Here is a 115,343-nt window from a genome sequence, read left to right on the forward strand (position 1 = left end):
ACGCCCACATGCAACGGTTGGGCGTGACCGTTTTCGAACCGTCCAGCGTCCCGGGAGCCGGTGGCGTTTACGATCCGTCGCAGTCGCACACGCTGCGAATGAACTTTGCGAATCGAAACATTGACTTTTGGAAGTCCTCGGCCAATCAGCAGACGGACCGCACTCATTCGCTAACCGGCTGGTTGTCGAGCCATTATCCGGAATCCGCAAGCACCGACGCATTTGTTCCGCGAGCCATTGTTGGAGAATACATACAGCAATGCTTTCAGGAGGTCACCAAGCGTTTCGACGCCTGCGACCATTTCGCGATTATCCCCTCGCACGTCAAACGGATTCGGCACGATGGTTCACAGTTTGTCGTCGAAACCGATGCTGACACTTTTTATTTTGACGAAGTCGCACTAACGACGGGGCATGAGGGGCTTCGCACCTCGCCATCCCTAAATGCGGGCGTTGCGGACATTCCCGCGTTACCCGCCAATCCAAACCTTTCCGTCACGCGGGTGCCAGCCGATAGCCGAGTCCTTGTCCGTGGGTTCGGACTGACCGCAATCGATGCCGTGCTGACTTTAACGGAAGCCCGTGGAGGCGTTTTTGTAGACGATGGGTTCTTACCACGATACATACGCTGCGACGAAGAACCCCGCACCATCGAATTGCGTTCACGTTCAGGACGCCCGATGCTGGCAAAACCCACGGCGAAAGTCGAGCCTATTTCCGACGCATTCTGGACGCCGTTTCGCGATCAACTAAACGCGTTACAACGCGACCATGGATCCCTAAATTTCCATCGTGATATCTGGCCGGTGCTCGCCGAAGCCGCGGCAGACTTGCTTGCTCAAAGTGGAACACCAGCAACGGCGAATGAGGTTTGCAATTGGTATCGCGGGTGGTCGCGCTACTCAATAGATGCGTCATCTGCACGCCGCGCGATGTTGCAGTCCTATGCAGTGGCAATTGGCAAACGGCCGATCGACATACCATTTGCCCTCGGAGACACCTGGAGAAGGCTCTATCCCGAACTTGTCCGATTGGTCGGCAGTGGCGGTCTGACACAAAAAAGCTGGCGATCCTTCGCCGACACCGCCCGGGAAATGGAACGAATCGCATTCGGTCCGCCGGCAGAAAGTGTTGGCCGTCTATTGACATTGATGCGAGAACGAATCGTCACGCTAGGAACCGACGCCGATCAAATCTCGGAGGTTGATGTGACAGTGAATGCCGTCATCGCCGGGCCCCACGAACTTGCAGAGAACGGCCCCCTCATGCAATTGATCGAAGCGGGTTTGGTAATAACCGATCCGACGTGCGGCGGTGTCATGGTGGATGCCAATGGGTATGCAACGGGATCCGTCGACGGGCTGGCGGTTTTCGGACGGGCGACCGAGGGATGGGTGATCGGCAATGACACCCTGACTCGAACCTTGCATGATCACATCGAAAACTGGGCGCGAACCGTGGCGACATCGCTTGCCATTAAAACATAAACCTAGCTGTCCTCCTTCTATCGAACAGAACAAAATTCCATGCTGGTTACCAAACAAGCTCAGACACGCTCCACGGACCTCGTTGCCTGGCGTCGTCACTGCAGAGGTACACTCCCGTTGGACGCGTCTGTCGAAGAATGGATGACAGATTTTTTTAGTGATGACAATCTGCCTGGATTGATCGAGGAACATGGATCACCACTCAACTTGATCTCAACAGCTCCAATGCGATCGAATTTGGATCAACTGAACCAAGTCGCTGCGGAGCGAAACCTTGACTTCAAGGTTTTCTTTGCCCGGAAATCGAACAAGTGTTTGGCATTCGTCGACCAAGCAAACCATTGCGGTGCCGGTATCGATACTGCAAGCGAAAACGAAATCCAACAGGCGATCGACCAAGGGGTTGAAGCCAGCCAGATTATTTGTACGGCCGCAGTTAAGAGCGACTCGCTCATTCAACGGTGCTTGAAAAACTCTATTTGTATCGCTGTCGACAATCGTGACGAATTACACGTTATCGTCGATCAAGCCAACAGGCTCGCGTGTCAAGCAATCGTCGCCCTGCGGCTTGGAGGATTTCGGCACGAAGGACAGAAACTTCCGACTCGGTTCGGGTTTGATGTCGATCGCGACAACACCCTACTTGCCGAATTATCCGATCTACCATTGAGCGTTCAGGGAATTCACTTCCATCTTGACGGCTACGACGCACGCCAACGTGTCAACGCCATCGCCCAATCGCTGGAGTGGATCCAGGCTTTGCGCGACCTGGGACATTCCCCTGCGTTTCTTGATATCGGAGGCGGCTTTCCGATCAGCTATTTGCGCTCGGCACAACAATGGGAAATGTTCTGGCAAGAACATGAAAAAGCCCTGCTAGGCCAACGCGAATCCATCACCTATCGCAACCACCACTTGGGACGCCAACAGACAGAAGGGAGGATCGTCGGAAAACCGAATAGCTATCCCTACTACCAAACCCCAGTGCGAGCTGACTGGCTGGCATCCATCCTGGACGCAGAAATCGGCGGGCAGACCGTTGCAACGAAATTGCGTAATTCGCGTATTCAGCTGCGTTGTGAACCGGGACGGAGCCTGATGGACGGATGCGGCATGACGGTAGCCAAAGTCGAATTTCGCAAACAGAACGCGGAAGGAGATTGGTTGATTGGTTTAGCGATGAACCGTACTCAATGCCGAACGTCCAGCGACGATTTCTTGGTCGATCCGATCCTGCTGCCAACGGGGGAGGGTACGAGCGACCCGATGACTGGTTTTTTGGTGGGAGCTTACTGCACCGAATCTGAGCTACTGTCATTGCGTCGTTTGAAATTCCCAACGGGAGTGCGTCGAGGCGATTTGGTCGTGTTCCCGAATACCGCCGGTTACTTAATGCACTTCTTAGAAAGTCGTTCCCATCAATTCCCTCTGGCAAAGAACATGGTGGTTTCCGATGCAGGGGAACCTATCGCTCTCGACTTAATCGACGTTTGATTCCGACGACAACAACTTGCTTCGCATTTTGTCATTCTTTCACGCAACCTTCTATTCGCGCAAGTGATCAAAAGGGCGACCTGTTGATGAACCATCGACGCTTCAATTTAAGGGCGTAAGCCGACACCGATAATTTCACAGCCTAGGGCTAAACATCAAAACCGATCACGTCGATCGTTTGCCTGCGATTCGCAACCTTAGTTGCCACGACAGAATCGCATAAAACAGAGGGTAGGCGAGCGACATAGCCAATAGCCAGACAAGCGGGTGTGGGTAATCCCACAAGATGGCCAGCATCGTGACCGCCCACAGAATCGCCCCGATCATGATCGATGGCTTCCACTTTCTTGGTGCGAGGTTCGGATAGATCATCCAGACGGGAGCCACTGTCAGCACGGTCAACCCCCACATCGCAATCGCGGTCAGCCATGGGGAAGCCATCGCGGTGAAGACACCTGCGTAGAGTGCAAATGCATTCCAGTACGATGGAAATCCACGAAAGAAGCCATTGGCTTCGTCTTTCGCTTCTTTGTGCGAGAAACCAAACAGGCTGGCTCCCATGGCGAACATTACCGTCCAACCGAACCCCGAAGGCAACCATTCCATCCGCCAGATCAGCAACAGGGGAATGAAAGCAAAGGTTAGATAGTCCAACAGGTCATCGATCGTTCTTCCATCGATATTTGGCGCGAAGTGCTTGACATGGAATCTTCGCGCTAACGGCCCGTCCACAGCATCGATCACCGTTGCCAACAACAACCAAAGGAACACCGTGCGGGGATCGCAGGTCGGGCTTGCGATTTCCATAACGGCCAACGCCGCCGGGACAATCCCCGAGACGGTCAAACAGTGGACAGCGTAGGCAGCGATGCGTTTATAAGTCATTTTCAGCGTTTTGAAGGATCGTCGAAGTGGCTCGGTACTTTCACCGTTGCCCATACGGTGCAGGAGAGGTTGCAAAGCCCATGCCGCCCTCGATTTGGCGTGAGCTTTGCTCTTAAGACGTTTTGTTCCTTCACGACGACATAGACGTTTTATCGAGTTCGATTGCCGACGCCGTAACTACCGCACGAAAACTCTCCCCCAAAAGGAAACCAATGTTTGAAAAATGGATTTCCATTTCGACCACTCAACTGGCAATGATTCTGCTCTCTTCAGTCATCGTCTACGCGGCGATCTTGATTTACACGCGAATTGCGGGGCTGCGAAGTTTTTCAAAGATGTCGGCGGCAGATTTTGCGATGACGATCGCGGTTGGTTCCTTGTTTGGTGCAACGGTATCGGCTCCCAACCCGACCCTTCTGGCCGGATTATTCGCCCTGTTATGTCTGTTCGCTGCCCAGTGGGCTTTGGCCAATGCTCGTCGCAAATCGAAACTCGTCAGCAAGCTGGTGGACAATGAACCACTGCTGTTGATGAACCACGGCGAAATCATCGAGAAAAACCTTGAACTGGCGAACATGACCGAGAGCGACCTGTTCGGGAAACTAAGAGAAGCCAACGCCCTGAATTTTACGCAAGTCAAAGCCGTTGTGTTTGAGACAACCGGTGACGTATCCGTTCTCCACAGCACCTCCGATGACGTTGCACTGGAAAAACGGATCTTTGAGGGTGTCGTCGGAGCCGAGCGATTGTTTACGGATCGTTAGCTCAATAGCGCGGAAGACCAGCTTCCAACGACAGTTGCAAACCTTGGTCCGACACGAAGCAATTCAGTAAACGGAACGGTTGTTGCTGCCATTACTTTATTCCGTAGCGACGCAGGCCTCCGACCAGTGAATTTCTGGCGGTTCCCACTACGCGAACCAAAGCTAATTTGAACACCATGCACACGATTTTCCTAGTTCTAATCGTCGCTCTTTTCGCAGGATCCCTGCTCAGTCTAAGCAGCAATCCGCATTGGTTGGTGAGAGGCTGGGACTTCCCTCGCGTCCAAATTGTGGCGATCGTTTTGGCGATCGTGATGATTCACTTCGCGGTCCATTCGTGGATTGCCCCCGCAACTCTCTTGATGCGTTGCCTGATTGTCGGTGTTGCGGCCACCTTGGTTGTCTGGCATGCATGTCGGATTTTTCCTTACACGCCGATCGCTGCGAATCAGGCCCAAAACGCCGCCGTAAAAGTACGGCATTCGGCTATCGTAAACGATCGTCACCTGCGGTTGATTGTCTCCAACGTTCAGATGGAGAATCGATCATACGATTGCTGGCGAGAGGTCATTTGTTCTGCAAATCCAGATGTGATCATCGCGGTAGAAACCGACCAACACTGGCTTAACGAGATGGAGGCACTGTCCGATCGGTTTCCGTACAAAATCGTTCAGGCGCAGGACAACTACTACGGCATGGTGCTGTTATCGCGACTTGCAATAGAGACTCACGAAATACGGTTCTTGGTGGAAAACGATGTTCCTTCGATTGACGCCATGGTGGAATTGGCAAGCGGCGGGAAGGTACGCGTGATCGGAGTCCATCCACGACCTCCGGAGCCGGTTCGGGACAACGATGCAACAGCTAGAGACGCAGAGCTGGTCCTGTGGGCGAAGGAACTAGAAAACTACCAAGGGCCCGTTGTCATTGGTGGCGATTTGAACGACGTCGCTTGGTCGCAGACAACACGATTGTTCCTACGAATAAGCGGTTTACTGGATCCAAGGCGCGGGCGGGGCCTGTTCAGTACCTTCCACGCTAATCACTGGTGGATGCGTTTTCCGCTAGACCACATCTTTCACTCGACTCATTTCCGGATCCGTGAAATCAAGCGTCTACCCAACGTAGGGTCCGATCACTTTCCCATGCTGATCGATCTGCAACAGGCCCCGCAGGACCCAAAAGAGAACAAGGTGCTGGCAGAGAAAGAGAATGACCAACAGGAAGCAAGCGAACGGATCGAACGTGCTTCGGCAAACAACGATTTAGCGGTTGTGCCCGCTAAATCGTAAGAGGGTTCTGATAACGTTCCACGGCGGATATGCCGGTGGAATTATCGGCTAGCGTTGGCGTTGGCAGCTTCATACGCATCATGTCCGGTCGACTTGCCCGGCAAGACGGGATGCTGTTGGGCTGGCAGGAACGCTGCATGCTGTGCAATGATTTCTTGGTACTTTGGCAACGAAGCCAAATTCGTCCACTCATTTGGATCTTCGTCCAAGTCATAAAGTTCCTGCGAGCCATCGTGGTACTGAATGAATCGATACCGTTCAGAGCGAATCGAAAAATTTCCTAAACCAAAACTGGTGATGGCCGGATGGTTCCAAGTTTGTTTCGGATTCTTCATTAACCCGGTAAGGCTCTGACCTTCCTGAGCATCATCCTTTGGCAGACCAGCCAAATCCAAAAGCGTTGGAAACACATCCAATAGTTCAGCAGGTTGACGGCAACGTTGATCGCTCTTGTATCCAGGGGCCGCGATCACCAAAGGCACCCGAGTCCCATCTTCCCACAACGAGCGTTTCGCCCAGCGTTGTTTCTCTCCCAAGTGAAATCCATGGTCCGAAAACAATACGATGATCGTGTTGTTCGAATACTCGCTTGATTCCAATTCGTCCAAAACCAATCCCAAGCAATAATCTGCAAACGTCACCGAGGCGAGATAAGCCTGGACGGCATGCTCCCACTGCCCAGCTTCCGTCATCCACTGATGGGTTGGTGAGACATGTTTAAGATTGGTCAGATCAATCGCGTACTGACTGAGGTCGTCACGGTCATCATCCCGTACGAGCGGCAATTGAATCTTATCTCGAGGGTGCAAATCAAACCATTTTTGCGGAGCGTACATCGGTACGTGCGGCCGATAAAAACCAACCCCCATAAAAAACGGTTTGTCATGTTTCTTCTTCAGTTGTTCCACAGCCCATTCCGCACCATTTAGGTCGGGCATCATCGAATCTTCTGCAGGGAAAGCGCCCCAATCCCAAAGTGGATGCCCGTGCGGCTGCGAGATTTTCTTTTCGGGACGTGGGCCGAATCCACCGGAAGGATGGTATTCCTGAAAGAACCGGCGGTCTCCGGTGTGAAAAATCTTTCCCGTTGCCATCGTTTTGTACCCGTTGTCGGCAAAAACTTCGGGCAACGTTTTGACGCCTTTAAGAACCGGTGCCTGTCTTAAATCAGGGGCAAGGAAATAGATTCCGGTTGTATGCGGATATCGTCCCGTCATCATGCTTGCCCGTGAAGGATTACAGACAGGCGACTGGCAATGGGCGTTCTCAAACAACGTTCCCATCGCAGCCAAGCGATCGATGTTGGGCGTTAAAGCCTGAGGGTGGCCGCCCAGGACACCGACCCAATCATTCAGGTCATCGATAGAAATCAGTAAGACGTTGGGCTTATCCGCAGAAAACGCGGGTACCCAAATCGTGCTTAGCACGAACAGTAACATCAATCGGGTCATGGCAGCCAAAGTGGTATGACGAGAGGCAGTTTGTAAGCTACCAGCCTACTTCAAACGAGCGTTCCTTTCACGAGGCGGGAAGAAAACGAATGCGACTTTCCACACCCCCGCTACCCGCACAAGGGGCTCTGGCCGCCCCCTCCATGCAATTAGGATGCCCCCCCAAGCGAACGACAAGGAGGTTTCCCCCCTCAGACTAGCCAATAGAATACGGCGGTAGACGGCTCGTCAAATTACTCAATTTTGATTGCAAAAAAACGAGTTCGTCAGCCTAAAATGAAACGGTCCAAGAACGTTTCCCTGGCCTCCCTTACGATCTACGGGGCCTGCCCGGCAAATCCTACCAACCTGCTACTCTGATCCGCCTCGTGACCAAAAACTGCCCCCCAAGCCTCTCCTTGCGTTCTCTTCTCCTGCCGGTTGTGCTGGCCGGGCTTTCAGCGGGCTTCACGGCCGAATCCGTGACGTGTGCAGAGCCGCGACCAAACGTCGTTTTCATTTTGGCGGACGATCTTGGGTGGAGTGATACAACGCTCTATGGCACTACCACTTTTTATAAGACCCCCAACATCGAGCGATTAGCGACTCGGGGGATGACATTTACTCATGCGTACGCTTCCAGCCCCCTCTGTTCGCCGACTCGCTCGGCGATCCTGACAGGGTTAAGCCCTGCAAGAACAGGGATCACCACCCCTAACTGCCATCTGCCTCAGGTCATCCTCAAGGCGACAGAGACTCAGACCGGGCCGCCCAATCAAAAAACGACTTCTCCTCGGTCAACGTCTCGACTGAATACCGACTACTACACGCTGGCTGAAATGTTCAAAGCGAATGGCTATGCCACGGGCCATTTCGGAAAGTGGCACCTGGGCGCAGCCCCTTATTCGCCTCTTGAACACGGCTTTGATGTCGACGTTCCTCACTGGCCAGGGCCCGGTCCGGCGGGCAGTTATGTCGCCCCATGGCGATTCCCTGATTTTGATCCCAACACGCCCTCGGAGCATATCGAAGATCGGATGGCGTCCGAGGCGGTAGCCTTCATGGAAACGCATCAGCGTGAACCTTTTTTCTTGAACTACTGGATGTTCAGTGTGCATGCCCCCTTCGACGCTAAACAAAACATCATCGATAAATATCGTCAGTCGGTCGATCCTAAAAACCCACAACGCTCGCCGACTTATGCGGCAATGATCGAAAGCATGGACGACGCGGTTGGAACGCTTCTGGATACTTTGGATCGCTTGAACATTGCGGACAACACCATCATCGTGTTTGCTTCGGACAATGGAGGGAACATGTATAACGAAGTCGATGGCACCAGCCCGACCAGCAATCATCCTCTGCTAGGCGGAAAAGCGACAATGTATGAAGGAGGCGTGCGTGGTCCCGCCATCGTTGTCGATCCCAAACGGGTTGCAGCCAACACACGAAGCGACGAAGTGATCCAGAGCAGCGACTTTTACCCCACATTTTTAGAACGACTGTCGATTGAACCTCAACCAAACCAAAAGTTTGATGGGATTAGCATCGTCCCCGCGTTGGAAGGCAAATCGCTCAATCGTGACGCCATCTTCACCTACTTTCCACACAACCCACCGGTTCCTGATTGGATGCCTCCGGCGGTCAGCGTTCACCAGGACGACTGGAAATTGATCCGTATTTTTCACGGCGGCGAAGCGGGGGCTCACCGATACAAACTGTTCAACCTTGCCGACGACATTGGCGAACAGAATGATCTATCTGCCAAACATCCCGAACGCGTGAAGGCAATGGATGCGTTGATCGAGAACTTCTTGGTCGATACGCAAGCCGCTCGGCCGCTTCGGAATCAAAAATTTGATCCGGCGAAGTACCGTCCCGAACAGGAAGGCATCGGCAGGATCCGCAACAATCCCAAGCCGAACCCAAATTCAAAACCTTCTCAAAAAGTCAAAAAACCGCTCGGCCCTCCGGTTGCTGGGTGGCAACCGGCAGGGACCAGCGAACTGACTTTGGCAGACAAAAAACTGATCGTAAAATCGACAGGCGGCGATCCCTATTTCAGCCAACGATTGCCAACCCCGGTCGCACCACAAAAGCTCACACTCCGGTTTTCGATGATCTCTAACGCAGCGGGGAAAGGGCAAGTCTTCTGGCAAGAAACCGGAATCGTCCCCGCATACTTCCGCGACCGCAGCACCCCGTTTACGGCACTGCATGACGGTGCGATTCATGAGTACGCGGTCGAACTAAATCCAAAAAAATCCGTGGAAGGCATTCGGATTGACCCGGCGACCGGAAAGGGCCCCATGACCATTTGGAACATTCGGTTGACCACTGCCACAGGCGAAGTGCTCCATCGTTTTGCTCCCTAACCCGCCATACTGCGGATTACCAGGAAACCATGGAATAAGATAATCCGTGGACCTGTCCGCTGTCGGACCGCCCCCACTAAAACGACATTCCCCAGCGTCCCACCGACCATCCCCATACAAACCACTCCAAAGAAACATACCCTCCCCCAAAACTTAAACCGACACAATTTACCAATGAAAAACAATACAACATTCGCCATTCTTACGGTGGTGGTTGCCTGCTTCCTACCCAGTGCGAGGGCAACCGACAGCCCTCCTAACATCGTTATGATTCTCTCGGACGACCAGTCTTGGACGGATTATGGATTCATGGGACACGAAGCAATACGCACTCCCAACCTTGATCAATTGGCAAAAGAAAGTGCGACGTTTGAACGTGGCTACGTCCCGACAGCACTGTGCCGACCTTCGTTGGCGACCCTAATCACAGGTCTCTATTCCCATCAAAACGGAATCACGGGAAATGATCCAGCAGCAACCGCAGCGAACCGGATGTATCAGCAGCAAACGGGGACGGATCCTCGCGAGCTACTGATTTCCAACATCGACCAACATCCAACGCTGCCGCAAATGCTAGGCGAACGGGGGTACCTTAGTTTTCAATCTGGCAAATGGTGGGAAGGGAATTATCAACGAGGCGGATTTACTGCTGGGATGACTCGAGGTTTTCCGAAACCCGGAGGCCGACATGGCGACGACGGGTTAGCAATTGGGCGTACTGGAATGGCCCCGGTTAACGCGTTTATTGATAGTGCGACCGAACAAGACAAACCGTTCCTGCTTTGGTACGCGCCATTCCTACCCCACACTCCACACAATCCTCCTCAACGCATTCTGAACAAATACGCACAACCTGGACGCTCTGAATCGGTCGCGAAGTACTACGCAATGTGCGACTGGTTTGACGAAACATGCGGGCAGTTACTAGACAAATTGGACGAAAAGGGCATTTCGGAAAACACGTTAGTGGTTTATGTCACCGACAATGGTTGGATCCAAGACCCCAACGGCAAGGGATACACAGAACGCTCCAAGCGCAGCCCCTATGAAGCCGGCACACGGACTCCGATCATGTTCCGCTGGCCCGGAAAAATCACGCCGACGATGCGTAATGAACTTTGCAGCAGCATCGATATTGTGCCGACTATCTTGGCTGCCGCAGGAGCGAAAATCCCCGCCAATCTTCCGGGGTTAAACCTCTTACCCAATCTTGAGCAGGACACTCCAATCGATCGCGACACCATCTATGGCGAATCTTTTGCACATGACATCGCGGACATCCAGAACCCACAGGCTTCGCTGCTGTACCGCTGGGTGATTCAAGGTAACGACAAGTTATTGCTTACGTACGACGGAGATACGGGAAAAATGAGATTCCCCCCAAAGGATGGCAAGCCTCAACTATTTGATCTAAAAAAGGACCCTCATGAAATGAAGAATCTGGCTTCCCAGCGGCCGCAACGGGTCGAAGAGTTAAACCAATTGATCGAAAATTGGTACCCTGTTACCGAACGAACTGCCGGAAGGATTGCAAGTCAGCCGGCCCCCAAACAAAGCAAATAAAAGATCGAACCGTTTGCTTTCCTGGTAAAGGATCCGCACAAAAGGGTCCTTTACCGTCGCACGGAAACTCTCCCCTCCAAGTCTCCCGCCCAATCTGTCGCCCTACCTCCAAACCCTCAAAAACCTCTAAAGCCTCCCATGCTTCGTCCGATAGCTTTCGTCCTTGGGCTCGCCTGCGCCTGCATTCTTTCCGCAAACGAAAAGGACTCCGCGAAACCGATCGCGTGCACGGTCACTGCATTTTCACCCGACTTCGCGAAAAGCGTTAAGAGTGAACACGGGACCATTGAAATTCATGATTCCACTTCGCTGTTAGTGACTCCCCAATCGCCGATCACGGCGGGAAGCTGGGTGTTGGAACTTGAATATTTCTGCGTGGGTGATGTGGAGGAGATGCGTTTGCTACCGGGTCCCCAGTTCGCCAAAGACCATTCCATTGCACTTGAGCCATTTGGGCATAGCGAAGTCTTTACGCTTTATCGAGCCGAATTGGTCGCATCAGAAACCTTTCCGATCGCGGAGGCCAAATCGTTGCGATGGGATTTACGCATGAAACCCGATACAAAACTGCAGATTCGCAACCTCCATTTGCGGCGAAAGCGAGCTGGGGAATTTTCATCGGATTCCAATCAATCAAAATTCGTCGCAACGGCGGAGGCTCTGGAAACGTACCTAGCGAAGTCGTTCGACAGTCGGATCCTTGATGTCCGTGTTGGCGAGCAGGACATTACGATCTCTGGCACCGTCAGCGGATCGCCGGACAATGTCTTCATTGGCGAAATCCCAATGGAAACCTTGGTCTCGGCGAGCTCACCTTACCGATCGACAACGGCGGTTTCTATCGACGAAAAAGGCAATTTCACCACACGTGTGCAACGATTGATCACCTTCGAAGACCGACAACTGGACCGGCTCACTTCTCGCTGGCAACTGCTCCGTCGTAATCCCAACGGCGACGAAGCGATTAGCCACGCGCGTTACGCTCAATCCGTCTACTGTGAATCGCCTGACCTAAGAGAAGTGCAACCGGCGTCGAAAAAAGGATTAGGCGGTTGGTCTGCCCGCCGCGCCCCCTCCCTCGAAAACGAAATTGCGGACCTCGGGATCACCGCACTAACCGTCAACTTGGCGGCGCTTCAGCAATACGTATCGACGAAGCCAACGGAGGGCTCGACTCCGATTCATTGGCAGGGACGAACGTACTACGCCAACGAAAAAAGGCTGCGGGGGCTGGATCAAACTTTTCTTGAAGCCGAAAAACATGGAGCACTCGTTTCTGCGATTCTGCTGATCACCAACCCAAAATCAAAAGGGGACAGCGACGCCCATTTGTTGGCTCATCCCGATGCCGACCCCAGTGGCACGTTCGCGATGCCAGCCGTTACGTCGCCCGATGGGATTGCCTACTACGGAGCCATTTTGAATTTCATGGCGAAACGCTGGTCGAAGGACAATGGCGAACACGGACGAGTCCATCACTGGATCGTGCACAACGAAGTTGACTTCGGATGGGTGTGGACCAATGCTGGCCGACAATCCGACATCACCTACATGGATCTCTACCAACGCTCGATGCGTCTGACCGACCTAATTGCTCGTCAATATGATCCCTATGCTCGGTCGTGGATCACGCTTACGCATCACTGGGCAGAACCGGGAACCAAAGATGGATACGGGTCCAAGCGAATGCTGGACCTGCTGGTTCGTTTTTGCCAAGCCGAAGGAGATTTCCCTTGGGGTTTGGCGCACCACCCCTATCCGCAAAACCTGTTCAACCCCAGAACCTGGGAGGATCACCAAGCAACATTCAGTTTTGAAACGCCCAAGATTACGCCTAAAAACTTAGAGGTATTAGATGCATACATGAAATTGCCCAAGATGCGTTATCAAGGCGAAGTGCGGCCCGTTCATCTTTCAGAAAACGGATTCAATTCGAAAGACTATTCGGAAAAATCACTGCAAGACCAAGCTGCGGGAATGGCGTTGGCCTGGAAGAAAATACAGAGCCTCTCCTCGATAAAATCGTGGCAATATCACAACTGGATCGACAATCGACATGAGGGTGGGTTAAGAATCGGGCTGCGGAAATTCCCGGATGACGAGAAGGAGCCGCTTGGCAAGAAACCGATTTGGTTTTTATACCAAGCACTCGGGACCCCTGAGGAAGATTTGCAGGCAGACAAGTACCTGAAGACGATCGGGATCGATTCGTGGGACCAGGTCTTACATAAAGAAGTAATCCGCTAGGCAATGTTGACCGGGATTGGATAGTGTCGCCATTCGCGCGGGATGTGAAATCGAATGGTGATTCATTAACGATCTCTAGAACGGTTCGCATTGGTTCTGCCCGGCATTTAACGAGGCCGACTCTTCGGGCACGCAGGCTGTCGCAATCCCAACCCGCTGCGCGAACGAGGGATTGCAGACCGTGGTCCTAGTTCCTCGGTTACGTTTTTTGAAGTTGCGTGTTTTGGAGTGGGCTACTTTGCTTCCGCCGGGCTTGTCCCGGTCCGGGGCAACAACTGGCAGCTACCCCCATGCCTCTTTGCTAATTCATCCTTCTCCGCCAGCCTTTTGATCGCCCAATAAGGTAGCTGCCAGTTGCGAGCCCGCCGGGGCAAGCCCGGAAACGGAACTCTGGATACTTGGAGCTAAAAAGGTGCTGGAAAAGCCGAATGATTTGAGGCATCCGCAAGAGTACGGAAATCAGGACGATTGACCACAGCAATCACCTTAAAAAGCGCAACATCAAAACTCACGCTGCGGGTTGGGATTTTCGGATGCATCGTCGATTAAACATTCTTCCCGGACGCAATCGATCGCCCGCGGCGTTGGCAGTTGCTCGGCGTCGTTTGGTTGATCGCGGAGTCTTGGGCTGTGTTGCCGGACGGCTCGCGCCGTTCCGCTAAGATTGCCGCGTGGCGTTGGCAGATGCTCGGCGGCGTTTGGTGGATCGCGGAGCCGTGGGCTGTGTTGCCGGACGGCTCGCGCCGTTCCGCTAAGATTGCCCGCGGCGTTGGCAGATGCTCGGCGTCGTTTGGTTGATCGCGGAGTCGTGGGTTGTGTTGCCGGACGGCTCGCGCCGTTCCGCTAAGATTGCCGCGCGGCGTTGGCAGTTGCTCGGCGGCGTTTGGTTGATCGCGGAGTCTTGGGTTGTATTGCCGGACGGCTCGCGCCGTTCCGCTAAGATTGCCGCGCGGCGTTGGCAGTTGCTCGGCGTCGTTTGGTTGATCGCGGAGCCTTGGGTTGTGTTGCCGGACGACTCGCGCCGTTCCGCTAAGATTGCCGCGCGGCGTTGGCAGATGCTCGGCGTCGTTTGGTTGATCGCGGAGCCTTGGGTTGTGTTGCCGGACGGCTCGCGTCGTTCCGCTAAGATTGCCCGCGGCGTTGGCAGTTGCTCGGCGGTGTTTGGTTGATCGCGGAGCCTTGGTGTGTGTTGCCGGACGACCCCTGTGCTTGCTTTGATTCTATTTACTGACAGCCGCCACCACAGCAGCGTGGGGCTGCGCAGCTCTCTGCGGCGACTGGCAGACTTCCACTACCGGAGCGGACGCTGGGGGTCGCGGGGACGCTTAGTAGCCGTGTTAGCTTTTCGCCTCCACAATCGGGGCACTCCGGGGTTTCATCGGCCCGATTTAGTAGCACTTCGACCGGGTGCTTGCAGGTCTGACAATCGTATTCATAAATGGGCACTGGTAAGTCTCCTGATGACCATGACGGATAAAGGGGGGGGGAATTCAAACGGCGGGATCTTTACTCGCGAATGCGAGCGGCCGGCATCACCTGCAGGATGACCCCTTCGTTCTCGCCGTCGCCCAGGGGATAGGTGGCAAGTTTTCGTAGGTCCAGTTGTTCCATCGCACCAAAATGCCTTGCTTCGCCTCGCTCTTCGACCCATTTCGGGCCTTTGATCATTAGTATGCGCCCAACCGACGGCCAGTGTGGGGCGATCCAGTTACAGATTTTCAGCATCGAACCAACCGCCCTGACGACAATGGTTTCAAACCGAAAATCTTCCAGAATGTCTTCGCCGCGGGCCGCATAGACGGGTACCGGCAGATCAAGCTCTTCGACAAAGGTGTTCAATACTGTTGCCCGTTTCCCAACCGATTCGGCTAGCGAAACCTGAATGTCGGGACGCAGGATCGCTAAAGGAATCCCCGGAACGCCTCCTCCTGACCCTAGATCCAAAACCTCTTCATTGGGTTCGATCAGGGGCACCAATTGCAGGACATCGCGCAGGTCTCGTTCGACAAAAGTCTGCCAGTCAGTATGCCTAGTCAAATTGAGACGTTCATTCCAATCCCATAGCACTCGAACGTACGCTTCAATCTTTTCAGCCATCGGTTCGGGCAATTCGTATCCGGCCCGCTCTAGTGCGGCTTGAAATTCGGCATCGATCGGCAAGTGAACTCTCCTGGAAGTGAAATCAATAATGGTGGGGGAAAGATGCAAGCAGGGAAGGCCGATGCATCGCTTTCATTCTATTTTAATATTTCGCCGTTTTGGCTTACCGGCACCCGGGGCACAATCACCATGGCCACAATCACCCTGGCGGGGCCCGGAGGACCAGTCCGTACGACTCTAATTTAAATTTTCGGGGAAGCCCTAGTTTACCACGCGGATGCCCCCTTGGTCGGCTTCCAAACATTTCGCAAACTACTCGAATGGCTATTCTGACAATTGAATCGACTTGCGACGAGACGGCTGCCGCTGTAATTGGTCTGGACGGATCGGTTTTAGGGGATGCTCTGGCAACTCAAACCGAACTCCACGAGCATTTTCGGGGGGTTGTGCCCGAGGTCGCTGCCCGGGCACACGTCGAACGAATCCTTCCGGTGATCGATACGGCGATCCGCAAATCAGGCCTCAAACCCGAGGATTTGACCGCGATCGCCGTCGCCCAAACCCCTGGTTTAGCGGGCTCATTGCTGGTTGGCCTGGTCGCCGCCAAGACGCTGGCGGTTGCTTGGGAAAAGCCGCTGATTGCGATCAATCACCTCTATGCCCATATCTACGCCTGCCAGCTTGCCTCCGAGCAGTCGATTTACCCTTGCATCGGATTGGTGGTCAGCGGAGGTCACACCAGCCTGTATGACTGCCAAGGTCCTCTCGACCTGACGTACCTAGGGGGAACGATTGACGATGCCGCTGGAGAAGCGTTTGATAAAGTCGCTGCGATGCTGGGGCTGGATTTCCCCGGTGGCCCAGCCGTTTCGCGAGCCGCTGCATCGGGTGATCCGAAAAAATTTCGATTTCCTCGCTCCATGCTGAACAAACCGGGGTTCGATTTCAGTTTCAGCGGCCTCAAAACGGCCGTTCGCTACGAACTGGTCGGCCCTGGTGAAAAAGACTTCTCCCAACTAAACCTCAGCGAACAAGAAATCGCCGACATCTGTGCCTCATTCCAGCAGGCCGTGATCGACGTTTTAGTCGCCAAAAGCCGCCGGGCGATCCGCGAATCTCAAGCGAAACGCCTATGCGTTGGCGGCGGCGTCGCAGCAAATCGAATCCTCCGCGCGGCGCTTCAACAAGCGGCCGACGAGGACGGGTTCGAACTGCAGATTGCCCCGCCAGAACTGTGCACCGACAATGCCGTTATGGGAGCGATCGCATTGGAGAAACTAGCTCGCAAAGAATTTGCTCCGCTGGATATCGACATCCAGCCGGGACTGCAACGAGGCCGCTAACAAGGTCACTGCCGGTTGGCCGGACGCTGAGTCTTGCGGTTGGGTTGCCGCCTGTTGATTTAGGCGAAAGCGGAGAAAGATTGTCGCCTTTCGCTCGGCGAAAGTAGCTTGAAGAGAGCGTTCTTTCGCCGAGCGAAAGGCGACAATCACTAAATCAACAAGCCGTTTGCGCCGCTCCGCTAGTATGCATGCGTCTCGCATGGCGGCCGGTTATTACCGGCCGCCCGCTTTTTTTGCAAGCCTTTGTTACGCCTTGATCAAATCAAAGCGGCCGGTGCTGTCGCCGATCGATTCGGCGGGCGTACCCATCGCATCCAACATCGACATGTAAAGATTGGCCATCGGAATTTCTTTGCCGGTCACCATGTGCTGACCGGTTTTGAATTGACCGTTTGCACTACCAGCCATCACGACGGGCAGCTGGTCATGCTGATGGCGATTACCATCGCTGATTCCACTTCCGTACATCACCATGCAGTGATCCAGCAGCGTTCCCTCGCCCTCAGGAATCGAATCCAGTTTCTCGAGGAAGTACGCAGCCTGTTCAGCCAGGTAGTGATCGATCGTTGAAAGGCTTTTGACCTTGTCCACGTCGTTGCGATGATGGCTTAGACCGTGATGCGAATCATTCACGCCAACTTCGCGATAGGCTCGACCGCCACCGGCGTTGTCCAACATCATCGTGGCAACCCGCGTCGAATTCGTCTGAAAGCCTAACGCCATGACATCAAACATCAGGCGTGCGTGCTCACGGAACGATTCGGGACGCCCTTCGGGGACATCCAGATCGGGCAGGGCGGCTCGATCTTCGGCTTCCGCTCGCACGATCCGTTGTTCCAGATCGCGGACCGATTCGAAGTACTCGCCCAGCTTCCGTTTGTCCGAACCGCTCGCGTGCTTCAGCAAGTGCTGAGCATCTTCGGCGACGACATCGAGAATACTGGTGCGGTAGAAATCACGTTCCCGCCGTCCCGCAACGTCTCCGTTGCCAAACAGACGCTCAAACGCCAGACGCGGCGTGACTTCTTTGGACGTCGCTTGGGTCGCACTGCGCCAAGAGATGTTTGAAGAGTACGCACAGCTATAACCTGAATCGCAACTCCCAGCGTTGCGACTGGACGTTAGCCCCAGCTCAATCGAGCTGAGTTTGTTTTGGCCATCCAACTGCTGAGCGGCCACTTGGTCAACCGAAATCCCAACGTGAATGTTACTTGCGGTTTTGACGGGCTGAGAAGCCGTCAAGAAACTGGCCGAGCAACGAGCGTGGTCTCCAGCACCATCTCCATTGGACCGTCCCTTATCAAGCGCCAATCCAGAGATGACGTTGATTTTGGATTTGAACGGTTCGAAAGGCTTTAGCGTTTTCGAAATTTCCCAATCGGCACCGGCCCCCTTAGGAGTCCAGTCAGGCATGATCGCCCCGTTAGGGAAAAAGATGCAGGCCATCCGCGTGTTGGCAGTAGGAGAGGCCGCGGCCGCCGCAGCTGCACTCTGGCGAGTGACCATAGCTTCCAGCATCGGCAACCCCATCAGGGCTCCGGTTCCTCGCAACAACGTTCGGCGGTTCAATCGTGGCGTAGTCATTCTAATTCTCTTCCAAAGTGTGAAAGCGAAATGGCTTACTCAGCACAACCGCGGTGGCAAGATCAACAAAGCGATGATCCTGTTTAGCGGATTGAGCAACAACATCAACTAAAAAACAAGTATCTGTAACGGTTAATTCGCGACCAATCGCATAGGTTAACAGACGGTTGGCGACGGTTTCAACAAAGCTTGCGGTTTCGGCATCGCGGATCTGCTGAATCAGAGGCAAAGCCCCATCAAAGGCTCGACCGCCAGGCAGCGTGCCTGTCGAATCGATCGGTTTGCCGTTGTCATCGTCACGGTAATTCCCGATCGGTCCAAAGTGATCCAATCCAAACCCGATGTCATCCATCACAACGTGACAGGATGCACATCCTGGGTCCGCGCGGTGCTGTTCAAGTTGTTTACGCAACGAGGCCGTCGGATTGGCTTCCGACGTCACGTCCAATTCAGGAACGCCTGGCGGAGGATCTGGAGGCCGCGTGCCAAGGATATTTTCGAGGACCCACTTGCCTCGCAACACCGGCGAGGTTCGTCCGGGATAACTGGTAAGGGTTAGAACACTTGCATGGGTGAGGATCCCAGCTCGTCCGTGCTCGGCAACCGAAACACGCCGGAAGTCATCACCTTTAACCCCATCGATTCCATAATGTTTCGCTAACCGCTCGTTCAGAAACGTCTCGGGCGAATCAAGCAGGGTCACAACGCTGCGGTTATTGTCAACAACATCTTGGAAAACCATCAACGTTTCGGTCCGCATGGCGTTCCTTAGTGAATCGTCAAACTGCGGAAACTGGTCCGTGTTCGGTTCGACAACATCCAGGTTTCGCAGCCCCAACCACTGGGCAGCAAAATTGTCTGCAAGGGCGACCGCTCGCTTATCCGCGATCATCCGTTTCACTTGATCACGCAACACCGCTTCATCGTTCAAACGGCCTTCGGCAGCCAGTTGCAACAGTTCCTCATCCGGCATGCTGCTCCAGAGGAAATAGGAGAGCCGACTGGCCAATTGAAAATCTTCAATCGGCTGAACATCCCCTGGTTTCCCCTTTGAATCGGGCCCTGGCAATTCCGAGCGAAACAGGAACCGCGGCGAGAGCAAAATCGCGCTGACAGCGACCTGCATCCCGCGTTCAAACGATTTTTCTCGCTTGGATGCCATCTCCGCCAAACGGGCATAACGGTCGACAGTGGCGTCGTCGACAGGCCCGCGAAACGCGCGACGCAAAAACGGTTTCAGACATTCCTTAGCAGCTTGCCGATTGGAAACTCCCTTCTTGGGGGTAACCGTGATCAGAACACGATGGGATGCGGGGTAAATTTCATCGGGCAGCTCACTCGGTCCACGGAAGCTCGCCTTGCGAATCATCATCACAACCGGCAGCTGCTCGATCTTCCGGCTGATTTTAAGAGTCTTACCGACGGCCGCTCGGCCTTCGGCGATCACTTGATCGGTCAACAACGCAAAGTCTGGCAACTTGATTTGAGCCGCTTCGTCCGCAGCTTCCTGTTCCTTCTTTTCCTTCTCTTTTGCTTTTGCAACTTCGGCGGCTTTGGCTTTATCGTCGCCAGCTTTGTCTTTGTCTTTGTCTTTGTCTTTGTCTTCGACGACTTTCTCTTCTGGGGGCAACAACGCAAAGAGGAAGCGGTTTAAACCTTTTTTCAGGTTGACGTCTAACGCTTCCCGATCGCTTGATCCACCGCCACCGAAGTAGTCAAATTCTTTCTCGCCCAACGGCTCACCGGCGGCATTGAAGACCCCGATGCGAACCTTTTCACCCTTCTTTGGCGCTCCGGCCGAAATTTCTAGTCGATACTTGCCAGCGTAGGGAACGGTCACTTCCGTCCAAGCGAAAGCGTCCTTCGCAAGGAAGTGGCCAAAGAAGCTCCCGACCCAAGATTCGCCAACCACATGAATTTGGTCGCCGGAGAGTTCGTGTGTTTTCTTTTCAATCGTGCTGGGATCAAAAACCACCTGTTTCGAAATTTGCTCGGCAGCTGCGATGTATTTTTCAAACAGCATTGGCGGGACCGATAGAACGTCGCCGTTATTGTCGAACCCGGCCCCAACTTCATCCTGCGGAAAATCAGCGGCAACCGAAATCCGAGTCTTAAATAGATCGCTTACGGTATTGTCGTATTCCGAACGGTTCAGGCGACGAACGGTCACCTTGCCCGGTTTAGGATCCAGGTCACAGGCCGCTTGGTTAAGCGCCGCGGTCAACGTATGAACAAAGGCTTCACGCTGCGTGTCGGTGAACGGTTCCGCGTCCGCTGGCGGCATCGCACCAAACTTAATCATCTGCAACGCACGACGCCAAAGCTCTTGATCGGCCGCCAGTTTTTCGGGGTCCGCGAAAGCCGACAAATCGACTTCGGCTTCCTGAAAATCTTCGTTGTGACAATCCAGGCAGTGCGAGCGAACTAAGTCAGCACCGGTAGCCAGATACGCTTCCATGGCGGAAGAGGATTGAGGAGTCGCTTTTTTAACCGGCTCATCGGTTCTTGCAGGACAAGCGATGAAAACCAGCAGCAAAAGCGACAGGCCGCTTGGGACTGCGTGTAGCCGCATGATGGATAGGCAGGTTGGCAGGAAGGTAAGGCAGGCGACTTGCTTCCGTTTTGAAACAGGCCGTGTAGTCCTTCATTATAACAACATCGGCACGTCATTGACAAGATCGTGACGAAAGTCCCGGCAAATCGTTAGATAAGCGTCGCACGAATCTGCAGAGGCCCCACCTCACCACCCAGTGGTTCAACATGCCAATTTTGGCCTTCAGGCACCCAATCAGCATTTAATGGCCAGGGCTGGAAAATTTCGCCCCCTAGCTCCGACAACAGCCGACTGGAATCCATCGTCACATCGCCCGCCCTGGGAGGCATTGGGCCAGCATCGACACGTGGGCAGCCCTTTAAAAGATCCGGGGAATAGCCACCGACTCGATTAATAACTTGCGCGATCTGATAAAGACTCAGCTGCCGAGGAGCGCCCGCATGGAACAATCCGGCCAAACGATTGCCAAGCAAACGCTCATACAGACGATTCATGCACCCCACATAAGTCGGCGTGCGGACCTCGTCGTAATAAAGCGTGGCAGGCAGGTTTCTGGCAAACCGCGATTCAATCCAGTCGATCGCGCCGGCATGCCCGTTGGCACTCAATCCCATCGGCAAGGAGATCCGCAGCACACAGCTGTCGGGATGCAGATCCTGAACAACCTGTTCACCGATCACCATCGTCTTTCCGTACACCGTGACCGGATCGGGAGTATCGTCTTCCAAGTACTGCCCGCCGTCGCGTCCCGCAAAAACCAAATCCGAGGAAAGATGAATCATGCGTGTTCCATGCGCCGCAGCAAGCATGGCAACGTTTCGAGTCCCCAAGACATTGACCCGGTCCGCCATTTCAGGGTCCAGCTCACAGGCCTTCAAATTGCAAGAACCGGCAAAACTTAGGACACTGCCAAAACGATGCTTGTCCCACAATTCGGCCAAAGCTTCCGCGTCAAACGTGTCGCAACTGACAACTCCTTCACCGGTCAATCGTCGATTGCGACTGGGGTGGATCGCGATCACTTGCCCTTCACCAGGAAAGCGTTTCCGAAAATGATGGTAGGCATTAAAACCGGGGACTCCCGGGACGCCACAAATCAAAATAGGTAATCGGATCGCTTCAGAAGGCATCAGAAAAAGGACATACGCAGAAGAGGACAGGAACACCTAAATCAAGCGCAAAGAAACGCTACTGCACGGCGTGCGGCCGTGACGCCTCATGGAGAGGCCGCCACAAATAAGCTACATCAAACCGCGTTCAGATCTTAGCAAATGAGGCGGGATTCAATCGTGTCGACGCGTTGCCAGAATGTAGACCACCGCCCGATGACGGCAGCTACATTCAAAACACAAAACGCGTTAGCGGACGCCAGCCATTCGGCGTCCACCACGTCGACGCTCGGATTCTTTCAACATGATTTTACGCAGGCGAATCTTGGTCGGCGTGACTTCCACAAGCTCATCGGCCTCGATGTACTCTAGAGCCGCTTCAAGGGATAGTTCGCGTGGTGGCTTCAGAATGACATTTTCGTCACTGCCACTTGCTCGCATGTTGGTCAGTTTCTTTTCGCGGCAAGGGTTCACCGTCATGTCACTTTCGCGAGCATTTTCGCCAACGATCATCCCTTCGTAGATCTCTGCACCTGGAGGGACAAACAGATCGCTTCGATCCTGCAGGGTGAACATCGCAAATGGCATCGCTTTGCCGGCGACCATTGAAATCAACACGCCGTTACTACGTGCGGGGACATCCCCTTCAACTGGTTGATAACCGTAAAAACGGTTGTGCATGATCGCGGTCCCGCGAGTCATGTTCAACAATCGAGTCCGCAATCCGATCAAGCCACGAGCGGGAATCAAGAATCGCAGGACGCTGTATTCATTGCGCTGCTGCATTTCTTCCAGCTGTCCGCGGCGCAAACCGACCAGTTCCATAACCGGTCCCATGTTTTCCGTGGGGACTTCGACGTTCAAAACTTCGAACGGTTCGTGCTGTTTGCCGTCGATGGTCTTGAAGACAACTCGTGGTTTCCCAACGCTCAATTCGAAACCTTCTCGACGCATGGTTTCAACAAGAATCGCCAAGTGCAACACACCACGTCCGCGAACCGCGTAGGCTTCGGTCCCCTCGACCATTTCAACACGCAGTGCCACGTTTCGCTCAAGCTCTTTCATCAAGCGAGCTTTAAGCTGACGGGTTGTGACGTACTTTCCTTCGCGGCCAACAAATGGCGAAGTGTTCACACTGAAAACCATCTCCAAAGTCGGCTCGTCAACCTTCAGACGGGGCAGGGCGTTATTCGCTCCAGCCACCGAAATCGTGTCTCCGATTTCAACGTCGGCTAAACCTTCAACGGCGACGATGTCACCGGCGGTTGCCAGCTCTGTCGAAGCGCGTCCCAGCATGTCAAAGGTATACAACCCGGCAATCTTCTGAGCCGTAGGACCTTTCTGCTGATGCAATTCGATTGTTTGATTCGGTGTCATATTCCCAGCACGAATTCGCCCCACGGCGATTCTGCCGACATACTCCGACCAGTCCAGCGTGGTGACCATCATCTGCAGCGGAGCATCAGGATCGACTTCAGGTCCGGGCAGCGAATCGACAACCAAGTCCAACAGCGGACGCATGTCTTCGCCACGCTGAGTGGGATCTAGAGTGGCAAAGCCCTCTTTTGCAGACGTGTAGACATAACGGACGTCATCCAACTGTTCTTCACCACCGAGGTCCGCCAGCAGTTCCAACGCCTCGTCGAGCGCTTCGGCCGGGCGACCATCCGGGCGATCGACCTTATTGACGACCACAATTGGCTTGACGCCAGCTTCCAGAGCCTTTTCAAGCACAAACCGGGTTTGCGGCATCGGGCCCTCTGCGGCGTCGACCAACACCAAGGCTCCATCGGCCATCTGAACCACGCGTTCGACTTCGCCGCCGAAATCCGCGTGACCCGGGGTGTCGATGATGTTGATCTTGACCCCTCGGTAGGGGATCGAGATGTTCTTGGAAAGAATGGTAATCCCACGTTCTTTTTCCAAATCATTGGAATCAAGAACACGTTCTCCTGAAAGCTGATTATCACGGAACTGACCGCTCTGACGCAGCAAACAGTCGACGAGGGTGGTTTTCCCATGGTCGACGTGGGCGATAATAACGATGTTTCGAATGTCTTCGCGACGCATGCCAAAGCTACTTGCAATAAAAGGGAACTCTCACAGAGCCTTGGTGACCCCAAGACGCCATGTCCGGACTCTCGCGAATCCGGGATGCCTTGCAGCAGCACGCTCGCTCCGGAATAAACGGTATCAGCTATTTCTAAATGGACCGCGTTTCCCCCCTCGCAGGGACATCCCTGCCGCAGGCTTTGCGCAAATCCGAAAATTAGTGTTGGTGGTGGGTGATAACGGCTTTCGATTCCTTATCACCAGTGGTCGCGACAAGGCTGACTTTCACCCCCGACTTTTTATCGGCAGTCATTTTCACATGATTAAATAACGCAGGGTCCGCTAATCGCCAAGCCCTAACGCCAAGTTCTTTATTTTGCTTGAGGCTATAGGGCGGCAATTTTTCGTCGCCAAGGGTCACCTGAAAAGTGACGGCGGAGACTTCCGCAGCCGATTCAGGAAAGAAAACTTGCAGCTCTTTTCCTTCATCCAAAATCACCCATTCGGCCTCGATATCCGCTGGCTCCAGATCGGCGAAATGACCGCCGTTTGGACCAAGCGTGTGATCGTGCCCCGCATGGTCGTCATGATCGCCTTCCGCACGCCCTTCATGGTGCCCATCCTCCCCTTCGTGATCGCCATGATCTTCATCGTGGCCGTGGCCGTCTTCGTGGCTGTGTCCATGATCATCGACCGCCGGGGCTGGTTCTGGGTCCGCAGGCTTCTTTTCGCAGCCGGTTACCCCTAATCCTAACATTGCCAACAATACCGACGTCGCTGCCATAAAACGGACCGAAGAGAATTTAAGAACCATTTTCAAAGTCACTCCAAAAAAGAAAGAAAGTAAGCTTGTGTTAGTGAATGTACGCAGTGAAGGTACGCAGGGATCGCCGTTAGGACCAGTCCTGCGGCAGTGAGATAGACCCCCGCAAGCCACACCTATTTTTCTTTTAATGCCCCTCCAGGGCACCTTTGTCAATCGCCGACCATCTGCTAAAAAGAGCTTCCCGCGATAAATACACGTGCGTCGCGGGTTCTTTTTTAGAATACCTTGTGATTATTTTCACAAACTTTTAGCAGCGGTTCCCGGAACTTCATTCATGACCGTAATCAAGAAAGGACTTAACCTGCCGATCACCGGTTCGCCGGAGCAGCGGGTTGAGCAAGCGCCGCATTCTCGCCAGGTGGCATTAATAGGGGACGACTACATTGGGATGCGTCCCACCATGTTGGTCCAGCCTGGCGACCGAGTCCAACTTGGGCAGCCTGTCTTCGAAGACAAAAAGACAGAAGGCGTCGTCTACACCGCTCCTGCCGCCGGCGTTGTCGCTGCGGTAAACCGCGGGGCAAAACGAAAATTCGAATCGTTGGTGATCGACGTCGATGGCGACGAAGCGGTCGACTTCGGAGCGGCAGAACCTCGTTCGCTTGATCGCGACGCGATCATTGCAAAACTGACGGCCAGCGGATTATGGTCGGCTTTCCGCACTCGTCCGTTTGGACGTGTTCCGTTGCCAAGCAGCCAACCGCATTCGATCTTCGTGCAGGCGATGGACACCAATCCATTGGCAGCCGATCCGGTTGTCGCTTTGGCCGAACGCAACGAAGAATTCACTCAGGGTTTGCTTGCGATTCAAAAGCTGACGGACGGTTCGACGTTTGTTTGCAAGAACCGCAAATCCGAAATCCCAGGGGACGGCGTCCCGGGTGTTCGAGTCGAAATTTTCGAGGGGCCTCATCCTGCGGGATTGCCCGGAACCCACATTCATACGCTTGACCCGGTCGGCCCGACCAAGACGGTTTGGTACATCAATTACCAGGACGTCGCGGCGATCGGATCTCTGCTGCGAACCGGACGACTCGATACGCGACGCGTGATCTCGCTCGCCGGCCCGATGGTCACGCAACCCCGTCTGCTGGAGACTCGACTAGGTGCCGAAATCGGCAACCTCGTCGCCGGTCAGATCGATCCTGAGCGAACGCCTCGAATCATTTCGGGTTCGGTTCTCAACGGACGAACCGCGACCGAGCCAGTCAATTTCCTTGGGCGTTACAGCAACCAGATCTCGGTCATCGAAGAAGGGGACCACCGAGAATTCCTGGGCTGGCAGATGCCCGGTTTTGATAAATTTTCGACAACCCGTGTCTACGCAGCCTCCATGCTGAAAGACAAAAAATTTGATTTCACCAGCAGCACCGGCGGGAGCGAGCGGGCAATGGTACCGCTGGGGACTTACGAAAAGGTAATGCCCCTCGACATTCTGGCAACGCAGCTTTTGCGTTCCCTGATTGTCCGTGACACCGAACAAGCTCAACTCCTAGGTGCCCTCGAGTTAGAAGAAGAAGATCTGGCCCTCTGCACATTCGTCTGCCCAGGCAAATACGAATACGGCTCGATCCTTCGCGACAACTTGACCACCATCGAACAAGAAGGTTAAGCCGATGCAAGCATTGCGAGAGATACTGGACAAAGTCCATCCGCATTTTGCCAAGGGAGGCCTTTTAGAGAAGGCCTACCCGGTCTACGAATCGATCGATACGTTTCTGTATACCCCCGGCGAAACCACCAAAGGTCTGACGCACGTTCGCGATGCGATTGACCTTAAGCGGATGATGATCACGGTTGTACTGGCCTTAGTTCCAGTCGCCTTATTTGGAATGTGGAATGTTGGCTACCAAGCCAACCTTGCACTTGAAGCGATGGAATCCGTGGAGGTTGCGGTCGCTCAGGACTGGCACCATCAGTTCCATCATTTCCTTGGATTTGAAAACGACTCATCCGATCACCTGAACAACTTTATTTTGGGAGCGATCTTTTTCATCCCAATTTACGGTGTCTGCATGTTCGTCGGCGGCCATGTTGAAATGGTCTTCAGCGTCATCCGCGGGCACGAAATCAACGAAGGTTTCTTGGTAACAGGACTCCTGTTCCCGCTGACGCTGCCCGCATCGATACCGCTGTGGCAAGTGGCGGTGGGGATCGCGTTTGGGGTGATCGTTGCCAAAGAGGTCTTTGGCGGCACCGGACGCAACTTCCTGAACGTCGCCTTAACGGCTCGGGCCTACCTATACTTTGCTCATGCCGGTGACATCAGCGGCGACAAAGTCTGGACGGCTGTCGACGGCTTCAGCGGTGCAACTCCGCTGGGGGCTCTGGCAACTGCCAAGGCTCCTGCTGTTGCGGACCGACCTGAATTTGTCGATGCGACCCTTGGCGGTTTGCAGCACGCATTTTCTTCGACCACCGCGTCGGGAGATGTGGCGGCTCCGGTCACCTGGATGAATTCGTTCCTTGGAACGATTCAGGGCTGCGTTGGCGAAACCAGTGCACTGCTTTGCATCGTCGGGGCGTTGATCCTGATCGCCGCGGGCATTGGATCCTGGCGAATTATGGCCAGCGTCATCCTGGGAGTCTTCGCGACGACGCTGATCATGAATCAAGTCGAAAGCGATACCAACGCAATGTTCGCCGTACCGTTTCACTGGCACATGGTGCTTGGTGGCCTAGCTTTCGGGCTCGTCTTTATGGCGACCGACCCGGTTAGTGCCTCGATGACCAATACCGGTAAATGGCTTTATGGCTTTTTAATTGGGCTGATGACGGTCTTAATCCGTGTCGCCAACCCCGCGTTTCCAGAGGGAGTGATGCTGGCGATTTTGTTCGGCAACGTCTTCGCTCCCCTTATTGATTATTTCGTCATGCAGGCCAATATTCGGCGGAGGACGGCTCGTTATGCAACAACGTGATTCTTTGCAATACACCGTCGGTGTCGCCTTGGCGCTCTGCGTGGTTTGCTCACTTAGTGTGAGTGCTGCGTATGTGCTGCTAAAACCGATGCAGGACGAAAACCGCAAACTGGACCGGCAAAAGAACATTGTCGATGCGGCTGGTTTAGCTGCCGATGAACTGGGGATTCCCGCATCGGATCTAACCAAAGAACAAGTCCAAGAACTATACAAAGTCGTGGAAGAACGGTTCGTCGATTTGCGAACCGGTGACTACACGACCGCTGTTGACGACGATTACGACCCCAGGGAAGCCGTTAACAACAGCGACAAGGTATTGACCGAAGAGGTTTCCGACGAAGTTCAGAACCCTCTTGGAAATGACATTCGCGAGCGAGTCGTTCGCGTTTATTTGATCAAAGATTTCAAAGATCCCTCCGTCGTCCGCCAGGTTGTCTTGCCCGTTTACGGCAAAGGCCTCTGGTCGACGCTGTTCGGATATCTAGCGTTAAAGCGAGATACCGAAACGGTTCAGGGGCTCACTTTTTACGAGCATGCTGAAACCCCGGGACTTGGCGGTGAAGTTGACAACGCAAAATGGAAAGCCCAATGGGTTGGCCGCAAGGTCTACAACCCTGAAGGAGTTCCCTCCCTCGGTGTCGCCAAAGGGCCTGCTCCCGGAGACAACCCGTACCTAGTTGACGGACTTTCCGGTGCCACCATCACCAGTAACGGGGTCACGAATCTGCTCCGCTACTGGGTCAGCGATGAGGGCTACGGCCACTACTTGGACAAACTAAAGATTGAACTCGACGGCGGCGAACCAGTCCCTACGACGGGCGACCTGGGAACCGGCGAAGATTCATCTGGAGATAGCCAAAGTACCTCTGCCGATGGCGAAGGTACGGAGACCGCAATTCCAGTTGTCGAACGCAAAGACCCGGCCACCCCTGACGCAGCGGAAGGAGAGTCGAAATAGCCATGGCGAAACCAAAAATTACCGAGGTCCTGTTTGGGCCTATTTTCACCAACAACCCGATTGCGTTGCAAATCTTGGGCATCTGTTCGGCACTTGCCGTCACGACCAAGATGCAAACCGCATTGGTTATGTCGATTGCCGTGATCGCGGTGGTGGCATGCAGCAACGCGGCGGTGAGTGCGATTCGGCATTACATCCCCAGCAGCATCCGGATCATCGTTCAGATGACCGTCATCGCGTCGCTGGTGATCATCGTTGACCAAATCTTAAAGGCTTACCTTTTCGAAACCAGCAAACAACTTTCCGTTTTTGTCGGTTTGATTATCACCAACTGTATCGTGATGGGACGAGCCGAAGGCTTCGCAATGAAGAACGGCGTTCCCCTCAGTTTCATGGATGGTCTCGGTAACGGACTGGGCTACGGCATGGTCCTGATGGTCGTCGCATTCTTCCGCGAACTATTCGGCAGCGGTACCGTTTTCGGCGTCGAAGTTTTCCGCACCATTCGGGAAGAAGGGGGTTGGTATGACCCTGACAACCTGATGCTCCTACCCCCCAGTGCTTTCTTCCTGATCGGTTTCATGATCTGGGTGATCCGCGTGTTCTACCCTGAACAGATCGAGGAGGCGTAATTGCCATGAACGAATACATCAACATTTTTATCAAAGCGGTTTTCGTCGAAAACCTTGCACTCGCCTTCTTTCTGGGGATGTGTACGTTTTTGGCGATTTCCAAAAACGTCAAAACAGCCATGGGGCTGGGCGTTGCCGTCGTCGTGATCCTTTCGATCACCGTTCCGGCGAACAATCTGATCTTCACCTACCTACTGAAGCCAGGAGCCCTTGTTTGGCTACCTGAAGGAATCCTGTCGACCGAAAACGCCAAGCAATTGGACCTAACGTTCCTCAGTTTCATCAGTTACATCGGGGTGATTGCCGCGATGGTTCAGATCCTAGAGATGTTCCTCGACCGGTTCTTTCCACCGCTCTATAACGCTTTGGGTATTTTCCTACCATTGATCACGGTCAACTGTGCAATTTTGGGTGCTTCGCTGTTCATGGAACAACGCCGCTACGACTTTGCCGAATCGTGTGTCTATGGTTTCGGTTGTGGAGTCGGTTGGGCACTCGCGATTGCTGCTTTGGCAGGGATCCGGGAAAAGCTGAAATACTCCGATGTCCCCCCTGGCCTCCGCGGTTTAGGGATTACTTTTATCACCGTCGGTTTGATGGCATTGGCCTTCATGTCGTTTGGTGGGATCCAACTGTAACCAGCTAACGCGGATTTGAATCGATGGGTACTGTAGTAATCGTTAGTGGCGTGGCATTGTTCACGCTGATGATCTTAGCTCTGGTCTTTTTGATCTTGGTGGCGAAATGGCAACTGGTCCCTTCGGGGCCGGTTAAAATCACCATCAACAACCAAAAAGAAGTCGAAGTCCCTGCGGGTGGAAAACTGCTGGGTGCTTTGGCGGACGCAGGGGTTTTTGTTTCCAGCGCCTGTGGCGGTGGTGGCACCTGTGCCCAGTGTGAAGTGGTCATTCATAAGGGTGGTGGCGATATCCTGGCCACCGAAAAGAATCATATCACTCCTAAAGAAGCCCGCGAAGGGAAACGCCTTAGCTGCCAAGTCGCTGTCAAACAGGACATGGACGTTGAAGTTCCCCCCGAAGCGTTCGACACCAAAAAGTGGATCTGCAAAGTTCGCAGCAACGACAACGTTGCCACGTTCATTAAAGAACTGGTTTTGGAACTTCCCTCGGGTGAAGAAGTCGCTTTCCAGGCGGGTGGATACATTCAAATTGAATGCCCCCCACACATCGTCGAATACAAGAACTTTGACATCAATCCTCGCTTCCACGAGGACTGGGACAAGTACGACATTTGGCGCTATGTCTCCAAAGTTGACGAACCGGTGGTCCGAGCCTATTCGATGGCCAACTACCCTGGCGAAGAGGGGATCATCATGCTGAACGTGCGTGTTGCTAGTCCTCCTCCAAGAGCCCCTGAAGGAACTCCTCCAGGTCAGATGTCCAGTTACATCTTCAACCTGAAACCGGGTGACGAAGTTACCATCAGCGGTCCTTACGGTGAATTCTTTATCAAAGACACCGAAGCCGAAATGGTTTACATCGGGGGTGGAGCCGGTATGGCTCCGCTGCGTAGTCACATCTTTGAACTCTTCAAACGAGCCAAGACGGGCCGCAAGGTTTCGTACTGGTACGGTGGCCGAAGCAGTCGCGAACTGTTCTACGTCGACCACTTCCGGAAGATCGAAGAAGACTTCCCGAACTTCAAATTCAATATCGCCCTCAGCGAACCGTTGCCGGAAGACAACTGGGATGGTTACCGTGGTTTCATCCACCAGGTGTTACTTGAAAACTACCTGAAAAACCATCCGGCGCCTGAAGATATCGAATACTACATCTGTGGTCCGCCGATGATGAATGCGGCTGTCTTTAAGATGCTGGATGACCTTGGTGTTCAACCAGAGAACATCGCCTACGATGACTTTGGCGGTTAATTTTATCCCCCAAAGCGTTTTACACGCCTTCACTCTCCCCGGCGGGAGAGTCAAGGCTTAGCAGGGCGTGGCTGACCACGCCCCGTGCGATCCAACGGATCCTCCGCTCACGAAGAATCGCCGTTCCTTAACAAAGGAACGTGAAGCGAGCGTTTAACCATCTGCATGAGCTGCATTCGCAACTCAAAATCGCACGTCCGCCGGGAAAGACGTGTTGAAGAAAGCATTCTGTTGCCTTTGCGAGTGTCGCCTTTCGCTCCGCGAAAGTTGCGTTTGCAGGCGATACTTTCGCGGAGCGAAAGGCGACATTAATGGATTCACAGCCTTGAACGGCACGGAACTCAGACCGCCGCAGTTCCCAGCACAGGGCAGGGTGGAGGATCAGGTAAAATGTTATTTATGCCTACTGCACAACAAATCAAGCCGATCGAATCCACGCCACCGATACTCGGTAAAGCGATGCCGGGGGTGCATGCAATGTGTGGAATCTTCGCCATTGCGGCAATCCTTTTTTCCGGCTGCGCGCCAACAGAATCAACGCTTCCCCTTGCAGACGATTCGCAGTCCGTTCGAATCATCGAGGCCAATGGGCGGACGATGGGGACGACCTACATGGTCAAACTGGCCAACCCGCCAGCCGAACTTCCCGATGATTGGCAATTAGTACTGGATGCCGAGTTACGGAACGTCAACGACCAGATGTCGACCTATTTAGAAAGCTCCGAAATCAGCCGATTCAATCGCTCGGAGTCGACCGATTGGTTCCCTGTCAGCCAAGAAACGGCCGACGTTGTCGCCGCGGCTCAGGAAATATCCGAAGAGACCGGAGGGGCGTTCGACGTTACGGTTGCCCCTTTGGTAAATGCCTGGAGCTTCGGCCCCGGAAAACGAACCCAAGAACCGCCGACGAAGGAAACGATTGCCGACCTACGGAAGAGAATCGGGTATGAACATCTTTCCGTTCAGATGTCCCCACCCGCTTTACGAAAAGCGATCCCCGAATTGTCTGTTGACCTCTCAGCGATCGCCAAAGGGCATGGAGTCGACCGATTGGTTTTGGTCTTAAAAGAATTGAACGTGGAACACGCCTTCGTCGACATTGGCGGAGAGGTTCGTTTACTGGGCGATCGAATCGACCGCCCATGGGGTGTCGGAATCCAGGTTCCCGATGGGACTCCAAACGAAGTTGTCACGGCGCTTCCGCTTAGCGATGCTGCGATTGCCACGTCCGGGGATTACCGCAACTACTTTGACAGTGACGGGGAACGCTATTCGCACACGATCGATCCACGCACAGGATATCCCGTAAAGCATGACCTGGCTTCGGTATCGGTGATCGCCGAATCGTGCATGTTGGCGGATGGCTGGGCGACCGCGATCAATGTGCTGGGAGGAGAGGCGGGGAGAGTCTTAGCGGTCGAGAGAAAGATGGACGTCATGCTGATCCGCCGGCAGGGGGACAGTTACCAAACAACGCGCACCGGTATTTTTGAAACCGGGCTGGAATCCTTGAAACCATCTAAGGGGACGCAATGACCTATTTAAGCATTTTCACACTCGCAGGGATTGTATTTACCGTCTTTTTGCTTGTCCTAGCCGCCATGGCCGTGGGGGTCATGTTTGGCCGACGAGCGATCAGCGGATCGTGTGGCGGGCTGGGGAACAAGACCGACGGCGAGGGGAACACCAGCTGCAGCCTGTGCCAAAACCCCAGCGAATCGTGCAAAGAACTGAAGGCACAGATGGCCGAATCAGCCTCGACGGAACCCCCTAAATAGAAGTACACCAGCCACCTGGGCTGTCGCCTTTCGCTCCGTGAAAGTAGCGTTAAGAGAGCGTTCTTTCATGGAGCGAAAGGCGACAATCACTAAATCAACAAGCCGCTCTCGCCGTTCCGCGAAGAAAGCAGATGGCATTGCCTGCCCCCCTCACCAGGTTGGCTCAAGCGTTTTTTGCCTGATTCACTCGCGTTTTGGGGCAATTCTGCAGTGGAAAACCACTAGGTTTCTGCTCGCGAGACAAGAGCCAAATAAGTTGGCTTTTTAAACGCTAACCAGGCCCTTTAGTGAGCTAGATTTAAGTTGAGAAACCTTATCTAGCACACCGGCTGCGAAGACCATGACCCCACCGCTGAATCCGCAAAGACGCGAACGCAACCGGTTCACTGTAGACCTGATCACGAAAATCCCGGTTCGTATCACCTGCATCGACGGGGCGGTCGGGAGCCGGCACTCTGGCACGTTGACCGATTTGAGTGTCGATGGCTGCCAACTGCAACTCGCGATCCCCTTACCTCAAGAGGTCCAGAACGTGACCCTTTTGATGGAGCAGACCGCGATGGCGTTTTCGATGGAAACCGTTGCGGAGATTTGCTGGGGTCGTCAAACAAGTTACGGGCAAATCTCTTATGGCCTTAAATTCCATCGTTCGATTCCCGAGGACGTCCTGGATCAAATGATTCAGCGAGGCTTGGTTTCGCGGCGTGACAATGCGCGGTGCCCGATTCAGCTCAAAGGGCGTCTGAGAATGCAATTAGCGTCGAATCCGCCTCAAGATACCGAGATTACCGACCTTTCCGACGGCGGCGTGCGGCTCCGAACCAGCCAGCCTCTGGCCGCAGGTGAACGCCTGTTACTAGAACTTCCAGGCAGCCTGCGTGCGATGCTCCGCGTCGTCTGGAGCATGGAATCGGAAGCCTATCACTTTGCAGGCTGTGCCTTCCTGACCAACGCTTCGCGCGACGCGGTCCAATCCGCGGCCAGCCAATCGGCATAGCTCCGGCCGGCAGCGGGATACCGCAGGGATTCGCCCTGCGAGAAGAGCCCCACGCCAGCAGCGGAGCGAGCGGCTTTCGCTGGGTTTCCATTGGACGCCTAGCTGTTTTCCTGTGAACCGGGTAGGCTTTCAGCAGGCCTATTTATTTCCGCCGCGATTCCTTAGCGACATTTTCAGGTTTAGCAAACCATGCAGTTACCGATCATTTCCGACGCCTCATCCAATGTCGGCCAGGTACGTGCTGGCGATAATCCAAATGGGGATAAAAGGCGCGGGCAATACGCTGTAATCAGCTTGGGTTGCCCGAAAAACCTAGTCGATACCGAGCAGATGCTAGGACGACTGGAAGAGGACGGATACCGGATGATTTCGGGCACCGATGGAGCCGATTTCGTTGTTATCAACACGTGCGGTTTTATCGATTCGGCGCGAGACGAATCTTTCGGTGCGATCGACGAGATGCTGGACCTGAAACGGCAGGGTAAAATCGGCGGCGTCGTAGTGACCGGATGTCTAGCCGAACGCCAACGCGACCAATTGCTGGAAGCTCGTCCTGAAATCGATGCACTTATCGGAGTCTTTGGCCGCGACGAAATCGTTGCGGTCGCCGACCGATTAGCCGGTGGGATTCGCGAGCAACGGACGATCTTCCGTCCGGCCCCTGTCCGAGCCCTCCCCGACACCCACCGTGTCGCGGTCACTCCAAGGCACTTTGCCTACTTAAAAATCTCTGAAGGATGTGATCGGTTGTGCACGTTTTGCGCAATTCCAAAAATGCGAGGCAAACATGCCAGCAAGCCGATCGAAACGATTGTTGCCGAAGCAGAGCAACTGGCTCGATCGGGCGTCCGGGAAATGGTCGTCGTGGCTCAGGATACGACCTATTACGGCATGGACCTGTACGGGAAACCGCGGCTAACGGAACTGCTGGAAAAACTAGACGCGATCGAAGGGCTGGATTGGATTCGGATGATGTACTTCTACCCGATGTACATCGACGACCGGTTGTTAGACACGATCGCCGCCGCCAAGCGGATCGTTCCCTACATTGACATCCCGCTGCAACATGGCAGCAACCAGATGCTTAAACGGATGGCTCGCCGCGTCAACCGCGACGGGATGAATGAGATCCTTGGACGGATGCGAGAGAAAATCGATCGCTTAGTCCTGCGAACCACGTTCATCACCGGCTTCCCCGGCGAAACCGATCAAGATTTCGATCAACTTGTCGACTTGGTCGAAGAGCAGCGATTCGAACATCTGGGCGTGTTTACGTATTCGATCGAAGATGGCACCCCGGCCATAAAACTGCCGGCCCGTGTGCCTCTGTCGGTTGCCGAAGAACGTCGCGACCACTTAATGGCAGTCCAACAACCGATCGCCTTCGCCTGGAATGAAAGCCGTGTTGGCACGACCGAAGAAGTGCTAATCGATAGTGAACTACCGGAACAACCAGGGATTTGGATCGGCCGAACCTACAGCGATGCTCCCGATATCGATGGCCTCGTTTACGTGACATCGGACCCCGCGCAACCTTTGGCTGCCGGCCAAATGGTCCCCTGCGAACTCGTTGCTTCGCAAGGCTACGATTTGGTTGGTGTCCCGATTGCAGCCGCACACTAACTCCTCCGATTGCATACGCGTAGGTGGCGGAGTGGTCCGCTTCCCGTGCTTCAGGAGAACTAACGACCGATGACCAGCATGTCTTCTTCTACAACCGTTTCGCCCTACAACGTACCGAACCTGCTGACGTCCATCCGCTTCATCCTTGCAGTCGGTGTGATTGCATTCATTGCGATGTCTTGGTTTGGAACCGCATTGGTAACGTTTGTCATTGCCGCGTCCACCGACTGGATGGACGGCTATTACGCTAGGCGATATGGCCAAGTCACCAAACTAGGACGGATCTTTGACCCGTTTGTCGATAAAATTATCGTCTGTGGTGCCTTCACCAGTCTGGTCGAAATCAGCGGGTCCGGAGTCGCTGCCTGGATGGCCATCATTGTCATCGGACGCGAATTATTAGTCACCAGCCTTCGCGGAATGGTCGAAGGTGCAGGAGGCGATTTTTCCGCCAGCCAGCTTGGTAAATGGAAGATGGTCCTGCAGTGCGTCGCAATTGGTTTTACACTGCTTTGCTTAGCACTGCAGACCCCCGAGCCATGGTTGGTTTGGGTTACGATGGGAACCTTGTGGGGCGCTATCTTGCTAACCGTTTACTCGGGAATTGACTATGTCATCATCGCCTCGAGAGTGATGACTTCCGAAACTCCCGCGAAGTAAATTTGATGGCTGAATTAGGGATCCAACTGCTGATGGCCTTCATGGCCAGCTTGTTAGTCGGAGGACTGTTTGCCTGGAGCTGGACGTTTTACCGATTGATAAAACGCCTGCCCGTCTTTCCTCCAGAACCTCGGTTACCGATCAACTGGGGACTTGCCGAAGTCCTGATGACCCTTGGCGTCTATATCCTGGCGACAACGATCCTGGGGGTTGCTGCACTCTTCGCAGGAGTCCAATTCACCGAACAGATTCCGACGTCAAGCGAACAGGACTTGGCACAGACCGTACAAAAATCAGCGACGAGCGAACCGCTTTCGCCGCAAGCAGAACCGTCAGCAGAAACCGAAACGGCAGATTCCGAAGCGGGTTCACTTGCGATCTCCGATTCCGAAACAGAATCAACCACCGACCGGCCGCCACCTCCACCGCATCAATCCGCAGAACGGATAGGAGCCTTTCTAACGATCGACGCAACAGCTCGACTAGTGACAATTGCCGTGGTCCTTGGGCTGCTGTCTCTTTTCGATCGCAAGATCATTCGCCGAATGGGTTGGATACCCAAACGTCGAGACTTCAGATTGGGGGTTGTCGCGGCTTGCATGCTGTTGCCCCTGCTGTTCTTGTTTCAATCGGTCCTGAACTATTACGTACCGTATGAGCACAGCGTTTTAGACGTCATCAGTCAACAACCACCGCAGTGGGTATTGTTGGCAATGGCCTTTACGTCGGTGATCGCTGCTCCACTGGCCGAAGAGTTCTTTTTCCGTGGGATGCTTCAAGGGGGCCTGCAACGGATTGCCAACGCCGGACTGGATCGCCAGATTGCAGCGGAGCAACAAAGCAATTTACCGGCAGACACTTCGGCAGACTTGGCAGAAGAACCTCTAGCTCCACGCCGTGACTGGAACCAGATCGTCACCAGCAATCAAGTCGCTCAGTGGCCGTTTTGGCCTATCCTGGTTTCCAGTCTGTTCTTTGCATTGGTCCATTTCGGACAAGGGGCGGCCCCGATTTCGCTCTTCTTTTTCTCGCTAGGACTTGGGCTGCTGTACCATTTAACCGGCAGGTTATGGGCCAGCATCACCGTGCACGCGATGCTAAACGCAATCAGCACCGCAATGGCCATCCTGTCGGTCTAACGGACCACAGAACAGCAGTAACAATGGCTGGCAGGCTGATCTAGGTTGCCAACGATTTCTTGAGTTGCTTCATTGTTTCAGCCTGCCGTTGTTCGACGAAGGCTTTTGCCTTGGCCGCTTTCGCTTTGGCCGCTTCGGGTTGGGTTGCGATTTGCATGACCGCAGCCGGGATTTTGGCGACCTGCGATTCATCATCCAAATCGAACAACCAGTCTTCCAAACCGATGTCTTGCCACATGAACCCTTTGCTGGTCTGTTCCGCAAATCGACAGACGATTGCGGGAACTCCGTGGCCGACACACATGATCGGCGAATGCATCTCATTGCCAAACAGACCTGCACTTCGGACATAAGTGCTAACCGCTTCGCCGGTTAACCAGTAGTCCGGTCTCCAGACCACCCGTTTCAGGACGTCGGCTGGCAACCGATCATAAAGAACCTCTTTGCCAACTCGCATTTGCGTTTGGTCTTCGGGGCACAACAAAATCTTCAAATCGGTTTCTCGAACGACTTGCATGATCGACTGCCGCAACGCTTCATGATCATGTTCCTTCATCTGTTCATTGCGAGCATGTTTCACCGGATCCAATTCGCGCTTCTTTTCCGGAATGGTCCAGTAAGGCGTGTACCGCAAACGCGGAATACAGCACAAGAATTTGCCAGCCTGCAGATCGTGACTCTGCAAGAAAGCATCCGCTTTTTCATCATCGCGAAGGTCACAGGCAAAGGCACCATCGGGGCCAAATTCCATGACCGGCGATTTACAGTCCAGCGACTTCGCGAATTCCAGTGACTTTGAATCACGGAAGTAGACAAATTCAGCGTTGCTCAGGACATCCACAGTCTTCTGCAGTGCGGCATTGGACGTTGGCTTCGTCGACGCGGATCCTTTGAACGGCAGAGTGATCCCGTAGACCCCATACGGTTTGCCAGTCGCTTCGGACCAGCGGATCACATCGCGCTGCGCGACCAACGAGGGTCCCGATCCATGCAGAAGAAAATCGTTTTCATCAAACGCCCGTTTTAAATCGGCAGCTCCTTTGATAAATCGAACATTTGGAAACTGATCGCGCAGAATCTGTTCCACTCCGTTGCCAAGGTTACTAGGCCAAAGAGTAACCTCCACATCCGGCAGATGCGTTTCCAAAATCCGAAGGACGCCTGGAGTATGGGCGATGTCACCGATATTCACCGTCTGCCAGGACGATCGCAATAGGATTCGTTTCGGGCTTGATTCCGCGGCACGGGTGAGAGTCGCCCCTGCGGTCAATAAAGCTACCTGAGACAAAAAATGACGACGCGGATTCGAAAGGGTCATGGAGGGCATGCTTGATTAGTGAGTATGGATGGTATGGCGTGATTCCCTCGGGACCGGCAAGCGGCCGCGGTGCCAAGCAAACGATGAGGGAAGCCTCCATTGTAAGTCGCCTGACCGGCGAGCGTGACAACTATCTGCAAGCCGTCCCACGGAGGTCTCGCAGCCCTATAATGACAGCTGTCCACCAATTGCTTTCCGCCAACGAAAAGAGAAATCGAGTGACCATTCAGCTGCTTTCTCTTCAGGTTGGAATGCCTGAGATCCTTGATCCGGAAAAACCGTGGACCTCTGGAATTGGCAAGACCGCGGTATCCGACCCGCGTTGGATCGGGCAAACCCAAATCGAAGGAGATGGACAAGCCGATCAAGTCCATCATGGCGGGCCTCATAAAGCGGTATGCGTTTATTCGGCGGACCACTATCCCTACTGGCGCGAGCAGCATCGCGACAAGAAATGGCCATGGGGATCTTTTGGCGAAAATTTTACCGTCCAAAACCTCTCGGAAACCGAGGTTTGCATCGGCGATATCTGGAAGATCGGAGAAACCAAACTTCAGGTTTCCCAGCCGCGTCAGCCCTGCTGGAAGCTGGCTCGATTCTGGGACATCAAAGACCTTGCACTGCAGGTCCAACAGAACGGGAAGACAGGTTGGTATTTACGAGTCCTAGAGGAAGGGCGTGTGCAGGCGGGTATGTCAATCTTGCTGGAGTCGCGATCGAATCCTCGCTGGACGATCGCGGCGGCCAATGAAATCATGCACCACGACAAGCAAAACGTTGCCGCTGCGGCAGACCTCCTGGCCCTGCCGGAACTCTCGCCCAGCTGGGTCGAAACGCTTACTAAACGTGTCCAAAAACAGGCTCCAGCCGATCCACAACAGCGACTGTCCGGCAACTCCAGCGACGTCTCGTCGCCAGAGAGCGAATAATCCGACTTGGGTTTTTCGACAGGGTGAACCGATCGTTGATCGCAAGGATCCTACGATCCTACGATCCTACGCAGGGAGCGGCGATGTCTATCTAGCGAGGAAAGAGACACGCTATAAAAAAGGTTCAAGAAACGGACAGAAATCGTGGGAAACCCGCGATCGAGCGGTGACTAATAAGTAGAACGCACCTGTCCGAGACCGCTTTTCCTGCATTGCACGGCTCATGGATTCTCAATCCCTTCAAACCCTCATCGACCAACACGGTGCGGCTTTGAAACTGATTGCCAGCCAGTACTGTGATCACGCGGAAGACGCGGTCCAAGAGGCGCTGCTTGCGCTCATCGATCAACACGAACCTCCACGCGATGTGCCGGCATGGATGTTTACCACGGTGCGTCGAAAAGCGATGAATATGACTCGCGCTGAAGTGCGTAGACGCAAACATCACCGCCATGCAGGCGAAAACCACGCTGCTTGGTTCTGTGAATCCCCCACGGAGCCATCCTTGCCCGGGGACTGCCAAGCCGCCCTAAAACAACTAAATCCTCAAAATCGAGAAATTGTCATTTTAAGAATTTGGGGAGAACAGACCTTTGAACAAATCGCCACGGTTGTCCAGTTGTCGCTCAGCACCGTGCATCGCCGCTACCAAGATGCGATTGCGGAACTGGAACGACATATCGCGGATCCCACCACGACGGAGATAAACCAATGAACCAACACAATCCTTTTGAAGATCGGCTGCGAAAACTGAAGCCTCAACCGGTTCAGTTGGATGCTTCGTCGGTTTTGGAATCGGCAAGTCGCCTATCGGCATCCCTGGCTTCTCGTCCATCGGAATCGACGGTCACTCCCCCAACACACAATCGCTACCCCGGCTGGCTGGTCACGTCGGTCGGGTTGTCAGGATTTGCAGCAGGAATCCTGTTGACGTTGGGGACAGTTGCGATGCTGTCAGACAACCGCCCCAAACAAGTTGCCAATGACGCCCCACCCAATACAGCGCCCGTCATCGCTACGACGAAGACCCCAGAACCTACGATAGCGGACACAAACTTGGCAGGTACCGAGAAACCACTAACCGAAAAAACAAGCAAGAGCGGGACGCTGCCAACTAAGGGACAGAGTTCGCTGCAGATGGCGGAGGATCAATGGGTGAGCCTCCTTGAGCAATCGACCTTATCGGTGCGTGCCGTCCATCCATCGCCAGCCGCGAAATCCAACCAAGATTCCAATCGATGGGCCGTGCAATTCAATCCAGTTGCCGATTCCCCCTCTGCGCTGCCCGTTAAAAAACAGATCCTTACGGCTCGCTCCATGGATGTCGTCGACCAGTGGCTAGGCGGGGAATCCTAGTAAATAACAGGAACGCAGCGGTAACTCGCTGCCCTATCTGATCCTGGCTCCCCTCTCCCCTTCGCTGAATGCGAGTGGAGCTCGCATTCAGCGAAGGGGAGAGGGGCTGGGGGAGGGGGGTATGCGTTCGTTTGTGGATACGCTTTGGGACGAACCAATTCGTCGGCTTCCGTCATCGCGGAGCCAATTCCTACACAAGCTGGACAGCGACCAAATGCTGCAAACCACTCAACACAGATAGCCATTTTGCAATTTGCAATTCTCCTTACTTACAAGCCAGTTTCGTAGGAGACACGCCCAACGCAATCTGCCCAGCTATCCACCATAGATTTCTTTTCGGCCCCCGCACCCCCAGCCCCTCTCCCCCAAATCCCAGGCAAGCTCCACTTGCCTGAAATTTGAGGGGGAGGGGAGCCAGAGTGAGTTTAGCTGACGACGCATTCCTGCAAAATTTTAGTCTCGTTTCCCGTCTCGTTTAAAAGTGCCTTTTGCATGCCTCCCTTAAAAACCTTTTGGCCGCGTTACGTTACGACCGTTTTATGTGTACTGGGATTGCTTCTAACAACACCGGTCATCGCTCAGCAAAACGAACTGCAAGGCAATTCGAAATCGGAATCGGATTCGAAAAAGCCTGCAAGTCATGAACGATGGATCACTCAACAAGACGAAAATGGAAATATTCAGGTCCGGCACCTCACACTCCATTCGGCGGCCGAACCGCGTCCCGCGTTGCGGTACCAACTGATACCCGATGCATTCCATGCGAAGCCGGGTAATTCGGCGATCTATTACCTTAAGGCAATGGGATTTCTAGAGCAGCACAATGCGCAAGAAAAACTGACGCAGATCTTCCGTCAAGCTCATCAGAAGGCGAGCGAAGCGGGCATCCAACAGAATTTGCTCGAACCTTATGTCTGGGAGGACATGCCGCCAGACCAACTGCCACTGGAAGAAGTCAAAGAATACTTGTCTCTGACATCGTTCCAGGCGGAACTTCTAAAGGAAGCTGCCGCTCGCCGAGACTTTGATTTAGAACGGAACCTGCAAGACGTCGATAGCGTGATTGGCTATCTGTTGCCAGAAATCCAAGGCATGCGTCAACTGGCACGGACCAATAGCATTCGCTCCCGCGTGGCAATCGCCGAAGAGCGATATGACGATGCGATGGAAACCATCGGCCAACAATTCGCTTTGGGCCGTCACCTGGGACAGGATGACTTTTTTGTCTCCAACCTGGTTGGGGTTGCGATCGCGTCGATCGGTTGGTCCGATCTACTGTCGCTGCAAGAACAAACGAACGCGCCAAGTCTCTACTGGGCCCTTGCCAGTTTGCCCGCCCCATTAGTCGATACCGGACGTGCCGAAGCGGTGGAACGCAAAATACTGTACGAAGAATTCATAACTTTCAAACGCGTCACGGAAGCTCCGCAACCTGCCGGATACTGGCAAGCATGGGTCAAAGACTTGGCTGACGAACGGTTCGAATGGATGTTGGAAATCAGCGATCCTGGCCCTGAACTGCGAAGGACAGCACTCGTCGCTGCGATCGCGACAAGCTACCCCAGTGCAAAAAAGTACCTGATCGAAGAACTTGGATTCGATCCCAAACAAGTCGAAGCCTATCCCACGGCTCAAGTGGTCAGCTTGGCGACCGTCAAGTTCTACGATTTTTGGCGAGATGAGTTCTACAAATGGCATTGCCTTCCATATTGGCAGGTGACGGAATCGAGCGATGCCAACAGCGTGGAGCGACGGTTTCGCGACGCCTGTAAAAACGCGGGATGGTTTTCTAAACCGACGGAGCAACTACTTCCCGCACTGTTTGCATTTCGCAGCGCCCAGGTCCGGGCCCAACAACAGATCGCGATGGCTCAGACCGTCGAGGCAATTCGCCTGCATCTACACCAGCATGATGGCAATTTCCCTGAATCGCTTGCAGACCTTTCGTTTCCAGCTCCCTTGGACCCCGCGAACAACCAACCTTTCCAATACGAAAGAGCAGGGGAGACGTTTGTATTAGAAGGACAAAGCTTGTCAAACCGAAGAACGCGGCTTGTCCTTCATAACGCTCCCTAACAAATCCCAACCCGCCGCGGAAGCGAGGGACCTCACCACCACACCGTCACGAAAGTTCTCCATGAACACTTTAAAACGCATTCTAATTTCCTACGGCACTTACCTGCTGCTATCGGTTGTCTGCCTACTTCCGGCGAGTGGACAAACAACCAATGTCCTCTATCCCGCAGACGAAACGATGCAGCGGATAAAACCGTTCGTCGATGAAACGACATTTATGGTGGTCCGCATCGACCCCAAATCGATGGGCGACTTGGAATCGCTTCATGGAAAACTAAAACAACTCTCTCCCGTTCTCGCTAAAACCTTTGCGACGAATCTGCCAAGCATCCGGCAAGCTTTCGAGAAAGTAGAGGCGATGTCCGGGGGTCAAGCTATCTACCAAACCATTGGCATTCCCTATTCCGAAACCCAAACCAGTTGGTTCACATTTTTTGAATCGCCGTCGGATACGGAAGTTGCCCCGGTCCAACAGTACCTTCCGTTTGGTGATTCATGGAAAACCTATCGCCATCAATCAATGACAGTCGTCAGCAAGAAAGAGGGTTCCACGGCCGAAGCTGGCCCCATCCCGGCAAGCACCCATCAAGCGTTTACGCAGGCCCTGAAAGCGATCGAATCGTACCCCATTCAAATCGCGATCGCCCCGCCGTCTTATGCCGTCAGGACCTTTCGTGAACTCTCTCCGCAGCTTCCGCCTTCATTGGGCGGTGGTTCCAGTGACGTCCTTACCAATGGAATCGAGTGGATGGCGATCGGAATCGACCCGCAACATTTAAAGGGGAAATGGACCATCCAGTCCCAATCCCCGGACGCAGCATCCGCGCTGGCAGACCATTTGCCCAAAATCATGCGGGGTGCCCAGCAGTCGCTTGCGTCACAAACCGCTGCAATGCCTCCTGCATCGATGGACGCGTTGATTTCCTGGATCACGCCAACCGTCCAAGGGAGCCAACTGGTGAAAGACCTTCAACTGGACGACACGCATGCCCAATTGGTGAAGTTCTTTGCGGGCTTTGTCGGTCAAGTCGAGGGACAAGCCCAAGCCGACGCAACAACGCGACAATTCAAAACCATCATGTTGGCCATGCACAACTTTCACGATGTGCACAAACACCTGCCGCCAGGGGACTCCAAGAACAAAGAGGAAAAACCTCTGCTAAGTTGGCGAGTTTACTTGCTTCCCTTTTTAGGAGAAGCCGACCTGTATGATCAATTTCACCTGGACGAACCGTGGGATAGTGAACACAACCTGACACTCCTGGAACAGATGCCTGCGATCTACGCAAACAAGCTGCCGCTGACAGGTCAGACGTCGCTTCCCGCCGGTCACACAACGTATGTAGCTCCTCGCGGGGAACGGACCATATTCCCGCTTGAACTGGAGGGGCAGGGGACCCTTTTCTCACAGATCATCGATGGGACAAGCAACACCGTTGCGATCGTCGAAGTGACCGATGAACGTGCTGTCCCCTGGACCGCGCCGCAAGACTACGCCTACGACGTCGACAATCCGGCGGAAGGCCTTCAAACCCGCACCAGCAAAAGATGGCTAGCCGGGATTTGTGACGGGAGTGTCCGCAGGTTTCCCGCTTCCCTGGATGCGGAAATGGTTCGCAGGCTGTTTGATCGAGCCGACGGGAATCCCATCGAGACGGAATAATGCACGGTAGAAAGCAGACGGGGCAACGCGCCGCATGAAGCAGGCGTCTGCGTATGCATTGGTGAGTGCCGTCTTTCGCTCGGGACGTGTGATAAATAAGCAGTGAGTGTGGCAGGGAGAAAAGGCCCCATGCCAGCTTGCCTGGCATGAAGTCAAGATTTGAAATTAGTTTGCATGGCTCCAGGAAAATGCATCCAGTTCGGATTGCCGCTTTCAGCGGCAATCCGAACTGGATGCAAAACCGTGGGGGCAACCATCTCTAATTTCAAATCTTGCGTTCCTGTCGGGTAAACCGACGAGGGGACGTGGCGCTCGGATGTCTGGGCAGGTGCCAGCGGCTGTCAAACCGTCAACTCATTTATCGCGTGTCCCCCGTGAAAGCAGCGCGTGCAAACGCTACTTTCGCGGAGCGAAAGGCGACGCTATTTACAGGGCAACCATCTCTAATTTCAAATTTTGCGTTCCTGTCGGGTAAACCGACGAGGGGACGTGGCGCTCGGATGTCTGGGCAGGTGCCAGCGGCTGTCAAACCGTCAACTTATTTATCGCGTGTCCCCCGTGAAAGTAGCGTGTGCAAACGCTACTTTCGCGGAGCGAAAGACGACACTATTTACAGGGCAACCATCTCTAATTTCAAATCTTGCGTTCCTGTCGGGTAAACCGACGAGGGGACGTGGCGCTCGGATGTCTGGGCAGGTGCCAGCGTCTGTCAAACCGTCAACTTATTTATCGCGTGTCCCCCGTGAAAGCAGCGCGTGCAAACGCTACTTTCGCGGAGCGAAAGACGACACTAATTACAGAACGGTTGCTTCATAGTCGCCGCAGCGGGCTTGGCTGCCGGGATCGAAATGGGAGCGGCGGGCAAATCCTAGTGCAAACGTTTTGCCTTGGTCGACAACCGACGAAGTGATTTTCCCGACCTTCTTTTCACCGTCTAACAGATCGGTACCAGGAGCGATCGGTTCGGTGGTATCGATCTGCCAACGAACGATCTTCTTTTGAACCTGTCCCAACGCATCCAGGCGGGCGACCGTTTCTTGACCGAGGTAACAGCCCTTGGTGAACGAAATCGTTTGCTCGTTGCGATCCGCTTCTTGGGGCAACTGGCTGTCGTCGATATCGACTCCGTACCAAGGAAAGCGAGCGGCAATCCTTCGCTTTTCGAACTCGACGGCATCCCCTTCGGCTATCGACTGCTGCGCGAAAAATTCTAACAGCCCATGCTGTGGATCTTCCGGCATGCACAGCCATCCGCCGCTCCCCAACCAAGGAATCTCGTAAACCTGCACAACATGCCCTTGCAGGTCATAGGATTGGTTCGCCAGCAGAGGCGGTTCGCCAGCGACCAGTCCCCACTCTTTCGTCAGTCGGGCCGCTCCGTCACCACTTACCAGATAGCCGGGTGCCCATGATTCAACTTCGGCTGGATGGCAGTCTTCGCGAATCGTGTAACGATCGATGTGCCCCAAAAGAACTTCCGCTTGTCCTGGAGACCCAAAAAACCGAAATCCGGTGGAATTTTTGAACAGGCAACCATGGGCGAGTGTTCGTCCGCGCACTTCCGTCACAAACGTTTCCACTCCATGCCCCACGTCCAACAGTTTTAAATTGGCGGTGCAGAGATTATTGAGAATGGTAACCGCATCGACACCAAGAACGTCGACAACCGTCGCTTCATTGATCTTAAAAAACACAGTGAACTCCGAAGTGATTTATAGACTGGAAAGATATTGGATATTGCGAGTCACCTGATCGGCGCCTTCGCCGTCGGCTCCGACCACAAACCAGCCTCGATATTGTCGTTCTTCCAAGCGTCCAAGGATCTGAGGAAAGTCCGCCGTTCCATCGCCGACCGGGACTGCGATGCCTCGTCCCTGAGCCAAATCTTGGACTCCATCGCGGGCGATCACCAGCCGAACGGTTTCACGCAGTGCCACCAAGGATTCATCCACAGAGAATCCGTTGATAATTAGGTTCCCGGGATTAAACGCGGCCCCCAGCAGGGCACTGGGGTCGGCCGTGAGTAGGGCAGCCATCTGTTCACCCGATTCCGTTCCGGTTTCGGCGGCGAGAAACGCTCCGATATGGGTCCCAAATCGTCCGAGGTCACTCAAGACGGTCGCCAGCTGCTTGTAGCTTTCCGATTCCGGGTCGGCCGGGATTCGACCGATCTGGTTCGATACCACATCGCAGCCCAACCGGTAGGCCATCCGCATCGCTTGCTTGGTCGCGTCGACTCGTTCATCCAGCCGATTTTGATGTCCATAGCCGTGTCGGGTCTGAAAACGAACTGAACTAACCCGCAAATTCAGATCATCCAGCATCTTCCGCAATTGTCGGCAAGCAGTATCGGTCAATTCGGATGGCCGAACCCCATTTCGAGCGTCGATTTCTACTCCGGTGGCCCCCGCTTGCGCCGCTGCATGCAATGCTTTCTTTAGAGGCAAATTAAAAGCCGAAAGTCGGGCAGCAATTTTTAGCTCAGGCACTTGGTAAATTTCCAATCATTTTAAGACGGTTACAACCTTCATTACTTTCGTTCGACGGTTTGCAGTGCGTTCCAATCGAAATCTCGCCGATATTCTAGTGCTTTGGCTGCTGCTGAACATCGCTGGGTGCTGGACCTTAAACGCCCAGGGTACCGGTGCCACCTCGGTCAACAATCCTGCGGTTCAGGCAGACAGAAATGCACGCCCGCCCGGCGGAGCTCCGTCGGTACCGACTTTGAATTCCGGGACAGGAGAAACGGTCCGGCGATGGGATTTCGGCCGCGAAGACGACCAAGACTTTGACTTTTGGCCCGATCGATGGCAACGGCAGCAGGGCCGAGCTTACCCGCAGTACGTCCAGATTGGAATTCAAAGCGAGGATTCGCCAGCAAAAGCGCAAGCTCAGAAATTGGACGCGGCGATTGTCCCTTATTGGGTACAGCTGCGGAAATACCTCCGCAAAACGCCGCCATGGCTGCCGATGCTGGACCCTCAATGGACGCAGGTCTTGATTGCCCTGGGCGAAAGCCTGCCCGCGTTGCCACCACCCTTTCAAGAACAGTTCACCAACCAATATTTAGCGATCGTGCTAAATGGCGGCGGGGCGATGATCCAAAGTCCTCCGATCGAAGTAAGCGGGATGTACAGCTACGTCCTTGGGCTGCGGGTTCGGACAAAACACTTAAAACACAACCGAAGCTGGGCGGAGCTTCAGTTCCTTGATGCCGAAGGGCTACCGCTCTCGGTGACGACGACCCCATTGGCGGGCGGAGACAGCGACTGGATAACGCTGCAAACCCGCCCGGTGGCACCGCCCGTTGGAAGTCAGACCGCCGTCATTCGACTGAGAGTAGAACCTCAAAGTGAAGCGACCGACATTCGAGGCATCGTCGATTTTGACCAGATCCATCTACAGCAGTTTCCTCAACTGCATCTAGCGACCGCGCATCCAACCGGCCTGTTTGGGATCGGCCAATCGATCCCGATCACTGCCACGGCGATGGGTTTGCGGCACCAGACCGCTGCGATCCAGTTCAACCTACTGGACATCCAAGATGCGGTCATACGAACTCAAACGGTTCAAGTGAAGACGGTATCGGACAACCCGAATCCAACCGCGACCGATACCGCATCGGCCTATGGGGGGACGGCGACCTGGGATCTATCTCCACTTCCTCCGGGCTTTTATCGGGTTTCGGCTGAACTAATTGCCGCGGATCGCAAAGCCCTCACGACCGCGATCTCGTTTGCCGTTATTGACCAACTGCCTCAATCAGACGGTCCGTTTGGCTGGACGTTGCCGGAGGGTTCGCCTCTGGGGAATGTCCGTTCGCTTCCTGGTTGGTTACATGACTGCCACGTCCATTGGTTGAAGTACCCCTGTTGGATCAACGCCGACGACTTAAATAGTGCGGATGAATTGGCTTGGTTGGCGACTCGCGCCGAAGACAATCAAATTCGGTTCGTCGGGTTGCTGGATCAACCTCCTGAAGGGGTTGCTCCGGAAATCGATAAACGCCGCGAACTTGCCGCCGCGAACACCTTTCGCGACGCCTTGGTATGGCAACCGATCCTAGAAGCCTTGATGAACCGCCTGACGATCAAAGTTCGATGGTGGCAACTCGGCCAGGAACGGGACTTCAGTTTTCTGGGGCGAGCTTCGTTGCAAGAAACGATTAACGACATCAACAAAGGCCTGCAAGGCTATCGTGAACCGCTGAACCTTGTCATTTCTTGGCCATGGTTGGAACCGCAGCCTGCAGGCGAATCCCGCTCCTGGCGGGCCGCCGTCCGGAGTGCCTCGGTTCCTTTGACCGCCGCAGAACTGGATGCCTACCTGAACGCCGAATTTGAGGATTCAGCATCGACCAAAGCCAACGACACCTGGTTGCTCCTCGACCCGCTTCCCAAATCGGAATACGACCTAGCCACGCGAGTTCGTGACCTTGTGCTGCGGATGGCAACGGTCCAAGGGCACCCGGTTCAGGCCGCGTTCGTATCGAATCCACTGGACCGCGAAACGGGTTTACTGCGTCCCGATGGGACGCCCGACTTCATGTTACTGCCATGGCGAACCAGTTCGGCCATCCTGGGTTCCCTGCGGCGGACCGGCAGCCTGCAATTGCCAAACGGCAGCCCCAACATTGTCCTTAGCGATGGCGAACGAACCGTCATGGTTTTATGGAACATGACCCCGAGCGAAGAATCGCTTTACCTGGGCGAGAACATCCAGGTTATCGACGTGTGGGGGCGTCTAGAATCGGCAGAAACACGAACCGTAGGATCGCAGACCGAGCAAATCGTAAAGGCTGGTCCGACTCCAAAATTTGTGTTGGGGTTGGATCCACAAATCACGGCCTTTCGGATGGCGGTGAAACTGGACCGCACCTCGATCGATAGCCTGTTGGGTCGATCGCAAAGCGTCGGTGTCGAACTGGACAATCCATCCGGACAGGAACTGCAAGGGGATTTGTTACTGAAAGGGGATGCCGCCTGGGACGTTCCGCGATTCCCAACGGCGATGATGCTGCCGGGGAACAGCAAACAAACCATTTCGATTCCGCTAACCCTGCAAACGAACGCGACGACTGGAAAGAAAGCCGTCCAGTTGAAGTTCACCCTTGAGGGTTCGCCCAAACGAAAGTTCACGGTCTATCGCGACCTTCACGTCGGCCCGGAAGGGTTTGAGGTCCGAATATCTAGCCGGCTGGACGAAAACGGCAACCTTATCGTCCAAGTGGAAATGCAGAATTCCAGTGCCGACCGGATCCGCTACGACTGCTCCCTTTTCCCACCCGGACGTCAGTACCAGCGGAAAACCATTCAGGTCGCCGCCAACGAACGGGTTCGCCGCGAATTCATCATTCCCAATGGCAAATCGCTGCTGGGAAAAACCATGTTGCTTCGAGCCGCCGAACAAGACGGTCGGCGAGTCCTCAACTACACGGTCTTAATCGACCAACGCCTCGCGAGCGGCGGTAGCTAAGTTGTCATCCAGCTTCAACGTAAATCGCCGATCATCAACTTCCAGTTCGATAAACCGTTGAGTCACATCGATGACTTTACCGGTCACCGAACCGACTTCGATCTCGTCTCCGGCACGCAGTTCTAATTTTTCGCCACGCGTTCGAACCGTCATCCAAGCTTCCCACGATCCCTTGCTATAGACCAAAGCATTTAGAAACGCTTGGCTGGCTTCATCGAACGAGGCGGGTTTGGCCATTTCTTCTTTTGGAGGTTCTTCCACGGTTACCGACAGGACTTGTTCCACGGTTCGGCTTGGGCGTCCGGCGTCGGTCGCGGCAATACGCAACTTGATGCTACTCAGTTCGGTCGGCTTCCACTCGATCGACCCCGTCGATTTGTTGAAGGTAATCCCTTCAGGAATGTCGCCAAGCAATTCAAGCGAGACGGTATCGCCATCAGGATCTTCAAATTTGGGCGACACTTTTAATGTCTCTCCGAGAATCGCTTTAACATTCTGTTCTCCAGCAAACCGTGGGGACTGATTTGGAGGCGAAAAGAAGTTGCGATCAAGGATCGGATCCAAGTAATTATTCACATCGGCATCAACCAACGGGGAAAGTTCCGACGGAGGCGGTTGCTGGGGGCTCGCTTCGTTCATTGCCAAAACTTCTAAGCTCATCGACAACTGCAAATCGCCTCCGATCCCTCGCGGTTTGATCGTCATGTTGCGGATACGTTGCAGGTAGTCGGTGCGGTGAAATGCGTGCAGCAACCAAACGATCTTTTCCATGTCACCGCTCGCGGAAACACGAAAATTATAGACTCGGTACAGATCGCCAAATGCGGAATTGTTCACGCTGTCGACTTCGGACCCGGTCACTCCCGATGCCTCCATCAACATCAGCAACCAGTCGGAATACTCGCTGACGGCACGATCGGGATCCGAAGGCAGCGACCTTTCGACAAACCTCGCCATCTGTTCTCGCGAAGCGAATCCCAAACGATTCATATTGTTCGCGGTTTCGATTTCGTTCGTTAAACGGGCAATTTCAGTGTCGCGGTCCGCACGTGCGGTCCGAAATCGATTGATTCCCCATTGCAGCGTGATCAACAGCAGGACACCACCGACAAGGATGGCAAGAAAACGTTCACGTTGAGTCATTAGAGTGCCTCCGGCGATGGGGTACTTGTCGCGTCCGCTGCATTCGCCTCGGATTCAGCTGCGGGAGCAGGAGTGGCACTGTCTGGAACGACTTCACGATTGTCTGGATCCGCTGAACTTTCAGAAGCCGCATCGGCCGGAGCCGCGTCCGCTTCGGTAGTTGTTTCAGCCGGAGCGGCCTCCGTAGGAACCGCGTCCGCCGGAGCTGTCGGTTTCGCGTCGGCAGGAGTATCGGCGGGCGATTCAGGCACTTCAGCTTCAGTTACTTCAGGCTCGGGCTCCGCGGATTCGGGCTCAGGCTCCGCTGGCTCAGCGACTTCAGTGGCCGGTTCCGCAGCGGGCATTTCCGCTTCCGTGATTTCCGTTTCCGTTTCGGCTTCTGGCTTAGAATCTTCCACCGGAGCCGGTTCTTGTGGCGTTTCGTTGCCGTCGTTCTGAGCTGCCTCATATCGCCGGATATCCCGCATGCTGCGAACGACGTCGGGTTCAATGACAATCTTGGTGTCATCAAAAACCCAACCATAAACGGCAGCGGAGGGTTCTTCCTTAGCACCTTGCCCGATGACTCGATGTTGTTCATCGGTCAAAGTACGTCGCAGTTTATCCAGGACCGACGGCTTCGTGACTCGCCCTGAGAGCGTTAATTCGCCACCTTTCTGGGCAGGCGAATTCATTGCGATATTGGTCAGCAACATCTCTTCGGCGGGGGGGACGGTTTCAGCAACCCGCTTTAATTCCTGAAGCCAAATCACATTTCCATCAAGAAACGAATCGACCCTTTCCGCTCGACTGATTGCCACTTCCGACTCTTTGACAAGCGGCTCCAGGGCGGTCAATTCGGTCCTCAACGATCGTAAAGTTGCGTCGCGGCGATTGAGCGAAGACCACGCTCCAAACCCAGCAATCAGGACCGCAGCAGCGGCGGCGGTTCCATACAGCAGATAGCGTCCGCGTTGGCTTTCGACTGCGGGACGTTCACGCGGATTACGGAAGTCGATCAGCAGCGGGCTGCCCGACTCGTCAAGATCCAACAAACCGACCAGCGGTGCTAGCCGACCGACATGGGAATGAGCGGTGGGTTCGCCAGCGACAAGGCTAAAAGGATCGAGGGTTTCTACCTGCAATCCAATCCGCTGGGACAATTGTTGAATATCCTCTGCGTGATCTTCTTTTCGTCCCCAGATAACGATCCGTCGCTCGGCCGGGTTCCCGTCTCCGCTTCCCGAAGCCATCACACTGCGGCGAACTTCGCCAGCCAGGGCGGCAGGTCGGCCCGTTGGGTCGGCAGGCAGCCGAAAGGATCGCACAAAAACAGGTTTGCCACCGCGAAGAATCACGATGTCGGCATCGTCGGCCAACAGGTCGACCAAGACGACCTCACCTTCCGACGGCTGACGCTTGGCGAACAAAGCGGCCGCGGCGAGCGGGCGCAACGCCATTCGCTCGGGTGTCGAATGATCGACTTCAAAAAGTTTGTCGATTTTGTTTAATTGATCGGGCGCCATGGCGGCGGCAACGACTTCAACGCCCGTGCTGTCGGAACGAACGGGGACAAAGTCAATGATCGCTTTCTCTCCGGCAGCCGCAAAATCACGGATCGCTTGGAAGCGGACCATGTCGGGCAGTTCTTCATCCGGCACAGGCGGAAGCGTCAACGGGCGAAGCTCTGCCTTGCCACGCCCAATCGTGATCAGCACTGGCAGCTTGGACAGCCCCAGATCAGCACAGGTGGACTGGAGGGTTTTCGCAAATCCCCCCTGTTCCTCCGCCGCGATCGGGACAATCACCGTGTTGGTCACCGTCACTCCATTGGCGGACGTTTTTCCGACCACCATTCGCAGTTCGGTGGCGTCCCAGTCGATCGCTATTTTTTTCGGCATGGATGGTAACTAAGAAGGATTCGCGAGCGGTTCGCAACAAAAAGAATTCGTACTGCCGAAGCTAAGGAATCAGCCAGCGGCAGGTGCCCCTATCATATATCGAACAATGGAAACCGTTGGAGGTTTCGCAAAACCCCCTATTTTAACGAATTCCATCGCAAAAAGGCTAGGGTTTCTTGGCAGCCGCCGGGTCTCCCACTCCGCCAAACAGCATATAGCCACTCCAAAACAACGGCTGATCACCGGTCAATGACTCTCGTTCGGCATCCCCGCTACTTAGCAGCGGTTCGGCCGCAGGATCAAATTCGGCCCCCCGCAACAACCCAACGGCTCGTCGCCAAGCCGAATCGACTCCGCTAAACGGGACCTCTTGAGCATACTCTTTTAGCAGCAAGCCGGTGGTTTCGCCCCCAACAGGCCAACGGGACAGAATCAGCTCGGGCACTCCGGCCGCGTGCATTGCCAGCGAGGCGAGGAACAATTCTTCTCCACCGCTTGCTTGAGCCTTCGGAGCACCGGTTCGAAACCCGGCCAGGAACATCGACTGCTGCGGCGTCCAAGGGAAACGCAGCCAATCCGCAAGCTGTCCCCCGGGCATCCCCTGGTCGAATTTCCAAGGGCTGTAGGCATAAGGGGTTGGCGTTACCGAAGGGGTCACCGCGGCGGCCACGATTCCGTGCCGCACCATCAATCCCATCCATTGGCCGGGCATTGGCGTTTCGCCAGGCAGGTTAATCGCACCTTCGACCGAATCCAACAGATCGGTGACCAGTTCATCGTTCCGTTCCACATCGGAGGGAGCAAAAAATCTGTCTGCGTAAATTCCGACCGGAGCTTCCGAATCGACCGCAGGAAGTCGATGAACGGCAAGCCCTGGAGTGGGAGCGTAGCGGATCTTCACCGCATCCCCCAAAATCCGGCTTCCTTCTCGATCGGCCGGCAACAATTCAAAAGGGAGATACCAAAGGGCACCGGTGGGGACAATGACCAGGCTTTCAATCCCTTCCAGACTTTTCAGGTCAGGCACCAATCGCTCGCCCAGGGCGGCCGTAAGGACCTTCCAATCCTCTTCGCTTTCAGGCAATTGGGCCGTTCCGCCGCGACGCCGGACGACTCCGATCGCCTGCATGACTCTAGCGACTTGTCCTGGCAGCACTCGGCTGCCGGCAATCGGCCAAACGATTGCTTTGTCTTTTGTCGCCAACACGCCCACCAGATCAGGGCCGGCGGGGATGAACGCCAAAACCGCCTCGCCCGCTGGCATCGATTCCAGATCGCTCTCGCCCAACAACGGAATCGGAAACGCAACGGGGTACTCAAATCGCTGCAGTCCTGCGGTGTAGGCCGCCGATTCGGCGCTTGCCGACAACTGCCGGAGGGCAGCGGGATCTCCGGGCAAAGGAGCAAGATTGATTTGACGCAGCCTAGCAAGAGCCGCCGGTGGCGTTTTGCGAATCGCTGTCCCATTTTCATCCAACGCTTTGTCCGGTGCGGCCGCCAACCAGCGAGCCTGAAGGACTCGGCCATCTAAGGGGAGACTTGCAGAAAACTGTTGCTGAGCTTGAACATCGCCACGCACCAACACGTCGATAGCGGAATTCCTTGCAGCGGCGGCTCGAACCCAACCGGCCATCGCGACACTTCGGTCTCCGGCAATGAAGCCGAGGGCATCGACCGGATCCTGACGCCAAACCGAAGTTGCCGGCGGTCGAATGTACTCTTCCAAAAGTGCTTCGGCCGTCTTGCCTCCGAGTGCAGCGGAGCGGGACGCCGATTCGATCAGCCGCAGCTGGTACAGACGTGGAGTCGATTCACTGGGTCCGCGGCGTGCGGTAAAACCGACCAACGCCTGGATCGCCGAATCGCTCGCCGCCAAATTTCCTGCCGCCGCGTTCAGCCGAGCGTTGACGTATTGGTGATAGGCCATCCGCCGCGGCAGATCCAGGTGTCGCAGCGAATGCATTTTTAAAGTTGTCTGAAAGGCCTCGGCAGCTTCGGCAGGCAGACCGGCGTCCATCGCCGACTCCGCAGCAACCGAACCGATGCGAACACTTGCCAGACGCGAATCTCTAGCCAAAAGCTTTGCCGCCGAAATCGACGCCTGGTACAGTTCTCCCGCCGAAGCGGCTGGTTTGACTCCGGCAGCGATCTCAAAGGCTTCCGCCGCCCATTCCGGTTGCTCCAGCATCGAAGCCGCGGCGGCGGCACGAAGGGCCAACGGATAAGCCGCTTCAGGATGCTCCCCGGCGGCCATATTCCTGGCGGCACTGCACAACAAAATCGGCGTCATCGCATGGACTTGGCCACCTGGAAGCATTGCGGCCCCGGCGGCAGAACCTGCCGCGTTGGGTCCTGCACCGTTTGTCAAAGCCGCGACCGCTTTGACGCTGCGGATCACCGCTCCCCCCGTGACTCCGGTCGAAGCCGAAGGATTTCCGATCGCGTCGATCGATTGCCGCAGCAATGGTTCATCGATCGCCAACGGCCCCAAGAGGACTTGTCGGCGGTAATAGACCATGCCCAAGGCCCGCAAAATTTCAACCGCATCGATCGCCTGTCCGGTGGTCGTCGTGCTGACGCCCAACTGCCCGTCGGGCCCCGCTCCGACATTTTGGCTCGTCATCGAAATAGGGACTTTATTGGGTGTGTAGGCAGGAACCACGGGCGGCCCCGTCCACCAAGGGGCTCGATTTATGTTCGAGCGAACCGTGGAATCCTGAGCGGCTGGCCACTTCAACGACCCAATCCAGCCAGAAAATCGCTGACTGATCCTTAAAGCCTGATCCAATTGCTCATGAGCCGCACGGAGATTTCCGGCCTCGTAATAGCACTCTGCCAACATTGCATGCGACGGAATCGCATCGATCCAGCGTCCCTGACGATCCTTGCGAGCCCGCGACAGAGCCATATCAAAGCCCTGAATCGCCTCTTTTAAGTCGCCATCGCGATAGACCGACAACGCCATGTAATAGGTTTCGGACGGGTAGCTACGCTGTTGGCCAGCAACAGGGACCTGCCCCTCCGCTGACGGGGATACCAGCGACAACACTGCCAGTGTCCAAACGAACAGCAGGCCCTTTGAGTCCCGAAACCAGTTGCGATCAGGAACGGCTAAAGCGAAGAAACGCACAGTGTTGAACTCCAAATACGAGTTCCCATGATGCCGAAATGGCTTGGGAAGAGGACCAGAGCATTCATTCTATCTGGTCAAACCCAACCGCAAATCTTTTGTCTTCCGGTTAAACGCCACTACTCATTTTTTTGGTGGAATTAGGTGAAGGTTTGCCGGTTGTGCCGCCGATACCAATCATAACACTTGAACCGCTAGCCTGTGGAATAACGATGACTGGTTCTCACTTGAAAAACATACTTCGCATCAGCCTCTCGACCTCCCTATTAGGAGCCGTCGTGATCGCTTCGACCGGTTGCCAATCGTCCATCAACGGGCAAACGCTTCCGAGTCCGTATTACCTGCAGGACGACGTCCAGTACTTCCCTGCGGGACCTGAATTTAAGCTTTCGAGAGAAGCGGCCGCACTGCGAGCTGCCGAAGCCGAAGCAAAACTGCAGGAAGACCGACGCTAACCAGCGATCGGTTCAGATAGATTGCAGGGAAGAGATCGATCCAGCCGAACGGCAGAAACGCCGGGAAATAAAACCCCGGCCAGCTCGCGCACCGCCGGGACCTACGGATCGAAGCGCTTCCTTGAAGGCTCGCTACCATTTTTCGACGGTTTCCATCGATGCGTACAACGATCGCCAATCCAGCGGGGTTCATCCCCGGCATAACGGATCAAGCGAAAGCTGGACGTCGGTGGCAACGCACCCTGGCGGTCGCCGCACTCTTTGCGGTCGTCAGCGGATGCAGCTTTGGAAAACCTGCAACGCCTCCGGGAATCCCGCAGGCCGACGGTAGCTTCTCGTACCAAGCCGGGCCCGAGCATCCTCTGGTCCAGCAAGCCAACGCAATTCGCCAAACGACCCAAACCGCCAAAAACATACCTGGGTCGTAATCAACCGTCGCAAGCCCGATGCAACCGCTTTCTTCGCGGATTGTCGCCTTTCGCTGCGCAAAAGAACGCCCCGCAAAACATCTTTCGCGGGGATGCGAAATCGATAACGGACGGTTGCTGTCGTGCAGCAAAGGATTCTAAATTCCTAAGTCGCTGCCGCAACGGTCTATGATTTCGGCAGCTGTCGGTTTCCGCCGGGGCAAGCGCAAAAACGGAACTCTTTCGGAAGCCTGTGGGCTAGAAGCAACGACGCAACTCATTCCAATCCAAGCGGGGCGGAAGCAATCCGAGCCGGTTCGGAACCAGATTTTCGTCACGTCCCGAGCAAAAGACGACAAAGTCTCGACAAAATCGACAGCCTGCAAGCCATCCGGCAATACCTCAAGCAAACAGCACGCGCCCACCCGCCCCTTGTCCCCATCACTACCTGGCTTTCGACAAACGGCTAGGCATCTGGCACAGCCCCTTGCTAGGGTGCTACGATTGGTTTGTCCTGAAACGGACTTTTCTCGCAATCGCTCACGTTGACTGCCTCACCTGTGCCGCATCCCCTTGTTCATGATTCGACCGCTTTCGATCCTGCGGAAGCGATTGTTCACACGATCGGCTTGAGCAAGCGATACGGCGACTTTGATGCACTTCGCGATTGTTCGCTAAACGTGCAAAAAGGGGAGGTATTTGGACTCCTGGGGCCAAACGGAGCCGGCAAGACAACCCTTCTGCGTTTGTTGCTGGGCTACCTATTTCCGACCGCCGGAAGTGCAACGATCGGCGGACTGGACGTTTCGAAAAACAGTGTGGCCGTTCGCCGACTGGTTTCCTACCTGCCTGGCGATGCCCGTTTGCCGCGGCACATGCGTGGGCGTGGAGTCCTTGAATTTTTTGCCGAAATGCAACCGGCCGGAGATCTTCAGCGTTCCCTCAAAATCGCCGATCACCTGGAATTGGAACTAAAACGCCGAGTCGCGTTTATGTCGACGGGAATGCGGCAAAAACTGGCCCTCGCGATTGTGATGGGAGCCCGCACGCCGCTGCTGATCCTGGACGAGCCAACGGCGAACCTGGACCCATCGGTCCGTGGCCTGATTTTAGACATGGTCGCGGACGCTCAATCGGAAGAGCGGACGGTGATCTTCTCGTCGCATGTGCTTGCTGAAATCGAGCAGGTCTGTACCAAAGTCCTCTTTTTGCGCCGCGGGATCATCGCCCATCGCCAACGCTTGGACGAACTGAAACAACGTCACCGGATCCTCGCCCAATTGGAACCGAATACCTTGGAGCCTTCCTTTTCCGTACCCGCGGAACTGAAGGGGCAGGTCGAAATCAATACGTTTACTCCCCCCGCAGAACCGAACACTCGCTGGGTTCGCATGGATACGGCAGGCGACCTGACGCCACTCTTGCCCTGGCTGTCCCAGTTGCCGCTTCAACGGATGCGGATCGAACCGCTCGGCTTGCGTGCGATCTATGACGAAGTCCACATCGGATCGACCGTTGAGAATCCCCCCTCAACCGGAGGATCGCAGTGATCGACCGCGTCCTCTGCAAGAAGTACGTAGGCCAGGCATCGCTGCTGTGGCTGGCATGTGGCTTGGCTTTGTTCGCCTTTGCCTGGATTCGGGTGTGGGTGGTCAGTTTGCTGGACATGCAGCAATTCGCCACGATTTTGAAACAGTTCCGCGATTTCGAAAAATACTCGCCGATCCCTTTCGATCAACTGATCACCTACCCGGGACGTATCGGCGCCACCTTTGACGAACCGATCATTATGGTCTGCATCGTCGTCTGGAGTGTCGCGCGAGGATCGGATGTGGTTAGCGGCGAACTGGGACGCGGAACGCTGGAAATGTTGCTGGCCCAGCCGATCAGCCGAACCCGATTGCTGCTCTCGCATATCGTCGTGTCCACGCTGGGACTGCTCGGTTTGGTCTGCGTGATCTGGTTGGGAATGTGGATCGGGATCGCCACCACCGTTTTTGAAGAAACGGTCCCGCAGGCAACGATTCGAATCCCCTTTATTAACTTCGAAATCCCGCTTGAGAACAAAGAGCCTGAAACGATATCGGTCACGATGTCCGATCGCGTCGACGCCGGCGTCTATGCCGCCAGCGTGGTCAATCTGTTCGCTTTTGGATTTTTTGTGCTTGGGCTGAGCACTTTGATGAGCAGCTGGGACCGATACCGCTGGCGAACGATTGGATTGGTAATCGGTTTCTATGTGTTGCAAAGCGTGATGTATGGGCTGGGCAAAACGACCGAAAAACTAGCCATTCTTCAGCAAATGACTTTTTTGACCTGTTACCGACCGCAGCAGTTCACGGTCCTCGCCGGGGATCCAACCGGGGCAGGGGTGTGGCGTTTCCAGGCGACAGGAGACGAATTTTTCGGACCGATGGTCTACCCGCTGATCTTGATGGTCTTGGGAACGATCGCCTTTGTGTTGGCTGACAGGATCTTCAACCGGCGTGATTTACCGGCCCCGCTGTAGGCAGATGCGGCTGTCGAACCGCTGGGCAAGTGCTAGGCGGAAACCGCCTTCCCCCTTACTCAAGCGTCGTTTCCAAACGGTCGGGGGCTTCCTTTTCTAAATCCCTTCCGTTTCCATATCCATAGCGTTACACTTCTTCGTTTTCTTCGAGGCCGCGATGAAATACGTCATAATCATACCGGATGGCTGTGCGGACGAACCGCTAGAAGCCTTGCAGGGACAAACCCCGCTTCAGGCTGCAAAATTGCCAAACATGGACGCGATCGCTGCGGCTGGAGCCGTCGGACGCGCCAATAATACGCCCGCGCATCTGCCCGCAGGGAGCGAAGTCGCCAACCTATGCCTGCTAGGTTACGACCCCGATGTCTATTTTACCGGGCGTGCTCCGCTAGAAGCCGCCGCCCAGGGGATTGAACTAGGGCCTGACGACTGGGCCGTTCGCTGCAATCTGGTCACGATCGAAGACCAGATAATGGTCGATTTCACCGCCGGGCACATCTCCACGCCCGAAGCGACCGAACTGCTGGCGCTGGCGCAAAAAGAATTGCTGAAGGATTACAAAGGCCCCGGCAAATTTGAATTCGTCCCGGGTGTCAGCTACCGAAATCTGCTGATCTATCGAGGCGAAGCGGGAACACCCCCTCCGTTTTCCAAGGAAACGCGAACCAGCGCTCCTCATGACCTGACGGATTTGCCCGTCACCGACGATTTCCCTCGCGGCCCCGGCAGCGCGTTTTTGCAACGCTTGATGGACGACAGCGGTGAACTATTCCGCGGTTCAAATGTGAATCAGAAACGGATTCAGGAAGGCAACAGCCCAGCGACCAACCTGTGGCTGTGGGGCCTGGGCAAAGCACCGCAACTACCGTCGTTTCAGTCGCGGCACGGTGTTTCCGGAGTCATGATCACCGCAGTCGATCTACTGCGTGGGATCGCGGCACTGGTTGGCTGGCCACGGATCGAAGTCGAAGGAGCGACCGGATACCTCGATACCGATTACGTTGCCAAGGGCAAAGCGGCTGTCGAAGCTTTGCGTGATTACGATGTGGTTTGTGTTCACATCGAAGCCCCCGACGAAGCCTCCCATGAAGGCCGTCACGATGCGAAGATCGAAGCGCTCCAGCAGATCGATCAGCACATCGTTGGCCCGCTGCGTGAAGCGTTGTCGGCGGCAGGCGAGCACCGAATTTTGGTAACGCCTGACCACCCAACGCCATGTGGCACCAAAAAACATAGCCATGGAATGGTTCCCTTTGCGATCTCCGGAACCGGCATCACCCCCGATTCAGCCTCCACCTACGACGAAGTGTCGGCAGGAAACAGTGAGTGGTCGCTCGCTGCTGGCTGGGATTTGATGGGTCAATTCATCGTCTCCAAGTCTCGCTAGTCCAACTTTGCACCTCCTTTCACCGCAGTCCTTCCGATGTCGTTGATTGTTCAGAAATTTGGCGGAACCAGTGTCGCGGATACCGACAAAATTCGTGCTGCCGCGCGCAAAGCCGTCCGAGCCCAACAACAGGGGCATCAGGTGGTGATGGTCGTCAGTGCGATGGGTAAAAACACCGATGTGCTGGTCAGCCTTGCATCGGAAATGAGCGAAACGCCGCCGGCTCGTGAAATGGACATGTTGCTCAGCACGGGCGAACAGGTCAGCGTCGCGTTGGTGGCGATGGCGATCCACGGCATGGGTGCCAAAGCGGTCAGTCTGACCGGTGGGCAAATTGGTATTCGGACCGATAACAGCTTCACCAAGGCGCGAATTCAATCGATTTCGACCGCTCGGATCGAACGTCTTTTGGACGAGGGAAATATCGTCATCGCGGCGGGATTCCAGGGGATCGACGAAGATCTAAACATCACCACCTTGGGACGGGGCGGCAGCGATACCACGGCCGTCGCACTCGCAGCCGTCCTCGGCGCGGAGACATGTGAGATCTATACCGACGTCGATGGTGTCTACACCACCGACCCACGCGTCCTCCCCGAAGCCCGACATGTCGGCGTCATCAGCTATGACGAAATGCTTGAATTGGCCAGCCTGGGGGCCGGTGTCATGCACAGCCGCAGCATCGAATTCGCCAAAAAATTCGGCGTTCCCATCCATGTTCGCAGCAGTTTCAGTGACACCGAAGGGACGATGATCGTCGCCGAGCCCGAATCGGCTTCGGCAAGTGTCTGCGGAGCCGCGTTGACTCGCGACGAAGCCCGCATCACCGTCCTTGGGGTTCCCGATGTTCCAGGAACCAGCCTGGAAATCTTTTCGGCGATCTCCGACCGTAAAATTGCGGTTGACATGATCGTCCAAAACATTGGGAACGACGGCCGCACCGATATCTCCTTCACCGTCCAGCACAGTGATCTGGAATCGACCCTCCAAGCCGTCTCCGCTGCGGCGACTCAACTGGGCGCCGTCGGCATCACCCACGATGATCAAGTCAGCAAGGTCTCGGTGGTTGGGTTGGGGATGGCGGTACAAACCGGCGTCGCTCATAAAATGTTCCGTGCACTCGCCGATGCGGGGGTCAACATTCAAATGATCACCACCGGCGAAATTAAAATCTCCGTGTTGGTTTCCCGTGACCAAGCAAGCAATGCCTTGCGAGCGGTCCACCAAGTTTTCAAATTGATGGATCAACCGGCGGAACGAAAATCGTGGGCTCAGATCCGCGCCGAACGACACGAAAAAGCAGACGTCAACACGCTGGTGGCTCGGCTGCAAAGCGATGCACTGGAAGAACTAACCCTGACCGGAATCGACGTGATGCCGAATCAGGCTCGCGTCACGTTGCGCGGCGTCCCCGATACTCCGGGAATCGCCGCAGACATGTTTGAATCGGTTTCCGAAGCGGGTGTTTTCATCGACATGATCGTACAGGGCATCGATGGCGAAGACGGCCGCACAAGCGTCAGCATGACGATCCCCGAAAAAGATCTAGACACCTGCTTGGAAGTCGCCAAATCGCTGATGAAACGGCATGGCCTTCGCGATGTCCAAGGTGGCGAAGGGATCGCAAAGGTCACCGTCAGCGGGATCGGCTTGCGCAGCCATACCAACGTCGGAACGATCATGTTTCGCGCCCTTGCCGGAGCCGACATCAACGTGCAGATGATCAATACCAGTGAACTGCAGGTGAACACGGTCATCGACGGCAAGAAGGCACAAATTGGTCGGGAACGGTTGTCCGCCGCATTCCAGGAAGCCCTCCGGTGACCCACAACGCCGACAACCCGCTTCACGGTTCGTTCGGCGACAAGCACGATCTGCAGCCCGCCACTTCGCGTTCGATTCGGACGATGTTGGTTCGCTTGCAACCCGCCGGCGATCTGATTCACTGCGGCACCATCCATGACCTGGCGCCAGCACGACTACAACCGGTCGTTGTGCAAACGGGTGAAGGGGTTTGGATCGCCGACTGGCTCTCAGAAATCCATCCGGATCAGACCTCCGCAGAAAACCCTCCGGAACTGGCAGGCGAAGTCCTTCGCCTTGCTTCAGAGGAAGACCAGCAAAGTTCCATCGCCGCCGAAGGTCTGGCACTTCGGCTACATGACGAAGCGACCGCGGTGCTGGCGAATACGTCGTTGCCGATCGTCCTGGTTGCCACCGAAGTCGATCTGGAACATCGCTTCGCAAAACTTCGCTTTTTGGGAAAGCCACACGAAGCCCTCGGGCCGCTGGCCGATCAAATCGCCCGCCGTATCGATCTTCAACGCGTGCAATGGGTTTCTCTCCAAGACCCGTTGGGTGCCCCCGGTGACAATGCGTCAGGAGCCCCTTCCGGTCAACTTCAGGCCCTGCCGGATCGACAGGAAAAAGAGTTTTGGGATCGCTGGGATACCGTTACTTCCCCCGGGCCTTTGCTCGACCATGCACTCGGCAAATCGTTTCGCGTCGCCGCTGGAAATCGCGGCTGGTATCAACAGAAGCGGCGAGCCGCCAATCCCGCTGGACGGCACATTCCGGCCGGCCGAAGCTGGATGGTGCGGATCCGCACCGCGGCCGGCGGAATCCTTGCGTCTCAATTGGTACAGCTGCTTAAATGGGCCGAGGAATATGGGGACGGAACGCTTCGCCTAACCATGCGTCAATCGATCCAGTTGCACGGGATCGCCGGACAGTCCTCCGATGAACTCATGCAAAAGTTCGGCGACCACCTACTCAGTACGCTGGGCAGCTGCGGCAACAGTGTTCGCAATCTGACCTGCTGCCCCTTGCCCCCAAGCGACCGGGAAGGGTTCCGCGCTGCCGAACAAGCGGTGCGAGATCTAGCGATTGGACTGGGAAACGATTTTCTTCCCCGCGGCTCGGCTTTTGAATATCGCTTTTCCGAGCAACGATCGACGCCGGTGTCAGCATCGCCCAAACCTCCCCCCGCCACAGAATCGATTTCACAACTGCCGCATAAATTCAAAATCGGAATCGCGTCGGACCACCACGACTGCGCGGACGTTTTAAGCAACGACCTGGGAATCGTTGTGCGGACGGCAAGCTTTCATTCGGATCGATTTCAAACGGGCGCACCCTCGGTCCCATTGGTCGATTTGTATGTTGGAGGATCGACGTCCTATCGTGCCGACGACAACCGCTCCTCGCCGCAACTAGCGTTGTGGCTGGGGACCATCCCGCTGGAAAAGGCTTCCCAGGCAACCGAAATGCTGCTGGGGATGTTTGCCCGCCGAAGCCTGGATGCGTCCCGGCATTTCCAGCGATGGAAATACGTCGTCCAGCGAACCGGCATTCCGATTCTTGTCGATCAGTTTCGGCAACAAGCGGGCGATCAGATAGACCTTGTCCGAGAAAGTCCCCCAGCCTTGCCCCGTCCTGGACGGCACCCCGCAGAGGTCCGCGCTAGCAACGGGCAGACTTGGCGGCGATGGCATTTTCCCTGTGGCAGGATCTACCAGCATGATTTGCCCACACTACAGCGATGGGCCACCGAATCGGCCCCGATCCGCGTCGGCACCGATCACGACTTGATCGTTCGCTCCCGGATGACCGATGGCGCGATGCCGCTGCCTCCAATCGCCGACCGAGCTTGCCCGGCGATGCCAACCTGCCCGCTGGCGGTCGCTCCGGCCGAAACGGAATGGAAAGAATGGTCCACGGCAGTCCAACGGATGGCTGAGGAAGCTGCAATCGGCCCTCTTCCATTCGCGATATCGGGCTGCAGCAACGGATGTTCACGACCGCTGACCACTGTTTTGGGGGTCATCGCGGAAACCCCCAAGCGGCGAGCCGTTTTTTTGGGAGGGACGCCGACGCGGCTAGGAACGCGGGTCGGGCAGGTCAATTCGCCGGCTGAACTGGTTCAACTGATCCGCCCTTGGTTGCTCCGTTTTCACCACGAAAGGTTGGATGATGAGGATTTTGCGGTTTGGTTTTGGCGGATCGGCCTCAAATGAGACCGAAAGAGTGGAATCCTGCCCACGATAACAAATATTTTTTTGGAGTTTCCCAGTCAATTGAGTAGGCTGGAAGCAGAGTCACTGATATTTTCGGATCCTGTCCATGGTTCTCAGTGACGTTTCGCACGGTGAGTGTTCTCAAAGGAACAGGTTTAAAGGTCCCCACATGGCTATTTGGAATTTTAGTGTCTCGTCGCTTCGCTGGATCGCACCGGCGCTCCTCCTGACAATGGGACTCTCTTTGCAGGCGAAGGCGGAACGTATCGACGCAGAAGCGGTCGCTGAAGTCGAATTCTTCAAGGCCATGGACGCTGGTGAAATCGATGTCAAATTCATTCCCAATGGCGCTGAAAAAGCCAATCTTGTCGTCAAAAATCTGACCGACAAACCGCTCCAAATCCAGCTTCCCGAAGCCTTCGCAGGTGTCCCCGTTAACGCTCAATTCGGCATGGGCGGAATGGGTGGCGGCATGGGCGGAATGGGCGGCGGCATGGGTGGAATGGGCGGCGGCATGGGTGGAATGGGCGGCATGGGTGGCGGCATGGGACAATCCATGGGCGGCGGCATGGGTGGAATGGGCGGCGGCATGGGCGGAATGGGTGGCATGGGCGGAGGAATGGGCGGTATGGGCGGCGGCATGATGCGAATCCCCCCTGAACGAACCATGAAAGTTGCCCTCACCACCGTTTGCCTCGAACACGACAAACCAGAACCACACGCCAAAATGGCCTACAAAATTGTCCCGCTGGACCTGGTGACCAAAGACGAACGCGTTACCGCGATCTGTAGCCTGCTGGGACGCGGACAAGTCGCACAAAACACCGCTCAAGCAGCCGCGTGGCACCTCACCGACAACAAAAGCTGGCAAGAACTTGCGGCCAAGAATCGAATTGAAAGCCGGTACACCGGAACCGTCCGATTCTTTTCGCCGATCGAATTGCGTCAAGCTGCCACCGTCGTCAACTACGTGACCGCCTACGTCAACGACCAATCGAGCGTCGAACCTTCGCAATCTCCTGAGTAGAAAACGAAGACAATTCAATCGCGAAAAATCGAAACCCAGCGAGTGGTAAACACCCGCTGGGTTTTTTAATGCCACCTACGTACTGGCACCTCCGCGCTCATCCGCCGATTGCTTCTTTGCCCTCAAATCGCCGCATGACCGAGGAGGTGCAGCAAATGAGAAACTTTCGAATGCCTGGCCCTGGGCTGCCCCGCCGGTGTCACTTTCGCGAAGCGGAAACCACAATCGCGAACCAAACGAACCGTAGCGGTGGAACATGGAATTGGGAACGCCGCTTCCAATCCCCCCTCTGATCGCACATCGATGTGCGTCCTATTCGCCGAGAGGGTTTCCCGGCACGGGCCGTACGGTTTGCCTCAATTGATTGGCAAATCGTCACTGGGCTAGTACATTCCTTGCTGTGCCAGCGTCAGCTCGTTTGATTGCGAATCGCTTGTCAAAATCTCTCTTTGTAGGATGCAAGTCTCTCGAAAGGACACGTTTTAGCTCCGTGCCAACACTAAAAAATATTGTGGAACGTTCGGACTCGACCATCGGTCGCGCGTTCGATCTGGCGATCCAATTACTTATCGTCCTCTCGCTGATCGCGTTTAGCGTTGAAACGCTGCCGAACCTTGATCCCCAGTGGATACGATTCCTGCAAATCTTCGAAGTCGTGACGGTCTTAGTCTTCACGGCCGAGTATCTGCTCAGGTTTTTGGTTGCCGACCGCAAACTCTCCTTTGTCTTTAGCTTCTTTGGCATCATCGACCTGCTTGCGATTTTGCCGTTCTACCTTTCGTTTGGCATCGACCTGAGAACCATCCGAGCGTTCCGGCTACTGCGTCTGTTCTGGATGTTCAAACTCGTTCGGTATAGCAAAGCCATTCAAAGATTTCACCGAGCATTTCTGATCGCTCGCGAAGAGATTGTTCTCTTCCTTTGTGTCACCATCATTTTGTTGTATCTGGCCGCCGTCGGAATCTACCACTTTGAACATGACACCCAACCGGAAGCCTTCGCATCGATATTCCATAGCCTTTGGTGGGCAGTCATCACGCTGACGACGGTCGGTTATGGGGATATCTACCCGGTCACCGCCGGCGGCCGAATCTTCACCTTCGCACTGCTATTGATCGGGCTAGGTGTGGTTTCAGTCCCTGCGGGGCTTATGGCGTCGGCGCTTTCCAAGGCAAGAGAGATGGAGAAAAAATAAACGCCGTCGCGCGGATTGTAGCCTGTCGCTCTGCGAAAGTAGCTTTTAGGAAGCATCTTTTCGCTCGGGACATAAAGCGAACAAGCAAACAAAATCTGGCTCCCCTCGCCCTCAAAACAAGCTCCCTTAAAACAGTTTTGATATTAGAGCAACGGTTCGTCCCTTGGTCCAATCGACCGTGATTCAATGGCTTGTTTTGGGGGAGAGGGGCTGGGGGAGAGGGGGCCGACAGAGGCAGGGTAAGGCGTGACATGAACGCTTAAAACACATCGCGTTAACCGGACATTCGCTGCAAAATCGCCTCGCGCAAATCCCCCTCTCCCCGAAGCAAGCTCTGCCAAACCCAAACGCAGTGACGACGCACTGAACTCGCCAACGTTTCTTCAGCGACCACGACCTTACTCAGGGGCGAGGGGAGCCAGATTTTCTGTGCTTATTCTTTTCGTGTCCCGCGCGAAAGAACGCTCGGTTCATCCTTCCTTTACATCCTTGTTCCGCTGCGTCCGCATCAAAGAACCCTCAAATTCCCAGCGTCGGAATTCGTATTGTCTTGAGGTGACTGGTTTCTCTATGATCGCGCTTAGGGACGATTATCGGTACCGAATCGTCCTTTTTTCTATTAAAACCGTTTAAAGATCAGTTACCGGATTCGGTGGTTTCGGAAGGGATTTCCTTCCGATTTCGCGGCGGCTGGCGTCGCCTTTTCTCAAATCCTTAACAACACTTTGGACGGTCCTATCCTTTGCCTCGGCTGCCAGGAGCGACCGCGATGACTGAATCGAATCCTCGACATGACATAGACGCTGACAGCATTGTCAATCTGCAGCAAGAATTGGTGGCTCGATGGCACGAACAGGATATCGAAAACCCCTACACAGGTTTTCTCGCGCTGGTCTGTCAGCAACATGAATTCAATTATCGATTGTGGCATGAAGAAGATGTGGCTCGCAGCCCGTCGGTCAGCGACACCGAAATCGCTCAGGTCAAACGCGCCATTGATAAATTGAATCAACAACGCAACGACATGATCGAGAAACTAGACGATTCGATTACTGTCCGTCTGCATGACGCCAACGTCATGGCCGCCGATACGGCTCCGATCAATACCGAAACCGCTGGCAGCACAATCGATCGCCTGTCGATCATGTCGCTTCGGCTGTACCACTACGAAGAACAACTGCACCGCACCGACGCCGATGGCGACCACAAAGCAAAAGTTGCCGAACGCATCGCGATCTGCCGTCTCCAGCACAGCGACCTAACGTTCGCACTTTCACAATTGCTAGACGATTTGTTTGCCGGGCGTAAACAACACAAGACTTACCGTCAATTCAAAATGTATAACGACCCTTCGCTGAATCCCGCGATCTACCAATCTGCGAAACGAATCGCTTGTTAGTCAAACCATTGCGTCACTGAAAGTGACACAAGTATCTCACTCTCCTTTGCGAAGGAGGGTCGATCCTAAGCGAGGGGAGGATCGGTGGTGGTACATGATCCCGGTCGACCTCGCCCTGAATCGACTTTCCCAGTGGGAAAGCAAAATTCGATTCGCCCCTTTCGATTTAGATTTCCCATAACTCCGTTAAGACCCGACCGCGATCGCCATCCATGGACAATCCTTTCGCCGTCCCGCCTCGACGAATCCCAGCGTACAAATCACTAAAAGTGCTGGTCGGTGTGATCGCCTGTCTTGCGGGAGTGCTGACGTTTCAGAGTGGTTCACAACGTTGGTTGCTCAACCGCTTAACTTCGGACTGGGACAATCTTCCCGCCAGCGTCCAACGTGAACGTCTTTCGCAAATTGCACAGCTTGAGCCTGGAGGGACACGGTTCCTTGTCCAGCAGCTCGGTTCGATGCACCCCGGTGTCGCACAGGCTTCCTTCGATCTTCTCCAGCAATTGCAACAGGACTGGCTGGCGTTGGATGATGATGCTTCGGATGCGCGGCATCGCCGTTTGGCCGAATCCTTAGCAGCCTGTTACGGCACCGATCAATCCATCCTCGAGAATGCGTCGAACCAATCGATCCCCAGCGACCGCGAAAACTGGTTGACGATGCTTCTGAATCGGACGATTGTGGAAACCGTTGAACGTTCCACCACCGACGGAACGGCCGCCTACCGTACAGCAACCTCGCTTTTGACCAACCTGACACTTCCGACCCAGCGTCCAAGCGGGCCCTCCTCAAACGCCCTCTCAACGCCTCAAATTGCCCTCCGAACGGAACCGCTTCCGGCCGCCCCCTCGATCGCAAGTGCGTCGGACACCAACGCTGATCCGGCTGCCGCTGTGCAAACGGAGCAAACGGCAGAGCAATCATCGGAGCCAACGCCCCTGCAAGAGGCCAACGCGTCGACCACCGCAACGCTTCGCGCTCCGCAGGCAACCATGGTGACCGAGCAGACCACTTTGCATCAGGTTGTCGCCCCCGTCCAGCACCTAACGCAACACCTCGGGGACAGCCCCTTTGAAACCTATTCGACGCGGAGCGTGATCGCTTGGCTGCGAAGCGTTCGCCCACAGATGCGTGATTCAGCGCATCATGAACTAAAGAAGCGAGGTTTTGATGAACCCCATTTGTTACTCGCTGCACGGTTGGCAGATCCCGACATTCGCGTCCGCCTGGCTTTGCTGAATGAACTGGCACATCATCCTGGCGATGACCCAAGGCAGTGGCTGTTCTGGCTATCCGAGGACGCCGAGCCTCAGGTTCGCCGCGAAGCGATATCGATTTTAGGGACCATGGATGACCCGCAAGTAACGCAGTTCCTCCACCAGCGTCTTCCCATCGAGCAAGACGCAGCGACCGTCGACATCATCCGCCGAGTCCTACGCGGCGCATAAAAAACGAAGAGCATCGTTGGATGCTCTTCGTTCAAATTCTTCGACATTAGCCGCGAGCGTTTTCACCCTCATGGCAGTCTGTCAGTCTTTTACAATTTCCAGTCGCCACGATATTCGCGATTGACGAATTCGTTGACGGCGGCAACGTTTGGACTGGTCATACTTTTGGCATCCCATTCGATCCGCTGACCTTCGCCGGCTCGCATGGCCAAGTTGCCGACCAAGATGGTTTCGGTCAGGCGACCTGCATAATCGAAGTTCGACATGGTTCCCGGTTCGTACTCGCCTTTGCAAGTCGAAACGAATTCCCATTTGTGGCGTTGGTCGCCACCGCCGTTGAACGGAATCCTTGGAAGGACAGGTTCTGGCTTTTTGTAATCGACAAAATTCTCTTCTGGAAGCAAGTAGAATTTTGCACCGTAATCATCTGGCGAGAACATGATGCCTTTGGTGCCGACCAAAACAGCACCACTGGTCTTGCGACCTTTGCCATCGCCATCACGCTGAGCCTTAACACGTTTCTGGAACGATTCAGGCAACTGCGAAATGAGGGCTTCATCAGGCAGGTTGCCACCGTCGTACCACATGAACTTGGTCGGGGCCAATTTGCCGCGTTGCGGGAATTCAAACTGCAACGTCGAGCTACCTGGGAAGGTTTCGCCTTCGAAGATGCCTGGGTTCTTGACGGCCGTAACAGCAACGGGATCCCACAATTCCAACGCCATGACAGGCATGTTGGTGGTGTGACAAGCCATATCGCCAAGGGCACCGGTTCCGAAATCGGTCCAACCACGCCAGTTGAAGGAGTGGTAAGCACCCTTCTTGAACGGACGCATCGGAGCTGGTCCGATCCATGCTTCCCAGTTCAAACCTTCAGGAATCGGATCTTCACCGGCCGGACGTCCCAACCCTTGAGGCCAGACAGGTCGGTTAGTCCAAACGTGGACTTCGGTGACGTCGCCGATAGCGCCGCTGCGGATGACTTCAACCGCTTCACGAAGACCATTTTCCGAGGTCCCCTGGTTGCCCATTTGAGTTACAACCCCCGTCTCTGCTGCGGTTTCACGCATCAGGCGGGCTTCACCAATCGACCAGGTTAGTGGTTTCTGGCAGTAGACATTCTTTTTCATTCGCATCGCACGTACAGCGGCCGCGGCGTGCGTATGGTCGGGGGTACTGACGGTGACGATATCTACCTTGTCACCCAATTGATCCAGCATTTCGCGGAAATCATCGAACTTGGCAGCATCGGGAAATTCACGTCCCTTTTTGGTCAAATTGCCTTGGTCGACGTCACATAGACCTGCGATTCGAACCCCTTGCTCACCGATGTGGCTGCAGTCACTACTACCTTTGCCGCCGATTCCAACACAAGCTGCCGAAAGAGCATTCAGTGCTGACTCTTGACCCGACAACCGACTGGTCACTTGCGTGCCAGTCCAAACACCGGCCCCTAAAATCGCCGACTGTTGCATAAATCGCCGGCGCGAAGGACTGGTTTTAAGATGTTTTGGCTGAGCCATTCATAATCTCCAAAGGTGAGGTTCACATGGTAAAGGTGGGTTCTGATTGTTGTCCCGAAGATTGTTGTCCCGAAGCGAGATTTCGGGATACAATCCTTTACTAAAAGGATACCAACAAGAACCACAAGAAACAATCAATTCGGTGAAAACGTGCATAGGTTCTGATTGTTCAGTCCCCAATAACCATTCCTTGGATTAAGCTGTTCACATTCGTTCAAAAGCGATCTTCATACCGTTTCACCGATCCGCCCCCCCTGTTTACTGCTCGAAGTGGAGTTTCCGTTCGTGACCAGCCGCCCCAAAGTAAGTCCATTCATCTGCCGAGTGCTGACAGCCTGCCTATTCGTATTTACGTTTAGCCCGCTGGTTTACGGACAACAAGGGATTTTTGAACCCTTGGCTAAGATGCGTGCCAAGCTACAAGCGACCCCCAATCCAGTCACTCCCAAACCCTTCCCGCTCATCAACCGGCAATCTCCAGCAGGAACGCCCCAAGCGGCTCCCAAACCAGCCAAACCCAAGGGCCCCGTTCAATCCGCCGAAGCGGTCAGCGCTTTGCAGGATGCCGGTTTTTCACTGACGATGGACTCGAATGGCAACGTTGTCGAAATCGCTGCCGGTGGGGAAACAGACCTCTCGGAATCGTTCACCGCCTTTGCTGGCCTCCCGCATGTACGGATCGTCCGTTTGTCGGGACCGGGACTAAAAGACAAAGGCCTGGAATCCCTTGCCAAGCTGACAAATCTGACTCGCCTGGACCTAAGCGATGCCGCAATCACCGACAAAACGCTGAAGACGATCGGCAAACTGGAAAACCTGGAAGCATTGTTCTTGCGGCGGACGGGAATTTCCAATGACGGGCTAGCGCTCCTTTCCGGCCTGCCAAAATTACGGGCTATCGACGTTCGGAATACCAACATCGGCGACGCTGGCATGAAACACCTAGCCAAAATCAAATCGTTGGCCGACATCCAGCTAGAAAAATCGAAGGTAACCGATGCAGGCGTTGCCGATCTGGCAAACCTGAAACTGAAATCGATCAACGTCAATTACTGCACCTCGATCGGCGACCCCTCGCTTGTGGTCTTTGGGGCGATGCCAACGCTGGAATCCATCCAGATGGATGCCTGCCAGATCAGTGACGAAGGCATGAAAGAAGTCGCAAAACTGACAAAACTAAAACGCTTGCGAATTCGTGAAACCGATATCACTGGCAAAGGTTTTGAAAACGTTGCCAAACTGGATCGCCTTGACCGCTTAGAACTGCGGAATACTTCGATCGACGATGCAGGCATCAAAATTATCGCCGGCCTGCCAAATGTCACCTACCTCGATTTGAGCGAGTGCCGTCTGATCAGTCCCGAAGCCTTCGCAGAACTGAAAACGTTGACCAAGCTTCGTTTCTTGAACCTCTGGGAAACCAAATTTGACGACGAAGGGTTGCAGGCCCTCGGTGGATTGACCGCCCTGGAAGACCTCAACCTGAAATCATGCTCGATCACAGACGCTTCGCTTGATTCGCTAATGAAGTTCCAAAAACTGAAACGTTTGAATGTTGCTGGGACTCTTCTAAATGACGATAGCGTTCGCAAATTGGCTTCGCTTCCCCAGCTGACATGGTTGAATATCGCCAACATTTCAAGCATCGGATTTGACGTGATCGATGAAGTCATCGAAAAGTATCCGAACCTCAGTTTGGTCGAATACGAAAACGGCTAAGCGTCACGGAGCTACGCTCGCCAGAGCGTGGGCAGACCGCAAGAACCACCGTCTGGCGACGGTGCCCCTTGGCTCCGGTCCAAACTAGAAACCGGCCCTACCGTCTAAGTCGTGTAGGCCGGATCGAGAAGCGATAGCGACGAAGCTCCGGCCTACTTGCCTTAGTGGTGTAGGCCGGATCGAGGAGCGACAGCGACGAAGCTCCGGCAAATCATCAATCAAAAGTGGCTGCCGGAGCGGCATCGCTGTCGCTCTTTGATCCGGCCTACTTGACTTAGTAGTGTAGGCCGGATCGAGGAGCGACAGCGACGAAGCTCCGGCAAATCATCAATCAAAAATGCCTGCCGGAGCGGCATCGCTGTCGCTCTTTGATCCGGCCTACTTGCCTTGGTAGTGTAGGCCGGATCGAGGAGCGATAGCGACGAAGCTCCGGCAAATCATGAATCAAAAATGCCTGCCGGAGCGGCATCGCTGTCGCTCTTTGATCCGGCCTACTTGCCTTAGTGGTGTAGGCCGGATCGAGGAGCGATAGCGACGAAGCTCCGGCAAATCATCAATCAAAAGTGCCTGCCGGAGCGGCATCGCTGTCGCTCTTTGATCCGGCCTACTTGGCTACGTCTTAGTAGTGTAGGCCGGATCGAGGAGCGATAGCGACGAAGCTCCGGCAAATCATGAATCAAAAGCGGCTGCCGGAGCGGCATCGCTGTCGCTCTTTGATCCGGCCTACTTGGCTTGGTAGTGTAGGCCGGAACGAGAAGCGATAGCGACGAAGCTCCGGCAAATCATCAATCAAAAGTGTCTGCCGGAGCGGCATCGCTGTCGCTCTTTGATCCGGCCTACTTGCCTTAGTAGTGTAGGCCGGATCGAGGAGCGATAGCGACGAAGCTCCGGCAAATCATCAATCAAAAGTGCCTGCCGGAGCGGCATCGCTGTCGCTCTTTGATCCGGCCTACTTGGCTTAGTAGTGGGATCCGGGCCTCGTTAGGTTAGAATAGTGTTTAGCATTTGCCTGCGGGTGGATGCGTACTTCCTATTCTTCTCCCTGCACCCGCAGTCTTTCCGGCGGGATCCGATTGGCATTTTCGCATGTATAAAAATCCAATCCGCCCGCTTTGGGAACGCTGGGAAGAGTCGCCAATCAACTTCAAGGAAATCGCTGCGGTCATAGCAATCGTCGCGGTTTCGGATCGGCTGATCTACCACAGCGGCGGATACAGCGGGTATGCGGTCGCTTTGGCGGCCATCGCGATCTTAATCGCGTTTGGCGTCTATCGGCCGCGTTTTGGAATTCCTACCGTCGCTTGTATCACGATTCTTGCGATGCTGATTTTGCGACTGGTCTGGCAGGGGTCAGGGCTGGCTTTTTGGATCGGCCTGGGAATGATCCCTGCATTCGTGTACGCCCTCGCCAACTTCGTCCCCTACACGCCCGACTGGCTGTATTACGTTGGCAGTTTACCGCTAATCAGCTATCGACGTATCGCCTGTTATCTGGACGGGTACTACCACGGTCGCCAACAAACCAATCCCAAACGCTGGCTGAATTTGGGGCTGCCGCTGGTAGTGCTGATCTTGTTTGGCGGGATTTTCATCCTAGCCAATCCATCACTAATCGAATACGTGTCCAATGCAGCCACCCGCTTCGGCAACAGCCTGATCGATCTGCTCAAGAATTTATCGGTTGCCGAAATCCTGTTTTGCATGATGGTTGGTTACTTAGGATTTGGCTCCGTCCGTCCGCGTTTAGTCAAACCGCGTCCGGAAATTACAACCTTGGCTACGGCCGCCGAGGAACAACCCTCTAGCCTTTACGTTCCTTTTCGCAACTCGCTGCTGACGGTGGTTGCCTTGTTTGGCGTCTACCTTTGCTTCGAATTCAGCACGCTCTGGTTTCGTGATTTCCCTGAAGGTTTTTATTACGCGGGCTATGCTCATCGCGGAGCCGCTTGGCTGACGATTGCGTTGGGACTTGCAACGGTGGTGCTCTCATTCATTTTTCGCGGCGATACTTTGCTTGACCCGCGGCGTTCCCTGCTACGCAAACTGGCTTGGGCTTGGTCGCTACAAAACCTTCTGCTGGCCCTGTCCGTTTACAACCGCATGGCGATTTACATCGATTTCAACGGGATGACACGGATGCGAACGATCGGACTGTTTGGCATCACCACGGTCCTGGTTGGGTTCGTATTTGTACTGATAAAAATCATTCAAGAACGATCCTTCCTTTGGCTGCTCCGGCGACAGCTGTGGGTGCTTTCGTTGGCCGTTGTGATTTACGCATTACTGCCCGTCGACTGGCTAGTCCATCGCTACAACGTCAAACAAGTCATGGCGGGTGAAATCGCTCCGGCCGTCCAAATCAGTGTTCACCCGATCAACAACGAGGGCTACCTAGCTCTATTTCCGCTGTTAAACCACGACGACGAAATCGTACGCAATGGCATTCAGGCAATGCTGGCGAAGCGGTACCAATTCCTTCAATCGCAACGCCAGGATTCGGTTCATCAAACAAAGTGGACCGCTTACCAAGGTGCCGAAGTCACGCTGTGGAATCGCCTCACCGCAGAGCAAGCGGTTTTCCAATCCTACTTGGACGATCAGGCCGCCCAGGATTTAGCAATCAAAATGTTCGACCAGCACGTTGCGGAATGGTACTAAAGCGAATCAGCGCAACCATTCGATCCGCCGCGAAGCCACGTCCAGTACCCAGCAGACTATCGCCAGCATGACCAGCCAGGGCCAGATCGGCATCGCCCGCATGGCAATCCCCTCAGCCGGTCGCAATGATTCCAAAGGCGATGGGTTCCACATGCCTCCCGTCGTCCGAGCAATTTCTCGAAGTGTTTTTTCACCCAAGGGACGCAGCTGCAATTCCGCGGGATAGCCAACCACCAGCGAACGAGACTGCCGAATCGGTTCTCCCTTTTCAGGCGTGACCAACAATTCCAACTGGTAAGTACCTTGTTGTTCCGTCGAAAACGGGGTTCCGTATCGTCCTGGCGCCAAAGCCTGAAGCGGCAAAACCGTTTGCGTTTGCAGAGGATCCAAAATCGTCAGCGAACCGGTTGCCTGCAGCAAAAAATCGCCGTCGGGAGTCACCGCGTCGACCGCGAATTCAGCCACATCCTCATCGCGTTGAATTTTCACCTGCAGATCATCGCTCTCATTCTGCCGCATCGCATGTCGAATGACCTGAGCCCAAAAGGTTCCAAATTCGGGCCATGCAAGCCACTCCGACGCCCACCGGCTTTTTGCATCGCTGGTAAACGCTACCGACATCCCCAGCCCTAACCGCCACCAGGACAACAACGGATCGCCCTCTTCGGTGGTGAGAATGACTTCGCTGGTCGCTTTCGGTTTTACCACCACATACCCCATCAACAACGGGGCCAGGTCAAGATCGATACCTTCCAGTGCCGGGGTGTCGGAGTTAACCAGCGGGAGAAAAGGCAGCTCGTTCAAAGCGGTCTGGTTGGCTTGGATGGTTTCTTTTGCGAAGACCTGAGGCACCGATTGCGGGTCGGCACAAACATAATGTCGTCCGCCTCCGATCCGTGAAATTTCTTCCAACATCGGATAGTCGGCGCCTTCTCCCATCGCGACCGTGGTCACGGTCATCTGTTGCCGAGCCATTTCGGCGGCCAGGGTAGGGAAGGCTCCCGGTTCCGAGATCCCGTCGGTCAGAAGGATGCAATGTTTCAATTTGGCATTGGTTGCGGCCAAGGCATGAAAGGCCTGCTCCATCGCAGGGTACATATTGGTGCCGCCGCCAGCGTCCAGTTTAGAAATCTGCTTCAAAATCGCTGCTGATTCACTTCCGGGCCGGATTTCGCTGATCGTATAGGTTTCGTTATCGAATGCTAAAACTCCGATCGAATCCCGCGGTCCAATCAGTTCGACGGCCGCAGCCGCCGCGTCTTTCGCCAGCTCGATTTTCTCGCCCCCCATCGAACCACTCCGGTCAATCACCAACATGATGGCCAGCCCCGGTTTCTCACGGTCTTTTTCGATATCGCTATGCACCGGCAAAACGGCGTCCAGAGGAGACTTATAAAAACCGCCCAGGCTGAAGGTCTGATCGCCGCCTAACATGATCAATCCGCCTCCCAAATCCTGCACATAAGTCCGCACCAACTCCATCTGCTCAAGCGTCAGATCGGTCGCTGAGATATTGGATAGGATCAAACATTCAAAGGCTTGCAGATCGGATAGGTTCGAAGGCATTCCACTTGGCGGCCGTACTTCGACCTCGATCTGCTGTTCAGCCAATGCCCAGCGAAACGGATCCATTTGCTCCACATCGGGATCCAGCAACAGCACACGAGGTTTCCCCGCCGCGCCAACGATTGCGGTTGCCTGATTGTTGTCCAGCAAGGTGTCCACATCGTCGACGTCCACAACGCGAGCAACGTAGGTCCGTTGGCGCTGGTTTAAAATCGATTGTTGGAAACGAAACCGATTCTCGCCAGGAACAAACTGATAAACCGAATCGGCCTGCTCGGGAACTCGGATATCGTCGGCAAACAGATCAATCCGGCCTGTCGCTCGAATGTTCGCATTGACCACCACTTCTAATGAAAATGGTTCACCTTGCTGCACCTGGACCGGAGCATTGATTTCCGCAACTTGAATTTCAGGTTCGGAGCGGACCGGTAAAGGAACCGTATCGACGGGAACATTGCGATTGGCAAGCAAGCCCGCAGAACGACCACGCGTTGCATTGCCGTCGGACAACAGCACGACACGAGGCACGTACGAGGGCGGTATGGCGGCCAAACTAGCAACCAATGCCGCTTCGATATCGGTCCCCACATCCTCGGCGTTCCCTCCTGCCTGACGCCCCGCATCCGAGGCATTCTGCCAGGAATCCAGCAAGGCATGCGGCTGCCCGGCAAAGGGCAGAAAACGAATTTCCAGCCCCGAGCGTTCCTCCCCCGCAGCAACCACCTGTTCCAAATACCGATTTGCGACTTCGGTCCCACTGGCATCCAGACTTAGACTTTGGTCGACGGCGTAAACCACCATCTGACGGGAAGTCGGTTCCAGCAAAGATGGACGCGTTAATGCCAACAGTAAGGCCAAAACAATCAGGATCCGAAGTGTAAGGCTGATCCTCCGCTGCGATCGCGAGAACGCACTAAGGCTGCGCACATGAAACCAGACCAACAACGGCACAAGAACCGCTGCCAAAATGAACCACTGTGGCAAAACCCATTGCCATTGACCGCCATGCCACGAATCCATTCAGCCCACCATCCTGCGTTGATAGAATCCCCATTCGATCACAAGCAAACCAATCGAGGCCGCAATGATGTACCACCAATAGGCAACAGGTTGTTTCCGCGATGTTTGTGCAGGCCGGTCGATTTCAGGACGATCCTGCAGCAAGTTACTTTCAGTGCGACTGGCCAGGTTGACCGCAATCGGTGCCGTGGCCACCTCTGTTTCAGCCGCTTGCACCGCCCCCGAACCAACCGAGGCCCCCGAGCGTTCCAGTGAATGCCAGCCAACGGTTTCCCAAGGACCAATCGAGACCTGACCGTCCGTACCAAGCCGTTGAATCACTTGCCCGGTCCGCAGCGAAGGCGTCCACTCCAGCGATCGCAATGAAAGCCAGTCAATCGAATTACTTAGCAGAATGGGAAAGGCAACTCGCATCGGCAATTCGCCAGCTTCAATATTTCCAGACAACAGAACCATCCGCCGCAGCCCTCCCGCTTGCGGATTCGAACCATCCGGAACACGCTGGACCGCCATCATCACTTGATTCCCCGCGGCCTTCAGCAGCGGCTGATGATTGGGTGCCGTTAAGCGCAGTGCACGAGCCTCTGGCAAAGTCACGTTGACCAAATGAACATGGCTCAGCAGCGGAGACGAATCGGCTTGAGTTTCCACAATAGGCTGGGGGATCGAATCGCCAAGCTCCCAAAACGGCGAAGCGGCTGGTGGATTTAGAACCAACAGTGGCCCCGCGGGGAGTGGATTGGGGACGACGCCATTTAAAACGGTCACCCCGTTGGCAGGCCGAGGAGAAAGCGGTGATATCGATTCGAATAATTCAACGCCAGCGATCGACCGCAAACCATTTGCGACAAAGGTAGCTGGCACCTCACTCACCAAATTGACAGGAACGGAAGGCCGCGGCGGCAGATAAGCGAAGGCTTCGTTGTCGACAGCCAGTCCATCGGTCCCCGCAAAGATTTCCAACCGAGCCGTCAACTTGCCACCGTTCGCGGTCACATGCTGCCAATCTTTTCGCCAAACTTTTCTCCCGGTCAATTCGATCGGCCAGACATCCAACAACTCTCCCTCCAGCTCTAGATGCACGCGTCCCGAAATGGGAGCGTCTGCCGCGTCGATGAACGATTCAACCTCCAGCATGACCGTAACGCCCAACGGATCGTTGAAGGACCGGCGAGCCTGAAACTGAGTGATCCCGGCGTTCGCGACCGGGCGTCCGACAGAAAGAATTCTTACCCCCTCAAATTCTTCCAAGCGTTCAGCAACCCAGGTCCCACCAGCCCCGTCGGTCACAACGACAATCTCGACAGAAGACTGGTCCGGAGCTAAACGAGAAGCCATTTCGATCGCGGCAAGTAAATCGGTGGGCCCGTCCCCCGATTTCAGCGTGGGCAAACGGTCGCGTACGGCGGCTGCGGAATCGGACATTCCGACAATCACTTGAACCGGCTGGCCAGTCGCCAACAATGCGACCTGTTGACCGTCCGTAACCGAACGCAATTCGGCATCGATGGCTGCCAGTGCTTGCTGCCAGCGACTGCCCGAACCGTCGGTCGCTTGCATACTAGCCGACCGATCCAGCACAAAAATCAAATGCTTCTGCGACGCGGAATCGACAGGTTGCTGTGGATTTAGCAATGCAAAGACCAGAATTCCAAGAATCAGCAACTGCAGAAACAAACTGCCCACATACCGCAAAGGCCCGCCCCAAGATCGAGGCGGCTGATCATGAAATGCTTGGTCCCAGAACTGTAAAGTGGCAATGGCTTGCGACTTCCGTCTTGAACGCAGGAAAAAACAGGCGACGATTGGAATCGCCGCTAGCAACCATATCCAACGTTCAGGGGAAGCAAAATTCAGCATCAGAGCAAGTTGTGGGGGGGTACCCCCTGTTTTCCTTATAGATTTGTCTAGCGTCGAGAGCCAAAATCCCGCAAAATGCAGGTTGATTTGATGTAACGATTGATTGCCACGTGTCTGAGCGACCGTATGTCCTTGCTGATTTCCTGCGAAAACGGAGGTACCGAGGTCCCCCGTTTCATCGCCGACGCTTTTTCAAGCGTTAAGGCTAGGCAGGATTTAGCGACATCTCGTGGATTTGACCACGGCGCTCGCACCGCGGCAACGTGGCTTTCGCGACTGACAAATTCACCGCTGGTCGCTTGCCAGTTTACTCGACTTGCGATCGACGTGAATCATTCATTGCACCATCGTCACCTGCTATCGAAGTATACCAAAAAGCAGCCTGCAGAACTGCGGTCCGAGCTGGCCGAAAGGCTCTATAAACCGTACCGCCGCGAAGTTCGCAACAAGGTCGAGCATCTGCTGACGCGGCACGCCTACGTGATCCACGTGGCCGTGCGAACCTTTCCTCCCGTGGGGAGGAAAGGCCCCCGGCGGACGGATATCGGTTTGGCCTACGACTCGCGTCGAGACGAAGAACTAGAACTTTGTCTTGATTGGTACGAAGAAATGTACGATATCCTCCCGTGGGTACGGGTTCGTCGTAACTATCCCTTTCGCGGCCGCCGCGACAGCTTGGTTAAATCCTTGAGGGATCAATTTTCTGAAGATGAATACATCGGCGTTGAAATCCACCTCAATCAGGCCTGGGCAGCACGGCAAACTCAAGTTCGTGACCGCACCCTTTTGGGAATCGCCAAAAGCCTAGCAAACATTCTGGACCTTCCTCTGGCAACCGCCATCGAAGCCGCTTGAGCGTCCAAGGCTGACTTCACCGTTTGACAAACCGCGTGTGCTCGCACGCAGGCTGATCTTTTTCCTCTGAATTTTTAATCCTGCGTTGGTTTTCTTCTATGGCTGCTACTTCCTCTGCTTCGACCGACCTTGGTGCCTTCGCCAAAATCATTGCTGCCGAACTGAACCTACCGGAGCGACAGGTACTGGCAGCCGTCGACCTGCTGGGATCCGGGAATACCATCCCCTTTATCGCCCGATACCGAAAAGAAGTGACGCAGGGGCTGGATGAAATCGCACTGCGAGCTATTGAAGATGCCCTGGAACGACAACAGAATCTTGCCGCCCGGCGATCCACGGTCCTAAAAAGTATCGAACAACAAGGTGCGATGACCGATGACCTGCGGAAACAGATCCATGCCTGCACCGACATTCAACAACTGGAATTGCTTTACCTACCGTACAAGCCAAAACGGCGTACCAGGGCGACGATCGCGCGCGAACGAGGGCTGCAACCGCTAGCCGATCAATTGCTGCAGCTGACCTCATTGAACCAAAGCAAAGAGCAATTCCTTAAGGCGTTTGTCGATTCAGACAAAGAGGTCCCCGATACCGAAACGGCCCTCAAAGGAGCGATGGATATCATCGCCGAACAATGGTCGGAAACACCTGAAACCCGAACCTGGCTAGCCAAGAAAGCTCAATCGGAAGGACGCATTGCCTCGAAGGTCAAACGTGGCAAGAAAGAGGAAGCCGCGAAATTTGAACTGTATATCGACCACAATGAAGCGGCAAAAAAAATCCCCTCACACCGCTTGCTAGCAATGCTGCGTGGAGAATCCGAAGGGGTTTTGAACGTCGGAATTTCAGTCGATGATGCCCCCGTCCTGCGAGAACTAAAATCAAAACTGGTCGCGAATCCCCCCGCAGAGTTCAAACAGGATCTGCTGGAAACGGTCGAAGATTGTTATCAACGATTGTTAATGCCCGCAACCGAATCGGCGATCTTGCAATCGCTGAAAGCGGCCGCCGACGAATCGGCGATCGACGTGTTTGGAAAGAACCTGCATGAATTATTGATGGCCCCACCGGCGGGACCTCGAGTCACGATCGGCATCGATCCTGGTTTCCGAACCGGATGCAAAATTGCAGTGGTCGACGAAACGGGGCAATTCCTCAGCAACACCACGATTTATCCGACACCTCCTAAACAGGACACCGATGGGGCCGGGAAGGTCTTGCTGCGATTCATCGAAAAATTCCACGTCGAACTGATCGCGATCGGCAATGGAACGGCCTCGCGAGAAACCGATGCCTTTGTCGGCCAATTGATCCGCGATCACAATCTGGCGGTCACCAAGGTCATGGTCAGCGAAGCGGGCGCATCGATCTACTCGGCCAGCGAACTTGCCGCCAAAGAATTTCCCGACTTGGACATCACCGTTCGGGGGGCGATCAGTATCGCTAGGCGACTGCAAGACCCGTTGGCTGAATTGGTCAAATCGGATCCCAAATCGATTGGGGTAGGGCAGTACCAACACGATGTGAACCAAAGCCTACTACGAAAATGCCTGGATCGAACCGTCCAGTCATGCGTTAACCGCGTCGGCGTGGACCTGAACATGGCAAGTGCTCCCTTGCTAGCTCAAGTGGCTGGCATCGGCCCTAAAATCGCCGAGAACATTGTTCAGTACCGCAACGAGAACGGACGTTTCCGCAACCGCAAGGAACTGACCAAAGTCCCCAAGCTAGGAAAAAAAGCGTTCGAGCAAGCGGCTGGTTTCTTGCGCATCCGAGGAGGCGACGAACCGCTGGACAATTCTGCCGTCCATCCGGAAAGCTATCCGGTCGTCGCCAAGATGGCTCAGCAACTGCAAACCAAAACGGATGCATTGGTAGGGAATGCCACCCTCAGCAGCAAATTAAAAGCGGCCGATTTCGTCGACAAGAAATTTGGAATGCCGACCATTCAAGACATTCTAAGTGAACTTGGGAAGCCGGGACGCGACCCACGTAGTGAATTCCGCGCCGTCCAGTTTGATGATACCGTCAACACGATGGAGGACCTCAAACCAGGACTGATCCTGGAGGGGGTGATCACCAATGTCACGCACTTCGGAGCCTTCGTGGACATCGGAGTCCACCAAGACGGATTAATCCATATCTCCCAATTAGCCGACACCTATGTCAGCGACCCTGCCGAAATTGTTTCGGTCGGCGACGTCGTCAAAGTCAAAGTTCTGGAAATCGATATTCCTCGAAAACGAATCTCGGTTTCACGTCGACTGCAAGCAAATGCCTAAAAACGCGAGCTAATCTTCCGTTAACGACACCTTTGTGCGGCACAATCGCCCCCAACAAGCCTTGCCCGGTGGATGGTTCAGCATGGTTGTCGACAGCAACCTAGGCTTGTTAGAGAATGCAGTTCCGGTCTCCGGTGGAACTTCCGGAAATGCCTAATCAAAACGATAATCCGTTAAAACCGAAATTGTTTTCCCGATAAAAGAATCCTCTCTTTTGCGGGGACTCGGCTTTTTAAATAGTTCTTTTTCGCTAGCAACGACTCCTCTACTTGATGACGGTCATGAGCAACACACTCGATCAGAAACCGGCAGCCCTCGACAAAAACGACGAACAAATTTTGGGGCCGTTGCCTACCGAAATGCGACGTCACCTTTGCTACACGCTGGGACACCCCAATTCGAACGGGGATCTAAAATATTACTACCAAGCCCTTGCTTTGGCCGTTCGCGATCGCGTTTGCCAGCAGTGGCAGGCGACTCGTCAGCGATTTGCGTCCAGCACTGGCCGCCGGGTTCATTACCTATCGCTTGAATTTTTGCTCGGCCGTTCGCTAAACAACGCGGTGCTGAATCTTGACCTAGCCGAATCGGTCAAAAGCGCCCTTAAGCAGTACGGGTGCGAACTGGAAGAAGTCGCCGAAGCCGAATTGGATGCAGGCCTTGGAAATGGTGGCTTGGGCCGCTTGGCCGCTTGCTTCCTGGACAGCTGTGCCAACCTGGAACTACCCGTTGCAGGTTACGGAATCCGCTACGAATTTGGCATGTTCCACCAGCACATCGAAAACGGCCGTCAGGTGGAAGATCCCGACCACTGGTTGCGTGATGGAAATCCTTGGGAAATCAAACGCCCCGAATCGACCCGAACGATCAAACTGTACGGTCACACCGAACGATATCATGACGCCGAAGGCGTTCCGCACAGCCGCTGGGTTGGAACCCAAGACCTGCTGGCGTTACCGTTTGACATGCCCATCCCAGGCTATAAAAACGAAACGGTTAACACCCTCCGCTTGTGGAAAGCGACCACGACCGACGTCTTCGATTTGGCTGAATTCAACTCGGGCAGCTATCCCGAAGCGGTTGCTGAAAAGAACAACGCCGAACAAATTTCGATGGTCTTGTATCCCAACGATGCCAGCGAAAACGGCAAAGAACTGCGTCTGAAACAACAATACTTCTTGGTTTCAGCCAGCCTTCAAGACGTATTGGCTCAGTGGGTCAACCAATACGGCGACGATTTCACCGATTTCGGCAAGAAGAACTGCTTCCAGTTAAACGACACCCATCCCGCGAGTGCCGTGCCTGAACTGATGCGGTTGCTGATGGACGAACATGGTTTGGCCTGGGACGACGCTTGGAAGATCACGTCCGAGTGCATGGCCTACACCAACCATACGCTCCTACCAGAGGCTCTCGAACGCTGGTCCGTTGGACTGTTCAGCCACCTGCTGCCGCGTCTGCTTGAAATCATCTACGAAATCAACGAACGCTTCCTTGGTGAAGTGGCAAAACTGTATCCGGGCGACCTAGAAATTCGCAAACGCGTTTCTTTGATCGAAGAGGGCGACCATCCTCACATCCGGATGGCTTACCTAAGCATCGTCGGCAGTTTCTCGGTCAACGGGGTTGCCGCCCTGCATACCGAATTGCTGAAGTCGGGATTGTTCTCGGACTTCTATAAAATCTGGCCTAAGAAATTTAACAACAAAACCAATGGCGTCACACAACGTCGTTGGCTGTCGCACTGCAACCCAGGACTTCGTGGTTTGTTGAACGACACCATTGGCGACCAGTGGGAAGCAAACCTAGAAGAGATGGCCAAATTGGCCGATTTTGCCGACGACCCTGCGTTCCACGAGCGTTGGGCAGAGGTAAAGCTTGCCAACAAACGACGACTGGCTGAATACGTCAAAGAAAACACGGGAATCGTGTTCCCTGAAAACGCGATGTTCGATGTTCAAGTAAAGCGAATTCACGAATACAAACGCCAATTGCTAAACGTGATGCATGTGGTCCATCTGTACGACCGTATTCGCCGTGGGGAAACCCAGGGAATGGTCCCTCGATGCGTACTGATTGGCGGCAAGGCAGCCCCTGGTTATCACATCGCAAAACTGATCGTCAAATTGACCAACAACGTTGCCAATGTCATCAACAATGACCCCAAGAACGATCTGTTGAAATTGGTTTTCTTCCCCAACTATCGTGTCTCTGCGATGGAAGTGATCTGCCCGGGGACCGAGTTGTCCGAGCAGATTTCGACCGCTGGGAAGGAAGCGTCTGGTACCGGGAACATGAAATTCATGATGAACGGAGCCCTCACGATCGGGACCCTCGACGGTGCCAATATCGAAATCCGCGAAAAAGCGGGTGAGGAAAATTTCTTCCTCTTCGGGATGGACGCCAACGAAGTCACACAGACCCGTAAAGACTATCGTCCAAACGAGATCATCTCTGCCGATTCGGATATCCGCCGGGTCATGGAATTGATCGAAGGTGGCCACTTCAACGCCAATGAGCCAGGAATTTTTGATCTCTTGACCTCCGGCGTCCGTAACTCCGAAGATCAATGGTTGACGATCGCTGATTTCCGCAGCTACATCGACGCCCAACAGCAAGTCGAAGCCACTTATCAGGATCAGAAAAAATGGAACCGAATGAGCATTCTCAATTCGGCCCATAGTGGCTGGTTCTCCAGCGACCGTACGATCCAACAATACGCGGACGAAATCTGGGGCGTTAAGCCTCTGGAACGGTAGGTTTATCTAATGCGGTTTCCAAGAACGTCCGGCATTCTGCTGCACCTTACAAGTTTGCCGGGCCCTGATGGGATCGGCGACCTAGGACCGCAGGCATATGCGTTTGTTGATTTTCTGCAAAAGGCTGGCCAACAGATCTGGCAGATCCTGCCTCTGGGTCCGCCGGCAGAGGGGAATTCCCCCTACAGCTGTTATTCAGCCTTCGCTGGAAATCCGCTGCTGATCAGTTTGCAAGAACTGGTACGTAAAGGGCTACTGGAAAGCTCGGACCTGGCGGAGGCAAACGGACGTTTGCCCAGCGAGGGATTACCGGACGCGGCGGTCGACTACGCCGCTGTGGCGGATCACAAAATGCCGTTGCTACGCCTAGCGTACGAACGTTTCAATCAGGCCAACAACGACGAAGCCAATCAGGCCTTTGCTCAGTTCTGCGAACAGCAGGCAAGCTGGCTGGAGGATTTTGCCCGCTTTGAATCGTTGTTGCAGCACTTCCAGCAAGCTGACTGGTCGAAATGGCCCGAGGACTTGGTAAAACGTGACCCCGCGGCTTTGGCCAAATGGGACGCTGAACTATCCGATTCCATTCGTTATTCGAAATTCCTACAGTTCGTTTTCGATCGCCAATTTGTGGCGCTCAAGCAATACGCCAACGATCGACATGTCCTGATCTATGGCGACATGCCTATCTTCGTCGCTCACGAAAGTGCGGACGTGTGGGCCAACCAAGAACTGTTTTGCGTCGACGAAAAAGGCCGGCCGACACTGGTCGCCGGAGTCCCACCGGACTACTTCAGCAAGACCGGTCAACTGTGGGGGAACCCACTCTACCGATGGGACGTCCTCGCGGAGACCAACTACGCCTGGTGGACCGCTCGATTTGCGACCGCACTGCGTCAGTTTGACCTGCTGCGTGTCGACCATTTCCGCGGCTTTGAAGCCTACTGGGAAATTCCCGCGTCGGCACGTACCGCCGTCGCAGGATCATGGCGTCCGGGGCCCGGAGCAGCTCCCTTCCAGGCAGCCCGCGAGGCGCTTGGCGAACTGCCAATCATTGCCGAAGACCTCGGAATGATCACCGCCGAAGTCCACGCACTCCGCGAGAGCCTAGGGTTCCCAGGAATGCGAGTCTTCCAATTTGGGTTTGACAATGTCGATGACGATTTCCATCGTCCCGATCAGTTCCCCGAAGAATCGGCCGCCTACACAGGGACTCATGACAATGACACCTTGATGGGATGGTATAAGAACCGTCGCCCGCCGCGCGAAGGAATCGATCCTTTGGCCGAAATCATCAAGGGGGAAGGGGAGGTCCATCGAAAAATGATCGATGCCGTCCTGCAATCGCGATCCGACATCGCCATCATCCCGATGCAAGATTTACTGGGGCTGGGCAATGAAGCGCGCATGAACCTACCGGGTAAAGCCAAAGGGAACTGGACGTGGCGCGTCCAAGCGGCGGCTCTCACGGAACAGCTTTCCAGCTCCTTTCGCGAACAAACAAAAAAAGCCGGCCGGGTCCATTTCGATCTTTAGCGATTCCTGAAATTTTGCTATGACCACCTGTAAGCAGCCCAAGGATGTGGCTGCGGTTGGTTGGTCCCGCAAAGGAATTGCTGCGATGAAACGCTTGGGCGTTCGAATAGCCGGCGGAGTCGGTGTTATCTTTTTAGGTATTCTGGCTGCTGTACAGGCTCAGAAAGACGGCTCTTCGGTAACCTCCGAATTGGAACGCGAGTTCCAGGACGGCACACCGGCGGCTCCCATCACTGCATTCGACAATGCTCCATGGGAAAACGAATCCGCGATCTATCGTGGCAACGACGGGCTTCCTCAACCTGCGACGAACAATGTTCAGTTGGCGGGACACGAGGAATCTGCCCCCCCTCCGGCCGCTCAACCACCCGTCGATCCGGCAATGATGCCCGAAATGAATATGGGCGAAATGGACGGACCGTCGATGGCGATGCCAGGAGCCGGCGTGACGATGCAGCCCATCGATTCCGCAGCGGCCCCTCCAGCGGCCGCCATGAATCTACCTACCGATGACGAAGCACAACCCGCGGCTGCTCCCGTAAACATGCTGCGTTCGGCGCCCGAGGATATGCCCTCGATGAACATGGGTGCGGCATCCCCTGAAGCACTCGCTGCTGAAAACACACAACCACTGGACGTCCCTGCAGACAATCCGCAAGCGAACCTCTCCATGCAAATGGGACCAAGTGACGGAGCGGAGATTTCCATGCCTAGCATGAATCCGCCCGCTGCCGATGCTGCAGCGATGCCGACCATGAATTACGAAGCAGACGCGATGTCGGTTCCCGCGATGACGATGACCGACGCTCCAACCATGACCGACGCCCCTGCGATGACCATGGGTGATTCGCCGTCAATGGCTCCTGCCGCAGACGCAGGCAGCCCATTCACGGCAACAGCCGATGCCAATACATCCGCCCCACAAGATTTGGATGCGACCTCCAACGCCAACCTTGGAACGCCTCCTGCAGTAACACCTCCTGCTTACGGATCCCCGGACACCCAACCAGCCGCGGCTCCGCAGATGGCACCGCTGGCCGTTGCCGCTACGCAAGCCGCACCACTAGCCGCAGCTGCAGCAGCCGTCTCCCAAGCTCAGCCCTATGCTCCTCTTGCCGCCGCGGCCCCGATCGCTGCGGTCGCTTCACGCGACACTCAGGCGGCGTCGGCAATAGGCAACGTGCAAGGAAGCCCTGGCGACCGTCGCTGGGAAGGCGCCCAAGCACCCAGCGTCCTGATCCACAAACGAGCTCCTGAAGAAATTAAGGTTGGCAAACCAGCAACCTTCGTAATCGACGTTCGCAATGTCGGAACCACCGATGCGTTTAACGTCCAGATTCATGACCGGGTTCCCGATGGAATGCGATTGGTCGATGCGATGCCGCAGCCAACAGGCACACCCGATGCATTAACCTGGTCGCTGGGTGGTCTAGAACCAGGTGGCGAACGATCGATCACGATGCAACTGGTCGCCGAATCTGAAGGCGAACTGGGCAGCGTCGCACGCGTCACCTTTGAAGCGGCCGCCTCGGTGCGCACCATGGCCACGCGTCCGGAACTACGCATTCGCCAACGAGCCCCAGAACGCGTCTTGATTGGCCAGCAACTGGAACTTGAAATCGACATCGAGAACATCGGAACGGGAACCGCCAGTGGTGTCATCCTGCAAGAAGATGTTCCTGAAGGGCTAGAACATCCCAAAGGTCGACAGTTGGATAACCTTCTAGGTGATCTGCGTCCCGGTGAAACGCGTACCCAAGTCCTTCGCTTGCGAGCAACCGCCGCCGGGAAAATTGAAAACATTGTCCGCCTGATTAGCGACGATGGACTGGATGTCCAAGATGCCGTCGCCGTCGAAGTCGTGGCCCCACAGGTCGCTGTTGAACTACGTGGACCTTCCAAACGCTATCTTGAACGGCAAGCGACTTACAACGTCGCGGTCGCCAATGTCGGTACTGCCAACGCCACCAACGTCGAAGTGGTTGCCTACCTAGACCGCGGATTCAGTTTTGTCAGCACCGAGAACGAAGGGCAGTACGATCCTTCGCGGCATGCGGTTTACTGGAGCCTTTCCGAACTGCCTGTCGGTGCGAACGGTTCGGTTCCACTGACCTTGCTTCCGATCGAGGAAGGGGAACAAGCGGTCCGTCTAGAACTGACCGGCGACCTAAACGTCCGTGAAAAAACCGAAAAGATGGTCACCATCGACACGTTGGCTGAACTCTCCTTCTCGGTCGCCGACAGCGTCGACCCGGTCGAACTAGGTGCCGAAACGACTTACGAAATCCGCGTCAGCAACAGCGGATCCCGCGGTGACAGCAACGTCCAACTACAAATCAAACTCCCTCCCGATTTGGAATTGATCAGTGCCGACCGAAACGCAGGAACCGACGGCCAAGGGTTGATCGCCTTCGAACCGCTAACTCGATTGAGTTCGCAGCAAGAAGAAATCTACCGCTTGAAAGTTCGTGGAAATCGCGCAGGGATGTACAAGATCCAAGCGATTCTTACTAGCGATCAATCGCATGTCCCTGTCACCAAAGAAGAGAGCACGACGATTTACAGCGACAACTAGGTCGCCAATCGTCTACCTCGCTTTGACAACAAACGTCTTGGGAATCTTGTCGTGCCAGCCACGGCAAGGTGTCCCAAAGAACGAAAAAATTTCAAACGGGATCAAGCGACAGATCGTGCGGCCAGCAACCTGCCCGAACGATGCCTTGCCCCCTTCTTCGTTAACCGGCTTGCACCGTTCCGCGACGCCCATCCCAGCCCCCCAACCAGAGTTACAAACCGAGGGGAGCAAGGGAAGAAGCGGGACTTTCAGTGGCATTCTCGGAATTGGCCCCTTAACTACACTGGTGTTATCCGTTTAATTCATTTCGGGTTTTCCGCGCAGCGACACATCTAGACACCATTCAGCGAAGCAATCCTTTGACCACGAACTCCGATCGACACGCTTTCCGGCCAGTCCCCAAAACGGGCGTCATCTACGTGATGACCGAAGCCAGCAAGCGAGGGTATCTTAAAAATCGCTCGGCCTGGGCAAATTTCGGGCAAGGGGCTCCGGAAATTGACGACATCCCGAATTGCCCCCAGCGTCTTACCAATATTCCCATCGACGTTGATTCGTATGAATACGCCCCGGTCGGCGGGACCATGGAACTGCGCGAAGCGGTGGCCAAACTTTATAACGAGCGTTATCGGCAGGGCAAAAAAAGCCAATACACCGCAGAGAATGTCGCGATTGGCAGCGGTGGACGGCTGGCTCTGACCCGCTTGGTTTCGACTCTTGGTCCCAGCCATATTGGGCACTTCTTGCCCGACTACACCGCCTATGAAGAACTGCTAGGAAGTTTCGGGACTTTTATCCCCATCCCGATCTCACTCGCGCCAAATGAGCATTACGAATTTTCCATAGAGGACCTCCGCAAAGAAATCTTAGGCAAGGGACTTTCCACAATCCTCTTGTCGAACCCTTCGAATCCTACCGGAAAAGTCATCAGCGGCGACCGTCTGAAGGCATGGGTCGACCTTTCCAGAGAACTGGAATGTGCCATGCTATTTGATGAATTCTATAGTCACTACATCTACGATCCGGCAATCACCTCGGTTTCCGCCGCAGAACATATCAAGGATGTCAACAAAGACCCGATCATCGTCTTCGACGGACTAACCAAAAACTGGCGATACCCTGGGTTCCGAATCTCTTGGACGCTAGGTCCGAAAAACGTTATCGAAGGGATCACTTCGGCAGGCAGTTTCCTGGACGGCGGTGCCTCCCATCCGATTCAAAATGCCGCCGTCAACATTGTGACTCGCGAACATGCGGACCAAGAAGCGAGTGCGATTAAAGCACACTTCAAAACCAAAGCCGAATTCCTGCAAACCGAACTGGAAAAACTAGGGATCAAAACCGAATCACCACAGGGTTCCTTTTATTGCTGGGGAGACCTAAGCAACCTTCCCAAGAACCTCCGTTCGGGATCGGAACTGTTTGCGAAAGCGATCGAAAACAATTTGATTTTGGTCCCGGGCATCTACTTCGACATCAACCCAGGGAAACGGCGTCCCAAGAATCTGTCGATCTTTGAAAACTACGCGAGATTCTCATTCGGCCCCAGCCTACCCGAGCTGGAACTAGGGATTTCGATTCTGAAAAAGATCATCCAGGGGACGTGAAATTAATTGGTGACGGTTTCCGAGCGGGAACCACCGTCTGGCGACGGTAGCTACGGCAGTCACGTAGCGACGCTCGCCAGAGCGCGGGCAGACCGGCAATAAGTCACCTTTACATTTCACGTCCCGCGCGAAAGGGGACAAACCTTCTCCGCTTTCTTCCGACGAACCCAACAGACCGTCGCACGGGGAAAAGGGCACCACCAAACGGGGGCCCAACGCGATCACTGCCCACGCAAGAAGCGAGGACGACCGGGATAGATCGTCCCTTGTAAATTTCGCTCTTGCACGCACTGGAAGGCGCCCGCTGGCGGCCGTTGCGGGGACTCGATCCGGGCAGCTTAATTGCCCAGCATCCGAGTGCGCTGACTTACGACGCAAGCACGCCGGCGAACTCCCCAAGGAGGTTCCTGCCCCCCGTAACGCCGTTCGTCGTTTCTTCAATTCACTTAAACGGCATTTTTATGGTGGAATTTTAGGAACTTCCAATGTTCTTTTACGTTTAACTCTCTACAGTCCAATTCGAAACGTAGCGTTAAATCGTTCCTTGCCGTAAAACGTTTTCCCATTTCGATCGGAAGACTTCATTTACAGCCAAATCATTGGAAAACGATTTTCATAACGTCTTTACACGCGGGTTACGCAACGCGACTTGAAAGCTCAAGCCGCGCTATCAAAGATCTTCTTTTCTGTCTTATATTCTAGGAAATCACAAATGGTACGAACGAAGCGATCGGGTTTTACACTGGTTGAACTCTTGGTGGTCATCGCGATCATTGGAGTATTAGTTGGATTGCTTTTACCTGCAGTTCAAGCAGCCCGTGAGGCGGCTCGTCGTATGAGCTGCTCAAACAACCTAAAACAATTTGGGATTGCGCTCCATAACTACCACGACACCTTTAAAGTGCTTCCACCGGGAGCCATTTGGAAACGTGAACCAAGTGGCGCATCGCTGACAACGCTCCCTCCAGAAAATGCACGCGACGCCGGTTGGGGTGCGACTTGGTTGGTCATGATTTTGCCGTTCATGGAACAGCAAAACCTTGCCGATCAATACGATTCTCGGCTGCCAGCTCGCCATCCTAATAACCTCGCCGTGGTCACCACCGAAATGGACATGTTTAAATGCCCATCTTCCGTCCCTGCGGCAAATTTGACTCAGGATTACAACGGTTTCTCCAAAGGCAATTATGCAGGGAACAGCGGTGCAGGGCGGCTCCTACGTCGCTCCGATTCAACCAACGCTAACCTCGCCGGTGTGTTCCATGTTCTTCAAGAGCGTGGAACGGGGTTCCAAGAAATCCTTGATGGAACTTCTAACGTCGCAATGACTAGCGAAATCATGGCATCGAATTCCGGTGGCGATGATCGCGGAGCTTGGGCATGGTCCACGGGACCTCTGTTTTCCGGAGGCACCGGCGCCACTTGTACCGGAACCGGTTTCCATACTCCCAACGCAACCAATCGATTGGACTGTAGTCACTACTCGTCCAACGACCAAACCAACCCCCGAACGGGCTGGCGCAGTAATCCCGACTCCGTCGACGCCAGTGTCGCGGCTCGTAGTTTTCACCCGTCGGGCGTCATGATGGGCTTGGTTGACGGAAGTGTTCGCTTCATGAGCGAAACGATCGATACAACCACCTACATCAACTTGCTTGCACGAGGCGATGGCAACGTCGTGCAACTGGATTAGTTTCCAGTCCACATCACGAACTGTTTTTTCAGTACCAAATTCTTCATCCAACCTATTTCCAAGAGAGCTTCAATTGAATCGACTGTTAACCGTTTTGCTACTTGGTGTTGTCCTATCGGCGGTCCCTGCGTGTGAATCGAAAGGGACCTACGTTGAACCGCCTTCGAATACCGAGATGGTTTCCAATGCCAAACAAATGGTCATTGAATTCGTTGCAACTTCCGAGAAAAACCCTCGGTCCGTTGGAGTGAATGCGGCCGGTTTGGCAGAATCCGTCGAAGCGGTTGATGACCCAGCTCTCGATCCGCTGAAAGAAACCGCAAGGACCTTGGCAACCCAAGCTTCCAGCGGAGCCAGCAAGTCGGAAATAACCGCGACGCTGAAGAAACTGAAAGAACAAGCCAACGCGTTATAAGTCGCGAGTGGTAAACGATCCCAGAGGGCTTCGAACGGCCACCGTTCGAAGCCCTTTTTTTGTCGGTACGTTCTGGGAAACTCTGAATTCCAAGCGTTTATGGAACGGGGGCAGTGGAGACAAGGAGACAAGGAGACAAGGAGACAAGGAGACAAGGAGACAAGGAGACAAGGAGACATGGAGACATGGAGACATGGAGACATGGAGATGCGGGCAACATTGCACGGCGACGACTTGTGGAGCGGCGACGGTGCACGTTGCGGTCGATCGCACATCACCAGCATTCGCGTAGATTAGCGTGATTCGCGGGCAAAAAGCGGTGCACGACATCGCTCGAGAAACAAGCTAGTCCGGCGAAAACATGCACCGGGTTGCCCTCGCCAAAAGGGAACGATGACTTCTCAACAGCCTTCGCCAACGGTGGAAGAAACGCTGGGCCGAACCGGTTATGCGATCACTTCTCGGATCGGATTCCCGTAGTCAATCTCTAAGCGTTTTTGTGCCGGCAAAGACAGCTTACGTGGATCCAGCCCAAGCTGATGCAGAACGGTTGCATGGATGTCGGTCACGTAATGGCGGTCCTCGACGGCGTGGAATCCCAGTTCGTCGGTCGCTCCGTGTGCGATTCCTCCCTTAAGTCCTCCCCCCGCCATCCAAACCGAAAATCCGTAGGGATGGTGGTCTCGGCCGTCAGAATTTTCCGCGCCCGGTGTCCGTCCGAATTCCGTCGCCCAGACGACCAACGTCTCTTCCAAAAGCCCGCGTTGCTTTAAATCTTTTATCAGTCCCGCAATCGGTTGATCCACCCGCGCACAGTTGCGGGAATGATTCTCTTTCAGCTTAGAGTGGGCATCCCAGCCTCCTCCGCCACCGCCACCGTCATAGATTTGGACAAAGCGAACGCCTTGTTCGACCAGTCGCCGTGCGGTCAGCGCTTGCCGCCCCATTGCTTTAGTATTCTTATCGTCCAATCCGTACATCGTCTGAGTCTGCTTCGTTTCATGATTCAAATTGACGATCTGTGGAACCGACATCTGCATCCGAAACGCCAGTTCGTAAGCCTTGATCCTGGCTTGCAGTTCTTGATCGTCCGGGCGCTGCGTGGCGGTCATCTGATGCAGATCGCCAAGCAAATCAAGCTGATCGCGTTGTTCACGAACGCTCGTCTGCTTCCCAGGCGATCCAAACGGTAACGGGTTGTCCGGGTTCAACGCCATTTGGACGCCCGCGTGCTGTGGGCCTAAGTAGCTGCCGTCATGCGCTCCCACACCACCGCAGCAATCCCCCGGCGGCGACCCCATGACCACGAATTGCGGCAGATTCTCATTCAGGCTTCCCAGGCCATAATGCACCCACGATCCGATCGATGGAAAAAAGCCATCAAAGATATGCCGCCCCGTATGGAACTGAAGCTGCGCAGCGTGATCATTGTCGGTCGTCCACATCGAACGGACGACGGCAATGTCATCGATGCAGTCCCCCACATGCGGCCACCAGTCACTGACTTCGATGCCACTTTGACCACGCGGACCGTATCCGACTTGCAACGGGTAAACTTGCGACATCAGTGCCCGCGGCTTTTCCCCAAAATCGCGCACCTTGTCGCGATAGTACGGCGAATCGGTGATCACAGATCCCAGCGGCGATTCATCGAATGTCTTCCCCGCAAATTTGTTTAAGGCAGGCTTAGGATCGAACGATTCGACGTGACTGGTCCCCCCATTCATAAAGAACCAGATTACGCTTTTCGCCTTCGCTGGAAAGTGAGGTTGCCCCGCCGCTGGTTTGGCGTCCTGAGAACCTAGCGCATCGCGATGCGACATCGCACCGAGTGCAAGCCCGGTAAATCCGAGTCCAAAATCGGAAAGAAACCGTCGTCGTTCAACACGTCCGCAGGCGGACCTTGATGTTCCAGAAGGCATCGTTGGCGGTTCCTTATTCACTATCGAATGGTTACGAAATCGTTGTGTAACAGCAACACATGGATCAGGTTTTCCCGAGCCCGTTGAATCGGATCTTCGGACGCAGCCTGGGAAGCGTTGCTTGAACCTGAAAACTTCTCGGCGGTTGCTTGGGTGAGCAAAGCCGCATGCTTTGTCAAGAAATCTTGACAGCGCTGGGCCTCGCTCGGTGTAGCATTTCGCGATAGGATCGTTTCGAAAGCCGCGTTAATAAAGTCCTCTTCGTCACATAGTTTGGCCGTGATGATCCGTGCGGCATCCAGACTCAAACTGCTGTTCATCATTGCCAAGGACTGGTGCGGGACGATACTTTCCTGGCGTCGATAACAGGCATTGGGATCCGCGACGTCAAAGATCTCCAACAACGGCATCTTTTCGTTCGGCGTATTGCGAAAGTACAGGCTACGGCGAAATACGACTTCACCTTGATCTTCGTTGATCACGGGACCATCAAAAGTATTGTCCAAACGAGCAGCCAGACGGAGCGCGCTGTCGCGCACCAATTCGGCCTCCATCCGTCGCGCATTCATCTTCCACAGCAAGCGGTTCTCTGGATCGACGGCGATCGCATGCTCGGTCATCGCCGCAGGTGTTTGACTGGCCATGCGATAGGTTGCCGACAATACGATCTGTCGATGAAGCGGTTTCATCCTCCAGTCGTTACGCATTAACTCGCTGGCCAGCCAATCAAGCAGTTCCGGGTGCGAAGGTTTGCGTCCATTCAGGCCGAAGTTTTCGGTGGTCGCGACCAATGGCTGACCGAAGTGCCGTCCCCACAGATGATTCGCTGCAACCCGTGCAGTGCGTGGATTATCGCGATCGGTGATCCACTCAGCCAGTGATCGCCGGCGGCCAGTACTCGTTCGCGGATACTGCTCGCCCAGCGGTTCATATTGGTCACGCGTTGGGTCTTTCGCCATCTCTGAGGCTTCGGCCAACCGAGCCTCCGCCTTGGCAAGCTGCTCCGCCGAAGCGGTCCCTGTCGCGATCTCCAACCGGGCTTCGACAGCCACCACATTTGCCGATGCCGCAGAGGCTTCCCGCGCTAATTGCTGCGTAACCGCATCGACCTCCGATTCCGCGATGGCTGCTCCATCAGGAAACTGTCTGAAATATTTCGCGACCTCCGCATCAATGCGTTTTACCATCGAGTGGTGCTGGGCCACGGCGACATGGTGCTTCAGTTCAGCCAGCGACACAGCATCATGGGCATCACGTAAACGCTGCCGCTTGGTCTCTTCGGATTCGGTAATGCGATGAATTTTAAGTCCCAAAAACTCGACGGTTCCTTGATGTGCCCACAGCGCAAATCTGCCGCTGCGACGGGCCAGTGGCATTGAGTACTCAAGCTTGCGTTCGCCGTTCAGATCAATCGTCAGCATCGATCCAGCAGCCTGCACGTCCAATACAATTTCTTGCCCAACTTCCAGCGGTGTGGCGACGATTCCCGCTTTTGGATAGCTCTGCTTTCCGCCGCTGCGGTGGAAAGCCTGAACAGTCGATCCGGTATCAGTGACGCTGGTATAGACATCCTGTGAATTCCCGGCGTCTTGATAGTCAAAACTGAATCCGACCGAGCGAAGGCTCCCCGGAGCAAGCGTTCGATACCGCAACCGCAAAGCGAAATCTGTCGGCAGGACTTCATCGCCGACGATCGTCGCAAAGTGGGTCGGGCTGTTTTGCAGCAGCTTGCCCTCTTCGAAGGTCCACGTGCCCGACTGGCTCTTCCATAACTTGGAATTCTGTGTTGAAAAATCTTCGTCAATGATGGCCTCGCCTGCCTCCGGAAGTGCGGCGGCTTGGCTATTCGCGTTTCCGGACTCGGCCGCTTGCTGGACCTCTGCTTCAGAATGCTCCAGCGCCGACAAATCGGATCGGGATTGGGCAAGCTGTTGTGCTGCGGTGGTCACGGCGGCAGCGGTCTTTTCAAGCAATGTCTTTCGCACATCCGGACGCAGCATGGGGTACCAAACCGTCACAGGCAAATCAGCGGCTTCAACGTCCAACGATCCCCCCAATGCCGCTGGGACGCCAGCTTGCAGCGGGTCGGATTTGTCCGGGTAGCGACTGTCGCCACGTTCGAACCGATAGGTCGGGGGAGCGTTCGGTTTGTCGTAAACCAAAGGAATCCCATCGCTCAGCACCATCCCCAGGTCGCCGTCTTTTTCGAGCGATGTCCCTGCGGAAACAGGATCGACGCGAACGTCGTGCGGTTCGAAGAAAGCACGGAATTCGTAGTACTCTTTATGCGTGATAGGATCAAACTTGTGGTCGTGGCAACGGCAGCATCGAAACGTCAAACCAAGAAAGGCTTCTCCCGTCCGTTCAACGGTATCGAACAACCAGACATCGCGGTCAAACTTGTACCAATTGCGTCCCAAATAACCGGTCGCGGCTAGCTCGTCAGGACGCTGCGGTTCAAGTTCATCGGCGGCCAACATCTGACGGACCATCTGGTCGTAACCCGCATCGTCGTTAAGCGAATGGACGATCCAATCTCGCCATCGCCAAAGATGACGCTGGCCGTAACGAATTTCATTGCTCCCCCGGCTACCATACCAATCGCTATACCGCCAAATGTCCATCCAGTGGCGTCCCCAACGTTGACCATACTCCGGCCGCGAGAGCAAGTCGTCGACAACCGTTTCATAGGCAGCAGGATGTTGATCCTGCAGAAAGTTGTGCAGTTCAGCACGGGACGGAGGTAATCCAATTAGATCCAAATAGACGCGGCGCAACCAAGTCATCCGATCGGCTGGCTCCGCATGCGGCAATCCGGAGGATTCACGACCAGCCTGAACAAAGTAGTCGATCGGACTAAGACACCCATGCGTGTCGGCAACCGTCGGCAAATCCGGACGCTCAATCGGTTGGTAAGACCACCAGGTTTTTGGATCTTCCGCAGGCTTTTCGTCCGGCGGTGCGGTGGCTCCACTGGCAATCCATTCGCGAACCTTGTCGATCTGCTCGGGCGTTAACGGTGCCCCTTCATTCTCCGGTGGCATCTGGTAGCCCGCGTCACCGGTCAGCACATCCAGCAGCAGACTCTCGTCGGGCTTGCCTGGCACGACCGCCGCACCCGAGTCGCCTCCCTGCAGCATGAATTTTGCGGTATCAATCCGCAAGCTGGACTGCGCCTTCAAAGGGCCATGGCATGCAAAACACTTCTCCTCCAACAGCGGCTTGATGTCGGCGACATAGTCAACCGCGTGCGTCAGGGCCGCCGTGCACCAGCTGAACAACACCCACACGCAAATCCAAAAGCAGTCAAGCCGAAGACAGAACATTAAGAGAACCATTGAGAATCGGGACGTTTGAATGGATCTCCATTCAAAATGGAGAGCAGTGCCCCCCTATCGATACGCCTTCGCTGGTTCAGCTGTTGGCGGACAAACGGAATAACGCATTGAATGGTACGACGACGCGGGAACGGCTCCTCGAACCTCTACCTTGCCTGGGTGTTTGATGCGATGGTCGGCTCCGTCACCGATGACAGATACGGGTTTGCGGTCGATATTTTTTGCCGAAACCATCTTCACTCGAGGAACGGTCAGTAATCATCCGGTGCCGACGAGAGATTCTCAATCGACGAACGCCAAGGATCACCGCGCCGCTGAGTTGTAGGGTTCTTTAGGTAGGATGTTGTGGTGGGTTTGTTGCGTGGCGAATATTTCACCACTGGCACCAATCGTGCCTGCTCACAACATAACGCCCCCGAGGGGGCCTAGCAACAATTTATCGTCAAGATTCACAAGGCCCCAATCCGCTGGCATCCAGCGTTCGCAAGCCGTCGTTAACCTCCATCTTGCACGTTCAAGAGAATTGCCTGATGTCTGCTAAGTATTGGTCAACAACCTCCGCGGCCTCGTCAACAGTAACGGAATGGATGTCGCTGTATTCCTTGGCGGCACTCACCTTCTGGTTCGATTCGGCAAGACGTTGCCACTGTTCCTTCATCCCCGGCACGTAGTCGATCCCATGGTGCGTCAAAAGCAGATTCAGTTTTTCTTCAATACGGCGAAGGCGTTCCCCGCCAGCAACGCTCGAAGCGGACCGGCGTGAGGCAATCTTCGTTCCACCCGCAAAGAGAGCGATCAACACCGCAATGATGAAGTAGTCGAAAAAATCAAGGGCAGCAAAAATCATGAAATGACTCGGTCGAAAAAAACATCGTCGTTCAGCATTCACAGCATGGCTCTGTGGTTGCCCATCGCCCCACACTCGCGACTTGCGTTCAACTAAACCGGCTTACGCCCCACATCAGCGAGCTCTCACAAAAAATTCTCAATTCCAAAGCCGATTGCCCTTCGGCAACTTCGGTTATTCGCATTGGCTATCACTTATACGCTTCTTCAAGGCCTTGAACAAAGTGGGTAAATCGTCCGTGAATCCGCAGAACAATAATGCCAACGAACGGAACCAAGAGTTTCGCAAGAGGTGGCGCAAGCGACGCCCACAAGATAATCACCAGCAGTGCGGCGGTCCAAGCGATGCGAGGTTGAATCCCCCAAAGTGGCGTGTTCGTGTTAAATCCAAACCATCGTAACGCCAAGTAGATCGAAGCCAACATCAGCGGAGCGAATAACAAATTTGTTATTGAATCGCCCCCCAGTACCAACCGCCATTCATAGTTCAGTGCAAACAACGCACCCGTTGCGACGACTGCAATGGCCAATAATTCAAATGCTGATTTCGGCTGCGGTGTTGTCATCGATTGCCTAACAGGAGCGAGCTATCTGGAAGAGTTACGCTGACGCAGGTACGCAAAACGGAGAAAAATCGCTGTACTATCATGACCGCAATGCATCTCCGCGAGAGAACATTAATCGTCAGCATGCACGGCCGGCAGAATGTCAAATCCGGAACACATAACGTCGTATCCCACCGCACGGCTTCGTAATCCGAGCAGCTTAAACGTAGCAACAAAACTTCGACCTGCCCAACAATGCCAAGGCGAAAGTATAGGCGATTGGAGAAGCACGGAGCAAGTATTGGATCGCGATCGCATGACAGTGCAAATCAAACCACGCATCGAATGAGAGCAGGGCATCGATGCCGAGCAACGCCTATCCGAGGCCGATTCACGACCGCACAATCATTCAACAATCTTTCACGTTCCCTGCGTGAAAGTCATTTGCAGACGAACTGGCCCGCCAAGAACGGCAAGTGAAGTGATAAGGCGACAAGTCAATTTTGCCAAGAGAGAGCCATCATTTAGCTTTTGGGGCAGCCAGTAGCGGTCAGCGTTCAAATACCGCAGCCGAAGATTATGGCGGCCATTTGAAAAGCGATTCGAGCACTTTTTTTCATGAAGAACGGTGGCGCCACCGACCACGGACGAGGTGGTTTAATCTTTTACAAACATCTGATGGCGTACGGCGTTTGCATGGCCCGGCAAAGCCTCTCCCCCTTCGTCGTACTCGTACTCAGCACCGCGGTACTCGTACTCCTACTCGACTCCCCACTCGACACAAACACCGATCCGCGAAAGATGAGACGGCCATTTCTGACTCGATTCGAGTACGAGTATCGGGCTGCGCCCTGAGTACGAATACGAATACGAATACGATTTTTACGGTGAACGGTCACGCCACCGACCACGGCCGAAGGTGGTTTAATCTTTTACAAACATCTTATGGCGTGCCGCACTTGCACGGCCTGGCAAAGCCTCTCCCCCTTCGTCGTACTCGTACTCAGCACCGCGGTACTCGTACTCCTACTCGACTCCCCGCTCGAAACAAACACCGATCCGCGAAAGATGAGACGGCCATTTCTGACTCGAGTAGGATTAGGATTTATTTCGGAACGGTGGCGTTCACTTGGTCGCGACGGAAGATTGGGTGTTTTCGAAAACCTTGACTCCGCGGCCGGGGGTGCCTGACTGCACCGATTACTTCGGATCATCTAGGAATTGTGACAATCGGTCTCCTAGCCACTCCCGAAAAGCGTCTGTTGTCGGTGGGCTATGTTTGCATTCGGGCATCAATTCCACATCAATATTTGGCAGTCTCCCCCTCAGTCGATCGATAACGTCGCGACCTGGGAATGAAATATCGTTTTCCCCGGCCAGAACCAATGTTGGCATGGTCAGCTGTTCCAAATCCTGATCGCTTGCAAGTGGTGGAATCCTCAAGTCCATTTTCATATCACGAAGGGTGCATTCAATCATGCCGGCCCAATCGTCATCCCACGTGGATAGTATTGGTAAAAGTAGTTTTCTGAGATTGCTTGACGAAGGCCGAATTTTGTAACGGACCATCGGAAACACCATCTTCATAAGCCCCGACAGATGCGATCCATTAGCAATTCCCGCAGGCACCATTAACGCGAGCCGACTCACACGGGCAGGTGCTGTTGTTGCCGTCAACCGAGCCAGGAATCCACCCCAACTGACGCCGAAAAGATTGACTTGGTCAAGCTCTAGGCCATCCATTACGTCAATCAACCATAACGCCAGAGAATTGTCATTCAGTGGCAATTTGATTTCGGGCCCGCGAATCGATTGGCCAGGCAAATCAGGTGCATACACGCGAAACCGTTTCAGAACAGGTCCCATTTCCGACACGAGAAACGGCGATCCAGTTCGCATTGCGTGCAGACAAACCAACGGTCGCCCATTCTCAAGACCGCTCACCAATACATGGCTAGCCCCGTACCGGGTGGGGACAATGGTTTCGCTTACTTCCGTTTCAATTTTATCAACGAATCGGTCATACCAGTCGTTAAGCCGCCCCTTTCCATCTTGAGTTTTCCAGATAACTGATTTCATTCTGAGTTCCAGTGGAATAAGGAATCGACGAAGTCCTTGCTTTGCGGCGAGTCGTCTGCCTATACCTGCTGCCCAGGACGTGATCTCGATCTTTCGATCGGCCACAATCTATCGTCCTTAACACCTTGCCCCATCAAAACCCCGAACCGGCTTATGGTGACCGGCTCCGTTACTTGAGACAACGTCAGCCGTCACCGGAAACGGAAAAACGACTTTCTATTGACGAAACTTCGTAAGCCGAGTGCTTCGTGACCGGCTGTATGATCCTGCATTGGCGTTTAGTTGCCGCCAAACCTGGGAGCTCCTCCTGGCAAAAATCCTTGAGAGCTTTCTCCAAGCGAATCCATAGCCTTCTTCATCATTGCTTTTTGAAGCCGCTGTGTGACGAGAGTTAGCTCGGCTTCGTTACGAGCGAGCAGGTCTTGTTTTTCAGATGCGGACAGATTTAGCGCTTCGAACCGTTTGGCTAGCGATATATTCTTATTTTGGAGTTCATCGAGCTCGGACTGTGGAGCGTCGTTTTCCATTGCGGTCGCCATTTCAGTCATCAGTGTGATTTGCTCGGCAACCAAGGCGTCAGGGTTGCTGCCACACCCGCACGCGAGAAGGAGCAACAGACAAAAAGCGGCTGAAAGTGTTTTCATCGTGGATGCTCACAAGTTTGGTGGGGATTAATTCAGGCGGTCGACGGTCGCAACCAACGAATGCAAGCAGCACTAGTGAGATAATTTTCGGCATGTCAGTTCCTGCGCCGATAAAGAGTCTTGTTTGCTTGACAGTCAGTTCGCTGATCACATAAAAACATTGGCAAGAATCTTTACATGGAATTTTCGCCTCCGAAAGCCACGGTGTCGCCGTGGCTGACATCGGTCGTAACATATGGGCGTCAGGGGGGAGAAGTCAATCACTTCGACCAAAGCCTCCTTCGCCGCTCCGCATCACCGTTTGGTCACGCCTTTTTCGGTGGTTCGATCCAGAGTTGCAACTCAGCGGATCCCGATTCGGTGCGCGCTCCATCTCGAATGCGAGCCAATGGAAACTTGCTGTTCGGAGCACTCATTTCAGGCTCAAACAAACCTGCGAAATAGGTCGTCATCGAGCGAAAGGCTAGTAATTCATCTGCGTTTCTGATCGGTAACTGCCCCGTCCGTCCATGATTTGTCCAGCGAATGATCGGCTCGCCGTCGGCATCCTTCAACAATGTCAATGTCAGGATTGATAGCCCGGGTGCAAGTGCAATCTCGGTCTCCGACGCGTTCGCGTTCTCGGTCCCCTTCAAGTCTACAATCCGGATCCCATACCCGTCACCAGGAACCGACACTCGCCACTTCATCTCAAGCTCATCCCGAGCAAGCGAATCGGGCCCCGGTGCAGAAAGGAATAGAGCGTTTACGGATGCCGCGTTTACCGGACGGTCATGCCGAAACACCTCGATCTCGGCCAATTCATCTGTAGCATGAGACAATTGCCACGACGTTCGAACATGGGAACCGATTGCCACAACCAGCAATAACACGAGAACGCATTCGAAACCGGTTGGCCAACGAAGGCCGTATTTGAATTTCATGGATAACTCTCCGACGGATGATGAACCATGGCGTACCAACCCCGCACAACGAGGGCGTCGCCAATGATCTTATCACACAATCGCGACCGGACCGGCAACTCAAGGGCATCCGGTGGTCCTGTTTTTCGTTTACTTTTTACCTTTGTGCCAAGAATTGCATTTCGGTGATCCGATCGATGCAATGCTGTACATAGGTTGCGTGCTGCGGCCAGTGTTCGCCACAGAGGTGGCACAAGTCCACTGAATCTTTCCACTCGCCGCGAGTTTCCAATTTCGACCCAGCGGCAATGGAGTCATCAGCATTGGCGCAACCGTCAACGGATTGCTGACCGCGCTTCCACATCGACCAAGATCGAACCGATTCCACTTGTGGGAAGATCGAAAACCTGACTGTTAGAGTGGCATGCATCGGTGGGAAACAGGTAGCAATCGGACACAGGGCAACTTCATGTCCAGCAAGCATCGCGATGAACCGGCCCAACTGAAACTGAAAGGAAACGGCCACCAATACGCCGAATAAAAAGAATACTGAAAACCGACATATGATCTTCAGAAGGAAGTAAGCGAGCGATGAATATGCGATCAAGACAAGCACGAGGTTTACGACCAAAGCGGACAGATAAACATTAGAGGGCGCCAGCGGCTGCAGGAGCCTTCCAACAGGCAACACCGGGGTTGTGGGAGCATTCAGGTAACTCGGCTTGCCGACGTAGAGCGGCCATCTCGATCGCGAAGACAATGCTCTACCGACCAAACAAATCAGTTCGAAACCTCAAGTGCACCACAATGTTCTGCATAAGATGCGTCTGATAGTCCCATCGGCCAAGCAACAACCGATCGAGAATACCAACAAACCGGCGACGAACAACGGGCGTTGTTTTCTAGCCTCAGCCTCAGCCTCGTGCTCGTGCTCGTGCTCGTGCTCGACCGCGACCTTCTAGCCCCCGATTCCCGCGTTCCGAGTCATGACACGACCCAAACAAAGTAGATGCTCAGAGACACCACGAAAAAGCAAACGTATCCGACTTGGCGAGAACTCAGGGTAAGATTCCGACCGCCCGTTCTGCCAAAATGTTCACGCACAACGCGTTTTCCGCGAATTTGCATAAAAAGTGTCGCAGAGACCGCAATGGCAAGTGTCACAACATACTTTAGTGAGCCTGGACCGTTATTGAAAAACGTGTCAAACAGGTGCATGCCGATCGTCAAGAGCCAGGAATAGATGCCAACAAGCAGAATCATAACGGCATATGTTGGCTTACTCGGCTGCTGAACAGTCTGTGGTCTCCCCTTGGCCGCTCGTTTTTCTTTCGCAAGCGAAAATGCTGCGATGCATGTTGCATATGCCAAAGCAAGGAAGGCAACACTTGCGGCAGCCATCGGCCAGATTTGTTGCGAGATTCCGACTCCCGCAAGAAGGAACGTCACGAGCACACAACAAAAGCTGATGCATCCAGCAAAAACAGGATGTGGAAACAGTCGTTTTGTCTGCCAAAGCCATCGCGACTCGATCTTTGTGGAGCTAAGATCTTCCATATGTGAGAGGCTTCCCATTGGCGAGAATCATTGCGGATCACGTGGTCGCTAAGAACGACTAACCACATAAATTAGCTTAACTCAGCGACTCAAGTCCATCCTGCGACGACGGGCAGTGAATGAATGCCAATTCAGTCTTCAAATGTTACAGTTGCGAGAGCGTGACCTGTCTGTCGAAAGACGAGGACAACATCGGCGTCGCAAAGCTGTCGCACCAGTCGGTTCACAGCTCCCAAAGACATCTCCGCGGTCTCGGCATCCCCCTTCTTCTTCGACTCTGATGCTTTATCAACGACACGCCGCGCCAGTCCTTTAATATCCCCAAAACGCTCGATGAACAGCGGTTGAAGGCGTGATTGCACGTTACGGTCACGCCCCTATCCGGGGCCTAAAGATCGGATCCAGCGTCACTCTCAACGTCGTTACCCTGCCGTTTTGCCACGAGGTAACGACGCGTTTGTGTAAACAGAATTGCAACGGCGAGCACGAAGATCAAGATTGAAAAAACCGTCGAAATTACCGAAGCAGCCGTAACCGGCAGAGCGGGGAGCGTCGACAGTCCTACCACAACTGGACTTATCGCAGCCGGAGCAAAAATCAACCACACGCCAATCAAGACGAGCCGACTTGGCCTTGCAGTGGCAAGCGCAGAATACTTTGGGACAAAATTATCGTGCCAAACGTCCTGCTGCAGGCGTTCCGACAGAGGTGTGTAGTTCTCTGAATCAGACATAAGATCTCGAGACGTAGCGGCAGTAATCCCCCAGCGGCGACGGGAGATTCCCAATTCCGAAACACCAGACTTCGCCGTTCGGTGTGAATTGATTGGTTCTGCAACGTGGGGCAGGGTGCGAACATTGATTTTGCTACCCCGATCGTACCGCGTTCCATTGTACCCGACCAAAACCGAGCCAAGCAACTATCGCCGCGCACGGACCAATCGAGGCGAGTTTGACTATCGAACGAGCACGGAACATAACATGTATACGTATTGAAGGCTCCCTCGAATCGGTTCGGCCTGCTTCCGCCGTGCTTGGCCTCAATCAGTTGCGTCAAACTTCCGAGCCCGAAAATTGCCGAGAGAGTTCCTTTCCCGGAATCGTCCCGGCGGAAACAGACGGGGCTCGACAGACTACCGAAATCCCAATCCGACATGTCTTTTTTTGAAGTTGCGTGATTTGGATGCACTTGCCTTGGAGTCGGCGCTCCTCGATTGTTTCTCCAGTGCCAAAAGGCTCCCATCGTTTCTAGGCCCAAAGGGTCGACACAATCTCTGCCGGTGGTGAAGCCCCCGGAAGAGAAAACATTGCCAGCGGAAAGGCCCGGAGGGCCGACACAAAAAAGCATCAGCGAGGAACCGCAAGAACAGGCCGCGCTCCCTCGCTGACGCAGCGGTTTGGGATCTTCTGATGCCTTACCAAACAAAAGTAACCAAGGCGAAAGCCGTCACCAACAAATCTATCGTCCCCCGCGAAAGTAGCTTCAAGGGACGTTCTTTCGCGGGGGACGTGAAATCGATAACTGAAGGGTTTGCAGCAATTAACGAGTCTACATCGGGCCAAGTGAGCACGTAGCCCGGAGGGCGGCAGATACTTGCCGGCGGCGTCAGCCGCCGGAGTGGGTATCGCGAAAAGGAAAGCCCAGCGGGCGACAGAAACACTATTGTCTGTCGCCCGCTGGGCTAAAAGCACCGCACTCAGATTCCGATGGGCAGGATTGAAATCGTCATCCACAAGTTTCACCTCTCCCTGCGAAAGCAGCTGCAAGGGGCGTTCTGTCGCGGAGCGAAAGGCGACAATTAATAACCCAACTGCATAAAAGCACCGCGAGCGAAGTTAGGAAGGATTGTCATTCGGTGCACGGAAGGATTACCCGCGATCGTCGTTCCGACCGGCAGTGGAATATCAGTCCACAGTCGATGCATCGTACCCTCGGTTTTGTTCTCAGCGATTGTGAAAGTAGTCTGGAATTCCCCACGAAAAGTTGACAGTGGATCGGTCTTAACGGGAGGGTAAATATTCCAGCCTGGCGATCAGGACGGATTCAATGAGATCTACTTTGGGAACTGCGTTCAAATTCGATCGGGCTCTGATAGTCGAGCGAGGAGTGCAGCCGTACGGGGGTATAGAAGTGCTCGATGAATTCAGAAGCACCTCGTGTAGCCTGTTCGTGTGTTTCGTATTGTTCGTTGCGAACTTCTTCGGTCTTGTAGCTCTTGAAAAACGATTCCATTGGGGCGTTGTCATAGCAATTTCCTCGGCGGCTCATGCTTTGAATTAGGCCATGCTGGCTCAATTCCTCGCGGAAAGCACCGCTGGCATACTGTGCGCCGCGATCACTGTGAACGATGACACCCGGGCGGGGGCTGCGAAACGTGATGGCATCGCCAAGTGCAGCGACAACAAGCTGAGAGTCAATTTTTCGACTGGTTTTCCAACCAATGATCTTTCGTGAATAAAGGTCAACGATGGCAGCAAGGTAGGTAAATCCTTCTTTCGTAGGGATATAGGTGATATCTGTCAGCCAGACTTCGTTGATCGCCTTGGTGGCGAAGTCTTGGTTCAAGAGGTTCGGAGCGATCGGGTAATTGTGGTTGGAGTCGGTTGTGGAAATTCGGAATTTAGTACGGCGATTTGCAGCAATTCCAGCCACCCCCATATATTTGGCAACGGTATTGAGGCAACAAGAAACGCCACGTCGAAGTAGCTCTTTGTGCACCCTGGGGCTGCCATAGGCATCATGGTGTTTCTCCGAGTGAATCTTGACGATCGCGCTGGTGACCTCCGCTTGTTTGGTCTTGGCCGCTGATGCTGGACGACCAACAAACTGATAGAAAGCAGCGGTTGAGACTTCTAGGGCACGGCAAAGCACCGTGACCGGCCAGCGATCACGATACTCGTCTATGAATTTCAGTCTCAGTTGTTTTCCTTTGCGAAGAACATCGTCGCTTTTTTTAAAATGTCTCGCTCCATTTTGAGCTGCCGGTTTTCTTCTCGCAGTCGCTTGAGTTCACTCTCAACAGAGCTGCTGCTGGCGACCTCAGCATCGAGTGTGCCGTCCTTCTCGAAGGCTTTCTTCCAACTACGAATCATGCTGTCACGCACACCCAAGTCTTTGCCGACTTGCGAGTAGGACAGTCCCTGCTCAATGACTTTCTTGACGGCGGCGAGCTTGAATTCGCGGCTAAATGTTCGACGTTCGCTCATGGATCGGTTCTCCTTTCAGAGAAGTGTGACATGCGCCGGTTCACTGTCAACTTTTCGTGGGGAATTCCAGTCATGCCAATGCAGACGGCCAAAAACGTAAAACCCGACAGCAGCATCCTAATCGACATCGGATTCTCGTCGTGGAAGTTTCGAATAAAGTCGCATAACGCTAGCCGTCACCTAGGACGTTTCATTTTCCAATCACAAAACTCACAAGCCGCGCGTAAGTGAGCAGCCTAGCTCTGGCTTCCAGCCTCTTTCGTACTCGTGCTCAGCAACGCGGTACTCGTGCTCAGCAACGCGGTACTCGTATTCAGCATCCACATTGCACTCCGCTACTGACTCGCAATCGACGATCTGATCGTATGAGGAACCATTAAATCACAAGCGTGACTCTGAGCATCGCTCAGCACCTCGGCAAGCGAGCGACGCTCCATATCGAATGGCCAGTGACCGGAGACAGGATCGGCCAACGGATCGCCGATTCGAGTACGAGTACCGGGCTGCGCCCTGAGTACGAGTACGAATATCAATGCCAGAACGCCCGATGTCACCATGACACGGGAACAACTATCAATTGCGAAATTACTCGACTACCACGATTTCGGTTCATCCCTCGGTTCGCCAGTCACCGTGTTCTCCCCGGACTCGATTGGTATTTCTTCACTCAGCCGGCCAACGGCCCCACCGACGCCACCCCCAATGCCACCTGCGACGGCCATGCCAATCAAATACTTCAACGTTGAAAACATAAAGTCGGAAGCCGCATCATTGTTCCCGGTAGAGTTACCGAACACACCAACTAGCGACACACAGGGGACCAAAAAAAACTCGAAAACGATTGCCGAAAGCAGCGCACCGATGATGGCCGACAACAAGGGGCGTCCAATGGAACCTGAAATCGCACCGACAAGCAAGCCAATTCCTGCAGACGGAAACATGAAGATCCATGCCGGTTCTCCGAGCGCCCAAACGACGACCAGACTTCGACCAATCGCACAGATAACGGCTCCTACAATCGCACCGGTTGGCGAAACACGCAAAGATTTCATTCTCGTAGCCGAACGTTTAAAATCACCCAGCGGCGACGGGAGATTCTCTGCCCCAAAACACCAAACTTTGCCGCTCGGTGTGCAATGTGTCGTTCTGCAGCGCAGGTTCAGGTGCCTACCTCGGTATTATTAAACCTGACCGAACCAGCGCCGGATTATACCCGTCCAGAACAGGGACAAGCAACTATCGCCGCCCATCGACAGCAGAAGTCGGATCTAGCTATCGAACACAAGCGTGACGCTGATCGCCGCTCAGCACCTCGGCAAACGAGCGACGATCCATATCGAATGGGACGGGACCGGAGACAGGATCGGGCAATGGTGCGCCGATTCGAGTACGAGTACCGGGCTGCACCCTGAGTACGAGTACGACATTTTCGATACCAAAACGATTGCGATAACCGGGTGACCGCGGTTGATCTTTCAAATGCAAACGCGCTGTCGGCCACTCCCCGTTCAGCGTTTGGCTATTCGCCAGGTTGGGCGTCTGCAATATCACGAACGGTGACAAGAATGCCGGTGGTCCTGCCCGCCCCAACGGTCGTTAACAGTCGAGGCCTACCCAGAACATAGACTTGCGTTGACTGCACGGTGTTCGTCAATACATTTGGCGGAGAATCACCGGATGGATCGCCATCAACGCGGCTTGTCGTATAGCTAATATTGGCAACGGCACCATCGTGATGCGGCTCAATCTCAAGACGCAGAATCGTTCCAATTTCTACAGCTTCAAAACGACGCGTTGTTGTGTCGCCTCGAGTCATGGTGTCCGTCGTTACGGAGATACGTTTACCAACTTGAACCATGCTTTCGGATGCCGACATTGCTGTCAGCCGTATCGTCTCCACTGGCTTAATCCCTGCACGGAGTATGGCGTTAACCACACTGCCTTCATCCAGACCAATGGGAATGGGCTTTTCAAGCTCGTATTCCGATAGCTCGATCAAATATTGAACACTATCGGCTTCGGTTTTGGTGCCAGCGTCTTCGGCGAGAATATCTCCGGTTGCACAGCTCAGGCAGACGAGCGACAGAACCGCGACGATTAGATTTAGATTCGATTTCATTTCAATTCCCCAGTCGGATAGCGGTAGTCGTCACCCAAGACGCCCAATTTGACTTCCATTTACAACCGTGCCATGGCCTCACTCAGTGCATGACATGGTTACGTCGCAAGTGCTCCCATCACCATGTGCAGAAACCCCAAAGACACAGAAAACACAGCTAGTATAGCGAAGCACTTTGAGCTTGTCGCTTCATTTACGATGTGGCGCGAAGTCCCGAAACCGAAGACTCCCGTCGAAAGCAATGTCAGAAGAAACACGGTCGCAAACGGCCGAATGAGACCAGGATCAGAAAGTGGAAAAAGTGAGCGTTACTCAAGGCACTACCCTAGATGTAAAACGACGGCAATCACGAGGGACGGGCGAACGACTTGCAAGCAAACGCCAAAACGGTCCATACGCCCTCCTTTGCATTTCATGGTGCGCCGCCTTGCCGCAAATTCACGTCAGCCATTGCAACCGACAGCGCAGGAAATCATACCGCGCGCAACGTCTACCAGCAATTGTTTCCAGCAACTGATTACATCTGCATCCAGATCCAAGCGAAGAATACAGATGCAGGCACCTGGATAGTGAACATCCAAAGTGCTCGTTTGCGAAAGAATGCGGCATAAATGGTTAACGCAATCGAAATAGCGAGACAGATGAATGATCCAATAAACGTGGCAATGGGGGGAGCTAAAGAAGCGATCCCACCACTAGGTTCATCGTTAACAAAAAGCACCATAACGGCGACAAAGCCAACCACGAAGATTGCGAGTGACAAAAGTGACAGTAGTGTGGCGCATCCTGAGCGTTCGAGATCATCCATTCCAAGTCAGGGGCTTGCTTCAGTGCGACGTATTGCTCGCGTTGGTGTTGTGGAACAGCTTCGCGATAGAGTGTCTTTGACGGTGTCGGCGAACGTTGGCGACATACTGGCAGTCGGAGCTGGCATGCAAGCCTACCCAAACGGCGTCCACCGTCTTTTAGCACCATCGCTTGGTCCGCCACGTCTTCTTAAGTCGCAATTTTTATGCTACAGCTGCCGACACTCGGCAAACCCAGAATAACACAACGGTCCCGTCCATGGTTAGCAGCCCCACAAGCATTCCAATCAGGGCAGCTGATGGCAATCGAAATCGCAGATGCAGCGTCCCCATAGCAGCACCCCAACCGGACAGACCTAGCAGTGGAAGACCGAACATGTCTGTGTTGCCGAACTGGTTTGAAACTAGCACAAACGCAACGATTACCGAGGGGAACTCAGCGAGAACCAAAAGCACGCAGCAAGGTCCAACTCGCATCGCGAGCAGTATCATTTGCGTAGATTAGCGCAATTCGCGGGCGAAAAACTGACTCGCATTATTGCCCGCTAATAACGCCAATTTCGCGAATGGATGCGCCAAGTGGCCCTAGCCAGAAACGAACAAGGATTGCCCTGCAGCCTTAGCCTACATGAACGTTGCAAGGGACAGGGAAACTCGTCCGCCGAGAGTCGAGAGTATTGATTCTCAGCAGGAATGGTGCGTTAACCTGCAAGAACCGAGACGATAATCGGGTGGCCGTGATTGATATTCCATTTAACGACGCAACAATCGGCCACTATTGGAATTTTCTTGCCCCCATCTTCTTGCCAACTTCTGCCGAGCAAATGGGCAGGAAGATAAGAAGCAGACGACTCTGGGGAACTGCCGAGGTTGATACGGATGTAAGTAGACACGTCATCGGCGGCTTCAGTAGCTTGTTGTGCAGCGTTCCCGCAGACATGCGCTCAGGCTCAGCACGAACAACACCATAAAGATCGCGTGGACAACGATCTCACCGCGGAACGTCTGCCACAGGAATGACCATTGTCCGCCTGCGGCGGCAATCGATTCCGGGTTGGGCCACCAGATATCGGACATTCCCAATCCCATCAGATAGCCGATCCCCATCAGCATACAAGCAGCAAACAGAAACAGACTTGTTAGCCTAGCAGCTTGGCTCTGTTGCCATCTCTGTACGAAAATGACGGATGCGGCCGCTGTCGCCAAAAGAAAGAGCAGCCGGTATTGCTCAGGCATGTTGATGTCGCCCCGAGGATGCAGATCTTGCAGCCAGTCGAGCGCTGCCGCCACGATGGTCACACTGATTGCCAACTGCCATGCCACTGTCGGCCAACGCCTGGACAGCAACAGCATGAAGCATCCCAGACCGGTAAAGTCGGTGAGCACATCCGCTGCCGTCATCGACAGGCTGCCGCGCGTGATCTCGGCCAAGCTTGGAAACATGAGCAACCACAATCTTGACCAAACGTAGAACACAAACAGAACCACAGCGCCGCCCACCAGCACGCCGATCAATCCACTGGCTGGAGACTGCGGAACAACCTCCGTTTTGCCTGAAGTCTCATCAGCGATTAAGAGATCCCGCAAGCGGTAGGCAGCGGATCCCAGCCCGGCCCCCAAAAGCAGGCCAAAGGTGAATTCCATGAACTTCCAATAAGGCAGCCAACGCCAAGCCTCCGAAACATGCGGTTGCCAGGCCAGGAAGAGGCTGCCAATGCCAAATCCCAGGCCACCACTGATTGCTCCGTAAAAGGCAAACGTTGCCGGCAACCGAAACGATCGCGGCTGGACGAACCGCAAATATCCCAGCAGAGCAATGGAGCCGACGAGGAGTCCAGCCCATGACTCATCGCGTGGCTTGTTCAAGGGATCAGAGAAATAGATCAACCTGGGGGCATTGATAAAAGCGATGCCGATGGTGATCCCCATTAGTAAGCAGCCGATCACTCCGATCAGATGACGCCATCGCATGCGATCGGCGACAAAGCCCAATCCAAGCATCGCGCCGCCCAGAAGTCCCCAGACCGCTCCCTTGGTCGTTGTCCCGATCAGTCCCCACAGGAATGTTTCGTCAACGCGAATTAGGCCAAGAGTCTGACCGTATGTCATGTTGCCACCGATCCCGATTCCGATGGTGCCAAATGCAACAACAACGGAAGCGGCCCTGACATCAACGCGCAGATACACGCATAACATCAGGCTGACCAACGCACCGGGAATCATGGCACCGAATGGCCCTCCGCCAATGTATCCCCGCAATCCCCATCCCAATGACATGATTACAGCCGGAACAAAAATCCAGGCCAGCATCGAATGTGTTTTCATTCCTGGCGTCTTCACGGATTCGATCATTTTTCCGTTCTCAGACCGATGCGGGTGCAGTCGCTGGCGAAGGGTCGAAGCCATCCGCCACGATGGCGTCCAGGGTGCATGAACAAAGGCTGGAGAGAGTGTGGCCTCTCCAACATCTCAGTTGTGTAGCGAATACCCGACGAGAGAATTCGAACCTCCAACCTACGTTCTCAACTTGATCCGAGCGTCCGGCAGAAGCAATGCTAAGGTTAAACTGCCACGGAGTTTACATCAATATCATTGTCTTGCAAGTTTCCGCATCTTCGCACCGGTTTAACGGCCTACGTCCGTCGATCGGTAGTTGCTCCCAAATTTCCATCCAGCCTCAAATCGGATTCCCGTTGTGAAGAACCTACACCGAAAACCACTTTGACAGCCCACACTGAGCGGCGTTTTCACTCTTGCGACTCAGGCCCGCGACGCTGCGCAGCGTTTGATATACGGG

The 115,343-nt window shown here is 54.5% G+C and carries 80 protein-coding genes (1 of these 80 only partly in view); 49 read left to right on the top strand and 31 right to left on the bottom strand.

All coding sequences use genetic code 11. The features are described 5' to 3' along the window. Together FF011L_RS17720 and FF011L_RS17725 are read left to right on the top strand one after the other, a co-directional pair. A protein-coding gene (locus FF011L_RS17720) for an FAD/NAD(P)-binding protein (protein WP_145352922.1) crosses the window boundary here: on the top strand, positions 1 to 1,487 show its 3' portion. The gene continues 250 nt to the left of window position 1, outside the view; only the last 1,487 of its 1,737 coding nucleotides appear in the window; its start codon lies beyond the left edge, outside the window; the stop codon is at positions 1,485 to 1,487. Between the two features lie 141 nt (positions 1,488 to 1,628). Beyond that, positions 1,629 to 2,981: a Y4yA family PLP-dependent enzyme gene (locus tag FF011L_RS17725; protein WP_145352923.1), complete on the top strand. Its 1,353-nt coding sequence runs from the start codon at positions 1,629 to 1,631 to the stop codon at positions 2,979 to 2,981. A 165-nt stretch (positions 2,982 to 3,146) separates the two neighbouring features. Here the strand turns inward: FF011L_RS17725 and FF011L_RS17730 are convergent, their stop codons facing one another. Then, positions 3,147 to 3,866: a CDP-alcohol phosphatidyltransferase family protein gene (locus FF011L_RS17730; RefSeq protein ID WP_145352924.1), complete on the bottom strand. Its 720-nt coding sequence runs from the start codon at positions 3,864 to 3,866 to the stop codon at positions 3,147 to 3,149. Positions 3,867 to 4,078: 212 nt separating this feature from the next. On the opposite strand from FF011L_RS17730, the gene FF011L_RS17735 reads away from it, so the two are divergent. Together FF011L_RS17735 and FF011L_RS17740 are read left to right on the top strand one after the other, a co-directional pair. Then, complete coding sequence (locus tag FF011L_RS17735; protein WP_145352925.1) at positions 4,079 to 4,630, top strand: DUF421 domain-containing protein; 552 nt, start codon at positions 4,079 to 4,081, stop codon at positions 4,628 to 4,630. A gap of 176 nt (positions 4,631 to 4,806) precedes the next feature. Beyond that, on the top strand, positions 4,807 to 5,922 hold the full coding sequence (locus FF011L_RS17740; RefSeq protein ID WP_145352926.1) for an endonuclease/exonuclease/phosphatase family protein: 1,116 nt from the start codon (positions 4,807 to 4,809) through the stop codon (positions 5,920 to 5,922). A gap of 41 nt (positions 5,923 to 5,963) precedes the next feature. On the opposite strand, the gene FF011L_RS17745 is transcribed toward FF011L_RS17740, so the two are convergent. Next, on the bottom strand, positions 5,964 to 7,373 hold the full coding sequence (locus FF011L_RS17745) for a sulfatase (RefSeq protein WP_145352927.1): 1,410 nt from the start codon (positions 7,371 to 7,373) through the stop codon (positions 5,964 to 5,966). 398 nt (positions 7,374 to 7,771) lie between these two features. Here FF011L_RS17745 and FF011L_RS17750 point away from each other — a divergent pair, with 398 nt between their 5' ends. The 3 genes from FF011L_RS17750 to FF011L_RS17760 all read left to right on the top strand — a co-directional run bounded on the left by FF011L_RS17750 (position 7,772) and on the right by FF011L_RS17760 (position 13,537). Continuing rightward, positions 7,772 to 9,727, top strand: a complete 1,956-nt coding sequence (locus FF011L_RS17750) for a sulfatase (RefSeq protein ID WP_246109483.1) — start codon at positions 7,772 to 7,774, stop codon at positions 9,725 to 9,727. A 174-nt stretch (positions 9,728 to 9,901) separates the two neighbouring features. Continuing rightward, the gene (locus FF011L_RS17755; protein WP_145352929.1) at positions 9,902 to 11,290 is read left to right on the top strand and encodes a sulfatase family protein; all 1,389 of its coding nucleotides are present in this window, start codon (positions 9,902 to 9,904) and stop codon (positions 11,288 to 11,290) included. Between the two features lie 138 nt (positions 11,291 to 11,428). Then, the gene (locus FF011L_RS17760; protein ID WP_145352930.1) at positions 11,429 to 13,537 is read left to right on the top strand and encodes a DUF5722 domain-containing protein; all 2,109 of its coding nucleotides are present in this window, start codon (positions 11,429 to 11,431) and stop codon (positions 13,535 to 13,537) included. 404 nt (positions 13,538 to 13,941) lie between these two features. Here the strand turns inward: FF011L_RS17760 and FF011L_RS27075 are convergent, their stop codons facing one another. After that, positions 13,942 to 14,076 (bottom strand): hypothetical protein, encoded by a 135-nt coding sequence (locus FF011L_RS27075; RefSeq protein ID WP_261342545.1) that lies wholly within the window; start codon positions 14,074 to 14,076, stop codon positions 13,942 to 13,944. A gap of 237 nt (positions 14,077 to 14,313) precedes the next feature. Between FF011L_RS27075 and FF011L_RS17765 the strand changes: the two genes are divergently transcribed. Then, positions 14,314 to 14,706 (top strand): hypothetical protein, encoded by a 393-nt coding sequence (locus FF011L_RS17765; RefSeq protein ID WP_145352931.1) that lies wholly within the window; start codon positions 14,314 to 14,316, stop codon positions 14,704 to 14,706. 55 nt (positions 14,707 to 14,761) lie between these two features. On the opposite strand, the gene FF011L_RS17770 is transcribed toward FF011L_RS17765, so the two are convergent. Beyond that, positions 14,762 to 14,983, bottom strand: coding sequence for an FmdB family zinc ribbon protein (locus FF011L_RS17770; protein WP_145352932.1), 222 nt, complete (start codon positions 14,981 to 14,983; stop codon positions 14,762 to 14,764). A gap of 60 nt (positions 14,984 to 15,043) precedes the next feature. Then, positions 15,044 to 15,697: a 16S rRNA (guanine(527)-N(7))-methyltransferase RsmG gene (gene rsmG / locus FF011L_RS17775; RefSeq protein ID WP_246109484.1), complete on the bottom strand. Its 654-nt coding sequence runs from the start codon at positions 15,695 to 15,697 to the stop codon at positions 15,044 to 15,046. A gap of 260 nt (positions 15,698 to 15,957) precedes the next feature. Here rsmG and tsaD point away from each other — a divergent pair, with 260 nt between their 5' ends. Beyond that, complete coding sequence (tsaD, locus tag FF011L_RS17780; protein ID WP_145352933.1) at positions 15,958 to 16,980, top strand: tRNA (adenosine(37)-N6)-threonylcarbamoyltransferase complex transferase subunit TsaD; 1,023 nt, start codon at positions 15,958 to 15,960, stop codon at positions 16,978 to 16,980. Between the two features lie 246 nt (positions 16,981 to 17,226). Here tsaD and FF011L_RS17785 read toward each other — a convergent pair whose 3' ends face one another. The 5 genes from FF011L_RS17785 to FF011L_RS26435 all read right to left on the bottom strand — a co-directional run bounded on the left by FF011L_RS17785 (position 17,227) and on the right by FF011L_RS26435 (position 25,093). After that, entirely contained in the window at positions 17,227 to 18,564 is a 1,338-nt protein-coding gene (locus FF011L_RS17785) for a DUF1552 domain-containing protein (protein ID WP_145352934.1), read from the bottom strand. A gap of 1 nt (position 18,565) precedes the next feature. Then, a complete protein-coding gene (locus tag FF011L_RS17790) occupies positions 18,566 to 21,136 on the bottom strand; it encodes a DUF1592 domain-containing protein (RefSeq protein WP_145352935.1) in 2,571 nt (856 codons plus the stop codon). Positions 21,137 to 21,267: 131 nt separating this feature from the next. Continuing rightward, on the bottom strand, positions 21,268 to 22,248 hold the full coding sequence (locus FF011L_RS17795; protein ID WP_145352936.1) for an SDR family oxidoreductase: 981 nt from the start codon (positions 22,246 to 22,248) through the stop codon (positions 21,268 to 21,270). Between the two features lie 228 nt (positions 22,249 to 22,476). After that, entirely contained in the window at positions 22,477 to 24,297 is a 1,821-nt protein-coding gene (gene typA, locus FF011L_RS17800) for a translational GTPase TypA (RefSeq protein ID WP_145352937.1), read from the bottom strand. A gap of 199 nt (positions 24,298 to 24,496) precedes the next feature. Continuing rightward, entirely contained in the window at positions 24,497 to 25,093 is a 597-nt protein-coding gene (locus tag FF011L_RS26435) for a hypothetical protein (protein ID WP_218933250.1), read from the bottom strand. 286 nt (positions 25,094 to 25,379) lie between these two features. On the opposite strand from FF011L_RS26435, the gene FF011L_RS17810 reads away from it, so the two are divergent. The 12 genes from FF011L_RS17810 (at position 25,380) to FF011L_RS17860 (ending at position 37,704) form a co-directional block, all read left to right on the top strand. Then, positions 25,380 to 26,717, top strand: coding sequence for a Na(+)-translocating NADH-quinone reductase subunit A (locus FF011L_RS17810; RefSeq protein ID WP_145352938.1), 1,338 nt, complete (start codon positions 25,380 to 25,382; stop codon positions 26,715 to 26,717). A gap of 4 nt (positions 26,718 to 26,721) precedes the next feature. Next, complete coding sequence (locus FF011L_RS17815; protein ID WP_145352939.1) at positions 26,722 to 28,026, top strand: NADH:ubiquinone reductase (Na(+)-transporting) subunit B; 1,305 nt, start codon at positions 26,722 to 26,724, stop codon at positions 28,024 to 28,026. Further along, positions 28,013 to 28,984, top strand: coding sequence for a Na(+)-translocating NADH-quinone reductase subunit C (locus FF011L_RS17820; RefSeq protein ID WP_145352940.1), 972 nt, complete (start codon positions 28,013 to 28,015; stop codon positions 28,982 to 28,984). The genes FF011L_RS17815 and FF011L_RS17820 overlap by 14 nt, the downstream gene beginning before the upstream one ends. A gap of 2 nt (positions 28,985 to 28,986) precedes the next feature. Next, on the top strand, positions 28,987 to 29,616 hold the full coding sequence (locus tag FF011L_RS17825) for an NADH:ubiquinone reductase (Na(+)-transporting) subunit D (protein WP_145352941.1): 630 nt from the start codon (positions 28,987 to 28,989) through the stop codon (positions 29,614 to 29,616). 5 nt (positions 29,617 to 29,621) lie between these two features. Then, positions 29,622 to 30,254, top strand: coding sequence for an NADH:ubiquinone reductase (Na(+)-transporting) subunit E (nqrE, locus tag FF011L_RS17830; protein ID WP_145352942.1), 633 nt, complete (start codon positions 29,622 to 29,624; stop codon positions 30,252 to 30,254). A gap of 23 nt (positions 30,255 to 30,277) precedes the next feature. Next, positions 30,278 to 31,507: an NADH:ubiquinone reductase (Na(+)-transporting) subunit F gene (gene nqrF, locus FF011L_RS17835; RefSeq protein ID WP_145352943.1), complete on the top strand. Its 1,230-nt coding sequence runs from the start codon at positions 30,278 to 30,280 to the stop codon at positions 31,505 to 31,507. A gap of 399 nt (positions 31,508 to 31,906) precedes the next feature. Then, complete coding sequence (locus FF011L_RS17840) at positions 31,907 to 33,043, top strand: FAD:protein FMN transferase (RefSeq protein WP_246109485.1); 1,137 nt, start codon at positions 31,907 to 31,909, stop codon at positions 33,041 to 33,043. Continuing rightward, positions 33,040 to 33,285 (top strand): (Na+)-NQR maturation NqrM, encoded by a 246-nt coding sequence (nqrM, locus tag FF011L_RS26890; protein ID WP_246109486.1) that lies wholly within the window; start codon positions 33,040 to 33,042, stop codon positions 33,283 to 33,285. The genes FF011L_RS17840 and nqrM overlap by 4 nt, the downstream gene beginning before the upstream one ends. A gap of 340 nt (positions 33,286 to 33,625) precedes the next feature. Then, positions 33,626 to 34,282, top strand: coding sequence for a PilZ domain-containing protein (locus FF011L_RS17845; RefSeq protein ID WP_145352944.1), 657 nt, complete (start codon positions 33,626 to 33,628; stop codon positions 34,280 to 34,282). Between the two features lie 189 nt (positions 34,283 to 34,471). Continuing rightward, entirely contained in the window at positions 34,472 to 35,905 is a 1,434-nt protein-coding gene (rimO, locus tag FF011L_RS17850) for a 30S ribosomal protein S12 methylthiotransferase RimO (RefSeq protein WP_145352945.1), read from the top strand. Positions 35,906 to 35,983: 78 nt separating this feature from the next. Then, positions 35,984 to 36,565 (top strand): CDP-diacylglycerol--glycerol-3-phosphate 3-phosphatidyltransferase, encoded by a 582-nt coding sequence (gene pgsA, locus FF011L_RS17855; protein ID WP_145352946.1) that lies wholly within the window; start codon positions 35,984 to 35,986, stop codon positions 36,563 to 36,565. Between the two features lie 5 nt (positions 36,566 to 36,570). Next, positions 36,571 to 37,704, top strand: coding sequence for a CPBP family intramembrane glutamic endopeptidase (locus tag FF011L_RS17860; RefSeq protein ID WP_145352947.1), 1,134 nt, complete (start codon positions 36,571 to 36,573; stop codon positions 37,702 to 37,704). 40 nt (positions 37,705 to 37,744) lie between these two features. On the opposite strand, the gene FF011L_RS17865 is transcribed toward FF011L_RS17860, so the two are convergent. Next, the gene (locus FF011L_RS17865) at positions 37,745 to 39,031 is read right to left on the bottom strand and encodes a polysaccharide pyruvyl transferase family protein (protein ID WP_145352948.1); all 1,287 of its coding nucleotides are present in this window, start codon (positions 39,029 to 39,031) and stop codon (positions 37,745 to 37,747) included. A gap of 2 nt (positions 39,032 to 39,033) precedes the next feature. Here FF011L_RS17865 and FF011L_RS17870 point away from each other — a divergent pair, with 2 nt between their 5' ends. From FF011L_RS17870 to FF011L_RS17890, 5 genes are all read left to right on the top strand, one after another. Then, positions 39,034 to 39,951 carry an MOSC domain-containing protein gene (locus tag FF011L_RS17870; protein WP_246109487.1) on the top strand — a complete coding sequence of 306 codons (918 nt, stop codon included), beginning with the start codon at positions 39,034 to 39,036 and terminating at the stop codon, positions 39,949 to 39,951. A gap of 223 nt (positions 39,952 to 40,174) precedes the next feature. Beyond that, entirely contained in the window at positions 40,175 to 40,666 is a 492-nt protein-coding gene (locus FF011L_RS17875; protein ID WP_145352949.1) for an RNA polymerase sigma factor, read from the top strand. After that, positions 40,663 to 41,307, top strand: a complete 645-nt coding sequence (locus FF011L_RS17880) for a hypothetical protein (RefSeq protein WP_145352950.1) — start codon at positions 40,663 to 40,665, stop codon at positions 41,305 to 41,307. The genes FF011L_RS17875 and FF011L_RS17880 overlap by 4 nt, the downstream gene beginning before the upstream one ends. A 492-nt stretch (positions 41,308 to 41,799) precedes the next feature. Then, the gene (locus tag FF011L_RS17885; protein WP_145352951.1) at positions 41,800 to 43,383 is read left to right on the top strand and encodes a hypothetical protein; all 1,584 of its coding nucleotides are present in this window, start codon (positions 41,800 to 41,802) and stop codon (positions 43,381 to 43,383) included. Positions 43,384 to 43,444: 61 nt separating this feature from the next. Further along, on the top strand, positions 43,445 to 45,046 hold the full coding sequence (locus FF011L_RS17890; protein ID WP_145352952.1) for a DUF1559 family PulG-like putative transporter: 1,602 nt from the start codon (positions 43,445 to 43,447) through the stop codon (positions 45,044 to 45,046). Between the two features lie 794 nt (positions 45,047 to 45,840). Here the strand turns inward: FF011L_RS17890 and ygfZ are convergent. Next, positions 45,841 to 46,740, bottom strand: a complete 900-nt coding sequence (gene ygfZ / locus FF011L_RS17895) for a CAF17-like 4Fe-4S cluster assembly/insertion protein YgfZ (RefSeq protein ID WP_218932709.1) — start codon at positions 46,738 to 46,740, stop codon at positions 45,841 to 45,843. An 18-nt stretch (positions 46,741 to 46,758) separates the two neighbouring features. Then, positions 46,759 to 47,535: a sugar phosphate isomerase/epimerase family protein gene (locus FF011L_RS17900; protein WP_246109488.1), complete on the bottom strand. Its 777-nt coding sequence runs from the start codon at positions 47,533 to 47,535 to the stop codon at positions 46,759 to 46,761. Between the two features lie 64 nt (positions 47,536 to 47,599). Here FF011L_RS17900 and FF011L_RS17905 point away from each other — a divergent pair, with 64 nt between their 5' ends. Beyond that, entirely contained in the window at positions 47,600 to 50,521 is a 2,922-nt protein-coding gene (locus FF011L_RS17905) for an Ig-like domain repeat protein (RefSeq protein ID WP_145352954.1), read from the top strand. On the opposite strand, the gene FF011L_RS17910 is transcribed toward FF011L_RS17905, so the two are convergent. The 3 genes from FF011L_RS17910 to FF011L_RS17920 all read right to left on the bottom strand — a co-directional run bounded on the left by FF011L_RS17910 (position 50,486) and on the right by FF011L_RS17920 (position 56,674). Continuing rightward, positions 50,486 to 51,664 (bottom strand): putative Ig domain-containing protein, encoded by a 1,179-nt coding sequence (locus tag FF011L_RS17910; RefSeq protein ID WP_145352955.1) that lies wholly within the window; start codon positions 51,662 to 51,664, stop codon positions 50,486 to 50,488. The genes FF011L_RS17905 and FF011L_RS17910 overlap by 36 nt on opposite strands. After that, positions 51,664 to 53,544 (bottom strand): type IV pilus biogenesis protein PilM, encoded by a 1,881-nt coding sequence (locus FF011L_RS17915; protein ID WP_145352956.1) that lies wholly within the window; start codon positions 53,542 to 53,544, stop codon positions 51,664 to 51,666. Before FF011L_RS17915 ends, FF011L_RS17910 begins: the two co-directional genes overlap by 1 nt. A gap of 166 nt (positions 53,545 to 53,710) precedes the next feature. Further along, positions 53,711 to 56,674, bottom strand: a complete 2,964-nt coding sequence (locus FF011L_RS17920) for a tetratricopeptide repeat protein (RefSeq protein ID WP_145352957.1) — start codon at positions 56,672 to 56,674, stop codon at positions 53,711 to 53,713. A gap of 212 nt (positions 56,675 to 56,886) precedes the next feature. Between FF011L_RS17920 and FF011L_RS17925 the strand changes: the two genes are divergently transcribed. From FF011L_RS17925 to FF011L_RS17975, 11 genes are all read left to right on the top strand, one after another. After that, positions 56,887 to 57,129: a hypothetical protein gene (locus FF011L_RS17925; protein WP_145352958.1), complete on the top strand. Its 243-nt coding sequence runs from the start codon at positions 56,887 to 56,889 to the stop codon at positions 57,127 to 57,129. A 158-nt stretch (positions 57,130 to 57,287) separates the two neighbouring features. Next, positions 57,288 to 57,557, top strand: coding sequence for a hypothetical protein (locus FF011L_RS17930; protein WP_145352959.1), 270 nt, complete (start codon positions 57,288 to 57,290; stop codon positions 57,555 to 57,557). A gap of 524 nt (positions 57,558 to 58,081) precedes the next feature. Further along, positions 58,082 to 59,086, top strand: a complete 1,005-nt coding sequence (locus FF011L_RS17935) for an ABC transporter ATP-binding protein (protein WP_391560882.1) — start codon at positions 58,082 to 58,084, stop codon at positions 59,084 to 59,086. Further along, positions 59,083 to 60,045, top strand: a complete 963-nt coding sequence (locus FF011L_RS17940; RefSeq protein WP_145352960.1) for an ABC transporter permease subunit — start codon at positions 59,083 to 59,085, stop codon at positions 60,043 to 60,045. The genes FF011L_RS17935 and FF011L_RS17940 overlap by 4 nt, the downstream gene beginning before the upstream one ends. Before the next feature lie 157 nt (positions 60,046 to 60,202). Beyond that, positions 60,203 to 61,432, top strand: a complete 1,230-nt coding sequence (locus FF011L_RS17945) for a cofactor-independent phosphoglycerate mutase (RefSeq protein ID WP_145352961.1) — start codon at positions 60,203 to 60,205, stop codon at positions 61,430 to 61,432. Between the two features lie 36 nt (positions 61,433 to 61,468). Beyond that, positions 61,469 to 63,256 (top strand): aspartate kinase, encoded by a 1,788-nt coding sequence (locus FF011L_RS17950; protein WP_145352962.1) that lies wholly within the window; start codon positions 61,469 to 61,471, stop codon positions 63,254 to 63,256. Continuing rightward, on the top strand, positions 63,253 to 65,448 hold the full coding sequence (locus FF011L_RS17955; RefSeq protein ID WP_145352963.1) for an assimilatory sulfite reductase (NADPH) hemoprotein subunit: 2,196 nt from the start codon (positions 63,253 to 63,255) through the stop codon (positions 65,446 to 65,448). Before FF011L_RS17950 ends, FF011L_RS17955 begins: the two co-directional genes overlap by 4 nt. A gap of 169 nt (positions 65,449 to 65,617) precedes the next feature. After that, entirely contained in the window at positions 65,618 to 66,475 is an 858-nt protein-coding gene (locus FF011L_RS26895) for a hypothetical protein (RefSeq protein ID WP_315851694.1), read from the top strand. A gap of 511 nt (positions 66,476 to 66,986) precedes the next feature. Continuing rightward, entirely contained in the window at positions 66,987 to 67,670 is a 684-nt protein-coding gene (locus tag FF011L_RS17965) for an ion transporter (protein ID WP_246109489.1), read from the top strand. Between the two features lie 769 nt (positions 67,671 to 68,439). Continuing rightward, a complete protein-coding gene (locus FF011L_RS17970) occupies positions 68,440 to 69,069 on the top strand; it encodes a DUF4254 domain-containing protein (protein WP_145352964.1) in 630 nt (209 codons plus the stop codon). A 212-nt stretch (positions 69,070 to 69,281) separates the two neighbouring features. After that, positions 69,282 to 70,517: a HEAT repeat domain-containing protein gene (locus FF011L_RS17975; protein ID WP_145352966.1), complete on the top strand. Its 1,236-nt coding sequence runs from the start codon at positions 69,282 to 69,284 to the stop codon at positions 70,515 to 70,517. 89 nt (positions 70,518 to 70,606) lie between these two features. Here FF011L_RS17975 and FF011L_RS17980 read toward each other — a convergent pair whose 3' ends face one another. Continuing rightward, positions 70,607 to 72,040 (bottom strand): Gfo/Idh/MocA family protein, encoded by a 1,434-nt coding sequence (locus tag FF011L_RS17980; protein WP_145352968.1) that lies wholly within the window; start codon positions 72,038 to 72,040, stop codon positions 70,607 to 70,609. A gap of 285 nt (positions 72,041 to 72,325) precedes the next feature. On the opposite strand from FF011L_RS17980, the gene FF011L_RS17985 reads away from it, so the two are divergent. Further along, entirely contained in the window at positions 72,326 to 73,759 is a 1,434-nt protein-coding gene (locus FF011L_RS17985; protein ID WP_145352970.1) for a leucine-rich repeat domain-containing protein, read from the top strand. Positions 73,760 to 74,845: 1,086 nt separating this feature from the next. Beyond that, positions 74,846 to 76,417, top strand: coding sequence for a DUF4153 domain-containing protein (locus FF011L_RS17990; RefSeq protein ID WP_145352972.1), 1,572 nt, complete (start codon positions 74,846 to 74,848; stop codon positions 76,415 to 76,417). A 6-nt stretch (positions 76,418 to 76,423) separates the two neighbouring features. Here FF011L_RS17990 and FF011L_RS17995 read toward each other — a convergent pair whose 3' ends face one another. Next, positions 76,424 to 79,003, bottom strand: a complete 2,580-nt coding sequence (locus tag FF011L_RS17995; RefSeq protein ID WP_145352974.1) for a VWA domain-containing protein — start codon at positions 79,001 to 79,003, stop codon at positions 76,424 to 76,426. Next, positions 79,004 to 80,863, bottom strand: a complete 1,860-nt coding sequence (locus FF011L_RS18000) for a vWA domain-containing protein (protein WP_145352976.1) — start codon at positions 80,861 to 80,863, stop codon at positions 79,004 to 79,006. A 126-nt stretch (positions 80,864 to 80,989) separates the two neighbouring features. Here FF011L_RS18000 and FF011L_RS18005 point away from each other — a divergent pair, with 126 nt between their 5' ends. The 8 genes from FF011L_RS18005 to FF011L_RS18045 all read left to right on the top strand — a co-directional run bounded on the left by FF011L_RS18005 (position 80,990) and on the right by FF011L_RS18045 (position 94,582). After that, positions 80,990 to 81,718: an N-formylglutamate amidohydrolase gene (locus FF011L_RS18005; RefSeq protein ID WP_145352978.1), complete on the top strand. Its 729-nt coding sequence runs from the start codon at positions 80,990 to 80,992 to the stop codon at positions 81,716 to 81,718. Positions 81,719 to 81,816: 98 nt separating this feature from the next. Further along, positions 81,817 to 84,000, top strand: a complete 2,184-nt coding sequence (locus FF011L_RS18010) for a Tex family protein (RefSeq protein WP_145352980.1) — start codon at positions 81,817 to 81,819, stop codon at positions 83,998 to 84,000. A 281-nt stretch (positions 84,001 to 84,281) separates the two neighbouring features. Next, positions 84,282 to 86,759 (top strand): glycogen/starch/alpha-glucan phosphorylase, encoded by a 2,478-nt coding sequence (locus tag FF011L_RS18015; RefSeq protein ID WP_145352982.1) that lies wholly within the window; start codon positions 84,282 to 84,284, stop codon positions 86,757 to 86,759. Positions 86,760 to 86,768: 9 nt separating this feature from the next. Beyond that, positions 86,769 to 88,292 (top strand): 4-alpha-glucanotransferase, encoded by a 1,524-nt coding sequence (gene malQ, locus FF011L_RS18020; RefSeq protein WP_145352983.1) that lies wholly within the window; start codon positions 86,769 to 86,771, stop codon positions 88,290 to 88,292. A 19-nt stretch (positions 88,293 to 88,311) separates the two neighbouring features. Then, on the top strand, positions 88,312 to 90,867 hold the full coding sequence (locus tag FF011L_RS18030) for a hypothetical protein (RefSeq protein WP_246109490.1): 2,556 nt from the start codon (positions 88,312 to 88,314) through the stop codon (positions 90,865 to 90,867). Between the two features lie 359 nt (positions 90,868 to 91,226). Then, complete coding sequence (locus FF011L_RS18035) at positions 91,227 to 92,474, top strand: pyridoxal phosphate-dependent aminotransferase (protein WP_218932712.1); 1,248 nt, start codon at positions 91,227 to 91,229, stop codon at positions 92,472 to 92,474. Positions 92,475 to 93,186: 712 nt separating this feature from the next. Continuing rightward, a complete protein-coding gene (locus FF011L_RS18040; protein WP_145352989.1) occupies positions 93,187 to 94,167 on the top strand; it encodes a DUF1559 domain-containing protein in 981 nt (326 codons plus the stop codon). Between the two features lie 73 nt (positions 94,168 to 94,240). Beyond that, positions 94,241 to 94,582 carry a hypothetical protein gene (locus FF011L_RS18045; RefSeq protein ID WP_145352991.1) on the top strand — a complete coding sequence of 114 codons (342 nt, stop codon included), beginning with the start codon at positions 94,241 to 94,243 and terminating at the stop codon, positions 94,580 to 94,582. A gap of 446 nt (positions 94,583 to 95,028) precedes the next feature. On the opposite strand, the gene FF011L_RS18055 is transcribed toward FF011L_RS18045, so the two are convergent. From FF011L_RS18055 to FF011L_RS18100, 9 genes are all read right to left on the bottom strand, one after another. Further along, a complete protein-coding gene (locus FF011L_RS18055; protein WP_145352995.1) occupies positions 95,029 to 96,504 on the bottom strand; it encodes a DUF1501 domain-containing protein in 1,476 nt (491 codons plus the stop codon). A 20-nt stretch (positions 96,505 to 96,524) separates the two neighbouring features. Next, positions 96,525 to 99,830 carry a PSD1 and planctomycete cytochrome C domain-containing protein gene (locus FF011L_RS18060; RefSeq protein WP_218932713.1) on the bottom strand — a complete coding sequence of 1,102 codons (3,306 nt, stop codon included), beginning with the start codon at positions 99,828 to 99,830 and terminating at the stop codon, positions 96,525 to 96,527. Positions 99,831 to 100,356: 526 nt separating this feature from the next. Continuing rightward, complete coding sequence (locus FF011L_RS18065) at positions 100,357 to 100,689, bottom strand: hypothetical protein (RefSeq protein ID WP_145352999.1); 333 nt, start codon at positions 100,687 to 100,689, stop codon at positions 100,357 to 100,359. Between the two features lie 190 nt (positions 100,690 to 100,879). Beyond that, entirely contained in the window at positions 100,880 to 101,254 is a 375-nt protein-coding gene (locus FF011L_RS18070; RefSeq protein WP_145353001.1) for a DUF4175 domain-containing protein, read from the bottom strand. A 1,179-nt stretch (positions 101,255 to 102,433) separates the two neighbouring features. Then, the gene (locus FF011L_RS18075; protein WP_145353003.1) at positions 102,434 to 103,312 is read right to left on the bottom strand and encodes an alpha/beta fold hydrolase; all 879 of its coding nucleotides are present in this window, start codon (positions 103,310 to 103,312) and stop codon (positions 102,434 to 102,436) included. A 278-nt stretch (positions 103,313 to 103,590) separates the two neighbouring features. Further along, positions 103,591 to 103,956, bottom strand: a complete 366-nt coding sequence (locus FF011L_RS18080; RefSeq protein ID WP_145353005.1) for a hypothetical protein — start codon at positions 103,954 to 103,956, stop codon at positions 103,591 to 103,593. 305 nt (positions 103,957 to 104,261) lie between these two features. Continuing rightward, positions 104,262 to 104,879, bottom strand: coding sequence for a hypothetical protein (locus tag FF011L_RS18085; RefSeq protein WP_145353007.1), 618 nt, complete (start codon positions 104,877 to 104,879; stop codon positions 104,262 to 104,264). Positions 104,880 to 108,458: 3,579 nt separating this feature from the next. Beyond that, a protein-coding gene (locus FF011L_RS18095) for an IS3 family transposase (RefSeq protein ID WP_145353011.1) occupies positions 108,459 to 109,621 on the bottom strand; the annotation gives its coding sequence in 2 pieces (ribosomal slippage) (positions 108,459 to 109,372 and positions 109,372 to 109,621; 1,164 coding nt in all). 593 nt (positions 109,622 to 110,214) lie between these two features. Continuing rightward, the gene (locus tag FF011L_RS18100; protein WP_145353013.1) at positions 110,215 to 110,673 is read right to left on the bottom strand and encodes a hypothetical protein; all 459 of its coding nucleotides are present in this window, start codon (positions 110,671 to 110,673) and stop codon (positions 110,215 to 110,217) included. A 235-nt stretch (positions 110,674 to 110,908) separates the two neighbouring features. Here FF011L_RS18100 and FF011L_RS26445 point away from each other — a divergent pair, with 235 nt between their 5' ends. Then, complete coding sequence (locus tag FF011L_RS26445; protein WP_218932714.1) at positions 110,909 to 111,082, top strand: hypothetical protein; 174 nt, start codon at positions 110,909 to 110,911, stop codon at positions 111,080 to 111,082. 58 nt (positions 111,083 to 111,140) lie between these two features. Here the strand turns inward: FF011L_RS26445 and FF011L_RS18105 are convergent, their stop codons facing one another. The 3 genes from FF011L_RS18105 to FF011L_RS18115 all read right to left on the bottom strand — a co-directional run bounded on the left by FF011L_RS18105 (position 111,141) and on the right by FF011L_RS18115 (position 114,871). Then, positions 111,141 to 111,740 (bottom strand): type II and III secretion system protein, encoded by a 600-nt coding sequence (locus FF011L_RS18105; protein WP_145353015.1) that lies wholly within the window; start codon positions 111,738 to 111,740, stop codon positions 111,141 to 111,143. A 517-nt stretch (positions 111,741 to 112,257) separates the two neighbouring features. Then, a complete protein-coding gene (locus FF011L_RS18110) occupies positions 112,258 to 112,548 on the bottom strand; it encodes a hypothetical protein (protein WP_145353017.1) in 291 nt (96 codons plus the stop codon). 904 nt (positions 112,549 to 113,452) lie between these two features. Then, complete coding sequence (locus FF011L_RS18115; RefSeq protein ID WP_145353019.1) at positions 113,453 to 114,871, bottom strand: hypothetical protein; 1,419 nt, start codon at positions 114,869 to 114,871, stop codon at positions 113,453 to 113,455. Positions 114,872 to 115,343: the final 472 nt, after the last annotated feature.

The organism is Roseimaritima multifibrata (genome assembly GCF_007741495.1).
Lineage (GTDB): Bacteria > Planctomycetota > Planctomycetia > Pirellulales > Pirellulaceae > Roseimaritima > Roseimaritima multifibrata.

Coding starts and splice junctions, on each gene's coding strand:
- FF011L_RS17725 (WP_145352923.1), top strand. CDS start 1,629: ATGACAGATTTTTTTAGTGATGACAATCTGCCTGGATTGATCGAGGAA.
- FF011L_RS17730 (WP_145352924.1), bottom strand. CDS start 3,866: ATGACTTATAAACGCATCGCTGCCTACGCTGTCCACTGTTTGACCGTC.
- FF011L_RS17735 (WP_145352925.1), top strand. CDS start 4,079: ATGTTTGAAAAATGGATTTCCATTTCGACCACTCAACTGGCAATGATT.
- FF011L_RS17740 (WP_145352926.1), top strand. CDS start 4,807: ATGCACACGATTTTCCTAGTTCTAATCGTCGCTCTTTTCGCAGGATCC.
- FF011L_RS17745 (WP_145352927.1), bottom strand. CDS start 7,373: ATGACCCGATTGATGTTACTGTTCGTGCTAAGCACGATTTGGGTACCC.
- FF011L_RS17755 (WP_145352929.1), top strand. CDS start 9,902: ATGAAAAACAATACAACATTCGCCATTCTTACGGTGGTGGTTGCCTGC.
- FF011L_RS17760 (WP_145352930.1), top strand. CDS start 11,429: ATGCTTCGTCCGATAGCTTTCGTCCTTGGGCTCGCCTGCGCCTGCATT.
- FF011L_RS27075 (WP_261342545.1), bottom strand. CDS start 14,076: ATGCATCCGAAAATCCCAACCCGCAGCGTGAGTTTTGATGTTGCGCTT.
- FF011L_RS17765 (WP_145352931.1), top strand. CDS start 14,314: ATGCTCGGCGTCGTTTGGTTGATCGCGGAGTCGTGGGTTGTGTTGCCG.
- tsaD (WP_145352933.1), top strand. CDS start 15,958: ATGGCTATTCTGACAATTGAATCGACTTGCGACGAGACGGCTGCCGCT.
- FF011L_RS17785 (WP_145352934.1), bottom strand. CDS start 18,564: ATGACTACGCCACGATTGAACCGCCGAACGTTGTTGCGAGGAACCGGA.
- FF011L_RS17790 (WP_145352935.1), bottom strand. CDS start 21,136: ATGCGGCTACACGCAGTCCCAAGCGGCCTGTCGCTTTTGCTGCTGGTT.
- FF011L_RS17795 (WP_145352936.1), bottom strand. CDS start 22,248: ATGCCTTCTGAAGCGATCCGATTACCTATTTTGATTTGTGGCGTCCCG.
- typA (WP_145352937.1), bottom strand. CDS start 24,297: ATGCGTCGCGAAGACATTCGAAACATCGTTATTATCGCCCACGTCGAC.
- FF011L_RS26435 (WP_218933250.1), bottom strand. CDS start 25,093: ATGGTTCTTAAATTCTCTTCGGTCCGTTTTATGGCAGCGACGTCGGTA.
- FF011L_RS17810 (WP_145352938.1), top strand. CDS start 25,380: ATGACCGTAATCAAGAAAGGACTTAACCTGCCGATCACCGGTTCGCCG.
- FF011L_RS17815 (WP_145352939.1), top strand. CDS start 26,722: ATGCAAGCATTGCGAGAGATACTGGACAAAGTCCATCCGCATTTTGCC.
- FF011L_RS17820 (WP_145352940.1), top strand. CDS start 28,013: ATGCAACAACGTGATTCTTTGCAATACACCGTCGGTGTCGCCTTGGCG.
- FF011L_RS17825 (WP_145352941.1), top strand. CDS start 28,987: ATGGCGAAACCAAAAATTACCGAGGTCCTGTTTGGGCCTATTTTCACC.
- nqrE (WP_145352942.1), top strand. CDS start 29,622: ATGAACGAATACATCAACATTTTTATCAAAGCGGTTTTCGTCGAAAAC.
- nqrF (WP_145352943.1), top strand. CDS start 30,278: ATGGGTACTGTAGTAATCGTTAGTGGCGTGGCATTGTTCACGCTGATG.
- FF011L_RS17840 (WP_246109485.1), top strand. CDS start 31,907: ATGCCTACTGCACAACAAATCAAGCCGATCGAATCCACGCCACCGATA.
- nqrM (WP_246109486.1), top strand. CDS start 33,040: ATGACCTATTTAAGCATTTTCACACTCGCAGGGATTGTATTTACCGTC.
- FF011L_RS17845 (WP_145352944.1), top strand. CDS start 33,626: ATGACCCCACCGCTGAATCCGCAAAGACGCGAACGCAACCGGTTCACT.
- rimO (WP_145352945.1), top strand. CDS start 34,472: ATGCAGTTACCGATCATTTCCGACGCCTCATCCAATGTCGGCCAGGTA.
- pgsA (WP_145352946.1), top strand. CDS start 35,984: ATGTCTTCTTCTACAACCGTTTCGCCCTACAACGTACCGAACCTGCTG.
- FF011L_RS17860 (WP_145352947.1), top strand. CDS start 36,571: ATGGCTGAATTAGGGATCCAACTGCTGATGGCCTTCATGGCCAGCTTG.
- FF011L_RS17865 (WP_145352948.1), bottom strand. CDS start 39,031: ATGCCCTCCATGACCCTTTCGAATCCGCGTCGTCATTTTTTGTCTCAG.
- FF011L_RS17875 (WP_145352949.1), top strand. CDS start 40,175: ATGGATTCTCAATCCCTTCAAACCCTCATCGACCAACACGGTGCGGCT.
- FF011L_RS17880 (WP_145352950.1), top strand. CDS start 40,663: ATGAACCAACACAATCCTTTTGAAGATCGGCTGCGAAAACTGAAGCCT.
- FF011L_RS17885 (WP_145352951.1), top strand. CDS start 41,800: ATGCCTCCCTTAAAAACCTTTTGGCCGCGTTACGTTACGACCGTTTTA.
- FF011L_RS17890 (WP_145352952.1), top strand. CDS start 43,445: ATGAACACTTTAAAACGCATTCTAATTTCCTACGGCACTTACCTGCTG.
- FF011L_RS17910 (WP_145352955.1), bottom strand. CDS start 51,664: ATGACTCAACGTGAACGTTTTCTTGCCATCCTTGTCGGTGGTGTCCTG.
- FF011L_RS17915 (WP_145352956.1), bottom strand. CDS start 53,544: ATGCCGAAAAAAATAGCGATCGACTGGGACGCCACCGAACTGCGAATG.
- FF011L_RS17925 (WP_145352958.1), top strand. CDS start 56,887: ATGACTGGTTCTCACTTGAAAAACATACTTCGCATCAGCCTCTCGACC.
- FF011L_RS17930 (WP_145352959.1), top strand. CDS start 57,288: ATGCGTACAACGATCGCCAATCCAGCGGGGTTCATCCCCGGCATAACG.
- FF011L_RS17945 (WP_145352961.1), top strand. CDS start 60,203: ATGAAATACGTCATAATCATACCGGATGGCTGTGCGGACGAACCGCTA.
- FF011L_RS17950 (WP_145352962.1), top strand. CDS start 61,469: ATGTCGTTGATTGTTCAGAAATTTGGCGGAACCAGTGTCGCGGATACC.
- FF011L_RS26895 (WP_315851694.1), top strand. CDS start 65,618: ATGGCTATTTGGAATTTTAGTGTCTCGTCGCTTCGCTGGATCGCACCG.
- FF011L_RS17970 (WP_145352964.1), top strand. CDS start 68,440: ATGACTGAATCGAATCCTCGACATGACATAGACGCTGACAGCATTGTC.
- FF011L_RS17975 (WP_145352966.1), top strand. CDS start 69,282: ATGGACAATCCTTTCGCCGTCCCGCCTCGACGAATCCCAGCGTACAAA.
- FF011L_RS17980 (WP_145352968.1), bottom strand. CDS start 72,040: ATGGCTCAGCCAAAACATCTTAAAACCAGTCCTTCGCGCCGGCGATTT.
- FF011L_RS17990 (WP_145352972.1), top strand. CDS start 74,846: ATGTATAAAAATCCAATCCGCCCGCTTTGGGAACGCTGGGAAGAGTCG.
- FF011L_RS17995 (WP_145352974.1), bottom strand. CDS start 79,003: ATGGATTCGTGGCATGGCGGTCAATGGCAATGGGTTTTGCCACAGTGG.
- FF011L_RS18000 (WP_145352976.1), bottom strand. CDS start 80,863: ATGCTGAATTTTGCTTCCCCTGAACGTTGGATATGGTTGCTAGCGGCG.
- FF011L_RS18005 (WP_145352978.1), top strand. CDS start 80,990: ATGTCCTTGCTGATTTCCTGCGAAAACGGAGGTACCGAGGTCCCCCGT.
- FF011L_RS18010 (WP_145352980.1), top strand. CDS start 81,817: ATGGCTGCTACTTCCTCTGCTTCGACCGACCTTGGTGCCTTCGCCAAA.
- FF011L_RS18015 (WP_145352982.1), top strand. CDS start 84,282: ATGAGCAACACACTCGATCAGAAACCGGCAGCCCTCGACAAAAACGAC.
- malQ (WP_145352983.1), top strand. CDS start 86,769: ATGCGGTTTCCAAGAACGTCCGGCATTCTGCTGCACCTTACAAGTTTG.
- FF011L_RS18030 (WP_246109490.1), top strand. CDS start 88,312: ATGACCACCTGTAAGCAGCCCAAGGATGTGGCTGCGGTTGGTTGGTCC.
- FF011L_RS18040 (WP_145352989.1), top strand. CDS start 93,187: ATGGTACGAACGAAGCGATCGGGTTTTACACTGGTTGAACTCTTGGTG.
- FF011L_RS18055 (WP_145352995.1), bottom strand. CDS start 96,504: ATGCCTTCTGGAACATCAAGGTCCGCCTGCGGACGTGTTGAACGACGA.
- FF011L_RS18060 (WP_218932713.1), bottom strand. CDS start 99,830: ATGTTCTGTCTTCGGCTTGACTGCTTTTGGATTTGCGTGTGGGTGTTG.
- FF011L_RS18065 (WP_145352999.1), bottom strand. CDS start 100,689: ATGATTTTTGCTGCCCTTGATTTTTTCGACTACTTCATCATTGCGGTG.
- FF011L_RS18070 (WP_145353001.1), bottom strand. CDS start 101,254: ATGACAACACCGCAGCCGAAATCAGCATTTGAATTATTGGCCATTGCA.
- FF011L_RS18075 (WP_145353003.1), bottom strand. CDS start 103,312: ATGAAATCAGTTATCTGGAAAACTCAAGATGGAAAGGGGCGGCTTAAC.
- FF011L_RS18080 (WP_145353005.1), bottom strand. CDS start 103,956: ATGAAAACACTTTCAGCCGCTTTTTGTCTGTTGCTCCTTCTCGCGTGC.
- FF011L_RS18085 (WP_145353007.1), bottom strand. CDS start 104,879: ATGAAATTCAAATACGGCCTTCGTTGGCCAACCGGTTTCGAATGCGTT.
- FF011L_RS18100 (WP_145353013.1), bottom strand. CDS start 110,673: ATGAAATCTTTGCGTGTTTCGCCAACCGGTGCGATTGTAGGAGCCGTT.
- FF011L_RS18105 (WP_145353015.1), bottom strand. CDS start 111,740: ATGAAATCGAATCTAAATCTAATCGTCGCGGTTCTGTCGCTCGTCTGC.
- FF011L_RS18110 (WP_145353017.1), bottom strand. CDS start 112,548: ATGGATGATCTCGAACGCTCAGGATGCGCCACACTACTGTCACTTTTG.
- FF011L_RS18115 (WP_145353019.1), bottom strand. CDS start 114,871: ATGAAAACACATTCGATGCTGGCCTGGATTTTTGTTCCGGCTGTAATC.